We start from the raw sequence: 113,223 nt of genomic DNA on the forward strand, positions 1-113,223 counted from the left end.
AGGTCCTGGATCGAGTCGATCCACTTGAAGCAGAAATCGGCCTTCTTCTTGATCGAATCGATGTTCTCCACCGCGGCGAAGGCTTTGACGCGCTCTTCCGGATCCGGCAGGTAGTTGTCGAGCAGGGTCAGGTAGAACTGCACGTGCAGCGCTTCTTCATACAGCTGGCGCGACAGGTACATGCGCGCTTCGGGCGCGTTCAAGTGCTGGTACAGGTTCAGCACCAGGTTGTTGGACACGATCGAGTCGCCGGTGGCGAAGAACGCGACCAAGCGGTGGATCAGGTGACGCTCACCCGGCGACATCTTGCTGTGCAGGTCGGTGATGTCGATCTGGAAGTTGATCTCTTCCACCGTCCAGGTGTTCTTGATCGCGTTCCGGTACATGTCATAGAACTGCGGGTAGCGCATCGGGCGCAGGGTCAGTTCAAAACCGGGATCGAGCAGCATCTGCTTGGGCTTGTCGGCCATGGGTGTTTCCTTGAATTCCTGGGTGAGCCGCCGGGCATGGCCCGGCGCTACCGTGGGTGTTTTTCCGCAGCCGAGCATGGCTCGGCTCTACAGGTGCGAGGTGTTCGAGTGCCGACCAACGGTCGGCACCCACCGCGCGGTGTGTTACTGGCAGGCCTCGCAGGCTTCCGGGTTTTCCAGTGAGCAGGCGATGGCTTCGTCCGGGCTGAACACCTTGGCCGGCGCGGCAGTGCTCACCGTGGTCTTGGCGATCTTGGTGGCCGGGCGCGAACGCAGGTAGTAGGTGGTCTTGATGCCCTGCTTCCAGGCGTACATGTACATGGAGGACATCGCGCCGATGTTCGGGCTTTCCATGAACAGGTTGAGCGAGGCCGACTGGTCGATGAAGGCGCCGCGCTCGGCGGCCATGTCGATCAGCGAACGCATCGGCAGCTCCCACGCGGTGCGGTAGACCTCGCGCAGCGTTTCCGGAATCTGTGCCACGCCGGCGATGGAACCTTCGGCCAGCTTGATGGCGTCGCGCATGTCGGCGGTCCACAGGCCCAGCTTCTTCAGCTCGTTCACCAGGTAACGGTTGACCTGCAGGAAGTCACCGGACAGGGTCTCGCGCTTGAACAGGTTGGACACCTGCGGCTCGACGCACTCGTAGCAACCGGCGATCGAGGCGATGGTCGCGGTCGGTGCAATCGCGATCATCAGCGAGTTGCGCAGGCCGTGTTCCTTGATGCGGGCGCGCAGGGCATCCCAGCGTGCAGTGTCTTCCGGCACCACGTTCCAGGCGTCGAACTGCAGTTCGCCGCTGGCGGCACGGGTGTCGTTGAACGACGGGTGCTTGCCGCGTTCCTGGGCCAGCTCGCAGGAGGTTTCCAGCGCGTGGAAGTAGATCGCTTCGGCAATCTTCTTCGACAGGGCGCGGGCTTCGGCGCTGTCAAACGGCAGGCGCTTGCGGAAGAACACGTCCTGCAGGCCCATGCAGCCCAGGCCGACCGGACGCCAGCGCAGGTTGGCGCGGCGGGCAGTTTCGATCGGGTAGAAGTTCAGGTCGATGACGCGGTCGAGCTGGCGCACGGCCAGGCGCACGGTCTCGGCCAGCTTCTCGAAGTCGAACTCGTTGTGCTCGTCGAAGTGGTTGCCCAGGTTGATCGAACCCAGGTTGCACACGGCGGTTTCATCGTTGGAAGTGACTTCCAGGATTTCGGTGCACAGGTTGGACAGGTGGATCACGTTGCCCGGACGCAGGGTCTGGTTGCTGGCGCGGTTGCACTTGTCCTTGAAGGTCATCCAGCCGTTGCCGGTCTCGGCCAGCGTACGCATCATGCGGGCGTACAGCTTGCGGGCGGAGATGGTGCGGTTGGCCTTGCCCTGGGCTTCGGCCTGCAGGTAGGCGGCCTCGAAGGCTTCGCCGAACAGGTCGGTGAACTCCGGCACGACGCGCGGATCGAACAGCGACCATTCCTGGTCGGCCTCGACACGCTTCATGAACAGGTCCGGCACCCAGTTGGCCAGGTTCAGGTTGTGCGCACGGCGGGCTTCGTCACCAGTGTTGTCGCGCAGCTCGAGGAAGTCCTCGATGTCGGCGTGCCAGGTTTCCAGGTAGACGCAGGCTGCGCCCTTGCGCTTGCCGCCCTGGTTCACCGCGGCCACGGACGAATCCATGGTCTTCAGCCACGGCACGATGCCGTTGGAGTGGCCGTTGGTCGACTTGATGAGCGAACCACGCGAACGCACGCGGGTGTAGCTGACGCCGATGCCGCCGGAGAACTTCGACAGCTGGGCGATGTCGCCGTACTTGGAATAGATCGACTCCAGCGAGTCCTGCGGCGAGTCCAGCAGGAAGCACGAGGACAGCTGCTCGTGGGTGGTGCCGGAATTGAACAGGGTCGGGCTGGACGGCAGGTAGTCCAGGTTGCCCATGCGCTTGTACAGCGCCAGGGTCTCGGACACGTCCTCGCTCAGCGCGCTGGCGATGCGCAGGAAGAACTGCTGCGGGGTCTCGATCACCTTGCGGGTGTGCGGGTGGCGCAGCAGGTAACGGTCGTACAGGGTACGCAGGCCGAAGTAATCGAAGTTCAGGTCCAGCGAGATGTCGATGGCATCGTTGAGCTTGCGTGCGTTGGTCTGCACGAAGTTCAGCAGGCGGTCGTTGATCAGGCCCACTTCGTGGCCACGGCTGACCGACTGCGAGAAGGCGTAGATTTCCTGGCCCGAGACTTCCTTGGCGATGTAGTTGGCCAGCAGGCGCGCGGCGAGGCGGCCGTACTCGGGCTCTTCACCGATCAGCAGGGCGGCGGTGCGGATGGACAGTTCGTCCAGCTCGCGGGTGGTGGCGCCGTTGTACAGGCCGGAAATGGTGCGGGTGGCCACGCGCATCGGATCGACGGCGTGCAGGCCTTCGGAGGAACGCTGCACCGCGCGCACGATCTTGTTCAGGTCAACCAGTTCGGTGGTCCCGTTGCGCTTGGTCACACTCATCGCGTTGGCCGTCGGCGGCGACGTCAACAGGAATTCGCTTTCCTTCTCGATGGTGGCGCTGGATTCGGTGCTCACGGCGTATGTCCTCTTGGCGTGATTTGGGGGTGCTCGATGCATCGGGGTGACGCAGCCCGGGACATGACGGCCCAGGATGGCAGGACGGCGTCGCAGGGGATGAGACCCTGCGCCTGCCACTGCCGTTGACGACCGCGGATGGGAACCCCGGGCAACCCCTGGAATTGGGGTTGCTGCGACCGACGGCCACAAGATAGTGGGGGTAAAGGGGTCCGTCAACGCCAAATGTAGTGAAATTCGGCAATCCCTTGCGCCGCAAGGATCGTGCCATCGGCGCCCGGATCAGACGCTTCAGACCTGCCGGAACGGGCTGCGCAGTCAAGCCCGAAAAGCGTCATTGCGGTGGTACAACGCACCGCGAAAACGGAACAATGACAGCTTCACATGACAGTGATGAAACTGGCTAGGGACAACCCTGTGGATAGGTGGTGGGCAGCCGGTGGGAATCCGGTGGACGCAGGGACCGCCCGCCGGGCAGCGACGCGAGGCTCCATGTGTCGGCCAGACTGGAGGAGCGGCCGCAGGGAAACGCCGTTGCGCCCTATCCCCCGATCATTGCCGGCCAGCGGCCGGCACTACCGGAAACCCACGGTAGTCGTGCCGGCCGCTAGCCGGCATTGCATTCCCGCGGAACCCCTCACGCCCGGTGCGGGGTACCCAGTTACTCGGCGCTCTGCATCTCGATCAGGCGCGAGGCGGTACGTTCGAAGGCACCTGTTACTCATGTTCTGCTTCTGCGCGAACACGGAATTTCTGGCTGCCTGATGCCAGAAGAATCTGGGGCTTCTACACATGAGCAGACTACGCTTCGATCAACCCCAGCGCTTCGCCCAAGCCTTCAACAAATCCGGCCTGCTCACCTGAATACTCCATTGCGATGCTTTCAAACTGCACGCACAAAGACGATTTGGAATCCACGTCCATCATTTGCAATGTGGAAGCCAATCGTTCGAGCCCCTGCACTGCAGCATCTGGATCCAATACATCATCCGTCGAAAACTCGAGGAAGATGGCAAGCTCAACGATCGCTCGCGCAACGTGCCTGTTGATTTCCTGACTCATGATTCACTCTTACCGGAATACTTGAAGCAGCCGAGCGTGGGCTCGGCTCTACAACCAGCAGAACCCCTCACGCCCGGTGCGGGGTACCCAGGTACTCGGCGCTCTGCATTTCGATCAGACGCGACGCCGTGCGCTCGAACGCGCCCTGCAGGCGCTGGCCGGTGTACAGCTCGATCGGCGAGGTGCTGGCGGTGCAGACCAGGTTGACGTGGCGGTCGTACAGCTCGTCGATCAGGTTGACGAAGCGGCGCGCGGCATCTTCGTTCAGGCGGTCGAAGGCGGGGATGCCGCCCAGCAGCACCGTGTTGAACTCGTGCGCGATCTCGATGTAATCCGAGGGCCCGCGCGGGCCTTCGCACAGCGCGGCGAAATCGAACCAGGCAATGCTCTTGCCGCGGCCACGCACCGGGATCTTGCGGCCCTCGATCTCGATGTTGCCGGGCTTGGCCGGCTGGCCGCCGCTCAATTCGTTCCAACGCGTGGCCAGCCAGTCGTCGCTGTCGGCCGCCAAAGGCGCGCGGTACACCGGCGAGCGGGTCAGCGCGCGCATCCGGTAATCCTCGGTGCCCTCGGCGTACAGCTCCACGCAGAAGCGCTGCAGCAGGCCGATGGCCGGCAGGAAGCTCTCGCGCTGCAGGCCGTTGAGGTAGAGGTTCTCCACCGCGGTGTTGGAGGTGGTGACCAGGGTCACGCCCTCGGCAAACAGGCGCTCCAGCAGCCGCGCCAGCAGCATCGCATCGCCGATGTCGGTGACGAAGAATTCATCCAGCACCAGCACGCGCAGGTTGCTGCGCCATTCCTGGGCGATCTTCGCCAGCGGGTCGCTCTGGCCCTGGTGCTCGCGCAGGCGCTCGTGGATGCTGCGCATGAAACGATGGAAATGGGTGCGGTACTTCTGCTTGATCGGTAGCCCGTCGTAGAACAGGTCCACCAGGAAAGTCTTGCCGCGGCCGACGCCGCCCCAGAAGTACAGGCCCTTGACCGGCTCGGGCTTCTTCCAGAACGAGGACAGGCGGTCCAGCCAGCCGTCCTCGGCACTGTCCAGCAGGCCCAGGTGGATGCGGTCCAACTCGGCCAGCGCCGCATGCTGGGCCGGGTCGTTCTGCCAGTCGCCACGGGCAACCCCTTCCGCGTACCGCTGCGACGGGGTCAACTCGGTTGCACTCATGCCGCCGCGCCCAGCCAGTGCTTGACGCCGTGGGTCAGTGCGCCGCGCAGATCGATCAGCTTGCGGTGGAAGAAATGGCTGGTCTCGGGCATGCGCACCAGCTCATGCGGGAAATCCAGCGTGTCCAGCCACTGGTAGACGGCCTGCGGGTCGACGATCTCGTCCTGCTCGCCCTGGATCACCAGCCAGCGCGCCGGCGGCGCGATGCCATCGAAGTCCCAGCGGCCGGCCGGCGGCGCGATCGAGATCAGCGCTTCGGGCTGCAGCGCGGCAGCGGCCTTCAACGAAACGAACGCGCCGAAGCTGAAACCGGCCAGCCACAGGCGGTCATCCGGGCGCTGGCTGCGCACCCAGGCCGCGACAGCCTTCAGGTCATCCTGCTCGCCCACGCCATGGTCGAACTCACCGGCCGAACCACCCACGCTGCGGAAGTTGAAGCGCACCGTGGCGATACCCAGCTCGCGCAGGGTGGTGGCGGTCATGGTGACCACCTTGTTGTGCAGCGTGCCACCCTCGGTGGACAGCGGATGGCAGACGATGGCCACGATCGGCTGCACCGGCACATCGGCCTTGGGCAGGTCGACGACCACTTCCAGCGGGCCGGCCGGGCCGTCCAGTTCGAGGCAGGCGGTTTCGCCAGGGGCGACGGGGAACGAAGGCTTGTGCATGGCACCATGATACCGTCCCCTGCCCCTGCCCTGTGCCCGCCCCATGCTCTACCTGTCCTTGGCCGTGATCTGCAGCGTGCTGGTTTCGGTGGTGTTGAAGGTGGCCGGACGCCGCCAACTGGATGTTGCGCAGATGGTCACCTGGAACTATCTGGTGGCCGCAACGCTCACCGCCGTGGTACTGCAGCCGCCGCTGGACGCACTGCGCGCGCCGCATGCGCCGTGGCTGTCATTGCTGGCGCTGGCGGTGGTGCTGCCGTCGATCTTTCTGGTGCTGGGCCGCGCGGTGGCGGTGGCCGGCATCGTGCGCAGCGACGTGGCGCAGCGGCTGTCACTGTTGCTGTCATTGGCTGCTGCGTTCCTGTTCTTCGGCCAGACTGCCACGCCGTGGAAGTTGGCTGGGCTCGGCCTGGGCCTGCTGGCGATGGTGGCGATCAGCCTGCGCCCGCGCGGACCGGCGGTGGCGCCCTCACCGGGTGGCTGGGGCTGGTTGCTGGGCGTGTGGGCCGGGTTCGCGGTGGTGGACGTGCTGCTCAAGCAGGTGGCGCTTTCCGGTACGCCGTCGATGGCGGCAGTGCTGGCCAGCTTCAGCGTGGCCTTCGTGCTGATGCTGGCGCTGCAGCTGTGGCGGCACGCCAGTGGCCGCAGCCGGCTGGCCTGGCGCAACCTCCGCGCGGGCTCGCTGCTGGGCCTGCTCAATGGCGGCAACATCCTCTTCTATGTGCATGCGCATCAGTCGATGCCGGACAGCCCGGCCACCGTGTTCGCCGGGATGAACATCGGCGTGGTGGTGCTGGGCGCGCTGGTGGGCGTGTTCGCCTTCGGCGAGGCCACCACGAAGTGGAACCGCGCCGGGCTGGCGCTGGCGGTGCTGGCGATCGGGTTGATCGCCTGGGGGTGAGCGTTGGTTGCGGCGGGCCATTTCCGCGCCCGCGGTGGGATGTCACTTTTCTTTTCGCGCGAAAAGAAAAGTAACCAAAAGAAACGCGCCGCCAGCCGCGAGCCGGTGCTGTGCACCGGTTCCCTGCGCTTCTCGGTGAACCAGGGGACGGCGCCGAACTCGCTGCGCTCAGACATCGGCGCCTCTTCGCCCCTGATTCACCTGCGATGCTCGGCTCGCTTGAAGGCGGACTGGTAGATCAAAAGCAAAGGCGGCATCCGTGCCGATCAAGGTGCCTACCAGAGCAGATCCCCGGCGAACCTTATCTGTCGAAACCCAGCAGCAGCGGGTCGTGGTCGGAGCTGCGCCACGGGCCCTGCACGTTGCGACCCTGGTAGCCGCTGGCGTCCTGCTCGTCGGCGTTGCTGTGCCATTCGGCGGCACCGCGCAGGCGCTTGGCCATGCCCGGGCTCAGCAGTGCGTGGTCGAGGCGGCCGGTGTAGCCGTTGTAGACGTAGCTGTAGGGATGCTCGACCTTGGCCACCTTGAAAGCATCCTGCCAGCCCAGGTCATGCAGGGCGCGGATTGGGTCTTCCATCGCATAGGCGTTGAAGTCACCCAGCAGCACGGCGTCCTTGGCTCCGGTACCGGTCGGGTCGGTCTGCAGCCAGGCATGCAGCTGCTGCGCCGAGGTCACGCGGGTCGCGTTCCAGCAGCCCTGGTTGTCGTTGCGGTCGGCGTCGGCACCGGCGGCGTCGCGGCAACCCTTCGACTTGAAGTGGTTGGCAACCACCACGAACGGCGCGCCCTGCTTGCCCTGGAAGGCCTGCGCCAGCGGCACGCGGCTGTGTTCGACGAACGGACCACCGGTCAGCGTGGCCGGCTTGCCCAGCGGCTGCAGGCGGCTGCTGCGGTAGATGATGCCAACCCGGATCGGATTGTCGCCGGGGCCGTTGCCGGCATCGACGAAGCGCCAGTCGCCCTGCGCGCCACGGTCGCGGTTGAGTGCATCGACCAGTTCGGCAATGGCCGACTGCGGACCATAGCCATCGTTCTCCAGCTCCATCAGCGCGGCGACATCGGCGCCCAAGGCGTTGACCGTGGTGACCAGCTTGGCCACCTGCGCCTTGTGCTCGTCCAGGGTGCGCGCACCACGCAGGGTCGGGAAGCCACCGCCCTGACCGTCACCATTGAAGAAGTTCTCCAGGTTGAAGGCCGCCACGTGCAGGCTGCCCGGCACGGTCGGCACCGCCGGACGCTTCAGCTCCGGCAGCTTCAGCACGCCTTCGACCTGCAGGCGCGGACGGCCCTGTCCGTCCACGCGCACGGTGCCCTCCACATTGCGTAGCTGCATCCCGGTGCGCAGCACCGGGTGGGCCGGCAGGTAGGCCACGCTGGCCGGGTCGCGGGCATCGCTACCGTCGTCCAGCACCAGGCGGCGGCGCTGGTTGTCGGCCATCACCTGCTCGTAGCCGGCAGTACCCGGCGCGGCCACTTCGGTGGGCTGCCAGAGGCGGCCATCGAAGGCCACGGTGAGCTGGCCAAAGCGCTCAAGGCCGTCGGTACCGGCCAGGGTGAGCGGTGCGGCGATGCGCACGCGCTGGCCATCCAGCGCACGCCAGTCGGCCGGCGCGGCGGTCAGCACCACGGTGGCGCTGCTGCGCGCGGTGGAGGGCGACGCGACCGGTGCGGCCTGCGGCTGGGCCTGGGCAAAGGCCCCGGCCGGCAGCAGCAGGGACAGGGCAAGGGCGAGGGAACGGCGGCGCATCAACGGGCGACTCCATGGAAGAGGCGCACAGACTAACCCTGAAATGCGAAACCCCGCCTGCGCAGCGGGGGCATATGAGCGATCAGGCCTCGGTGGGCAAAGCCGGGGGATCGTAGAGCCGAGCCCATGCTCGGCTGCACCTGGCCACACCGCGCGGAGAGCAGCCGAGCGCGGGCTCGGCTCTACAGGAAGCGGCGCGTTGCGGCGGTTACTTCAGGTTGCCCAGCATCCAGTCCACGGTGGCGTGGATCTGTTCCTCGGTCAGCGCCGGGTTGCCGCCCTTGGGTGGCATGATGCCGCCGTCCGGGCCGGTGTAGCCCTCGATAGCGTGCTTGTAGAGGGTGTCCTTGCCCTGTGCGATGCGCTTGTCCCAGTGCGAATGGTCCAGCGTCGGCGCCATGCCCACACCGGTGGTGTGGCAGGCGGTGCACAGGTTGTCGAAGATGACCTTGCCGTCCTTGGTGCCACCGTAGGCCACCTGCGAGGCGGCCTTGGCCAGCGCGGCGGCCTTGGCCGCTGCCTGCGCGGCGGCGCCGGTGCTGCCGGCATAGACCGCCCCGGTGGGCGAAATGCGCTGTTCAGTGCGCTTGGCCGCGGTCGGCGACACCTCGGGCGGAATCCGGGTGTGGATGTAGGCGGCAAGGAGGATGAGGCCGAGGGTGATGGTCGCCAGCAGCGCGATCACCATGGAGAAGCGTTTCAGGAACTCCAGATCGTAATTCCGCACTCTTCGTTACCCCTGGCTGATAGTCGTTGGACCACGGCTGAGCGACTGCGTGATGGGCCGAGTATAGAACGCGCTTTGCGTGCGACAACAGGCGTCACCGCTGGTGCGGCGCAACATGCCCACCCGGTAGTGCCGGCCGCTGGCCGGCATCGCCATCCCGCCGGATAGATCGTGCAGAAGCCGGCCAGCGGCCGGCTCTACCAAATTACCGGGCGCCGATCGCGCGCAGGCAGAAGCTGCAGATCGCATCCACCAGCGCGTCTTCGTCGCGGTGTGCTTCGCGGCTGGGCGCGGTGGGGCCGACCATCGCTTCGGTGAAGGCGCCGACCAGGCAGGCGGCGGCCACATGCGCGTCCTGCGCCGGCAGCTCACCGGCCGCCACGCCCTCCTCCACCAGCCGCAGGAACACGTCGCCGAAGGCGCGACGACCACGCATGCGCTCGGCTTCCACATCCGGGTCGACCGGTTCGACGATGAAGGCATGCGCCAGCCCCGGCCCGGCCAGGGCGCGGCGGACGAAGGCGGTGATCGCCAACCGCAGGCGCTCGCTGGCCACCTCCGGGCCACTGGCGATGCGCTCCATGATCGCGACCTCGTGGGCCACGGCGGCGTTGAGCACCTCCACGAACAGCTCGGCCTTGGACGGGAAGTGGCGGTAGATCAGGCCGGTGGACACCCCGGCCTGGGTCGCTACGGCCGTCACCGGGGCATTGCGCCAGCCGCCGGTGGCGACCAGCTCGCGAGTGGCCAGCAGGATCCGTTCACGGGCGCCCGCCAGGCGTTCTTCCATCAGTGCAGAGCGTTTATAGGCCATGTTTTGATTCTATTTTCAATTTTTGAATTTGTATTCACTTCTTGCCCGAACCCCGCTACGCTGGGGTGCAATCGCCCGTGTGGGCAGCGGTCCTGCAGACCGCCGCCCGCTCCCCCGCCGGGTGCGTCCATTTCCTGCCATCCCGCCGTGGAGCCACCACAATGCACGTGCCATCCCTGAACTTCGACCTTGGCGAAGACATCGACCTGCTGCGCCAGAGCGTGGCCCATTTTGCCGCCGCCGAGGTCGCACCGCTGGCCGCCGAGGCCGATGCCACCAACCAGTTCCCGCTGGCTCTGTGGCCGAAGCTGGGCGAACAAGGCCTGCTCGGCCTCACCGTGGAGGAAGAATACGGTGGTACCGGCATGGGCTACCTGGCCCACGTGGTGGCGATGGAAGAAATCTCGCGCGCTTCCGGTGGCATCGGCCTGTCCTATGGCGCGCACTCCAACCTGTGCGTGAACCAGCTGCGCAAGAACGGCAACGAAGAACAGAAGCAGCGCTTCCTGCCCGGCCTCTGCAATGGCAGCCTGGTCGGCGCGCTGGCGATGAGCGAACCGGGTGCCGGTTCGGACGTGGTGTCGATGAAGCTGCGCGCCGACAAGCGCGGCGACCGCTACGTGCTCAACGGCAACAAGATGTGGATCACCAATGGCCCGGACGCCGACGTGCTGGTGGTCTATGCCAAGACCGACATGGAGGCCGGCGCCAAGGGCATCACCGCGTTCCTGGTCGAGAAGGGCATGAAGGGCTTTTCCACCGCGCAGAAGCTGGACAAGCTGGGCATGCGCTCCTCGCCCACCTGCGAACTGGTGTTCCAGGACTGCGAAGTGCCGGAGGAAAACGTGCTGGGCCAGGTCGGCGGTGGCGTGCGCGTGCTGATGTCCGGCCTGGACTATGAGCGCGTGGTGCTGTCCGGTGGCCCGCTGGGCCTGATGGCCGCGGCCATGGACGTAGTGATGCCGTACGTGCACGAGCGCCACCAGTTCGGTGAAGCGATCGGCAGCTTCCAGCTGATCCAGGCCAAGATCGCCGACATGTACGTGGGCCTGGGCGCCTGCCGTGCGTATGTCTATGCCGTGGCGCGCGCCTGCGACCAGGGCCGCACCACCCGCCAGGACGCCGCCGGTGCCATCCTGTACGCCGCCGAGAAGGCCACCTGGCTGACCGGCCAGGCGATCCAGATCCTGGGTGGCAACGGCTACATCAACGAATATCCGACCGGCCGTTTGTGGCGCGACGCCAAGCTGTATGAAATCGGCGCCGGCACCTCGGAGATCCGCCGCATGCTGATCGGCCGCGAACTGTTCCAGCGCACCCTGTAAGGCTACCGCGATGACCGTCCTGAACAGCCAGCTGCAACCGGGCAGCGAAACGTTTGAAAGCAACCGCGCGGCCATGCAGGCCGTGGTTGATGACCTGCACGCCACGCTTGCCCGCACTGCACTGGGCGGCAACGAGGCGGCACGCGCCAAGCACACCGCGCGCGGCAAGCTGCTGGTGCGCGACCGCATCGACGCCCTGCTCGACCCCGGCAGCGCCTTTCTGGAAATCGCGCCGTTGGCCGCGCATGGCATGTACGAAGACGCCGTGCCTGCCGCGGGCGTGGTGGCCGGCATCGGCCGCGTCAGCGGCGTGGAATGCGTGATCGTAGCCAACGACGCCACGGTCAAGGGCGGCACCTACTACCCGATGACGGTGAAGAAGCACCTGCGCGCGCAGGAGATTGCCGAGCAGAACCACCTGCCGTGCATCTACCTGGTCGATTCCGGCGGCGCGTTCCTGCCGCTGCAGGACGAAGTCTTCCCCGACCGCGACCATTTCGGCCGCATCTTCTACAACCAGGCCAACCTGTCGGCGCAGGGCATTCCGCAGATCGCCTGCGTGATGGGCAGCTGCACCGCTGGTGGCGCCTACGTGCCGGCGATGAGCGACGAGACGGTGATCGTGCGCGAGCAGGGCACGATCTTCCTCGGCGGCCCGCCGCTGGTGAAGGCGGCCACCGGTGAAGTGGTGACGGCCGAGGAGCTGGGCGGCGCCGATGTGCACACCCGCATCTCCGGCGTTGCCGACCATATGGCCGACAACGATCTGCAGGCACTGGCACGGGTGCGCGCGATCATCGCGCAGTTGAACTGGCGCAAGCCGGAGCCGGCGATGGCGGTGCAGCCTTCCGAAGAACCGCTGCTGCCGGCGCATGAGTTGTACGGGGTGATCCCCGCCGATACGCGCAAGCCCTACGACGTGCGCGAAGTGATCGCGCGGCTGGTCGATGGCTCGCGCTTCGATGAGTTCAAGCCGCGCTACGGCGCAACGCTGGTGACCGGCTTCGCGCATCTGAACGGCTACCCGATCGGCATCATCGCCAACAACGGCATCCTGTTCTCCGAGTCGGCACTGAAGGGCGCGCACTTCATCGAGCTGTGCACCCAGCGCAACATCCCGCTGGTATTCCTGCAGAACATCACCGGCTTCATGGTCGGCCGCAAGTACGAACAGGGCGGCATCGCAAAGGACGGCGCCAAGCTGGTGATGGCCGTGGCCTGTGGCAAGGTGCCCAAGTTCACCGTGGTGATCGGCGGCTCGTTCGGTGCCGGCAATTACGGCATGTGCGGCCGCGCCTATTCGCCCAACTTCCTGTGGATGTGGCCGAACGCGCGCATCGGCGTGATGGGTGGCGAGCAGGCCGCCAGCGTGCTCGCCACGGTCAAGCGCGATGGCATCGAGGCCAAGGGCGGCCAGTGGCCGGCAGCGGAAGAAGACGCCTTCAAGGCGCCCATCCGCGAGCAGTTCGAGCAGCAGGGCCACCCGTACTACGCCAGCGCACGCCTGTGGGACGACGGCGTGATCGATCCGGCCGACACCCGCCGGGTGCTGGCCCTGGCGCTGTCGGCCAGCCTCAACGCCGCCCCGCAGCAGACGCGCTTCGGCGTGTTCCGCATGTAACCGTGCCATGACCGAGCCTGTTGCCATGTTCACCAAAGTCCTGATCGCCAACCGCGGCGAAATCGCCTGCCGCGTCATCGCCACCTGCCGCCGCCTCGGCATCGCCACCGTGGCGGTGTATTCCGATGCCGACCGCAACGCACGCCACGTGCGCCTGGCCGACCAAGCCATCCACATCGGCCCGGCTGCCGCGCGTGAGAGCTACCTGCGCGGCGATGCCCTGCTCGATGCCGCACGCCTGACCGGCGCGCAGGCGATCCACCCCGGTTACGGCTTCCTGTCCGAGAATGCCGACTTCGCCGATGCCTGCGCTGCAGCCGGCATCACCTTCATCGGGCCGCCGGCCAGCGCCATCCGCGCGATGGGCGACAAGAGCGCGGCCAAGGCGCTGATGGCCAAGGCCGGTGTGCCGCTGACCCCGGGCTACCACGGCGACCAGCAGGCACCGGACTTCCTGCGCGCGCAGGCCGATGGCATCGGCTACCCGGTGCTGATCAAGGCCAGTGCCGGCGGCGGTGGCAAGGGCATGCGCAAGGTCGAGCGCAGCGAGGATTTCGTCGACGCACTGGCCAGCTGCCAGCGCGAAGCGGCCTCGGCGTTCGGCAATGACCACGTGCTGGTCGAGAAGTACGTCGAGCGCCCGCGCCATATCGAGATCCAGGTATTTGGCGACAGCCACGGTGAGGCGGTCTACCTGTTCGAGCGCGACTGCTCGGTGCAGCGCCGCCACCAGAAGGTGCTGGAAGAAGCGCCGGCGCCGGGCATGAGTGCGGAACGTCGTGCTGCGATGGGCAAGGCCGCGGTCGATGCCGCGCGTGCGGTGGGCTACGTCGGTGCCGGCACGGTGGAATTCATCGCCGGCCCGGACGGCGATTTCTACTTCATGGAAATGAACACCCGCCTGCAGGTCGAACACCCCGTGACCGAGTACATCACCGGTACCGATCTGGTGGAGTGGCAGCTGCGCGTGGCCTCGGGCCAGCCGCTGCCGCTGCGCCAGGAAGAGCTGGCGATTCATGGTCATGCCATCGAGGCCCGCCTGTACGCCGAAGATGCCGACCGCGGCTTCCTGCCGTCCACCGGCACCCTGCGCCGCCTGCGCCTGCCCACGCCGTCGGCCCATGTGCGCGTGGATACCGGCGTGGAGGAAGGCGACAGCATCACGCCGTACTACGATCCGATGATTGCCAAGCTGATCGTCTGGGACGTGGACCGCGACGCCGCACTGCGCCGCATGAGCCAGGCCCTGGCTGACTGCCAGGTGGTGGGCGTGACCACCAATGCCGGCTTCCTGCGCCGGCTGGTGAACACCGATTCGTTCGCGCACGCCAAGCTGGATACCGCGCTGATCGAACGCGAACAGGCGGCATTGAGTGCAGTGGGCGACACGGATGATGCCTTGTGGCAGCTGGCCGCCGTGGCCGCGGTTGTAAGCACTGCCGGTGCCAGCACCGACGCGCGCGACCCGCATTCGCCGTGGCAGGCCCAGGACGGCTGGCGCCTTGGCGCATCGGCACCGCGCGTGCTGCCGCTGCAGCAGGGCGAACGCAAGCACACGCTGAGAGTGTGGGCACAGGCCGATGGCTGGCGCGTGCAGCGCGATGACGCCGCACCGGTGCAGGTGACCGGCACGGCCGATGCGCAGCGCTTGTCAGTGCAGTTGGATGGCCGTCGCTGGTCACTGCAGCAGCTGCGCGAAGGCGATCAGCTGTATCTGTTCGGCGCCGATGGCCAGCACCGCTTCACCCTGCATGATCCGGTGGGCGAATCGGACCACGCCGTGGCCGATGCCGGCAGCCTGCTGGCGCCGATGCCGGGCAAGATCGTCGCGACACTGGTCGCGGCCGGCACCGAGGTCAAGCGCGGCACGCCGCTGGTGGTGTTGGAAGCGATGAAGATGGAGCACACGCTGCAGGCACCGGCGGACGGCACGGTGAAGGGTTACCGCGCCAAGGCCGGCGACCAGGTGGGTGATGGTGCGGTGCTGGTGGACTTCGAAGCGGCGTGAACGCCGGGGCGGCGACCGCTCAGCGGTCGTCGCCCGCCACCACCCGGCCAGCGGGATCGAATTCGGCCGTGTCCAGCGTGGCACTGCGCCAGCCCAGGCCGCAGATGGCCATCGCACTCTGTCCGATGCCGTCGAAACCGAAGGCGCGATCGACATCAGCATCGTTGATGGCTGCGGTGACAAATGCCGCCAGGCCACGCTCGGTCGCGCACAGGTACAGCAGCTGCGAGATGTGGCCGACATCCAGCGTCACCGCACGATATGCCTTGGCGTGGTTGCGGTACTTCCAGAAGCAGCGGTCGTACCGCGGTGCGAGCACCAGCAGCGCCGGTGCATCGGCGAACCACTCCTGACCGGACAGCATCCGCCGTGCCAGCGCGGGCAATGCATCAGCCGGCGGCGAAGGCAACGGCAGTACCGCGTGCTGCACGGGGTGGTAGTGGTACAGCCCCGGTACCAGCCCTTCCACGTTCTGTACCAGCAGGAAACCTTCGGTGGGATGCAGGCCGCCACCGGAGGGCACGTTCTTCTTCAGGAACTCGGTATCACGCTCGACCTTCTGCACCGCGTGGGCCATCAGCGTGCGCTGCAGCACCTGGGCCAGCAGCGGCAATGGCAGCGCACGCTGCGGGTCGAAATTGCGGCAGGTCGTGCGCTGCGCCAGCAGCGCGTCGAACGCGGCCTCTTCGCTGCGCGGCAACGGCTGGTAGTCGCCCTGCATCGGCTGCACCACCGGCGGCGGCGGTCCCAGCCGCTGGCGCAGGCCGGCAGCGGTATCCAGACCCTGCCGGCGCATGTCCTCCACGCTGTCCACGGCCTGCCAGCGCGCATGGCGATGAGCCAGTGCAGCCAACGGCCACCATTGACTGCGCCGCAATGCCTCATCACGCATCTGGTGCCCGACCTCATCCGGCGGGTCGGTCAGCAGCAGCCCCTGCTCGACCAGGCGCGCCAGCATCGCCGGAGAGGTGCCGGCCGGCGGTTCGCTCCAGCGATGCGCGCTGAGCTCGCCCAGCAACTGGCGCTCCTCGGCGTCCACCGGCAGGGGTTGGTCCAGGTGGGCGGCCAAGGCCACCCAGCTGATCTGGCTGTCCATCTCGGCGTGGCCGGCCAGCATCGCGCGCAGGTCCAGGGTGACCGACTCGCGGGGCTCGAACATCAGGCTGGCGCAGCGGCGCAGGCGCATGGGTTTCCTTCCTCCTGCCGCACAACCGGCATAGCAGCAACGACCGCGGCGCGGCCAACTTTAGCGACAGGCACGCCACCGCCCTCAATGGCAGGCCGTGGCGGCCGATACGAGAAACTCAACCTACGGACGATCCCCATGAGCACCCATCCCCGCCTTTCCGCCGAAGACGCCAGCACCCTGCTGGACCACCTCATCGGCAACGACGACTTCCGCAACCACTTCACCGCATCGCCGGGCAAGGCCCTGGCCTCGATCGGGCTGGACGGTGCCGTTGGCGAGAACGACTGCATGAAGATCGGCACCCTGGCTTCGGTCGAGGAGCTGCGCCGCACCCGCGATTCGCTGCATGCGTACCTGAGTACCTCGACTGCCTCGATGACGGTGGTGTTCTGCTTCGAAGCCGACCGGATCGACGAGCGCGTCAACGCCTGAGTCCGCATCAGCGCGACACCCGCACCGACACCGCCTCCGTGGCGATGTCGTGCACATTGAGGGGCTGCCAGATCTGCATGGACGCCACCTCGGCAATGGCCTGACCGTGGTGCCGGGCCAGCCAGGCCTGCTCGCGGCGCACACCGGCAGCGTCCTGCTCGGCACGCAGTGCCTGCAGCAGCACAACATGGGCCTGCACCGGTTCGCTGCCATCAAACGTGGGCTCGAGCAGATGGCGTGCCGCTTGCGGACGCTGTTGCGCCAGTTCGGCCATCGCCAGCACGACCCGGCGCCATTTGGCCACCACAGGGCTGCGCTGCCGCTCCAGCAGTTCGCCATGGTCGCGCAGCCACTCTGCGGCCAGCGCATGCTGGCCCTGGCGCTGGGCCAGATAGGTCAGGGCCAGCAGCTGCAGACTGCGGCTGCCCACGGCGGAGTCGTCGTCCTTCCGCAGCAGCGGCCGCAGCACGGCGGCGATGGATTCAAGCTCCTTCGCATCGCCGGCCGTGCACAGCGTGGTCACGGTGGCGTGTTGCAGGCGTTGATGGATCTGGTAGTCGATCAGGTCCGGCGGCGGACCATCCGCAGCAATCGCGGCATGCAGGCCGCTGCAATCACGCTGCTCCGCAGCCACCAGCAGGTGGGCCCGCAGACGCATGCGCTGCTGCAGGTCGTCCCCCCGCGGCAACCGCATCAACAGCTGCTGCGCCTGTGCGTCGAGGCCCTGCGCAACCAGCACGTCCACATCCAGATCGTCGGCCTCGTCATTGCCGCGCAGCATCTGTGCCTGATGCAAGGTGCGCATTGCCTGCTGCGGCTGGCCGAGGCCCAACTGTGCCCGCGCCAGATGGATCATCGGATACAGCCGCAGCGGGTCCTGGGGCACCATCGCGGCGCGCGCATAGGGCTCGGACTCGGTGAAGCGATTGTCCTGCAGCAGCCCCCAGGAAGTGTTGGACAGCCCCGCAAACGAATCCGGATAGATCTTGGCCAGTGCTCGCCACTGTTCCAGCGGCCAGCCACCGGGTTCCAGTTCGACCTGCCAACCCTTCAGGTACAGGCGCTCACGCGCGGGCAGGCGCTGCTGCTGGGCCAGCGCGTGCTCCAGCGCGTCACGCGCCTCCGCAACCTGCGCGGTGCGGGCCAGCAGTTTGGCCACGCCCATGTAGGCCAGGGCGAAACCAGGATCGATATCGATCGCCGCCTGGTAGAGGTTGCGTGCTTCCTCGAAGCGACGCTGGCCCAGTGCGCTTTCGGCCAGGGCAAACGCACGCAGTGCGCGCAGGTCCTGGGTCGATGCCCGTGGCAGCGGCAACGACTGTTCCAGGCTCGCCACCGACTCACCCAGGCCACGTCGCAGGCGTCCGACCACATCGTCCACCGCGAACACCATCTGATCGGATCGATCCGCGGTGGCGGTGAACGTCTGGATCACCTGGCCGCTGCCCGGCGCTGCGACGTCGATGGCCAGCTCGTAGCCACCGATCTTCTGCCGCACGGTCGGCAACAGCACGGCGCGGGCGCCTTCACGCACCGCCACGTCGACGGCGGTATCCCGGTTCAGCCGGGTATCGCCCGAGAGCCGCGCCATTTCCAGGCTCTCGCGGATCTTGCCCTCGGACAGCACGTTCACGTAGCGCGACTGCTCCAGCGCGATCCGGATCGCGTGCCGCATCGAGTCGTCGAAGATCGGATCACCGGTGAGATTGTCGACGTCCCCCAGCACCACCCAGTCGCGCTCGGCAAACGCAATCGCCGGTTCCGGGCGCAGCAGCAGCCAGCCGCCCAGCACCGCCACCGTCAGCACCAGGCCTTCAGCGGCCAGCACCCACGGCTGCCGCCACAGTGGCAGGTCGCGGCGCGCCTTGGCATTGGCCCGCGGCATGCGCAGCGGTGCGGAGCCGATCTCGCCTACTTCGATCACTTCCTGCACCACCGGCACGCCCTTGAAGCGCCAGCGTCCGTGCGACTTCCACAGCAGGCGCGTGCCGCGCTCACCCAACGCATCGGCGGCGCGGTGGGTCAGTGATTCGGCAACGGCGGACAACAGGATCTGGCCGGGGCGGGCCAGCGTCATCAGGCGCGCCGCCATCGGCTTGGCCAGACCTTCCACTTCCATCGACTTGGCGCCAACGCGAACCGCCTCGGCACTGTTTTCCCAGGTCAGCACGTCACCCACATGCAGGCCGGCACGCGCACGCAGTTCAATCGCACGTTGCTGGCCAAGCGCATGCAGTTCGCGCTGGTAGTCCAAGGCGAAGCCCAATGCATCGATGGCGCGCTCGAACAGCATGAACAGGCCGTCGGAGCGATCGATCAGCTGGCCATTCCAGCGGTGCTGCAGCACCAGCACCAGGCGGTCGTGTTCCTGGAACAGGCTCGCCGCCGCCATGTCGCCGATGCGCTCGACCAGCTGCAACGAATCACACAGATCAGTGAACAGCAGGGCGCGTAGCTGTGGGCTATGCGGGGCTGACGTTCCGTTGTCGCCATTCATCGCCTGCATCTCCCTATTGGTCGTCCGGATCATCCACCCAGCGCAGGCAGTTGCCGCCATCGCGCTTGGCCTGGTACAGCGCGCGATCTGCGCTGGCGTACCACTCGCTCCAGCCGGCCTCGGGTGCCAACAGGCTGGCACCGATGCTGACCAGGCTGACATGCGGCGTGCCATGACTGCGTTCGAGCAGGCCATGTACCGCGCTGAGGATGAACTCGGCCGCGTGCTGCACGATCTCATGGTTGCCACGGCGCAGGATCAGGCAGAACTCATCGCCGCCGAGGCGGCACGCCAGGTCCTGCTCACCGGCCATCGAGCGCAGGATGTTGCCCATGCTCTGCAGCACGCGATCACCAGCCTGGTGGCCGTGGCGATCATTGATCTGCTTGAAGCGATCGCAGTCGATCAGCAGCAGTGCCTGCGGCAACCCGCCGCCATCGGCGCGGCATTCCTGCAGGTACAGGGTCAGGCCACGGCGGTTGTGCAGCCCGGTCAGTTCATCGGTACGCACCAGCTCACGGGTGTGGGTCAGTTGATGGGTGGTGATGTACAGATTGTCCAGCGCGGTTTCCAGATCATGGTTGCGCCGGCGCAGCTGGCTGATCAGGGCCTGCTCGTTGGTCAGCACGCGCATGATCGTGCGGCGCAGGAAGTAGGCGACCAGGCCGGGATCGGATTCCACCAGGCGATGGAAATCGGCCGGGCCCAGCTCCAGTACTTCGCAGTCGACCAGCGCGCGCGCGCTGGCGCTGCGCAGGTGATCGCCGACCAGCAGGCCAAGCTCGCCGAAGAACTCATGCTGGCCGAGCGTCTTGATCACCAGGTCCTCGCCGAAATCCAGTTCGATCTGGCCTTCGAGGATCACATACATCCGTTCGCCGCGATGGCCACGCTGGAACAACCACTGTCCGGCATGAAGCTTGCATGGGCGGGCGAATCTGGCAAACAATGCAACCTCGGCAGCGGAAAGCAGCGCGTGCACGATCTCGGCCATCGCCACCCGGGCGATACCTGACGTCACATCACTGTTCTCGGCCGCACCCCTGCCGGTCATTCCCTGCACCCGCCGCCAGCGTCCCCTGGTGAGCCGCGGAGCATAGCACCGGTTTAAAGTGTGCGTCCTATCTCATTTTTAATGCCCAAACGATCTTGCCTGATGTGAAGATGCGTGGTGGCCGTTCTGGTCACGGGTGTCCGGGCAAAAATGCTGCTGGATCAATCCGATGGCGGTTTTCACAGGATTCTGGCCAAGTTGCCGCGGACAGGGGTGCGCCTGATTGACGCTGCCTGCTGGCCGCGCCTTTGCATCGATACAACAACGCCGGCAGGTCCCCCGACCGGCCGGCGTTGTCTGGCCCTTCCCTGGCCACCCTGATCGGATTGCGGCGCTTCGGTAGAGCCGGCCGCTGGCCGGTTTCCCTGCAGTGCCCGCAGGATCACGTGAGTGCCGGCCAGAGGCCGGCACTACCGCATCACGCAGCGCGTTCGCTGCGCCCGCCATGGAACTGTTCTTCCTCGGTGGAGCCGGTCAGCGCGGTGGTCGACGACTGGCCCTGCTGGATCGCCTGGGTCACCGCGTCGAAGTAGCCGGTACCGACCTCACGCTGGTGCTTGACCGCGGTGAAGCCACGCTCGGCCGCTTCGAACTCGGCTTCCTGCAGTTCCACGAACGCGCTCATCTGGCGGCGTGCGTAGCCGTGGGCCAGATTGAACATGCCGTAGTTCAGCGCATGGAAGCCGGCCAGGGTGATGAACTGGAACTTGTAGCCGTAGCTGCCCAGCTCACGCTGGAACTTCGCAATGGTGGCGTCATCCAGGTTCTTCTTCCAGTTGAAGCTGGGCGAGCAGTTGTAGGCCAGCAGCTTGCCCGGGAACTTCGCATGGATTGCCTCGGCGAACCTGCGTGCGAATTCCAGATCCGGCTTGCCGGTCTCGCACCACACCAGGTCGGCATACGGTGCATAGGCCAGGCCACGGCTGATCGCCTGGTCCAGGCCATTGCGGGTCTTGTAGAAGCCCTCGACGGTGCGCTCGCCGGTGGCGAACGGCTTGTCGTTGCCGTCGATGTCGCTGGTCAGCAGATCCGCGGCTTCGGCATCGGTGCGCGCCACCAGCAGGGTCGGCACGCCCAGCACGTCGGCAGCCAGACGCGCGGCGTTGAGCTTCTCGATCGCCTCGCGGGTCGGCACCAGCACCTTGCCGCCCATGTGCCCGCACTTCTTCACCGAGGCCAGCTGGTCTTCGAAGTGCACGCCGGCAGCGCCGGCTTCGATCATCGCCTTCATCAGTTCGAACGCGTTGAGCACGCCGCCGAAGCCGGCCTCGGCATCGGCCACGATCGGCTGCAGGAAGTCGATGTCATCCTTGCCTTCGGCGTGGTGCAGCTGGTCGGCGCGCAGCAGCGTGTTGTTGATGCGCTTGACCACTGCCGGCACCGAATCGGCCGGGTACAGCGACTGGTCCGGATACATCTGCCCGGCCAGGTTGGCGTCGGCCGCCACCTGCCAACCGGACAGGTAGATCGCCTTCAGGCCGGCCTTGACCTGCTGCATGGCCTGGTTGCCGGTCAGTGCACCCAGCGCGTTGACGAACTCGCGCTCATGCAGTGACGCCCACAGCTTCTCCGCACCCAGGCGGGCCAGTGAATGCTCGATGTGGACGGTGCCGCGCAGGCGCACCACGTCGGCGGCGCTGTAGTTGCGCTGGATGCCTTCCCAACGCGGGTTGGTATCCCAGTCGTGCTGGATCTGTTCGGCAGTGGGCAGCTTGCTCATGTCTTTCTCCAGTTCGGTTCGTGCGTGCAGCGGGGAGGGAAACGGCGGGTTTGCGGGCAGTCGGTCAGTCGATGCGCGCGTAGGCCGGCAGGGTCAGGAAATCGGTCAGTTCTTCGCTGCGGCTCAGTTCGCCGAGCAGGGTGATGGCCTCGCCGATGCGTGCACCACCGGGCAGTGCGCTGGCGTCGCCCAGGCGCGCTGGCAGCTGTGCCAGGGTGGAATCCAGCAGCGCCAGATCGATCGCAGTGCCATCGTCCAGCTGCTGGCCCGGCGTATGCAACCACTGCCACAGCTGGCTGCGGCTGATCTCGGCGGTGGCCGCGTCCTCCATCAGGTGATGGATCGGCACGCAGCCGTTGCCATCCAGCCACGCCGCCAGATAGCGCACGCAGACTTCCACGTTGCCCTCGAAGCCGGCGCGGGTGATGGTGCCCGTCGGCCGCGCGATCAGTTCGTCGCGGCCGACGCGCACATCCTGGCGCAGCACGCTGTGCTGGTTCGCACCAGGCATGTGTTCATCGAAGATCGCCATCGCCACCGGAATCAGCGCCGGGTGCGCAACCCAGGTGCCGTCATGGCCGGCGGTGACTTCGCGCAGCTTGTCGGCGCGCACCCGGGCCATCGCCTGTTCGTTGGCGGCGGCATCGTTGTTGATCGGAATCTGCGCGGCCATGCCGCCCATCGCATGCGCCCCGCGGCGGTGGCAGGTCTGGATCAGCAGTTCCGAATAGGCCTTCAGGAACGGCTGGGTCATGGTCACCTGGCCGCGTTCGGGCAGCACGCGATCGGCATGGCGGCGGAAGGTCTTCAGGTACGAGAAGATGTAATCCCAGCGCCCGCAGTTCAGGCCGACGATGCGGTCACGCAGCGCGTGCAGGATCTCGTCCATCTCGAACACCGCCGGCAGCGTTTCGATCAGCACGGTCACCTTGATCTGGCCGTGCGGCAGGCCGAGCATGCCTTCGATGTGCGACAGCGCGTTCTCCCACAGCGCAGCCTCTTCCATGCTCTGCAGCTTGGGCAGGTAGAAGTACGGGCCACGGTCCTTGGCCTGCAGGGTGCGGGCGTTGTGGAAGGCGAACACCGCCGCATCGAACAGGCCGCCGGCGATGAACTGACCATCGATGCGCACGTGCTTCTCGTCCAGGTGCCAGCCACGCGGGCGCACGATCAGCACCGCCTGTTCGTCGTACGGGCGCAGGGTGTAGTGCTTGCCATTTGCAGCGGTGAATTCCAGATCACCGCGCACCGCCGCCGCCAGCGACTGCTGGCCGGCCAGCAGGTTGCGCCAGGTCGGCGAGGTCGAATCCTCGAAGTCGGCCATGAACACCTTGGCGCCGGAGTTCAGCGCGTTGATGACCATCTTCGGGTCGGTCGGGCCGGTGATCTCGACGCGGCGGTCCTGCAGCGCGGCCGGCAGCGGCGCAACGCGCCAGTCGCCGCTGCGGATGGCGGCGGTGTCTTCGCGGAAGTCCGGCAGGCCGCCCTGGTCGAAGAACGCCTGACGCTCGCGACGGGCCTGCAGCCGCGCCTGCCGGCCCGGTTCCACCGCGCGGTGCAGCGACACCAGCAGAGCCAGCAGCGGCGCCGGCAGCAGGGTGTCCTGGCCAGCCACGCGGGTCGCCAGGGCGATACCGGGGGTAGCCTTGGCGGCGGGGGTGGGAACAGCGGAAGCGACGGCGGACATGGGGCGACTCCAGCGGTGGGGGAACGACTCCACGGTGCCGCTGGGCCTGAGTATTTGGCAAAACAGTTTTTGCAATGTTCTACATAAGTTGTGCTAATACTCATGACACGATGAGCACACGCCCGCTTCCAAGTCCGCGTTTTTCCTACAAATCCGACCGGCTGAAGCCGCTGCGCGCGTTCTGCCAGACGGTGCGCCTGGGGTCGGTCTCACGGGCTGCTGAGGCGCTTTTCGTCAGCCAGCCGGCCATCAGCCTGCAGCTGCAGGCGCTTGAACGGGAGCTGGGGGTGCCGTTGTTCGAGCGCAGCGGTCGCCGCCTGGTGCCCAGCCGCGAGGGCCAGCTGCTGTACGAGATGGCACAGCCACTGGTGGAGAACCTGGATGGGCTGGAGGCGCGCTTCCGCGACAAGGTGCGCGGCCTGGACGCGGGCGAGTTGAACATCGCCGCCAACAGTTCGACCATCCTGTACCTGCTGCCGAAGATCGTCGAACGCTTCCGCCTGCATCACCCGGACGTGCGCCTGACCCTGCACAACGCGATCAGCGCCGATGGCACCGACCTGCTGCGCGAGGACGCCGCCGACCTGGCGATCGGTTCGATGACCGATGTGCCGGCCGACCTGACCTACGCCCCGGCCTACCGCTTCGAGCAGGTGCTGATCGCACCGCACGACCATCCGCTGGCCAGTGGCGGCGAGCTGGAGCTGGCCGACATCGCGCGCTATCCGCTGGTGCTGCCGCCGAAGCGGCAGATCACCTACCGGCTGGTCGACCAGGTGTTCCAGCGCCACCGCATCGCCTACACCGTGGCGCTGGAAGTGGGTGGCTGGGAGGTCATCAAGCAATACGTAGCGATGGGCATGGGCATTTCCATCGTGCCGGCGCTGTGCCTGAACGAGGCCGACCACGAGCGGCTGGCGGCGCGGTCGATGAAGCGGTGGTTCCCGGAGCGGAGTTACGGGGTGATCGTGCGCCGCGGCAAGGCGTTGTCGGCGCAGGCGCGGGCGTTCATCGAGCTGATCCAGCCGGAGTTGTTCAGTCCGCGCGATTACGACCAGAGCGGGCATTCGGAGCGGTAGGGGTGTTCTGGTTTGCAGGGCTGCCGCCCTGCACCTGCAGAGGCCGAAGCAACGGCAACGTCAACGGCAACAGCGGGCATTCCGTGGGATGGCGGGGTGGGTCCGGTTGCGGGGGACGCTGCAAGTACGTCCCTGTAAGCTCGGTCGCCGCATCCATGCGGCTCACGCCCCCGCAACCGGATCCACCCCGCCTTCGACAGATCGCTAGCGCTGTTGGTGAGTGTCGACCCTGGTCGACACGTAAACAATGATCGAAACCGGATTTTGTAGAGTCGAGCCATGCTCGACTGGCGGGAAAACGATCGAAGAAGGCGACAAGCCCGGTTCCGGTCTGGCTAGACTGCACCCATGTCCATCGAACTGCGCCATCTGCGTTACTTCCTTGCCGTTGCCGATACGCTGCACTTCGGCCAGGCGGCGGAGCGGTTGGGCATGTCGCAGCCGCCGCTCAGCCAGCAGATCCGCCAGCTGGAAGATCTGATCGGGGCGCGCCTGTTCGTGCGCAGCCATCGTCGTGTGCAGCTGACGCCTGCGGGCGAGCTGCTGCAGGAACGTGCACGCGCCATCGTGCAGCAGGTGGAGGTGGCGGTGGACGAAGTGCAGCGCGCGCAGCGCGGTGAGCAGGGTGAGCTGCACATCGGCCTGACCCGCGCCACGCCGCTGTCGCCGCAGATTCCGCGTTCGATCCTGCGCTACCGCCAGCAGTACCCGCAGGTGCGGCTGCAGCTGAGCGAAATGAACACCCTGCAGCAGATTGATGCGCTGCTCGACGGTTCACTGGACGTGGGCATCATCCGCAAGCGTGCATTGCCACCGGAACTGGTGGCGCACAGCCTGTTCGTCGATCCGCTGGCGTTGATCGTGCATGCCGACCACCCTGCCCTGCGCAGGCTTTCGAAGCAGGGCACGCTGTCGCTGCGCGACTTCGCGCAGGAGCCGTTCGTGGCGTTCCGCCGCAGTGCCGGTGCGGGCATCCATGACCACATGATCGCGTTGTGCGCGGCTGCCGGATTCACACCGCGCATCGTGCAGGAGGCGGGTGAAGCCTCGACGCTGATCAGTCTGGCCGCTGCGGGCCTGGGCGCCGCGATCCTGCCGTCTTCGTGCGATCACATCCGGGTGGAAGGATCGCGCTTCGTGGCACTGGCCGATGCCGGCGCGCATTCGGAAGTGCAGCTGGCATGGCACCGCGAACGGGTGACGCCGTTGATCCGCAATTTCGCCGGGCTGCTGCGCGGGGCGTTCGCCGAAGGGTGAGGTGCAACCCCCCCGGTAGTGGCCAACCTTGGTTGGCCCACGGCCATAGTGCCAACCAAGGTTGGCATCTACCAGAGCAGGATCACGCCGTGACCGGCTGCGGCGCGCGCTGCTGCAGCGCCCAGACGATGCCACCCCCGATCAGGGTCAATACCGCAGCGAACGCACACACGCCTAACCAGTCCCAGGCCGCATAGGCCAGACCGCCGACCCCGCCCAGCACGCTGGACCCAAGGTAGTAGGCAAACAAATACAGCGCCGAGGCTTCAGCACGCATCGTGCCGGCACGGCTGCCGACCCAGCTGCTGGCCACCGAGTGACCGCCGAAGAAGCCGAAGGTCACCAGCGCAATGCCCAGTGCCATGGTGGTCAGCCAGGGCATCGCCAGCAGCACGATGCCAGCGCCGATCAGGCCGAAGGAAATGGTCAGGATGCGGCCGCGGCCGTAGCGCGTGGCCTGCTGGCCCATCCACGCCGAACTGAAGGTACCCACCAGATAAACGCTGAAGATCAGGCCGACCACGGTCTGGCTGAGGCGGTACGGCGGCGCCAGCAGGTGGTAGCCCAGGTAGTTGTAGAGGGTGACGAACACGCCCATCAGCACGAACGAGGTCGCGAACAGCCACGGCAGGCCCGGGTCGGCGAACAGCATGCGCCAGCGTGACGGCAACTGGCGCAGGCCATCGCGGCGCGCGCTGAAATGGCGCGACGGCGGCAGCTGGAGCCACAGCAGCACGGTGCTGGCGATGGCGATGATCGAGACCACGCCGATGCCCCAGCGCCAGCCCCAGTGGTCGGCGATGATGCCGGCCAGCAGGCGCCCGCTCATCCCACCAATGGCATTGCCGCCGATGTACAGGCCCATCGCCAGGCCCAGCGCGCGGCTGTCCATTTCCTCGACCAGGTAGGTCATCGCCACCGCCGGCACACCGCTCAGCGCCAGGCCCAGCAGGGTGCGCAGCACCAGCAGCGTGGTCCAGTCGTCCACCAGCGCCGTGCTCAGCGACAGCATGGCCGAGGCCAGCAGCGCAACGATCATCAACGGGCGCCGGCCGACCGCATCGGACAACAGGCCGGCCAGCAGCATCGCCACCGCCAACGTGCCAGTGGTCAACGACAGCGACATCGCGCTGCCGGCGGCGGACACACCGAAGTGACGGCTGAATTCGGGCAGCAGCGGCTGCACCGTGTACAGCAGGCCGAAGGTGGAGAAGCCGGCCAGGAACAGCGCCAACGCGGTGCGGCGGAAGGCTGGTGTGCCCTGCTGGATGCGGGTCTCGGTGTCGAAGTCGACGGTGTGGGGACGGCGCTCGACGGCCGCCGTGGTTTCGCCAGTCATGGAATCAATGGGCCGGTGGGGACGGCCGGGCGTGGGAGGGAGCAGGCCTCAGACTAGGCCCGTCCATCCAGTCGATCCATAACCTGATAGGTCAGGATTGATACACAGGAAGTATCAATTCAGCTTACAGGCGCTGCCACTCGAAGCCGGCGCCCCGGCGGTAATACACCGCCACGGCGCGGCCGTAGACCTTGTCGGCGTCGACGAAGCCGAAGAAGCGGCCATCGAAGCTGTTGCCGCGGTGGTCACCCAGCACCAGCACCTTGCCGGCCGGCACCACCAGATCGGCGATGTCCGGGCCGCCGCCCATGTCCAGATCGAGGCTGGCACGGCGTTCGCCGAAGGCTTCCACGTCCTGCAGGTCCGCGGTCTGCAGCGGCTGGCCGTTGATGCTCAGATGGCCCTCGCGCATCTGCACATGGTCACCGGCCACCGCCGCCACGCGCTTGATCAAACGGGTGCCGTCGGCCGGCGAATCGAATACCGCCACTTCGCCGCGCTGCGGTGTGCCGGTGGACACCAGTTCCTTGCTGGTGAACGGCAGGCGCAGGCCATAGGCACGCATGTCCACCACCACCCGGTCGCCGGGCTGCAGGGTCGGCTGCATCGAGCCACTCGGCACCACATAGTGGTTGGCCAGGGTATCGCGGGCGGCGGCGAGCAGGCCGAGCATCACCAGCAACGGCAGCGCCTCCTTTTTCAGCCAGGCCAGCGCGCGTTCGGAAAAGGGAGGGCGGGCAACAGCGTCCACGGCAGGCTCCGGGTGGGTGGTAGCTGCATCAGACCACATCCGGGCCGAAGAGGTTCCCGCGCCTGGAACCTGTAGAGCCGAGCCCATGCTCGGCTTGCTCTTGTAGCGTCGAGCTTGCTCGACTGAGGCGCAGAGCAGTCGAGCAAGCTCGACTCTACGGAACGGCAGCCGAGCATGGGCTCGGCTCTACAAAACGGGTTACGCAGGTTTTACGCCCCGGCCCGGCCGCGGGCATCGCACCTTTACGGCCACCGCGCGCATCGTGTGCCCACCGCGCCACAGGGCGCATTCCGCAAGGTGTTGTATGACCCTCCTGGTGATCCGCCACGCGTCTCCGTCGGCGCCGCGCCCGCAGCTGCCGGCGCAGCTCAGCGGCCATCGCGTGCTGTGCAGCGACTGCGCCAGCCTGTCCGAGGTACGCCAGTGCCTGTGCCAGCCGCAGGCGCGCTCGGCCGACTGGGTACTGCTGGATGTTGGTGCCGCCGACGAGGCGCAATGGCAGGCCGAAGGTGGCGCGCTGCAGGCGGCGCTGGAACGGCTGCCGGCGCAGTACATCGAGCTGCAGGCGCCCAGCGAACCCGGCCTCGAGGCACGCCTGCGCCTGCAGCATGGCCCCGCAGCAGTGGTGGTGGACCAGCGCAGCCAGCAGGCCGGTTACCCGTTGTCGCTGGCCATCGTTGGCCGCCGCCTGGCGCAGGAGGGCTGAGCCATGTCGATCTTCATCATCCGTGGCCCGGAAGCCGCCGGTGCATTGATCCGCACGGCGATGCCACTGCCGGCGCCGGTACTGAAGTCGTTGGTGCACCGGGCGATCGACGCCGGCACCAGCGTGGCAATCCGCGCCTGCGGCTCGGAACAGGAACTGCTGGATGCCCTGCGCGTGGCCGACCACAGCCGTGGCGAGGTGACGCTGCTTGACCCGGGTGCGTGTGCCAACAGCCTGCGCCTGCAGCGGCTGCTGCCCTACCTGCACAACGCCTACGTGGAAGTGCATGACGACGGCGCGGTGGCCGAGCCGTGCCTGCCGGCCGGTGTCGGCCAGCGCCTGGGCATCGCCGCCGGGTATGGCGCGCAGAGCTATGTGCTGGCGCTGGATATCGCGCTGGATCACCTGGGGCTGGCCGAGCAGGCGAACCGGGTGCATGTGGGCACGTAAAGCGCTTGTGTAGCGTCGAGCCATGCTCGACTGGCTTTTCCGCCTTTGTAGAGCCGAGCCCATGCTCGGCTGCCTTTCCAGGAAACATCAGCCGAGCATGGGCTCGGCTCTACACAAAGAAAAACGGCGGGGTTTCCCCCGCCGTTTTCTGTTTCTTATTTCAGCCCGCGGAACTTCAGTAGCGGTTCCACCGACGGGTCCTTGCCGCGGAAATCGCGGTACAGGGTCGACAGCTCCACGCTGTTGCCGCGCGAGAGGATCTTGTCGCGGAATTCCTGGCCGTTGGCGGCGGTCAGGCCACCGTGTTCGGTGAACCACTGGTAGGCGTCATGGTCCAGCACTTCTGCCCAGAAGTAGGCGTAGTAGCCGGCCGAGTAACCGCCACCCCAGATGTGGTCGAAGTAGGTGGTGCGGTAACGCGGCGGCACCTGCGGCAGGTCGACCTTGAACTTCTTCAGCGCGCTGGCTTCAAAGGCGCCGACATCCTGCAGCGGCGCGTCGGCCTTCTGCGTGTGCCAGGCCAGGTCGAGCAGTGCGGCCGACAGGTATTCGGTGGTCGCATAACCCTGGTTGAAGCTGCGTGCCTTGAGGATCTTGTCGACCAGTTCCTGCGGCATCGCTTCGCCGGTCTTGTAGTGCTTGGCGTAGTTGGCGAACACCTTCGGGTCCAGCGCCCAGTGTTCGTTGAACTGCGACGGGAACTCGACGAAATCACGCGAGGTGGCCGTACCGGCGATCGACGGGTACTTCACGTTCGAGAACATGCCATGCAGTGCGTGGCCGAACTCATGGAACATGGTGGTGACGTCGTCGAAACTGATCAGCGCAGGCTGGCCGGCGGCCGGCTTGGTGAAGTTGCAGACGTTGTAGACCACCGGCTTGGCACCGGTCAGGCCATCCTGTTCGACGAACACGTCCATCCAGGCGCCACCGGACTTGCTATCACGCTTGAAGTAGTCGGTGTAGAACAGGGCCAGCGAGGTGCCGTCCTTGTCGAACACTTCGTACACCTTCATGTCCGGGTTGTAGGTCGGAATGTCGGTGCGCGGCTTGAAGGTGATGCCGTACAGCTGGGTGGCGGCGTAGAAGACGCCGTTCTGCAGCACGTTGTCCAGTTCGAAGTACGGCTTGATCTGCGACTCGTCCAGATCGTACTTGGCCTTGCGCACCTGCTCGGCATAGAAGTCCCAATCCGAGGCGGCGACCTGGAAGCCGCCCTTCTGCGCGTCGATCACCTTCTGGATCTCGCCGGCTTCGGCACGGGCCTTGGCGGTGGCCGCCGGCACGGTGTCGGTCAGCAGCTTGAGCGCGGCGGCCGGGGTCTTGGCCATCTGGTCGCCCAGCTGGTAGTCGGCGAAGGTGTCGAAGCCGAGCAGCTTGGCCTTCTGCGCGCGCAGCTGGGCCAGGCGCTGTACGGTCTGCCGGGTATCGTTGGCATCGCCGCGCTCGGCGCGGGTTTCCGAAGCCTTCAGCACGGCGGCGCGCTGGTCGCGGTCGCTCAGCGAGCCGAGCACCGGCTGCTGGGTGGTGTTCTGCAACGGCAGCAGGAACTTGCCATCCAGCTTGCGATCCTTGGCGGCGTTGGCAGCGTTGTTGATCGCATTCTCGTCCAGGCCGGCCAGCTTGGCCTTGTCGTCGACCACGACGGCCGCTGCGGCGGTGGCAGCCACCAGACGGGTATGGAACTGGGTGGAAAGGGTGGTTTCTTCCACGTTGAGCTTGCGCAGGCTCGCCTTGTCGGCGTCGGACAGCTGCGCGCCAGCGCGCACCAGGCCGTCGTAGTAATGCTCGACCAGGCGCTTCTGCACCGGATCCAGTTCCAGCGTGTCACGCTGGTCGTACAGCGACTTCACGCGCGCGAACAGCTTCGGATCGAGATTGATCTCGTCCTGGTGCGCGGCCAGCTTCGGCGCCACTTCTTCCTGGATCTTCTGGCGTGCATCGTTGGTATCGGCCTGGACCAGGCCGAAGAAGATGCGCGACACGCGGTTCAGGGTCTCGCCGCTGCGCTCCATCGCCACGATGGTGTTGTCGAAGGTGGCCGGTTCGCTGCTGTCGGCGATCTTGCGCACGTCGGCCAGGTGCTGGCGCATGCCTTCCTCGAACGCCGGCAGGTAGTCGCTGTCCTTGATCTTGTCGAACTGCGGCGCCTGGAACGGCAGCGTGCTGGCGCTCAGCAGCGGATTGGTGGAGGCTTCGGCCGGCTGCTGGGCCGGGGCTTTCTGGGCATCGGACACGGGGGTGGACTCCTTGCCGGAACAGGCCGCCAGCGCCAGGCTGATGGCGGCGGCCAGGACTACGGTACGCGACATGTAAAACACTCCTTGGGCAGACGGTACGGGATACCAGCCCTCCACCCTACTCCTGTCGCGCTCGCCCGGCATGTGCCGGACGTGGCGTCTATGCGGCGGCCCGTGGCAGGCTCAGACCGTACCGCGGGTCTTGCCGATCCAGGGCCGGTAGAACTCGCGGATGGCGGCCATGTCGGCGGCGTCATCGCCGCTGGGCGTGAACAGCGGGCCGATGCCGATGGTCTTTTCCGGGTAGTGGAAATACGCGGCCAGGATCGGTACGTCGGCCATCCGGGCGATCTTCAGGAAGCCGGCCTTCCAGTCCTTCACCGCCTTGCGGGTGCCCTCGGGCGTGATCGCGAACCACATCTTCTCGTTGTTGCGCAGCAGGTCCACCGCCTGCCCCACCGTGCCCTGCGGCGAACTGCGATCGAGCGGGATCACCCCCAGCTTGTGCAGCAGCGGGCCCAGCGGCCACCAGAACAGCGATGCCTTGCCCAGCACCTTGACCTTCATGCCCAGCGCGATCTTGGCCGCCATGCCCCACAGGCCATCCCAGTTGGACGAATGCGGGGCGATGATGAAGACCAGCCTGGGGATGTCAGGCAGGGTACCGGTCACCTTCCAGCCGCCCATGCGCAGGGTGCAGCGCGCCAGCCAGCGCAGGAAGGCGTTGGGTTTGACCTGCGGCATCTGCGGCGGCACGGCCGGCAGCAACAAAGTCGGGTTGTTCAAGCAATCACTCCCAGTCACGTGATGAGCGCCCGCGCTTGATCTGCGCGCGCCCGCGTTTGGCGTCCAGACGACGCAGTTTCGACCCGAGGGTCGGCTTGGTGGCCTTGCGCGGTTTGGGCACGCTCAGCCCGGCCTGGATGAAGGCCGCCAGCCGATCGCGCGCATCCTCGCGATTGCGATCCTGGGTCCGGAACCGTTGCGCGTCGATGACCAGCACGCCTTCGCCGGTCATGCGCCGGTCACGCCGCGCCAGCAGGCGCGCGCGCAACGGTTCGGGCAACGAGGGCGAGTTGGCCACGTCGAAACGTAGTTCCACCGCGGTGGAGACCTTGTTGACGTTCTGGCCACCGGCACCACTGGCACGCACGAACCGCTCGACGATCTCGCCGTCGGGGATTTCAAGTTGCGCGCTGATGGTGACCGGTCCACTGCCCATCCGCGCATTGTAGCGGCAGCCACGTGCCGGAGTGCGGCATCGCGCACCGTATGCCGCCGATCAGGTACCGAACACGCCGCCTTCGCCTTGGCTGCGGGTATGCTGGCCGTCCCATGTACCGCAGGAAGCCCGCATGACCCGCTTCGTACCCGCCCTGCCGCCCCTGCTGCGCCGCGCCGCCCTGCTGCTGGCGCTGGCCGTGGCCAGCGTTCCGGCCCTGGCCGCGCCACCGACCGATGGCGACATCAACCGCCTGCTGTCCGCGTCGCGGGCGCAGAGCATGATCGACACCATGCTGCCGCAGATCGAGGCGATGCAGCAGCAGCAGTTCCAGCAGGTGGCCGCACAGCGCCAGCTCAATGCCCAGCAGCAGGAACAGCTGAAGCGGATCCAGGCGCGGACCAGCCAGACCCTTCGCCAGGCCCTGTCGTGGCAGCAGCTGCGGCCGATGTACGTGGACCTGTACAAGAAGACCTTCAGCAAGGAAGACGTGCTGGCGATGGCCGAGTTCTACGAGAGCGCGGCCGGCCAGAGCCTGCTGGACAAGACCCCGGCCCTGATGCAGAACGTGATGGTGGCCATCCAGGCGCGCATGCAGCCGCTGTTCGCGGACCTGCAGAAGGACCTGGAAGCAATCGTCAACGAGCCGGAAAAGAAATAACGGGGTGCGCCGGGCCACGCCCGGCCGCTGGCTGTAGAGCCGAGCCCACGCTCGGCTTACCGCAGCAGCATCAGGCGTCGTCCACCTGCCAGCCAAACAGGTCCAGCGCCTTCTGGAACCCGCCGTCCAGCGGCGCACGCACATCCACCGTGCCACCGTCCGGATGCGGGAAGCGCAGGCGCTCGGCATGCAGCAGCATGCGGTGCACGCCCTGCATGCGGAAGATGCGGTTGTGGCGGCCATCACCGTGGCTGGTGTCGCCGATCATGTGATGCGAAAGATGCTTCAGGTGCCGGCGGATCTGCCGGAAGCGCCCGGTCTGCGGCTGGCAGCGCAGCAGCGCGTAGCGCGAGCTGGTGAATTCACCGACCGGCACCGACAGCTCGCCGGTGGCCAGGCGCTGGAAGTCGGTGACCGCCGGCTTCTTCACCGGCTTGCCCGGGCCGCCATCCAGATCATGGTCGACCTGCCAGGCGAGTTCGGCCGGCCAGCCACGGCAGACGGTCAGGTAGTCCTTCAGCACTTCGCCGCCCATCAGCGCCTTGCCCAGCGCGCTGGCGGTCTCGCGGTCGAAGGCCAGCAGCAGGCAGCCGCTGGTCGCCCGGTCCAGGCGATGCACGAGGAAGATCGGTCGGCCCAGCTGCTCGCGCAGGCGGTCGGCCAGGAAGTCGTCTTCGCCACGGGCCAGCTTGCTGTCGTGGACCATCAGCCCGGCAGGCTTGTTGACCACGGCCAGGCGCTCATCCAGGTGCAGCAGCTGCAGGGGCGCGGTGTCGGTCTCGACCGCAGCGAGGGTATCGGGTTCGGTGCTCACCGCGGGATTATAAGGGCTTGCTTACTGTAGAGCCGAGCCCATGCTCGGCTGCTCTGCGCGACCGGCAACAGCGTGCCAACCAAGGTTGGCACCTACCGATGTAGAGCGGTCAGGCGCTGCGTACGGCCAACAGCTCGCCATTGCCCACCGGCACCAGGCTGGTGCTGAAGTCCGGATCAGCGTCCAGCAGCACACGCAGCGGTTCCATCTCTTCCGCATGCGAGGTGGCGTTGTCCACCACCAGCAGGCCCCCCGGGCGCAGCACGCGGCGCAGCTGCGGCCACCAGCCGGTGTATTGCCCGCGGTCCGAATCGAGGAACAGCAGGTCAATGCTGGCATCGGCGGCCTGTGCCAGCCACGGCCCGGCATCGTCGTGGACCAGCGTGATGCGATCGGCCAGGCCGCTGCGCGCGAAGGTGCCACGCGCCATCGCCGCCTTGTCCTCGGCGTATTCCAGCGTGGTCACGTGGCCGTCGACGGCGGCGGCAGCCTCGGCCAGCCACAGCGTCGAATAGCCATTGGAGGTGCCGATCTCGAGCACCTGGCGCGCAGCGCCGAAGCGGACCAGCACGGACAGGAATTCACCCGTCTCCGGCGTGATGTTGAGCATGCGGCGGCCACGCGCGCTTTCGCGGGCGTCGTTGTCGGCGCCGAAGCGGGCCAGTTCGTCCTTGAGTGCCTGCAGCATGGGGCCTACTTCCACCACGCGCGCAGCAGCGCCACTGCGCCGACCGCACCGGACAGCCAGCTCCACGCCGGCACGTCGCCCCAGTACCAGCCCGGCGGCTGCAGCACATACATCAGTGCGGCGATGGCCAGCAGGCCGACACCAGTGATCGCGCCCACCGCGCGCGTCTGCAGGCGCTGCACGCTGGCATCCAGTGCGGCCAGGTCGCGCGAACGCATCGACAGTTCGTGGCGGCCTTCCACCTGCTGGGTCAGCCAGGCGTGCACCAGGCGCGGCATGTCCGGCGCGTGGGTCATGATTTCCGGCAGGCGCTTGCCGATCTCGCGCACGACCCGGCGCGGGCTGTAACGCTCGCGCAGGATCTTCGCCAGCACCGGCTTGGCCACCGCCCAGATGTCGATCTGCGGATCGAGCTGGCGGCCGACGCCTTCGATGTTCAGCAGGGTCTTCTGCAGCAGGATCAGCTGCGGCTGCAGGGTCAGCTGGTAACGCTGGGCCACCCGGAACAGCTTCATCAGCACTTCGGCCAGCGAGATCTGCGACAGCGGACGGGTGAAGTACGGCTCGCACACCGAACGCACGGCCGCTTCCAGATCGTCGATGCGCACGTTGTCCGGCATCCAGCGCGCCTGCACATGCAGTTCGGCGATGCGGCGGTAGTCGCGGTTGAAGATGGCCATGAAGTTCTCGGCCAGGTAGTACTGATCTTCCTGCGACAGCTGACCCATGATGCCGAAGTCCAGCGCGATGAAGCGCGGGTTGGCGCGACGCGACGGATCGGTGTCGACCCAGATGTTGCCGGCGTGCGCATCGGCATGGAAGAAGTTGTCGCGGAACACCTGGGTGTAGAACACCCGCACGCCCTTGGCGGCCAGCGCCTTGCGGTCGATGCCGGCCTTGTCCAGTGCAGCGATGTCATCGGACGGAATGCCCCACACCCGCTCCAGGGTCAGCGCGCGCTCGGCGGTGTGGCTCCAGATCACTTCCGGCACGTACAGGTCGTCGGAGTTTTCCCAGAAGCGGCGCAGCACGCTGGCATTGGCGCCTTCGCGCTGCAGGTCCAGCTCGGCGGCCAGGGTGTTTTCGACCTCGGCCACCACTTCGCGCGGACGGATCTTGTCGGCACGCGGATGGGTGCGTTCGACCAGGGCGGCCAGCGAATTGAGCAGAGCGATATCCGCGTCGATCTGCTTCTCGATGCCCGGGCGCAACACCTTGACCACGACCTGGCGGCCATCGGCCAGCGTGGCCGCATGCACCTGCGCAATCGAGGCTGAGGCCAGCGGTTCGGTGTCGAAGCTGGCGAAGGCCTCGCTGACCGGCAGGCCGAGCGCTTCCTCGACGATGCGACGCGCGGTCTCGCCGTCGAACGGCTTGACCCGGTCCTGCAGCAGGGTCAGCTCATTGGCCACATCCGGCGGCACCAGGTCGCGGCGGGTGGACAGGATCTGGCCGAACTTGACGAAGATCGGGCCGAGATCCTGCAGCGCCAGGCGCAGGCGCGCACCGCGCGACTGTGCGGCGATGTCGGCCGAGGCGCGCGGCACGAACGGCTTGGCCAGGCGCAGCCAGCGTTCGGCCGGTGTGCCCTGCAGCAGGTCGTCGAGACGGTAACGCAGGATCACCCGGCCGATGCGGCTTGCCCGCAGCACGGCCTTCATGCGGCACCCCGCAGGCGCTGCACGCGTGCACCGAGCCGCTCGACGTCATCGCGCAGCACGTCCACGTCGTCGTGGAAGGCATCCAGTTCAGCGCGCGGCACTACATCACGCGATTCCTCGGTGAGGAACTCGGCGGCGCTGTGGGCCAGGTCGACCGCGCCCTGGCGCGCGTGCTGCAGGGCACTGCGCAGGGTGTTGGCGACCTGCACGCCCAGTACCTCGCCGAACACGCTGACGAACGGCTGCTGCCAGTCGGGATCGAAGCCCTTGGCCAGCTGCTGCAGGCGGCGCGCCAGTTCGGCATCGCCGGCCACGCGCACGCGGCCCTTGCCGTTGTTGTCGCCACGCCGTGCGTTGGCCAGCAGCGGCAGCTGTGCCAGCACGCCGGCCAGGCTGCTGCGCACGGCCAGGTCGGCTTCCTGCGCGTCCACCGGGCCGACCCGCAGCTGGTCGCCGTCGACGCTGATGCGCATGGCCAGCGACGGCGCTTCCAGGGTCAGGTCGATATGCCGGCCGTCGAGGCTGGCCAGTGCATGGCGGGTATCCGGATCCAGCGCCAGCGCGCGGTTCAGGGCGATCTGCAGGGCGCGGCCAGCGACCGGCTTGAGGGACTTGAGCAGGGAGAGAGCCATGTGCGCATTCTACCTGCGTGGGTGGGGGGCTTGGGCCGGGCTGCCGCCCGGCACCCGCAGATGCAACGGCAACGGCAATAGCCGAAGCAACAGCAACAGCGGGCATTCCGTGGGTTGGCGGGATGGGGCCGGTTGCGGGGGACGCCGTAAACCCGTCCGTGGGGGCTTGGCCGCGGCATCCATGCCGCGGACACCCCCGCAACCGGCCCCACCCCGCCTTCGACAGGTTCCTGCTGCTCTTGGTGGGTGTCGACCTTGGTCGACACGGCAGATCCACGCCATGCGTGGATGGATTTCTGGTTCATCTGTGCCTCACGCGGTGGGCCGATGAAGGTTCATGCTATGGGGCCACGCAACGCACAGGACATCGCATTCCCCATGGCACGGACCCGGGTCGGCATCATCTTCGGGGGCAAGTCTTCCGAGCACGAAGTTTCGCTGCAGTCGGCGAAGAACATCCTCGATGCGCTTGATCGCGAGCGCTTCGAGCCGGTGCTGGTCGGCATCGACAAGCAGGGCCAGTGGCATCTGAGCCAGCCGGATACCTTCCTGATCAATGCCGATGATCCCTCGCGCATCGCGCTGCATGGGTCCGGCACGTCGCTGGCGGTGCGCCCGGGCGCCGAGCGGGCGCAGCTGCAGCCGTCCGATGCGGCCAGCGCGCTAGGCCAGATCGATGTGGTGTTGCCGATCGTGCATGGGCCGCTGGGCGAGGACGGTGCGCTGCAGGGGCTGCTGCGCATGATCAACCTGCCCTTCGTCGGTTCGCCGGTGCTGGGCTCGGCGGTGGCGATGGACAAGGACGTGACCAAGCGCCTGCTGCGCGACGCTGGCCTGCAGGTGGCGCCGTGGCTGTGCATCCGTCGCCATCAGGCCGCGGAGGTCGATGCCGATGCGGTGATCGCGCAGCTCGGGCTGCCGTTGTTCGTGAAGCCGGCCAACCAGGGGTCGTCGGTGGGCGTGAGCAAGGTCAAGGATGCGGCGGGCTTCGCCGAGGCACTGGCATTGGCGTTGCGCTACGACCACAAGGTGCTGGTGGAGTCGGCGGTGGTTGGCCGCGAGATCGAGTGTGCGGTGCTGGGCAACGCGCATCCGCAGGCCAGTCTGTGTGGCGAGGTGGTGGTGCACGACGAGTTCTACGCCTACGACACCAAATACATCAACGAGGATGGCGCAGAAGTAGTGGTGCCGGCGGACATTGATGCTGCAACCCAGGCTCGCATCCAGCAGATCGCGCTGCAGGCCTACCAGGCGCTGGAGTGTGCGGGCATGGCGCGCGTGGATGTGTTCCTCACCGCAGAGGGCGAGATCGTCATCAACGAGGTCAACACGCTGCCGGGCTTTACCCGCATCAGCATGTACCCGAAGTTGTGGGGTGCCAGCGGTGTCGACTACACGACGTTGATCACGCGCCTGATCGAACTGGCGCTGGAGCGTCACCAAGCCGATCGCGGATTGCAAAGCGCCGTGTAGGGGCTCTCTGTGTAGAGTCGAGCCATGCTCGAAGATCCTCTGTAGAGTCGAGCCATGCTCGACTCATGAGAAGCAGTCGAGCATGGCTCGACTCTACTAAAGAGGCGTGCCGACCAACGGTCGGCACCCACCGGAAAGAACAGTGCCGGCCATCGGCCGGCACCACCCTGCGGTCTTCTATCCGCGCTTGCGGAACATCGAAATCACCGCAAGGATCAGGAACACCACGAACAGGATCCAGGCGATGTTCGTTGCGGCGCCGGCGATACCGGAGAAGCCCAGAACGGCGGCGATGATGGCGATGACAAAGAAAATGATGGCGTAATGCAGCATGGCGCTCCTCGCGGGTGGTCGAGCCTTGGATGGCGTGGGTCCATCCTCCCGATCCTGCGGTGTGCAACCAGTGATGGCGATCTATGCAGCAGATGAAGCCTTCAGCCTTCTCAGCCCTTCTTCAATGCTGACCTGCGGCACGTAGCCGAAGTCACGGCGCGCCGGCGCCATGCTGTACCAGTGCGGCGTGCACAGCTGCTCGGCCAGGAAGCGGGTCAGCGGCGGTTCGCCACGCAGGCGAAGCAGCGGCCACAACCGCTCGCAGACAGCGCCGATGCGGTAGGCGGTCTTGAAGCTGATCGCCTTGTCCACGGTGGGTGCGCCCACAGCGGCCAGCAGCTTGTTGACCAGCTCGCGCATCGGCAGCGGTTCGCCGTTGGAAATGAAGTAGGCCTTGCCCGCACACGCGGCGCCCGGCGCCAATGCCTCGAAGGCGAGGAAGTGCGCGAGCGCGGCGTTGTCGATGTACGTGGTATCCACCTTGTTGTTGCCATCGCCCACCAGGCGCAGGCGGCCCTGCCGCGCACGTTCGGCCAAGCGTGGCACCAGCTGCTGGTCGCCCGGGCCCCAGATCAGGCGCGGGCGCAGCGCCACCGTCGCCAACGAGGCGTCATTGGCTGCCAGCACGCGTTGTTCGGCAATCGCCTTGGTCGCCGCATACGGTGCCTGGAAATCCTCGCCGTAAGGCACTTCGTCGGCGCCGAGGCCTTCCACCGGGTGGGTGGCGCGATGCGTCACGCTGGGCGTGGAGGTGTAGACCAGCCGGCCGATACCGTGCGCACGGCAGGCGGCGATCACGTTGTCGGTGCCGACCACGTTGGCCTGGTGGTAGCTGTCATAGCTGCCCCACGCCCCGGCCTTGGCGCCGTTATGGAATACCGCGTCAACGCCGGCCACCGCATGCAGCACCGCCTGCGCATCGGCCAGGTCGCCACGGATCTGGCCCACGCCCATCGCCTGCAGCTCCGGGTAATGGCTGCGGTTGAACGCCAGTACCTGGTGGCCACGTTCGACCAGCCCGCGGCACAGCGCCTGGCCAAGAAAACCACCACCACCGGTGACCAGGAACTTCATGCGCGCTTCTCCAGTTCGGCGCTGGCCCAGACGGCGAGCTTCTCGCGGCCGATCTTGGCGTTGTGACGGATATCGACGGGGAACGATGGATGCACCAGGAAGTGCTGCAGACCGGCCTCTGCCACACGGGCTGCGGCATGCGCACGCAGCGCTTCCTGCAGTGCCGGGCTGTCGGACTGGCCACGCTGCAGTTCCACGCACAGCACCGGTACCTGCGCACCCGGGGCACCAACGCCGACCAGTGCGGTACGTGCCACGCCTGCGACGGTGTTGAACACCGGCTCGACCTGTTCGGTGTACAGGGGGCCGTGCGCGGTTTCCACGCGCTGCGTCTTGCGCCCGCAGAACCACAGGCGGCCCTGCGCATCGAAGTAACCGACGTCGCCCATGCGATGCACCACGCGCGTGCTGCCATCGGCCAGCGTCTCGCGGATCTTCGCCGCGGCCGTGGCCTGCGGGCGGTTGAAGTAGCTGTCGGTGGCGGTTGGTCCGGCCACGGTGATCTCGCCCACTTCGCCGGTGGCCAGCACGCGCACCTGCGACCAGTCCGGCAGCGGTGCGTCATCGATGGCGATGATGCGCACCTCGTTCGGCTCGACCACGCTGCCCACGCAGGTCCCGGCGCCGGCTTCGGTAGCAGCACGGGTGCGCTCCAGCTCGCGGCCCTCCACCACTGCTACCGGCAGGCACTCGGTGGCGCCATAGGGCGTCCAGAACTGCGCGTCGGCGGGCAGCAGGCTGCGGATGGTGGCGACCACGTCCGGCGGCACCGGCGCACCGGCCGACGTCACCCGGGTCACCGTCGGCAGCGGCCGGCCATGCTTCGCCAGCACCCGCATCAGCGCGGGCGAACCGAACAGCTGGGTCACGCCGAAGCGCTGGATGGCATCGTGCAGGCGTGCCGGGTCGGCCTGCGCCGGCCGCGTCGGGTCCATGTCCGGGATCACCGAGGTCAGGCCCAGCGCCGGGTCGAACAAGGCAAACGGCGGGAAGGTCGGCAGGTCCACCCCGCCCGCTTCCATGCCGAAGGCACTGCCCAGCAGCTGGATCTGGCCGACGAAATGGCGATGGCGGTAGACCACGCCCTTGGGCACGCCGGTGGAGCCGCTGGTGAACAGGATCGCGGCCATGTCCTCGCCGTCGGTGGCGGCCAGCATCGGCCCCCCGTTGGCGCCGGCGCGCTCCAGCGCGGCCAGGGTGGTTCCGCCCCAGCCGAGGCGGCGGCCGACGGTCACCAGGCGAGTCGCCGAGGGCGCCCAGCGCAGCACCAGCCGTGCCGCATGGGCCAGCGGAATGCCGATGAAGGCTTCCGGCTGCGCCTCGTCCAGGCACTGCTTCAGCGCGCGCTTGTCGATGCCCGGGTCGACCAGCACCGGCACCGCGCCCAGCTTGAACAGCGCGAACATCAACAGGAAGAACTCCGGCGAGGGCCGCACCATCACCACCGTGCGCACCCCGCGGCCGATCCCGTAGCCGGCCAAGCCGGCGGCCATGGCGTCGCTGCGGGCATCCAGCTGGCGGTAATCCAGGGTGACGTCGTAGGCGGCCATGCCGTTGCCGGCGCCCCGGCGGCCGGGGCAGCGGATGGCGATCTGGTCGGGGCGTTCACGCGCCAGTTCAGGCAAACGGGCCGCAATATTGCAGGGTCGGTTCATCCGTTCATTGTCGCCGCTTACGGAATTTCTTGCGCGGCGGCCCACTTCGTGGAAAATCCGCACCCTCGTTCCTGATTCCGACTGCCGCCCGAGGCGGCTTGCCCATGCAACATCCCTGCATGACCTGCGGCGCCTGCTGCACCCAATACCGCGTGGCCTTCCACTGGATGGAATCAGACGAGGTCACCCCCGGCGGCGTGCCGCACCAGCTGACCGAGGTGCTGGACCCGCACCGCCTGTGCATGCGCGGCACCCATTCCAAACCGGTGCGCTGCGTGGCACTGGATGCGCAGATCGGCGTGTATTCACGCTGCACCATCCATCCCAACCGGCCCAGCGTGTGCCGCGAGGTGGATGCATCGTGGGAGTACGGAAAGGCCAGCCCGCAGTGCGACAAGGCGCGCATCGCCTATGGCCTGGATCCATTGACGCTGGCCGACTGGCGCTGGCGCGATGACGCCGACAATGATGACGACCATCCCGACGACAACGGCAACAGCCCGTCTTCGCCGCCGCAGGCACCGGTCGCCGCGTAGTGGTCGTGCCGGCCGCTGGCCGGCAACCTCATGAACCCGGCCGGTGTGCCGACCAACGGTCGGCACCTGCCCATTACCTCTTCCGGTGGGTGCCGACCGTTGGTCGGCACACCGCTCAGATCGGGTTCTTGTCCAGGAACGCGCGGATCTCCGGCACCAGCACCTCGTGCTTGTCTTCCAGCACGTAGTGTCCGGCATCCTCGAAGGCATGCACCTGCGCCTTCGGCAACGCGGCCTGGAAACCCTTCAGGAAGTGGTGGTCGAACACGAAGTCGCGCAGGCCCCAGCCGAGGAAGGCCGGGCGGTCGGCGAACGACGGCAGCGCCTTGCCGGCGCGTTCCAGCAGCGACCAGGCCTTGTCGGCCGGCGACAGCGGGATGTCCTGCATGAAGCGGATGGTGCTGATGCGGTTGGCGTAGCTGTTGTACGGCGACACGTAGGCGCGGCGCACGTCGGCCGGCATCTTCCGCTCCACGCCTAGCCACGACGCACCGGACGAGAACGCATTGAAGGTGCGGATGATCCACTCGCCGATCTTCCAGTGACGGCCCAGCGCGATCTGCCACGGCATCTTTTTCGCCGCCGGCATCGGGAACGCGGCGGTGTTGAGCACCACCAGGCGCTTCACCTGGTCGTGGTGCGACAGCGCCCAGCCGAAGCCGATCATGCCACCCCAGTCGTGCACGGCGAGGGTCACCGGGCCGGTGATGCCCAGGTGCTTGAGCAACGCGTCCAGATCATCCACGCGCGACTGCAGCGTGTACTCGTAGCGGCTGTCATCGGGCTTGTCCGACAGGCCCATGCCGATATGGTCCGGCACGATGCAGCGGTATGTGTCCGACAGGCCGGCCACCAGCGTGCGCCAGTAATAGCTCCACGACGGGTTGCCGTGCACCATCACCACCACCTCGCCGTCGCGCGGGCCTTCGTCGAGATAGTTCATCGACAGGCCCGGGCGAACCTCGAAGCGCTGCGGGTGGGCGGGGTAACCGGGAAGCTGGGACATCGGATCGCACCTGTAGAAAGGGCCGGTAAACCGGCCCTTGGACACTTGGAAAAATCATCGCTGCCCGTCGCGAGCGATTGGCTGGTGGGTGCGGACGGCGCGCAGGAACCGGAGTGTACGTGGGTACATGAGGATTCCGAGCACCGGCCGCGCCCGCCAGGCAATGGCGCAGCAGGTCAGCGGTGAATTTTTTACCAGACCACTTCGGCCATCGAACAGTTCAGGCCGGAACCAATGCCCAGAAGCGCGATGCGATCGCCCTTCTTCAGCTTGCCCAGCTGCTTGAGCTTGCTCAGCACGATCGGCACCGAGGCCGGGCCGATGTTGCCGTGCTCACCGAAGATGGTCATGACCTTCTTCGGGTCGATGCCGAAGTTCTTGATGAACGCAGCCGTGTGCGGCTGGCTGACCTGGTGGATCACGAACTGGTCCAGCTCTTCCACGGCCCAGCCCAGGGCGATCTTGGCGGCGGTGAAGGTCTTCTGCGCCAGCTTGATGCCTTCGATCAGCAGCAGGCGGGTGTCGGTGACCATGCGGTCCAGGTTGCCCAGGCACAGCTGGTTCCACTCGGTGGCCGAACGGGTGACACCGCCCTTGTAGCGCGGCGCGTCCGGCACCAGCTCCGAGCGCGCCATCACCATCGCCGCGGCACCCGAACCGGTGGTCAGGGCAGCCAGCTCGTTGCGGAAATCGTCAGCGGTGACGTCCGGGGCGGTCATGCGCTCCAGGGTCTTCTCGTACACCAGATTGGCAGTCTCGCCATCCACCACCAGCGCGTAGTCGATGTCGCCGCGCTCGATCATGCGCGCCGCGATATCCATGCCGTTGATGAAGGCCAGGCAGGCATTGGCGACGTCGAAGGTCATGCATTCGTCGCTGACGCCGAGGTTGCCCGACACGATGGAGGCCGTGGACGGCTCCAGGTAGTCGCGGCTGACCGAGGTGTTGACCAGCAGGCCGACCTGCGTCGCAGCGATGCCCGCATCTTCCAGCGCCTTGCGGCCGGCCATGGTGGCGGCATCGGACGCCAGCACGCCGTTGTCCCACAGGCGGCGGGCATGGATGCCGGCGATATCGCCGAGCACGTCGGTGCGGATACCGAGGCGATCCAACGTCGGCTGCAGCCGCTCGTTGATTTCCTTGGTCGTCAGCGTATGCGGCGCATCAACGTGTGCCAGGCCGGCGATCGAGACATTCTTGAAGAGCATCGAGGTTAGCGCCAAGGCTCAGGCAAAAGGGGGCGCTATTCTATAACCCCCGGGGCCTTCACCGCATCTTTACGAATTCAGGCTTGGCCGTATGGTGAAGCGTTCAGCGCGGCGGGCACTGGAAAGCGGCAAAGCGCTGGCTGCCATCGGCGGGGGCTGCAGCGGCCTGCACGGCATTGGCGCCGGCGCTCGGGGCTTCGTTGCGGGCCAGGGTTTCCAGCTCTTCCTGCACGCGCAGCGGGTTGCGGTTGTAGAAGCCGACCTTGCTCTTCACGGTGACCACTACCTCGCCCTTGGCGATGCAGCCGGCTGGAACCGGACCTGCCGGCAGTACGCGGGTCGCCTTGCCGGCCGGTTCGATCGGCACCCAGGTACAGGCGGTGACGGTGAGCAGCAGGGAGGAAAGCAGCAGAACGCGCATGGGCAGATCCTGGAAGGGTATGGAGGGATTCTGCCTGAACAGCCTGAATCGAGGGTAGCCGGGTAGGGATCACGGAGTTGCCGGCCAGCGGCCGGCACTACCGGGGAGGCCTGCCCGCCGGGGCGGGCAGGCACATCCCTTATTTCTTGACCGGGTTGCCTTCGGCGTCGATCACCGTCACCTCGCCCAGGTTCAGCGCACGCACGGCCGCTTCGGTCTGCTTGAGGTCACCCACCACCACCCAGGTCAGCGCCTGCGGCTTGATCTCGGCGGCGGCCTGCTGCACCTGTGCCGGGGTCATCGCCTCGATCTCGGCCTTGCGACGCAGCACGTAATCGTCCGGGCGCTTGAACTGCACGATCGAGCCGATGGTCGATGCCACCGCGCTGGCGGTCTCGTAGGCACCGGGCAGGCTCAGGGTCTGGATGTTGCGGATGCGGTTGACCTCGGCGGCGGTGGCCGGCTTGCTGCCGTCGCCGAACGCGGCGATTTCCTTGCGCATTTCCGCCAGCGCCGGGCCGGTCTTGTCGATCTGCACCGGCGCGCTGGCCATCCACGGGCGCTGACCCACCGAATTGACCGCGCTGCTGCGCGCACCGTACGACCAGTGCTTGTCCTCACGCAGGTTCATGTTCAGGCGCGAGGTGAAGTCGCCGCCGATCACGCCGTTGGCGATATCGAAGCGGGTCGAGCTGGTAGCGCTGGACGGCGCCACCACCTGGCCGGCGAACAGGTTGGCCTGCACCGCGCCCGGCTGGTCGATCAGGAACACGCGCGGGCCCTTCGGCAATGCGACGTCGGTGGCCGCCTTCACCTGCGGGGCATCGCCGGCAGCCTTCCAGTCGCCCAGCTGCTTGTCCAGCAACGGTACGATCTCGGCCAGGGTGGTGTCACCGACCACGATCAGGGTGCCGTTCTGCGGGCGCAACCAGTCGTGGTGGAAGTCGACCAGGTCCTCGCGGGTCAGGCCGTTGATCGCTGCTTCGTCACCGCTGCCGGTGAACGGGATGGCATACGGGTGGCCCTTGCCGTACAGCAGCGGCGGCAGCACGCGCATCGCCACCGCACCCGGGTTGACCTTTTCCTGCTGGATGCCGGCGATCCAGGTCGCCTTGACCCGGTCGATCTCGCCCTGTTCGAAGCGCGGCTCGCGCAGCAGGTCGCGGTACAGCGCCAGCGACGGTGCCAGGTTTTCCTTCAGTGCCGACAGGTCCACGCTCATTGAATCCAGGCCGGCCGAAGCATCCAGGCTGGCACCCAGTGCGTCGGCGGCATCGGCGAAGGCCAGCGAGCCGAGCTTGCCGGCGCCTTCGGTCATCAGGCTCATGGTGAAGTTGGCGGTGCCCGGCTTGCGGCCCTGGTCGGCGCTGAAGCCGCCCGGGAACTGGTAGCTGAACTGCACCACCGGAATCTCATGGCGTTCGGCCAGGATCACCTGGGTGCCGTTCTTCAGCGTGGCGCGCTGCAACGCCGGGAACTTCAGCTGCGGGAACTCGCGGGTCTGCGGCACGCCCGCCTTGCGGTCGACCTGCTCCGGCAGGGTGCTGTACTTGGGGTCCACTGCCGGCACGGTGAAGGGCTTCGGCGACTGGCTCGGGTCTTCCTTCAGCGCCACGCGCTCACCCGGTGCGATCACCAGGGTGTGGCTGCCCTTGTCCAGCCACTGTGCGCCCAGGCGGCTCAGGTCGGCGGCACTGGCCTTCTCGATATTGGCCAGCGAGGTGCGGAAGCAGCCCGGGTCGCCAGTGAACACCGCGCACTCGGCCAGCGCATCGGCCTTGCCGCCGAAGCCACCGATGCGCTCGATGCCACGGATGAAGCCGGCACGGGCGCCGGTCTTGGCGCGCTCCAGCTCGGCCGCGGTCGGGCCCTGCTTGATCAGGCGGTCCAGTTCCTCATCGATGATCTTCTCGACCTTGGCCGGGTCCTGGCCCTGCTTCACGGTCGCCACGATCACGAAGTTGGAGCCCAGCTGCGAGGTCGACAGGCCCGAGCCGATGCTGTCCACCAGCTTGTCCTGGTGCTGCAGGCGCTGGCTCAGGCGCGAGGATTTGGCGCCGCCCAGCACTTCGGCGAACAGCTGCAGCTGGTCGATGTCAGTGGTGCCGACCTGCGGCACGTTCCAGGCGCGGTAGATGCGTGCCTGCGGCACCTTGTCGGTCATCGTCTCGCGGGTATCGGCACTGCGCTTGGCCACGTTCACCGCCGGCTGCGCCATGGTCGGGCCAGCGGGGATGCTGCCGAAGTAGCGGGCGACCTTTTCCTTGGCGGTGGCCAGATCGATGTCACCGGCCAGCACCAGCACCGCGTTGTTCGGGCCGTACCAGGTGCGGAACCAGGTCTTCACGTCGTCCAGCGAGGCCGCGTTGAGATCGTTCATCGAGCCGATCACGCCGTGGTGGTACGGGTGGCCAACCGGATACAGCGCCTTGTTGATCTGGTCCCAGGCCTGGCCGTAGGGCTGGTTCTCGCCCTGGCGCTTCTCGTTCTGCACCACGCCGCGCTGCTCGTCCAGCGCGGCCTGGTCGATCGCACCCACCAGATGGCCCATGCGGTCCGACTCCATCCACAGCGCCATGTCCAGCGCGGTGGTCGGCACGTTCTCGAAGTAGTTGGTGCGGTCGGTGTTGGTGGTGCCGTTCTGGCCGGTGGCACCGACCTGCTTGAACGGTTCGAAGTACTCACCGTCGTGGTTTTCGCTGCTCTGGAACATCAAGTGCTCGAACAGGTGCGCGAAGCCGGTGCGGCCGGCCGGCTCATCCTTGCTGCCCACGTGGTACCAGACATTGACCGCAACGATCGGCGCCTTGCGATCGGTATGCACGATCACGCGCAGGCCATTGGGCAGGGTGAACTGCTCGAACGGGATATCGACCTTGGCCGGTGCCGCCTGCCTGGCGGCCAGTGCAGAGGTGGGCGCGAGCGTGCCCAGGGCGGTGCTGAGGGCGACAGCCAGCAGTGCAGCGCGCGGGCGAAGGGCGAGAGACATTTCCGGATCCTTGGTCACATAGGTGAACCCCGATCCTAGCCTGCGCGCGCAACGGCAGGAATCGGCCAGCAGTCACTGGGGGTGTTTTGCCCCGAGGCCCATCCGGCCGGGCTCCAACGGGGCTCCTGAACCGTCACATGCGTCGGCTGAAGGCGTCCGGACAGTGTCCGCAGCGCGGGGAATGGACAGGTGTCCGCCCACCGGACACTTTCGAATCGGAATAAAAGCCTTGTAAATCAACAACTAAAAGTTGGCACAAGGATTGCTTGGTACTCCCTGCGCCAAGAAGGGCTTCAGACGAAAGCTGACTGAAGACTGAACAAATGCAGGAAATCGAAAATTTTCCTTGCAAGCCCAGAATTGGTGTACTACCTTACTACCACACCACCGCTCACCAACACTAAACAGGCCCCGTCATGAACGCCAAGACCATTGCCATCGCCATCGCCCTGATCGCCGGCACCGCGGTTGTTTCGTCGGTGCAGGCCTCCGAATCCATCAAGACCCTGTCCACCGTGCAGGTTCGCCCGGCCGCCGACCAGCTGGCCCAGCAGGCCTGGGAACAGGCCAGCGGCATCCCGACCCTGGCCACCGTGGAAGTGCGCCCGAGCGCCGACCAGCTGGCCGAGCGCAGCGGCTACGTCGCCGCCCCGGTCGCCGCCGCACTGCCGATCACCACCCTGGCCTCGGTGGAAGTGCGCCCGAGCCTGGAACAGCGCGTCGCCCTGGCCGCCGAGCTGGAAGCCCAGCGCTACGCCGCCACCCTGGCCGCAGCCGCCACCAGCGTCGCAAACCAGGTCATCACCAACCTGCCGGCCCTGCAGGTGCGTCCGAGCGCTGCAGACCTGCAGGCCCTGGCCACCGAAACCGCCCAGGTCCTGCTGCGCCCGTAAGCGGTGCCGCCCTGCCCAGCGCAGGGCGTGCGCCGTAAAGGCGGCGGCCGTCGCAGGTACACTGCGCCGATGAATGCCGCGCCCCAGTTCCACGTGATCCTGTTCCAACCGGAAATCCCGCCCAACACGGGCAATGTGATCCGGCTCTGCGCCAACACCGGCGCGCAGCTGCACCTGGTCGAGCCGCTCGGCTTCGCACTGGAAGACAAGCAGCTCAAGCGCGCCGGCCTGGACTACCACGAGTACTCGCGCCTGCAGGTGCACCCCGACCTGGATACTGCGCTGGCGCGGATCGCACCGAAGCGATTGTTCGCCCTGAGCACCCGTGCCAGCGTCCGCTATGACAGCGTGTCGTTCGAAGACGGTGATGCCTTCCTGTTCGGTCCGGAAAGTCGTGGCCTGCCGCAGGACGTGCTCGATGCGCTGCCCGATGGCCGCCGCCTGCGCCTGCCGATGCGGCCGGACAACCGCAGCCTCAATCTTTCCAACACCGTTGCGGTGGTGATGTACGAGGCGTGGCGGCAGCAGGGGTTTGCCGGCGGGGCGTGAGGCCATGCTTCTCCCTTGCGCCCGATTGCTGAAGCGCACGCATGCGTTCATGGGCGTTACTTTTCTTTCCGCGCGGAAAGAAAAGTAACCAAAAGAAACGCGCCGCCATCCGCGAGCCGGTGCTGCGCACCGGTACCCGGCGCTCCTCGGCCCGCCGGGGGACGGCGCGGAACTCGCTGCGCTCAGACACCCGCGCCTCTTCGCCCCCGCCGGACCTGCGGTGCTCGGCTCGCTTCAAGGCGGACCCAACAGCCGGAAGACATCCTCGCCATGCGTGGATGTCTTCCGGCTGGATCAATCAGGTGCGGGCGCCATGGCGTTACCTGGAACGCGTGCGATTGCCCACAGAAGAAAACTCCAGACCATCAATATCAGCATGCGTGCCGCACAATCCCAAACCCGTTGCCGTCGGGTCGATTCCGCCGGATAAGACTCTCAGCACACCTGCATGTTTCTCGATAGCCACTGTGCCTAGTTCGGACTGATGAATCAGCTTTCCGCCCTCTGGCTTCATGTGCAGCACAAAGGAGCAGACGTGCTGCATCGCCTGGGTACTGTGCAGCTCAACCCTGTAGCCCAGTGATTCTCCGACAATCGACAGGCTGTCCCTGAATCCATCGCGGCAACTACGCCCGCTGCCCGGTTCGGTACACAGATCGCTCGCCTGCGAATAGCTGCCTGCCCATGCCCCATCATCCCTGTTGCCTGCCCACGCCATCTGCAGCACGGAGGCTTGGAAGAGCCGCGGGAGGCACAGCAGCCTTACAGAGGGACTGTTCTTCATTCAGCTTGCATCTCCGGATAGGCGTCCTTTGCCGCCCACCCTACTCGGCAATGCCGGCCAGCGGCTGGCACAACCGGTGCACTCAGAACGCGTTGATGCCGGTCAGTTCGCGGCCGATCACCAGCTGGTGCACGGTCTCGGTGCCTTCATAGGTGATCACCGATTCCAGGTTCAGTGCATGCCGGATCGCCACGTGTTCGGTGGTGATGCCGGCCCCGCCCAGCAGGTCGCGACACTCGCGGGCGATGTCGATGGCCATGCGGCAGTTGTTCCACTTGGCCAGGCTGACCTGCTGCGGCTGCAGCTGCCCGGCTTCCTTCAAGCGCCCCAGCTGCAGCGCCAGCAGCTGCGCGGTGGTGATGCGGCGGGCCATTTCGGCCAGCTTGATCTGCGCGCTCTGCGTGGCCGCCAGCGGGCGGCCGAACAGCACGCGCTCCTTGGCATAGCCCAGCGCTTCATCCAGGCAGGCGATGGCCGCACCGATCGGCCCCCAGCTGATGCCATAGCGGGCCTGGGTCAGGCAGCCCAGCGGGCCCTTCAGGCCCTTTACGTTCGGCAGGCGATGACTGTCCGGCACGCGCACGTCATCGAAGAACAGCGCACCGGTCAGCGACGCGCGCAGGCTCATCTTGTGCTTGATTTCCTGGGTGGTGAAACCGGCCATGCCCTTTTCCAGCACGAAGCCCTGGATGCCGTCCTCGGTCTGTGCCCAGACGATGGCCAGGTCGGCCACCGGGCCGCTGGTGATCCACATCTTGCTGCCGGTGATGCGCCAGTCGCTGCCGTCGCGCACCGCGCGGGTCTTCATGCTGGCCGGATCGGAACCACCATGCGCCTCGGTCAGGCCGAAGCAGCCGATCAGCTCGCCGCGCGCCATTGCCGGCAGCCACTGCTGGCGCTGTTCCTCGCTGCCATAGGCGTGGATCGGGTACATGCACAGCGAGCTCTGCACCGAGACGAAACTGCGCAGGCCCGAATCGCCGCGCTCCAGCTCCTGGCAGATCAGGCCGTAGCTGACTGCGCCGAGGCCACCGCCGCCGTACTCGGTCGGCAGGGTCGCACCGAGCAGGCCCAGTGACGCGATCTCCGGCACCAGTTCATCGGGGAAGCGGGCCTGGTCGAAGGCATCGCCGATGATCGGCAGCACGCGCTCGTTGGTGAAGCGGGCGACGCTCTCCTGCACCGCGCGCTCTTCCTCGTTGAGCAGGGAACGGACATCGAACAGATCGTACGGATGCAAAGCCATGGCACTCACGCGCAGTCAGGACCCGAGCATTGTCGGTCATCCGGACAGAGCGTGCCGACCAAGGTCGGCACCCACCAGAGCCGCGGCCCTACGCTGCATCGCAGCAATCCGGGTGTGAACATCGGCGATCTAGCTCGATCACGCGCGGCCCGGTACCCTGACACATTCAAACAACCGTTTCGCCCGTGGCCGCACGCGCGATTCCCAGGCACCGCCGGTGGCCCCGATGCCGGCACTACCCACGAGTCATGCAATCGATGAGTGCTGAAGCCAACGCCCTGCCCCCGCGTGAAGTCATGGAATTCGACGTGGTCATCGTCGGTGCCGGCCCCGCCGGCCTGGCCACCGCGATCCGCCTGCGCCAGCGCGCGATCGAAGCCGGCCGTGAACTGTCGGTCTGCGTACTGGAAAAGGGCTCCGAGCCGGGTGCGCACGTCCTGTCCGGCGCGGTGATGGACCCGCGCGCACTGACCGAACTGTTCCCGGACTGGGCCGAGCGCGGCGCACCGCTGAAGCAGAAGGTCACCCGCGACGAATTCCTGTTCCTCAGCGAAACCGGCGCGCGCAGCACGCCCAACGCGCTGCTGCCGGAGTGCTTCCACAACGAAGGCAACTACATCATCAGCCTGGGTGAAGTGACCCGCTGGCTGGCGCAGCAGGCCGAGGCGCTCGAGGTGGCGATCTTCCCCGGCTTCGCCGCCGCCGAAGTGCTGTTCGGCGACAACGGTGAAGTGATCGGCGTGGCCACCGGCGACATGGGCATCGAGAAGGACGGCAGCATCGGCCCGGCCTTCGAGCGCGGCATGGCACTGCAGGCCAGGTACACGATCTTCGCCGAAGGCGCGCGCGGGCACCTCGGCCGCCAGCTGATCGCCCGCTACGCGCTGGACGAAGGCAAGGACCCGCAGGCCTACGGCATCGGCATCAAGGAACTGTGGCAGATCGACCCGGCCAAGCATGAGCCGGGCCTGGTGGTGCACGCCGCCGGCTGGCCGCTGGACAGCGACACCTATGGCGGCGCGTTCCTCTACCACGCCGACGGCGGCAAGGTCGCCATCGGCTACGTGGTCGGCCTGGACTACAGGAATCCCTGGCTGAGCCCGTTCGAGGAATTCCAGCGCTTCAAGACCCATCCCTCCATCCGCAAGCATCTGGAGGGTGGCACCCGCATCGGTTACGGCGCGCGTGCGATCACCGCCGGTGGCCTGCTGTCGTTGCCGAAGACGGTGTTCCCCGGTGGCGCCCTGGTCGGCTGCGAGGCCGGCTACCTCAACGCCAGCCGCATCAAGGGCAGCCACGCTGCGATCAAGACCGGCATGCTGTGCGCCGACGCCGCGTTCGACGCGCTGGCTGCTGATCGCCAGCACGATGAACTGAGCGCCTACCCGAAGGCCTTCGAAGCCAGCTGGCTGTTCACCGAACTGCAGCAGGCCAAGAACTTCAAGCAGTGGTTCAAGAAGGGCCAGACCGTGGCAACCCTGATGACCGGCGTGGAGCAGTGGCTGCTGCCCAAGCTGGGCGTGCGCAATCCGCCGTGGACGCTGCACCGCACCCAGCCGGATCATGTCTGCCTGGAACCCGCGTCCAAGCACACCCGCATCGCCTACCCCAAGCCCGATGGCGTGCTGACCTTCGATCGTCTCAGCTCGGTGTTCCTGAGCAGCACCAACCACGACGAGAACCAGCCCAGCCACCTGACGCTGAAGGATCCGAGCATTCCGGTGAAGGTGAACCTGGCCGAGTACGCCGGTCCGGAAGCGCGCTACTGCCCGGCCGGCGTGTACGAGTTCGTCGGCGAAGCCGACAGCGCGCGGCTGCAGATCAACGCGCAGAACTGCGTGCACTGCAAGACCTGCGACATCAAGGACCCCACCCAGAACATCGTCTGGGTGACCCCGCAGGGCGGCGGCGGCCCGAACTATTCGGGCATGTGATTGCTCCGGGCTGCGACGGCGTGTCGCAGCCCGGCTGCTCGACCGCACCGCTATCCTGCCGCCCATGCGCGCCGACCGCCTGCTCATCGCCATTGCCGTGTCCCTGCTCGCCACGGCCTGCCAGCGCCCGCCTGCTGCGCCCGCCACGCCGGAACAGGCCCGGCAGCAAGCCATGCAGCGCGCGTTCGAACTGTGCGCCGGCTGCCACACCGTGCAACCCGGGGGCATCCACCGCTTCGGGCCGAACCTGCACGGCGTGATCGGTCGTCGCGCCGGCAGCCTGCCCGACTACGGCTACTCCGATGGCATGCGCCGCGCCGACATCACCTGGACCGCGCAGACGCTGGATGCGTTCCTGCAGTCGCCCACCCACATGGTGCCCGGCACGCGCATGTACAACGCCTTCCCCAGCGCCGAACGCCGCGCGCTGGTGATCGCCTACCTGCAGCAGCAGCCGGCTCAGTGAGCCAGGCGCTGCAGCTGTTGCTGCAGCCGCGCCACGAAGGCCGCCACTGCCGCGAACAGCGACGCCACATCGGTTTCCATCGCATCCTGCAGGCGCTCGACCAGTGCATTGGCCTGCCCGGCCAGCACCGTCGCCCCCACCGCGCCCAGTCCGCCGGCCTGCCGATGCAGGTGCAGCGCGGCAGTCTCGCGGTCACCGGCCTGCACGGCGCGCTGTACGGCCGCCAGATCGCCTTCGCTGGCCTGCAGCAGGCTGTCACGCAGCTGCTCGGCCACCGCGCGCGAGCCGAAGCGCTGCTGCAGGGCCGCCAGATCAGGCAGCGTATCGCCATCGTCGGCCGCCACCTCGACCACCGGCACCTCGAACGACTGGCCCTGCGCCTGTGGCAACCAGCGCAGCAGCGCGGCGCGCAACGTTGCCAGTGACAGCGGCTTGGCCAGCACCTCATCCATGCCCGCCTCACGGCAGCGACGTGCATCGTCATCCAGCACGCTGGCGGTCAGTGCCAGCACGGTCAGCCGCGGCTGGCCATTGCGGCCTTCGCGTTCGCGCAGCAGCCGGGTGAAGCCAAAACCATCCAGCACCGGCATCCGGCAGTCAGTGATCACCAGATCGAAGCTCTCCGACGACAGCCGATCCAGTCCCTGCTGGCCGTCACCGACCATCACGTGCGGCACGCCCAGCTGCTGCAGGCGCCAGGCCATCATCGCCTGGTTGGTCGGGTGGTCCTCGATCACCAGCACCCGTGCCTCGCGCAGCGGCGCAGGCAGCAGCGCCATCTGATCCTGCTCGGCCACCAGGGCTTCGACATCGCCACTGCCGGCCTCCACCAGCGACAGCCGCACCTCGGCGCGGGTGCCCTCGCCCAGCGTACTGTGCAACACCAGCTCGCCGTCCATCATCTGCACCAGACGCTGGCAGATGCTCAAGCCCAGCCCGGTGCCGCCGTGGTCTCGCTGGATGTAGGCACCGGCCTGGGTGAACGGCGCGAACAGGTGCTGCAGCTGTTCCGGTGCAATGCCGATGCCGGTATCGGTGACACTCAGGCACAGCGGCTGAGCCCCCTCCTCGCTGGTCGGCCCCAGCACCTCCAGCTGCAGGCGAACCTCGCCCTGCGCGGTGAACTTGATGGCGTTGCTGAGCAGGTTGAACACGATCTGGCGCAGGCGTACGCCATCCACTTCGTGGGCCGGCGCCAGCTGCGGGTCGATCTGCACGTGCAGCGCCAACCCACGTGCACTGGCCTGTGCGGAGAGCAGGCGGCACACGCTCTCCAGCAACGGCCGCAGTGGCTGCGGCACCGGCTCCAGGCGCAGTGCGCCAGCCTCCAGCCGTGAGTAGTCGAGGATGTCGTCCAGGATCTGCCGCAGCATCTGCGCCGAGTCCTCGATCACCCCAAGGATGCGCTGCTGTTCGGTGTCCAGCGGCGAATGCGCCAGCACTTCCAGCATGCCCAGCACGCCACTCATCGGCGTGCGGATTTCATGGCTCATGGTCGCCAGGAAGCGCGACTTCGCTTCCGCCGCCTGCTCGGCCTCGGCCTTGGCCGTGACCAGGGCGTCGGCCTGTGCACGCGCCTCGCTTACATCCACCCAGTAGCCACTCCAGGTCACCGCACCGGCTTCGGCGGCATACGGATGGGCCTGGCTGCGCACCCAGCGCGCGCCTTCGCCCCCGGCGCGCAGGCGGAACTCGAGGATCAGCGGCGCGAACTGGCGCGCGGCCTGTTCGACGGCCTGCAGGATGTGCGCGCGATCGTCTTCTTCAATGCGTTCCAGCAGCATGCTGGCATCCTGCTCGGCCTGCTGCCGGCTGATCCCGAACAACGCCTGCAGATCACCGGCGATGAACGGAAAACTGAGCACGCCATCAGCGCTGCGGCGTGCCTGGTAGACCACCGCAGGCAGGTTGTCGGTGACCTCGGCCAGTCGCTGTTCCAGATGACGCCGGCCGGTCACTTCGCGGCGCAGGCGCCAGTAACCGATGCCATGCACCAACAACGCGGTCAGCAGTACCAGCGCCAGTGGCAGGCCCCAGTGCAATGCGCTTTTCCAGTCAACGCCAGTGCGATACTCCACCGCCAGCCAGTCGCCACGCAGCGCCTCATGCTTGCGCGGCGTCATCTGCAGCAGCAGGCGGTCGAAGGTGGTCGCCAGTGCGGCATGCCGCCGCTCCACCGCCAGCACCAGCTGATCATTGAAGCCTGCCGGTGCAGCGACCTGCAGGCGGCCGGGGAAACGACTGCGCAGCAGGTAGTCGACCAGCGCCAGATTGCCCACGTAGGCATCGGCCTCGCCATCAAGCAGTCGCTGCATCGCCTGTTCCGCACTGCGTGCCGCCATGATCCGGGCCTGCGGTGCCTGCTGCAGCACGTAGCCCCGCACACGCTCGGGATCGGACAGCAGCACGCGCTTGCCCTGCAGGTCCGACATGCCCAGCAGGGCTGGGCTGTCGACGCGGCTGACGATCACGTTCGGCACACTGATGAAGGGCTGGCTGAACACCCAGTCCGGCCCCAGGTAGCGCGAATCGGCCGGGATTCCCATCACCGCCTGCAGCTCGCCACGGCGGGCCTTCTCACGCAGCTCATACCAGTCGTGGCTGCTCTCCGGCTGCAGGTTGGCGCCGGCCTGCATCAGACGGCGCAGGTACTCACTGGCCAGGCCGCTGGGCTTGCCCTGCTCGTCGGTAAACGACAGCGGCGCCGCGTTCGGTGCGAAACCGATCTTCAACGGCTGTTCCAGCACCCGCTTCTCTGCCCGGCTCAGCGCCAGCTGCGCTGATGCCGACCATTGCGGCGGCGGCAGCCAGCGTTGTGCCAGCGCGTCCCGTTGCGACTGGCTGGTTGCCGTCAGCGCGAGGTCCAGCGCTTCGGCCAATGGCTGCTTGCTGTTGGGTACACCGAAGTGCAGGCGTTCGGGAGGCAGATCGCTCGGCCGCAGCAACACCACGCCCTGCAGGCGCTGGGTGGCGATCAGTTCGGTGGCGACATAGGCATTGCCGATATAGACATCAGCTTTGTCGTCTCTGACCATCTCGAGTGCCGCCAACGAGCTGTTTGCGACAAGCTGACGGGCCTGCGGAAAACGCGCGCGCACCTGCGGGCCGGTCAGGAAGTCCTGCTCGATCACCACCCGCAGTCCATCCAGATCGGGATTGTCCGAGGCACGCAGGTCGTCGGGGCGGCCCACCAGAGCCAGCGGTGCCTCGCCATAGGCGGCGGTATAGACCATGCAGCGGGTGCGGTCGGCACTCAGACCGACATTCATCACCACATCGATCTCGCCACGACATGCCGCATCCAGCACGGAGGTCCAATCCGGAAAACGACGGGCCTCGACCTTCACACCCAACTGACGGGCAAGAAGCGACAGATAATCCGGGCCCAGACCTACCTGCTGGCCATCACGGAGTGACTCGAATGGTGGCCAGCCGCTGTCATACTGCCCCACGACGATGCTCGGATGGGTGGCCAGGTACTCGCGCTGCAGGGGACTGAGCGGCAGGAGGCCAGGAACGGCCTGCGCCAACGCTGCCGGCAGCGCCAGCAGGGCCAGCAGCAGGACCAGTCCGCGAACAGCCTGGCTACGCATCGGCGACGATCTCCTAGAATCCTGCCAGGGACCGCGATGGTCGCGGCCCAGCCAGCCCGGTGGCCATACTAGAGCATGAGCTTGCGCATCATCATCGCAGACGACCACCCGGTGGTCCGTATCGGTACCCGCGCCGTCATCGAATCGAGCGGGGTAGGCCGCGTGGTCGGCGAAGCCGACAGTGCACAGGCGCTGATGGCCCTGCTTGGCAGCCAGCCCTGCGACCTGCTGGTCACCGACTACTCCATGCCCGGCAGCCCCCAGGCCGACGGTTTCGCCATGATCGGCATGATCCGCCGCCGCCATCCCGACCTGCCGGTATTGATGCTCAGCGTCTCCAACAACCTGGCCATCCTGCGCATGGTGCTCGACAGCGGCGTGCTCGGCCTGGTCGACAAGAGCTCGTCGATGGACGAACTGCCGCAGGCCATCCAGGCGGTCTATCGTGGCCAGCCCTATATCAGCCGCAGCCTGCGCGAGCGGGTCGAGACCGCCGGCAGCTGGCGCATGCGCGAGGGCGACGGCAAGCCGCTGTCGCCGCGCGAGGTGGAGGTGCTGCGGCTGCTTGGCACCGGCATGACGGTGAAGGAAATCTCGCTGCAGCTGCACAAGAGCGTCAGCACCATCAGCCGGCAGAAGGGTGACGCCATGCTCAAGCTGGGCCTGAAAGGCGACGCCGAACTGTTCGACTACCTGCGTGACGGCAGGATCTGAGAGCCGGCTCACACGCCGGGGCCAGCCACCGCCCTCTTTGATGTGCTGCGGATCTGTGCCAAGATGGCCCGGCATGAGTTCTCAATGCGAGGTCGAAGGAATCGACCGGCTCATGTCCTCGCTCCCGTCCCTGGTGGATGGGGTGCGGTTTCCTGCCGGCCGTCTGGCCCGGCAACGCTGACCATGGAGAGGCGCATGCATCACCCCCCTGAGCTACGTTGGACCCTGCCGTTGCGGCCCCTGCGCGCATTCGCGGCGTGCCTGCTCGTCTCTCTTTCCGCTGCCGCCTGCAGCGCCGCCGATCCGGCCCCCTCGTCCTCCCAGCCTGGCGCCCCTGCGCAGGCTGCCAATGCGCCCCGACAGGATGTTGCCCCGATGCAGACCCCCACCCCCGATGCCGCCGTCATCCCGCCCGACGCGCCGACCGTGATGTATTTCACCTACCAGGTGGACGGCGATGGCGCGACCTCCTACGAGGTCCAGAACGGCAGCGTGGCGACCTTCTGGTTCGGCCACACCTTCACTCTTGATGGCACCACGTACTACACAGGTTTCTCCTGGGATACCCGCGAGCACTACGGCAAGCCGGGCGAGCAGACGCCGGCCGGTCCGGATGACCGCGCCAACCTCGCCGAGGCCACCTTCGTGCTGGCCGGCACCGACGCCAGGAAGCCATGGAAGTTCCGTGGCCAGGAATGGACCATCGGCGCACTGGGCGCGTACGACAAGGCCGACGATGTCGATACCCGGCGCAAGCCGCTTGAACATCGCACCACCGACGGCCGCCTGCTGCTGGCGGTGCCGACCAGCAGCTTCGACCGTGGCATCAGCAGCACCGGCTATGCGCTGCTGCTGTTCAACCCCAAGCGCAGCGAAGACGACGTGGACAGCAAGGTGTGGCGCTATGTCGGCTCGGTGCGCACCGGTGAGGACAACAGCGCGGCCTGCGACGAAGGCAACGTGATGCCCTGCACCGACAGCGATGGCGAACTGGCCTTCGTTGCCGACGGCAACGGCCTGCCGCGACTGACCGTGACCTTCAAGGGCACCACCATCGAAGCCCCCGGCAAGACCCGCGCTCTGGGTGCCGGCGACGCCGTGCACTACACCTTCGACAGCGCGACCCAGCAGTACGTCGCGCCCTGATAGCACCCGCCACGCGCGGGTTACCTGTTGACCGACATGTTCTTGACTCACGGATGAGTCCGGTTGGCGATTCGCGGCATGCGCCGCTCCATCAACCCCGAGGAAAACGTCATGGCACAGCATGACTACAGCAGAAAGGAAGTCCTGGACATCGTCGAGCAGGTTGCCCGGCACAAGGGCATCCCGGTCGATGACTTCATGCGCTTCGCGCACATCGAGACCGGCGGCAGCTTCAACGAGCGCGCCCACAACACCTCGTCCGGTGCCAAGGGCCTGTTCCAGTTCGTGCCCGGTTCCGCGCGCCAGTACCACCTGACCGGCCACGAGTTCGACCCCACCCGCAACACCGAAGCGGCCGCGCAGATGTACCAGGACAACCTGGACTCGATGGCGCGCCGCAACGAACGCACGGGCCAGCCGTACCTGTCCGGCGGAGCGACGCCAACCGGCCTGGATCTGTACCTGGCCCACCAGCAGGGCAGCGCCGGCTATGGCTCGGTGCAGACGGCCATCGCCACCGGCACCTTCGGCGTGGTGCGCAACGGCCATGGCGAAGAGATCAACATGCGCCGCAACGTGCTCAACCAGATCGGTTCCGATGCCAAGGCGCTGACCGGCCACACGCTGGCCGAGATGCGCGGCATGAACGATGGCGACCTGGCGCGGACGTTCTCCAGCTACTACATCCACAAGTACGCGGCGATCAGCATCCCGGAAAAGAACATTGCCCCGCAGACGGTGGCGCAGGGCCAGGGCCAGTCCCCGGCAGCGCCTGCACAGGCCAGCGCAGCTGTGGCGGCGGGCGCAGCCACGCTGGCGGCAACCGCAACGGCGGCCGCCGCGCCGAAGCCGGGCATTGAACTGCAGGCCGCCTACGACGCAGGCCTGAAGTACGACCACGTGAAGTACGCCATCAACATCCCGGGTCACGCGCTGTACGTGCCGGGCAAGACCGGCAAGAACGTGGAGCAGGGTTACATCGATTGCTCCGGCTGGGTCGGCACGCTGCAGAACCGGACCATGGACGAGATCAACCAGAAGGCCGGGCACGCGGTGTTCAGCAAGGCCGACCGCATCGACCTGGGCAACCTGGGTTCCGGCGGCATCGTGCGCAAGGCGTTCGACCAGTCCGGCGTGCTGCTGGACCGCGACGCGGTCCTGAAGCCCGATGCGCTGAAGGAAGGCATGATCATCGGCCTGGATACGGCCAGGACCCGCCACGAGCACTGGAACGGCATCGACCACATCGTGATGGTGGTGCGCGACCCCAACACCGACAAACTGCTGATCAGCCAGTCCACCGGCAGCAAGGGCGTGCACACCATGCCGGTGGAGGACTACCTCAAGCAGGTGAAGGACCACCCGAACTGGAAGCTGTACGCCTCCGATCCGCTGTCCAAGGCGCGCGACCTGCTGGAAAACCGCACCCAGTCGCACGAGCAGACCCAGGGCAAGCCAGCGGCCGAGCACAAGGCCGCTGCCACCCCGCACGCCGAACTGTACAAGCAGGGTGCGCACAGCGAAGGCGTGCGCAAGGTGCAGGAGCAGCTGGGCCACCTCGGCTACGTCGGTGCCGACGGCAAGCCGCTGGTCGAGGATGGCCGCTTCGGCCGCAACACCGACGCGGCGGTGCGCCAGCTGCAGAAGGACAACGGCCTGGTGGCCGACGGCATTGTCGGGGCGAAGACCCTGGAAGCAATCAAGGACGCACGCGAACGGCCGTTGCTCAACGACGAACGGCATCCGCGCAATCCGTTGTTCATCCAGGCCAGCAAGGGTCTGGAGCTGATGCCGGCAGGCACCTTCAAGGATCGCCACGCGCTGGAAAGCGCCGCCGCAGCCCTGACCAAGGAGGCGCATGCTGCCGGCCTGCAGCGTATCGACTCGGTGGTTCCCAGCCCGAACGGCGAGCGTCTGTTCGCCGTGCAGGGCACGATCGGTGACCCGGCGGCCAGCCGCGTCGCGGTGGAGACGCGGGCGGCCAGCGAACAGAGCCTGGCGCTCAGCAGCGGCGCGGTGCAGGGTGCGCCGAACGTGCTGCACCCGCAGCAGGACGCCCAGCAGGAGCAGGCCCGGCAGGCACAGAAGGCGATGGGCGTTTAAGCCCGCAGCGCCTTGGCAGAGAAGGGAGGGCCACGCCGGCGTGGCCTTTTCCCTTTCTGCCAGCTGAGCGGCCGGGGCCGCTTTCAGCCTTGCTTCATGCCGCCTGCCGCTAGATGAATGCGCAAGCCGCACGGTGGACCAGGCAATGTTCCGGCAATGTTGGAACGCCAGCGTGGACACCACGGCAGCCGGGGCGCCCCGCGCCCTCCCTGCCCAGCGTGGCATGCACCTCACAGGAGAACGAACATGCTCAGTACTTCCGCACTCAGCTTCCGTGGTCTGGCGATGGCTCTGGCACTGGTGGCCGGTGTGGCCGTGGTCAGCGATGCCAGCGCGATGTCGAGGAAGGACAAGCGCACCCTGGTCGGCGCCGTGGTCGGTGGCGTGGCCGGCAACCTGCTCTCCAACGGTGATCCCGCCGCCACCGTCGGCGGTGCCGTGGCCGGCGGTGCGATCGGCAACCTGACCACCTCCGATCGTCGCGACCGTCGCTATTACGACAACCGCTACTACAACGACCGTTACGACCGCCGGTACGATCGTGGCTATTACCGCAGCGGCTACTATGACCGTGGCGACGACCGCCGCTGGCAGCGCGAGCGTTACTACGACAACCGCTACTACCACGACCGCGGTCGCCATCGCGGCTGGTAAGCAGGGCGGCATCCTCCATGCCGATGCACGGGCGGGCGGGTCGATGACCCGCCCGTTTGCGTTGGCCGCGTGCATGGCGTTGAATGCGCAGCCTTGGATGTGACTCTCCCAACCGGGGCTGCGGCATGACGTCTTCCTCCCATCGCGTGCAGGGCCTCAACAACGACGAGGTCGCTGCCGACTGGCCACCGATCAGCGCGGCGGACATCGCGTGGCTGAGTACGCGTTACCCGCAGCTGGGCGGGCACAGCCAACCGCGCTGGCACAGCCCACGGCCGCTGTCGGCCGCCGCCATCGTCGACGGCGTGGACGGTGCGGTGTTCATCAAGCGCCACCACCACAGCGTGCGCAGCGCGGCCTGCCTGGAAGAAGAACACCGCTTCATCGCCCATCTCGCCGCCGCCGGCGCGCCGGTGGTGCAGGTGCTGCCGGCGGTTGATGGCCACACCGCGGTCGAACACGGCGAATGGACGTTTGAACTGCACGATGTCGGCGTGGGCGACGACCTGTACCGCGACGCGGTGTCGTGGTCGCTGCTGACCGATGTTGCGCAGGCCCGCGAAGCCGGGCGCGCACTCGCACAACTGCACCGTGCCTCGGCCAGCTATCACGCGCCCCAGCGCAGCACCCATGTGCTGGTCGCGCGCGACGATCTGATCCGCGCCGACGATCCGATCGCGGCCATCAAGGCAGGGCTGCATGAGCGCCCCGGGCTGGCCCGCTATCTGGCGCGCATTCCGTGGGAAGTGCAGCTGCAGCGTGACGTGCTGCCATGGCATGCCGGCCTGGCCCAGCGCCTGCGCGACGAGCCACGGCTGTGGGCGCACAACGACTGGCACGTTTCCAACCTGCTGTGGCGCGATGGGCAGGTCGGTACCGTGCTGGATTTCGGCCTGGCCTCGCCCACCAGCGCACTGTTCGACCTCGCCACCGCGATCGAGCGCAATGCGGTGGCGTGGCTGGAACTGGAGCGCGGCACGCAGGCGGTGCGCATCGATATCGCGCTGGCGTTGCTCGACGGCTACCGCCAGGTGCTGCCGCTGCCGGCGGCACGCGTGCACCTGCTGGCCGACCTGCTGCCGATGGTCCATTTCGACTTCGCACTGTCCGAAGTGGAGTACTTCGAAGGCATCACCGGTTCGACCGCGAACGCGGATGTGGCCTGGCAGCCCTTCATGCTGGGGCATCCGGCATGGTTCCACAGCGCGCCGGGGCAGGCACTGCTGCAGGCGCTGCACGCGGCAGCCTGAAGGGCACCGACTCGCAAATCCGTACCATTTGTAGTGAAATGGTCACCTGAAGCGGGGGTGCCTGGATCTGCCAGGCTGAGAGAGTCCCTTGGAACCTGATCCGGTTTGCACCGGCGTAGGGAGCTTTGAGCCGCAGCCACACCCCCGTCATGGGCCGGTGCACCTGCGCGCCGTCGCTTCGTCTCCCTTGTTGTCCGAAGACGAACCGAATGAACCGCTGCCTGCGCCCCACCCTGCTCTCCCTCGCCCTCTGCGCCGCCTTGCCGCTGCATGCCCGCGAGGCCGAGGCGTCCCCTGATGTGGCTGCCACCGGCGCCGAGCGCTCGCCCACCGAGCTGGCGGCGGTGCGCGTGCAGGCCGGCAAACCGAAGGCCGATACCTCGCGCGTAAACGCCTTCGGTGGCGGCAGCTGGAAGGACACGCCGGCCTCGGTGAACGTGCTCGAGCGCGATTACCTCGACCGTCGTCAGGTGCGTTCATTGTCCGAGCTGGCCAGCAACGATGCCTCGCTGGGTGATGCGTATGCACCGGTGGGCTACTACCAGAACATCGCCATCCGTGGCTTCGCCCTTGACGCCGCCACCGGCTATCGCTTCAACGGCCTGTCCATCGCCGGCGAACAGCGCCTGGCGCTGGAGAACGTGCAGTCGGTTGAGATCCTCAAGGGTGAAGCCGGCCTGGCCGCAGGCGTGATGGCGCCGGGCGGCATCATCAACTACATCGGCAAGCGCCCGGCCGAAGTGCGCACCGCCACGCTCGGTACCGACTCGGAAGGCTCGCGCTACGTCGCCGTCGATGTCGGCCACTGGATCACCCCGCGTTTCGGCCTGCGCCTGAATGCCGCATGGGACTCCAGCAATTCCTATGTCGAGCACGCCGATGGCCGCCGCAATTTCTATTCGCTCGCCGCCGACTGGCTGATCGGCGAGCGCGGCAAGCTGGAGGTGGATGCCAACTACCAGACCAGCTCGCAGCGTTCGGTGTCCGGTTACCAGCTGCTGGGCGCACGCGACCTGCCGCGCGGCGTCGACCGCGAGCACCTGCTCGGCTACCAGCCGTGGCAGCGGCCGGTGGATATCGCCAGCACCAACATCACCGCCCTGCACACCTACGACTTCAACGAGGCCTGGCAGTCGCGCGTCTCGGTCGGCCACAGCCGCTCGGTGATCGATGACAACGTCGCCTTCGCCTACGGCTGCTACTACGCCGTGCAGTGCGCCGATGGCAGCGTGCCGGGCAACTACTTCGCGCCCAACGGCGACTACGACGTCTACGACTACCGCAGCCCGGACGATACCCGCCGCAACCAGCAGGCCCGTGCCGAACTGCGTGGCCGCTTCGAGACCGGCAGCGTCGGCCATGAGCTGACCCTCGGCGCCGACTACTTCCGCCGCACCGTGGACAGGCGCCCGAGCGTCAACGAGTACGTTGGCACCACCAACATCCACGACGCACCGGTGCCGGTGTTCGCGCCGTCGCCGAAGATGCCGGGCCCGTCCGCACGTCGCCTGGACAGCCGCCAGACCGCGTTCTTCGCGCTGGACCGGATGAGCTTCGGCGATGACTGGCAGTGGCTGGCGGGTGGCCGCTTCGTGCGCCTCGACGAGCGCGCCTACGACAAGCGTGGCACCCCGCAGCGGCACAGCCGCCTGTCGCGCTTCCTGCCGCAGACCGCGGTGGTGTGGAAGGCCACCGACCAGCTCAATGCCTATGCCAGCTACGTGCGCGGCATTTCGCTGGGCCAGGAAGCGCCGTTCTGGACCAGCAATGCCGACACCTTCCTGCCATCGGTGCAGTCGCGGCAGCTGGAAGTAGGCGTGAAATACGTGCCGGTCGAGGCGCTGACGCTGGGCGCGGCGGTGTTCCGCATTTCGCAGCCGTACCAGTACGCCAAGCCGGACAACAGCGACGTCGGCTACACCTTCATCGAAGAAGGCACGCAGACCCACACCGGCCTGGAGCTGACCGCCAACGGCCAGCTGACCGATGCGCTGCAGATCGTGGCCAGCGCCAGCGTACTGCAGGCGCGCGCGCGCGACACCGGCACGCCGGCCTATGAAAGCCATCAGCTGGTGAACGTGCCGAAGGTGCGTGCCGGCGTGCACGTGGCCTACGCGCTGCCGTTCGTGCAGGGCCTGGATGTGACCGGTGGCTGGCGCTATGCCGGTGCCAATGTCGCCCGCGCCGACGGTGGGGTGCGCGCACCGGACTACTCGGTGTTCGATGCCGGCCTGCGTTTCCAGCATCGCCTGCATGAGCGCGCAGTGACCTGGAACCTGTCGGTAGACAACGTGTTCAACCGCTTCTACTGGCGCGATACCGGCAGCAGCGGTGGTGACTACTACCTGTTCCCCGGTGCACCGCGACAGGCCCGCCTGTCGGTGACGTTCGCGCTGTGAGCGGCGTGATGCTGGAGTGGACCGCCGCGCTGTGCAGCATCCTCGGCGTCTGGCTGATGGCCCGGCGCCGGCTGGCAGCGTGGCCGGTGGGCCTGCTGTCGGTGACGCTGTACGGTCTGGTGTTCGCCGAGGCCAAGCTGTACTCGGACACCCTGCTGCAGGTCGCCTTCGGCGGCTTCCTGGTCTATGGCTGGCTCAACTGGCGGCAGCACGCCGCCGATGAAGGCAGCATCCGCATCGTGCCGCTGGCGCGCGGCAAGCTGCTGCGCGACCTGGCCATCGGCCTGTGTGGCGGCGTCGCGCTGGGTGCGGCCATGCACACCTTCACTGATGCCGCACTGCCCTGGTTGGACGCGATGCTGACCGCGCTGAGCCTGGTCGGCCAGTGGTGGCAGGCGCGCCGCCACGTGGCCTGCTGGTGGGTGTGGATCGCGGTGGACGTGGTCTATGTGGGTGCGTACCTGTTCAAGTCGCTGCACGTGACCGCCGCGCTGTACGTGTTCTTCCTCGGCCTGGCCGTATTCGGCCTGCGCGCATGGAGCGCCGCCGCGCGTGAACCGCAGGTGGCAACCCGGTAGAGCCACGCCATGCGTGGCTGTTAGGGGCAATCGGCGCGCCATCCACGCATGGCGTGGAGCTACGGGGTCAGGGCCAAACCCAGCCGCAGCGGCTGGCGCATGTCGGCCGGTAGGGCCGCCTGCAACGGCGCGGCCTGCAGCGTCGCGCGCAGGTCGGCGTCGACCTGGGCATCACCCAGGCTGTCGAATTCCAGCTTCGAGATGCGGCCATCCGCCGCGATCCACACGCTCACCGGCAACGGCGTCGGCGCATCCGGATGTGCCTGCAGCCATTCCAGCACGCGCTGCGCCTGCGGGTCCTGCTCCTGCTGCAGGCGCTGCTGCAGCTGACCACCCACGGCGGCGGCGTAGGCCATCCAGTGCGCAGGGGCTTCCTGCGCGGACACCGCGGCGCTCCCCAGTGCCAGCGCACCGAACAACGCGGCCAGCCGCTTCCACCCGCGGCGTGCGCCGCTCCTGTTTCCGGTCATGGTCATCGCCCGCCTCCTGCACTCCCATCCAGCACGACATGGTCGGCGCGGTAGATGACAGGCAGATGGCGGCACAGTAGAGCCACGCCATGCGTGGCTGCTACGGGCAACGTGTGCGCCATCCGAGCATGGCGTGGATCTACTGGAACAGAGCGGCCAGTAGCATGCGCAAGGACGAGAGGCGCGATCAATCGCCCAGATCGGCCAGCACTTTGCGTGAGGGCGCGAAGAAGGTCACGCCGGTGGTGGCGGTGGAGAAATCGAGGATGCGGTCGTGCAGTGGCGCGGGATTGCCGATGAACATACGCTCGAGCATCTTCTCGATCACCCACAGGCGGCGCGTGTAGCCGATGAAGTAGGTGCCGTACTCGCCGCGGCCCGGGTTGGCGAACGGCATGTTGTCGCGCAGGATCTCGTGCTCGCCGTCGGCATCCTCGATGGTGCACAGCGTCTTGTGCGACTTCTGCGCATCGGCCGGCGCATCATCCAGCTCGATGTTGTCGTGCTTGGTGCGGCCGATGATCGCTTCCTGCGCCTCGGTCTTCTGCGCGCGCCACGCGTCGAGGTTGTGCAGGTACTTCTGCACCACCACGTAGCTGCCGCCGGCATGCTCCGGGTCTTCCTCACCCACGATCGTGGCTTCCGGCAGCGACAGCCCTTCCGGGTTGGCGGTGCCATCGACGAAATCGAGCAGGTCGCGGCCATCGAAATAACGGAAGCCGGCCACGTCATCGACCGTCTCCACCGCATCGCCGAAGGCCATCAGCAGGTTGCGCTCGAATGCCACGATCAGGTCCATGGTGCGTGCGCGGATGTGATACAGCAGGTCGCCGGGTGTGGACACGGCGGTGTGGGTCGCGCCCTTGATCTCGCGGAACGGCTGCAGCTCACGCGGCGGCGTGGTGCCCACCAGCGGCTTCCAAACGCGGTAGCCAATGGCCACGTTGCAGGTGAAGGTGCGCTCGATCTCGCGGATGGCGGTGTTCTTGATCAGATCATCGGTGCTGGCCAGCACCTCGCGCGCCTTGGCGATCGACGCCTCGTCGTCCTTCACCTTCAGCACCAGGAACGCCGCCGAATGGGTCAGTGGCGCGGTGATCTGCTGCGGCTCGTTGTCGAGCGTGTGGTTGAGGGCGGTGATCGGTGCGGGCTGGGAGTTCACGGCGGTTCCTGCTGGCTTGAGGCGGGCGCATCGCGCGTGGCGATGTGCGGGCGATCATAGCCGAAGCTCCTGATCGGCGACGGAGCGGTTCTCAGGTCGCGGCGGATGCCGCGTGCGTTTGAGACAGCGCCATGACACTGCTAGCCTGCGCCATGAGGCCGGCAGCACGTGGCCATCCCTGCACTTCACGGAGGAAGACGCTGATGTCCCATACATCGATGCAGTGGCTGCGCGCATCCGCCACAACCGTGGCCCTCGCTCTGGCGTTGGGAACACCGCTTGGCGCGCACGCCGCTGCCGAGGATCCCTTCTTCACCGCCCTCGATCGCTACGGCGCCGATGACTTCAGCGGATGCGCGCGACTGCTCGGCGAGCTGTTGCAGCGTGGTGGCCGCTTCCCCGACGGCGGCGAGCTGCTGCTGGTGGAATGCACGGCCGCTGCCGGCGACCGCAGCCAGGCAATGGACTACGTGAACCAACTGCTGCCCCGCGGGCGCCTGTCATTCGATGATCTGCTGCACAAGGATCGGCCGGGCCTGAACGCCCTGCGCGCCGATCCGGCGTGGCCGGACATGCAGCGGCGCGTGGAAGCCGCCGAGCAGCAACGCCTCGCGCAGCTGGACGCCCCGTTGCGCAAAGAGCTGCTGGAGCGCGCCGCACGTGACCAGGCCGCCCAGCATGTGGCTATCGACGCGGGGGGTGGCAATGCGTTCAAAGGCGTAGCACCGGTGGCCCAGGCCAATGCCGATTGGTTGAAGACCATGATTGCCGACAAGGGCTGGCCGACCTATTCGCGGGTCGGCCATGACGGGGCCAAGGCGGCCTGGCTGATCGTCCAGCACGCCGATCACAATCCCGCGTTCCAGGCACAGGTACTGCCGCTGATCGAACATGCGGCGAAGGCCGGCGAGGCCGATCTTCCCGATCTGGCGTTGCTGACCGATCGCGTACTGCTCGCGCAGGGCAAGCCGCAGCGTTACGGCAGCCAGTTCACCACCGCCGGCGACGGCACGATGGAGCTGCGGCCCACCGAAGACATGGACGGACTGGACGCACGGCGCCAGGCCATGGGGCTGCAACCGCTGGCGCAGTACAAAGCCACGCTGTCGGAGGCGTATCGCAAGCCGGTCCGCTAGGGCCGTATCAGCCTGGACGCATCACGGGTCGCTGCAGACGTAGTACTGCGGACCGGTCCAGGCGATGCGCAGATACGGACCTTCGAGCAGACCGCGGTCGCGAAGCCAGGCAAACACCTCGGCCGGGCTCCATTCGCGACCGGCCAAGAACGCTACGCCCCGGTCACGCAGGGCAGCGAACAAGCGGGCTTTGCCGATGTCGTCGCCCACTTCGGCGCACAATGTCGCCGCCTGCCCCGCCATGCCGAGTGCCTGCAACGCCGCACGCGCGTCTGCGTCCAGCACCACCACCTGCACGGTATTGCCGTCGGCCTGCTGCACATACGCGGAAATGGGGATCAGCATGCGCTGGACTCTGCCTGGCTCGGCCCAGTATGCATGTTCCGCGGCGGGTATCAGCAGGTTCAGGTCGCATCACTCCAGACCGCCAGTTCGTAGCCGTCCAGATCACGGAAGTGGAAGCGGCGGCCACCGGGGAACGCGAACACCGCCTGTACGACTTCGCCACCGGCAGCGATTACACGCTGCTGTGCATCGGCCAGGTCCGCGCAGTAGAGGATCACCAGCGGCCCCCCGTGGGCACGCACCGGCGCGTCGGCCACGAAGCCACCTTTCAGACGGCCGTCGTCGAACTCGGTGTAGGCCGTGCCGTAGTCGGTGAAATGCCAGCCGAACACCTCGCCGTAGAAGCGTTTGCTGCGGGCAATGTCGGCGACGTTGAATTCGATGTTGTCGATGCGGCGTTCGGCATCGTGGGGCGCGGTATGGCTCATGGCGTGGCTCCTGGGTGGGAGCCCAGCTTCAATCAGCGCGGCACCGCGGTCTTGAACGAAACGGCCATCATTGGCCCCATTCCAGGCGCAGTTCGCGTGCGGTCATGCTGGCAAGCTCGCGCGCCTCGCGGCTGAGATGGGCCTGGTCGGCATAGCCGGCCTCTGCGGCCAGCATCGCCAGCGAGTGCTGCGGCAGCGCACGGCCGTGGCGCAGGAAGCGTTGCAGGCGCAGGATCCGCTCCAGCGTCTTGGCGCCGTAGCCGAACTGCAACTGGCTGAAACGTCGCAGGCTGCGCGGGCTCAGGCTCAAGTGCGCCGCCAGCGTATCCAGCGTGGCGTCACCCGCGGCGAGCGCCCGGAACAGGACATGTGCACGCTGCGCCGACGTATCGAGCGCGGACGCACCCATATGCTGCCGCAGGCAGTGCGCCATCCGCTGCAGGCGCAGTGCAGGCGCGGTGTCGCCGATGGAGGCCGCCGCCTTGTTCACCCACGTGCCCTTCAGATCAGCCAGTGGCACGGCCTGGCCGATGATCCCGGCCAAGGGCAGGCCCAGCGCGGCCAATGCCTGGCCGGGACGGAAGCGTGCGCCCAGCACCTGTGCACCGGGTGCCAGCGCCGGGTGCGCGGCCACGCGGTCCGGGCCGACCACGAACAACGCACCGTCGCGCCAGAGGATATCCACGCAGCCATCGGGCAATACGGTGATGTGCCCATCGGCATCGGCAGGAAGCTGGCTCTGCCAGAGCTGGCCAAAGTGGCCGCGCAGCGGCGCAGGCGCTAGATGCTCCTGGTAGGCCGTGCCGGTACCTGCGAGGGAGGAAGAGTCGCCCATACCGCATTGTGGCGCCACTGGGCCCATAAAAGTGAAGCCCGGCGCGAGGCCGGGCTTCGGTTGGCGTGTGGGAGAGAGAGAGTCACACGCCAGCACAACACGCACTAACGACAGGCGTTTGTTACCAGGTGAAGCGCGGACCCACGAACCACTCGCGGTCGCCGGCCTTGGCCAGCTTCACTTCGCCGCTCAGGCCCCAGTTCTGGTTGAACTTGGCGGTGGCGCCGACACGGCCGTAGAACTCGCCGTCCGGGTTGTAACCGTGCTTCTTGCTGAAATCTTCGTAGCCGGCCATCACGTAGCCTTCCACGTACGGGTTGAACGCGGTGCGCACGCCCACTTCGGTGGAGTAGCCGTTGAAGTCCAGGCCGCGCTTCTCGTCGTACTTCTGGTACGCAACACGGGCCACCAGGTCGGTGTTCGGTGCGATGCCATAGTTGTAGCCGACACCCAGGCGCCACTGGTCGACGTCATTCTTGAACTTGTCGGTCTCCTGCGCGCTGTAGTCGCCGAAGATGTGGAAGTTCGGGTGCACCGCCACGGAACCCTTCACCTTCCAGCCATCGGCGTCGCCGCCCTTGGCATCGGTGTTCACGTAGCCGCCTTCAACGTAGTTGTACGACAGGCCATCGGTTGCCGATGCAGCGAACGGCAGGGCAGCCAGAAGACCCAGGGCGAGCAGCGAATTCTTGTTCATCGGGACACACCTTTAATTATTTTGGTTTCGTCGGCCGCCTCCCGGGAGGGGGAGAGAGAGGAGGCGGTCGACAGGTGTGAATTATCCGTTAGGGGGTCTAATCGACCCTGAATATTGAACTGACTGGTGTATAAATATGGTTCCCGTTCAGGGAACTCTGCGTGGCCGCATTTCAAGGTCCGATCTCCCCCGCACTTGCTGCGCAGGCGTGCGTGGAGCACGCCTACGCCGGATTGCCTTCGCATCAGGGCGAATTGCAACTTTTCCAATAGCGGCTCACTGGCACCGTCCCTATCATCCGCGGCCACCATCCGTCCGAGGATCGCCCGTGAAGCCCTTCCTGTTCCACAGCCTCATCTGCGTCGCCTGTCTTGCGCCTGTCACTGCCGCGTCGCGGGATCTCATCGTCGAGCCCGCCGCCGCACCAGACGTAGCCTCGCCCACGACCTACACGAAGGACGGATTGAAGATGCAGGTGCCCGGGAACTGGACGGTCATAAAAGACCATCCCAGTAACGAGGAAGACCAGCGGCATGTGATCATCGAAGCTGACAAGACCCGCTTCGAAGTGTTGAACCTGGAAGTCGTGATCAATCTCGTCCATACGAGCGTGGTCGTCTCGCTGCCGGATTGGGCTGCCTACTCGTACTCAGAGGAGGTGGGGGACAGTGAGAATTACGGACCGCCGAAGTACTCAGCCTACCAACTCGCGCCAGGCGTGGAAGCCCATGCCACGCAATTCCAGCACAACATTTTCGAAAGCAACCAACCGTACGCCCGGCGACTGCACGTACTGGCCGTCAAGCGCTGCAGCGTGGAGTGGTACTGCTACGCCTCTACCCGGACGTTGAGCGCAAATCGCAAAGCCGCGGAAGCGGGCATTCGAAAGATCATGGAGAGCGTGACGTTCGCGGACTGAACGATTCCGTGCTGCGCGCGCCCCGCAATCGAGCGTGAGGCGAGCCGATGCCTGCTGGCGGGTGCTGCCGACAACGGCACAGAAGTGAAATCGATGTGACATCGGCTTCATACAGATGAATTGGCTGTTCTGAACAGGCACAAGGCGATCGGCCGGCGTACATCAGCTCGCCTGATCCCGCTTGTTAATGCTGAGTCAGAAAGCGACTTCACAGTGCATCCACGTATTCAAATTCCAGCTGAAAGCGCTTGGTAGCACCGGGAACAAACGCCGCTATATTCCAGCTTCCCCAGACGAAGGAGGGAGTGCAATGAACCTGAACCCGCAACACATGAAGACGGCCCGCGCACTTGCTGTAGCGCTCATCGCCACCGTCAGCCTTGGCGCCTGCGCCTCTTACAAGAACGAGTTTGCAACCATCAACTCGCGTCTCGATCAGCTCGACGTAAAGGTGCAGGGTGCCGCGCAGAGCGCGGAGTCCGCCAACCAGTCCGCACAGCAGGCCAACCAGCGCCTGGACCAGATCGAAGGCCGCGTGCAGCAGCTTGAAAGGGCACCTGCCGGCCGCAAGCCGCGCGGGTAATCGCTCCCTCACCGTTTGAATTGATCCACCTCTGTATCGGGTGTATCGGGACCCAGTGGCCTTCGCCGGCCACTGGCATCCTTCCACCAAGATTGCATTGCATTGCAAGGAGTCGTCCCATTCGCACTTCCTCCCCCCCTGCACGCCGCGCCCTCCATGCCGCACTGGCCATGGCACTGGTCGTTGCGTGCAGCGGCGTAGCCAATGCCAGGGACAAGGACAAGGACGCACCCGCACAAGCGGTAGCCGCCGTTGATGAGCTTCCGACCGACCAGAACGTGTCTGAGACGGTGATTGAACTGGCTGGCTGGGTCGTCGCCAGCAAGGACAACCAAGGCTATCCGTTCGCGATCATGGACAAGGCGGCGGCACAGGTACTGGTCTTCGGTGGCGACGGCAAGCTGCGCGGTGCAGCACCGGCACTGTTCGGTTCGGCCATCGGCGATCACTCGGCCCCGGGCGTTGCCAAGCTTGCACTGAGTGCGATTCCAGGCCATGACCGCACCACCCCGGCGGGCCGCTTCATTGGTGGCTACGGCCCCTCCGACGATGCCGGGCGCGTGCTGTGGGTGGACTACGATTCCGCCGTCTCGATGCACCCGCTGCCGCCAGGCACCCCGAAAGAGAAGCGCGCCCAACGGCTGGCAACGCCGACGCCGGACGACAACCGCGTCACCCACGGCTGCATCAACGTCTCGCCCGCGTTCTACGACCAGATCGTGCAGTCCACGTTCGAGAAGGGCGGTGTGTTCTACATCCTGCCGGACAAGGATTCGATCGCGAAGACGTTCCCGGAGTTCGCGCAGAGCCGCGGGGATGCAAAGGACGAAGACGAGAAAGGCGCGCGGCGCGCAAGCAAGTAGAAGTGGGTAGTGGAGCGCGTTTGCGTACTGGAAGTCAGGAAGCTGCAGCGCCCGCGGCCCATGCCAATGCAGCGGCATGCGCATCGCCCTTCCGCTCGCTGTAACGGTCCACCAGGTAATCCGTCCTGCCACGCGTCAACAGCGTGAACTTCACCAGCTCCTCCATCACGTCCACCACCCGGTCGTAGTACGGCGAGGGCTTCATTCGCCCTTCGTCATCGAATTCCTGCCAGGCTTTGGCCACCGACGACTGGTTGGGGATGGTCAGCATGCGCATCCACCGGCCCAGCACGCGCAACGTGTTGACCGTGTTGAACGACTGCGAACCGCCGCTCACCTGCATCACGGCCAACGTGCGGCCTTGCGTGGGCCGCACGCTGCCATTCTCCAATGGCAACCAGTCGATCTGGTTCTTGAACACGCCGGTGACCGTGCCGTGCCGCTCCGGACTGACCCAGACCTGGCCTTCCGACCACTGCGACCACGCACGCAACCGCTGCACTTCGGGGTGGCTTGTGTCCACGCTGTCCAGCATGGGCAGCGCATGCGGATCGAACACGCGGGTCTCGCACCCCAGGTGACGCAGCAATCGCCCGGCGTCCAGCGCCAGCTTGCGGCTGAACGACTGCGGCCGAAGCGAACCGTAGAGCAGGAGGATGCGTGGCGGTCCCGGATCTGCCGCGGCGAGCTGGTGGTGATCGGGCTGGGGCAGCGAGGCGTGCACCAGATTCGGCAGGTGGGAGCTTGTGTTGGGCTTGTTTATTCGACTATTCTAGAAATATGGAAACGTTGAATGCAATTGCCGCCCTGACTGCGCTGGGTCATGCCACCCGCCTGGCTGCCTTCCGCCTGCTGGTAGAGGCTGGCCCGGCAGGTCGCATGGCAGGCGATATCGCCACGGCCCTGCAGGTGCCCCCAGCCACGCTCAGCTTCCACCTGAAGGAGCTGGTGCAGGCCGGCCTGGTGGAGAGCGAAAGCCGGGGCCGCCATGTCTGCTACCGCGCCAATTTCGATGCGATGAACGGCTTGATCGAGTACCTGACGCACAACTGCTGCGCGGGCTCGCCAACCGAGCAATGCGTGCCCACGGCGCCTGCCTGCAAGTGCTGACCCCACACAGATCCTCTCCTCTCAAGGCAATTGCTCCATGACCCGCAATGTCCTGTTCCTCTGTACCGGCAACAGCGCGCGCAGCGTGCTTGCTGAAGCCACCCTGCGCGCCTGGGGCGGCGATCGCTTCACGGCATTCAGTGCGGGCAGCCAGCCCACCGGTCAGGTCAATCCATTCGCGCTGGCCCAGTTGCAGGCCGAAGGAATGCCCATTGAAGGGCTGCGCAGCAAGTCGTGGGATGAGTTCGTGGATGCAGCACCCATGAATCTGGTCATCACCGTATGCGACTCAGCCGCAGCGGAGGCCTGCCCGGTGGTGTTCGGTGACTTCATCCGCAGTCACTGGGGCCTGCCCGATCCAGCGGCCGTGGCGGGCAGCGATGCCGACAAAGCCGCGGCGTTCGCGCTGGCCCATGCCATCGTGAAAGCGCGCCTGCGTGCATTGCTCGCCTTGCCCGAATCATTGTGGTCCGACCGCGAGGCGCTGCAGCACACGCTGGATCGGATCGGACAGCTGCCGCCGACTGATCGCATGCCGTGACTGCCCCCATGAATCTGTTCGAGCGCTACCTGACGCTCTGGGTCGGGCTTTGTATTGCGGTCGGCACGCTGCTGGGCCACGTCCTACCCGCTGCTTTCGCGGAGTTGGCCTCGGCCGAAATCGCCAAGGTCAATCTGCCGGTTGCCGTGCTGATCTGGTTGATGATCATCCCGATGCTGCTGAAGGTCGACTTCAGCGCAATGCGCCAGTTGCAGCAGCACTGGAAGGGCATCGGGGTGACGCTGTTCATCAACTGGGCGGTCAAGCCGTTTTCGATGGCGCTGCTGGGCTGGCTGTTCCTGCGCCATGCCTTCGCGGACTGGCTGCCCGCAGCACAGATCGACAGCTACATCGCCGGGCTGATCCTGCTGGCAGCGGCGCCCTGTACTGCCATGGTGTTCGTGTGGAGCAACCTGTGCCGCGGTGATGCCAACTTCACTCTGAGCCAGGTGGCGTTGAACGACGCGATCATGGTGGTCGCATACGCACCGGTGGTTGCGCTGTTGCTGGGCCTGTCGGCGATCACCGTGCCGTGGGACACGCTGCTGTTGTCGGTGGGTCTCTACATTGTGGCGCCAGTACTGGTAGCTGCACTGCTGCGGCACTGGATCCTTTCGCGCAGCGGCGAGGCGGGGCTGCAACTCGCGCTTCGACGGTTGGGGCCGCTGTCCCTGTCCGCGCTGCTGCTGACGCTGGTGGTGCTGTTCGGATTCCAGGGCCAGCAGATCGTGAAGCAACCGCTGGTGATTGCATTGATTGCAGTGCCGATTCTGATCCAGGTCTACTTCACTTCAGGCCTGGCCTACCTGCTCAATCGTCGTTTGGGCGTGGCGCACTGCGTGGCCGGCCCTTCAGCGCTGATTGGCGCCAGTAACTTCTTTGAGCTGGCGGTGGCAACAGCGGTGGGGCTGTTCGGTGTGCAGTCGGGAGCGGCGCTGGCCACCGTGGTGGGCGTGCTGATCGAGGTGCCGGTCATGCTGTCTGTGGTGCGGATCGTGAATCGTACTCAAGACTGGTACGAGAGACGCGAAGAGCGCTGACAGATCAGAGTGCATCGATGTCGATTTACGTTCTTCGCTCCGCACTGTCGTCATCGGCTTGGTCGGGTACCCATACGCCACGTCATCAACTTCGATCCGTGTCGCATATTGCCCAAGCCGCTGCGGCCATTGCGGCGCCTCGGTCTGCGGCTACTTAACAGCATGCAAGAATGCCGAAAGCGTCTTCGATCGAACGCTGTTTGCAACTTGTCTGATTGGCGTTGCGCAGCGACGGCGGTACAGATGACGTGCCGCCGGAAAAGGGTGGCCGGGCATCGAAAACCCGTGGCAATGCGTACGTTGTTTGCGCCTGCCCGTCGGCGTCACCCAGTGTGGCGCCGACGGGCAATTCGTCTGCCGGTCATGGTGGGCGGAGCGTGGAGGCCTTGTGCCTGCCGGCCTTGTACGCACTGTCCCGGTTTTCGAGCCACGTCTCCGCCCGCCACCTTTGTGTGGCGGCTGCCGTCTGTCCTGCACGGAGCCTTTGCCATGAGCACACCCGAATCCTCCCGACTACGCACGCAGTACGTACCCGCCAACGCGGACGTGCCTTCGGAAGCGGCGCACGCGCACGATCCTCTCGGTTTCATCGCCACGCTCGACCGCATCGGCAAGGGCGCCGCCGCCGACGGCCAGCCCTGGCCCGAACGTCATCAGATGCCGGGCCGCCGCATGGCGCTGGCCGACGCGGATTGCGCATTGACCGGCCTGCGCGTGGCGCTGGAAATGCTGCTGGCTGCCGAGCGCGTGCGCCAGAACGGTCCCGACGAGGAGTACGTGGGCGACCGCGTGATGGAGGGCCTGATGATGGCCAGTCTGTCGCTGACCGCACAGGTCAGCGCACGCCTGCGCCCGGAAGGGTGACACGGCGAACAACGCTCACTGCAACGCCGGGCACGGCCCGGCGCTGCGGCGCGCGCCACATCACTCGCAGGGCGCGCTGTCTTCCTTCAACGCGGCATCCTGCAGTGGCTGGCGCTGTTCGATCTGCGCACGTTGTTCCGCCGTCGGCTCACCCAGCCACCACACACGGCAGCGCGCGGTAAGACGGCCGACCATCTTCGACTGATCGGGCGAGTACAGCATTGCCAACGCGGTGCCGGGACAGTCGTGGGCCTGGCAGGCGGTGTAGAACCACCACGGCTCGCCCTGCAGCACTACCAGTTCGCCAGGCCCGCTGGGTCCGCTCAACAGGCGTTCGCGCAGCGACGGAATCTCCTTGTCGGCGGATTCGGCCGCCGCCGTGTTCTTCATCAGGGTGTTGAACGCGGCCAGCACCTTCGCGTCCTTGCGGCCGCAGTCGTCCACGGTGTTGCCACCCACCAGGGTGAAGAAATGCGTCGCCAGCGGGTTGTCCGCACAGGTGAGTTCGCCGCCAGCGCTCGGGTCTTCCGGTTCGCCTTCGTTGTCCCACACCGAGGGGTCCACACCGTCTTCGATGGACGGTTCCTTTTCGACCACTGTTGCTGCGGCGGCCGGTGCTTCGGTGGTCGGTGCCGGTGCGGCCGGTGCTGCATCCGGCGCCGGTGCCTGCCCGCAGGCTGCCAGCAGCGCAGCCATCATCGCCATCCCTGTGATTCGCATCTTCATCGCGTGTCCTTGTCTGATCTGCGCTGCATCGGCCGAGTCGACGGCCGCGTGATTCTAACCAGCACCGCGCTAGGATGCGTTGCTAGCTTCCCGCCATCGCCTGGAGCCGGACGCATGCGCCGCACACGACTCGCCATGATCTTCTGCAGTGCCCTGCTGCTGGCATCGCCAGCAATTGCCCACGATGCAGAAGGCGCGAAGCCTCTCCCGGATGCAGCCCTGCCCGCACCGCTGGACCGTGTACTGCGCGACTATGAGCAGGCGTGGCGCAACGGTGATGCCAAGGCACTGGCTGCGCTGTTCGCCGAGGATGGCTTTGTGCTGCAGAGCAACCAGCCGCCGGTGCGCGGCCGCAGTGCGATCGAGGCTGCGTATGCCGGCCAGGGCAGCAGCCCGTTGCGGTTGCGTGCCCTGGCGTATTCGATGGAGGGCAACACGGGCTACATCATTGGTGCCTACCGCTACGGCAACAACGTGGTCGATACCGGCAAGTTCACCCTCACGTTGAAGCGCGTGGGCGATGGGCCGTGGTTGATCTTCTCGGACATGGACAACACCAGCGCGCCGCTGCGGGCGCGGTGATCGGGCGTTGCAGTAGATCCACGCCATGCGTGGATATGCAGCGCGCATGGTGCCAAGCAAGCTTGGCACCCACCCAAGCCTGTCTCCCGTCCGGCACCCGCGTGTACTCCCTGATGAAAAAACCCCGGCACGTAGCCGGGGTTTTCCGATTCACTTGAACAGCGTGTCCGGGTATTCCGGTTTCTGTTCCCGCGCCAGCAATGCGCGCAGGCCTTCTTCCGGCGTCTGCTCGCCGTGCAGCACGGCACGCACGCGGTCGGAGATCGGCAGGTCGATGCCATGACGGCGCGCCTGTCGCATCACTTCGTCGGCGGTCTGCACCGACTCGACCACCTGGCCGATTTCGCGCACGGCATCCTGCAGCGTCTGGCCACGGCCCAGGGCCAGGCCCAGGCGGCGGTTGCGCGACAGGTCGCCGGTGCAGGTCAGCACCAGATCGCCCAGGCCGGCCAGGCCCATCAGCGTTTCCGGCTTGGCGCCGATCGCAGCGGCCAGGCGCAGCATCTCGTTCAGACCACGGGTGATCAGGCCGGCACGGGCGTTCAGGCCCAGCTGCATGCCATCGGCCACGCCGGTGGCCACGGCCAGCACGTTCTTCATCGCACCGCCCAGCTCGGCACCGACCATGTCGTCGCCGGTGTAGGCACGGAACGCCGGGCCGTGCATCGCCTCGGCCACCGTCTGCGCGAACTCGGGCACGTCGCCGTGCACGGTGATCGCCGTCGGCAGGCCCTGGGTCACTTCCTTGGCGAACGACGGCCCGGTGACAACGGCCAGCGGCACCTCCTCACCCAGCACTTCGCGCGCCACTTCATGCAGGAAGCGGCCCGAACCGGGTTCGAAGCCCTTGGTGGCCCAGGCCACGCCGGCACCGGCCGGACGCAGCGGCGCCAGCGCACGCACGGTTTCACCGAAGGCATGCGACGGGGTCACCACCAGGATCCAGGCCGCGCCCTCCACCGCCGACGCCAGGTCGGTGGTGGCACGCAGGCTGTCCGGCAGCGGGATGCCCGGCAGGTAACGCGGGTTCTCGTGGCGCTGGTCGATGGCGTCGACCACGGCAGCATCGCGCCCCCACAGCACGGTCGGGTGACCGTGCCGCGCGAGCAGGCTGGCCAGCGCGGTTCCCCAGGAACCGGCGCCCAGCACGGCGATCTTGTCAGCGGTAGTGCTCATCCGTGACGTCGCGGCAGGAATCAGGCGTTGCCAGCCGGCTCGGAGTCAGCCAGCGACGGTGCGTCGCCCTGCTCCTGGCGCTGGCGCAGGGTTTCTGCGTACAGGCCTTCGAAGTTGATCGGCTGCAGGAAGAACGGCGGGAAGCCGCCGGCCTGGATCAGGTCGCTGATCAGCTGGCGCACGTACGGGAACAGGATGTTCGGGCACTGGGTGCCGAGCAGCACGTCGATCGACTGCGGGTCCAGGCCGACCAGGCCGAACACGCCGGCCTGCTTCACTTCGGCCACATAGGCGGTGCGCTCACCGGCCTGGCAGGTCAGGGTCACGGCCAGCACGACTTCGAAGGCGTTCTCACCCAGGCGCTGCACCTGCTGGTTCAGGTTCAGCTGCAGCTCCGGCTGCACCTGGTCGTTGAAGATGGTCGGAGCGTTCGGCGACTCGAAGGAGACGTCCTTGACGTAGATCTTCTCGACGGTGAAAGCAGGGCCGGTGGCGGCATCGACCGGCGCAGCGGCGCCGTTGGTGATCTCTTCGGACATTTCCAGTAACTCCAGGTGAATGCAATGAAAACGATGGTCGAATTACTGCGATGGGGGCGGCATCAGGCCCATACAAGGCCGGATCCGCCACCTGCGGCAATCAGTTGCGGCCCTTGACCAGCGGCAGCTCGGCCTGCTGCCAGGCGGGAATGCCGCCGTCGAGCACGTAGACCTTTTCGAAGCCGGCCTTCTTCAGCGCCTTGGCGGCGGTTTCCGAGGCGTTGCCGCTGCGGCACACCAGCACCACCGGCGACTGCTTGGCGTTGGCCACCAGCTTGTTGTCCGGGCCGAAGGCACTGGCCTGGGCATTGCGGCTGCCGGCAATGTGGCCCTTCTCGAAGTCACCGCTGGCCGACAGGTCGACCACCACCGTGCCGCCCGCGTTGATCAGCTGGGTCAGTTCGGCGGGCTTGATGCCCTTGAAGCCCCGGAACAGGCGGCGGATCTCGGTGACGATGATGGCCACGGTCAGGCCGACCAGGGCCGCGGACAGCATCGGGTTTCGGCCTGCAAAGGCCAGCAACTCTTCGTAATTCACTCAGGTCACGGGTCGATTAAGCGGGCGCCGATTGTCGCACAAGCCGGACGCGGCCCGTCACTGCCCCTTCCACAGGTCCGGCAGGCCGGCGGTCTGCCACCACCGCTTGGCTTCCGGGTCCCAGCGCCAGCGCTCGACCACGACCACGGTGCGCTCGGCCTGGGTGTTCTGGTTGATCACCCCGATTTCGACGCGGCGCTCGACCAGGCCCCCGTCCAGCGAGGCGCTGCTGCGCTCGCGGTAGGACGACACGCGCAGCTGCGCGTAGCGGTTGAGCTCGAACTCGGTGGGCGGCTTTTCCTTGCGCAGCTTGGGGTCGAGATAGCCGATGGCATCGTCCATGCTGCCCCAGCGGATGGTGGCGCCGTAGGCGATCTGGGTCTCTTCCAGCAGCTTGCGCTGCTTGCGGCTGAGGTCGTCGGCCGAGGCCACGGCGCTGGCCAGCAGCAGGGAACAGATCAGGAACTGGATGAGGCGGCGCATCGGTGGTTTCCCCAGAACGTCAGCCTGCCATCCTACCCTTTGGCGAAGGCAACGAAGCGACCGCTGAACTCGGCGGCGGGCTTGCCATCGGCCCCGGGCTGGGTGGCGATGATGCTGATGCGCGCCTTGCGGCGCTGGCGGAAGGTATTCAGGAACGCATCCCAGCCGCTGGCCTCGGCCGCTTCGGCATGGGCGTGCAGGTCTTCGTAGACCGGGGCCAGGTAGCGCAGGTTGCTGTCGGCCACGTAGACCTCGGCATCGTGGCCGGCCAGGCGCAGGCGCAGGCTGACCAGCGCCCAGCCGGACAGGGTCAGCACCGAGGCCAAGCTGCCACCGAAGGCGTTGCCCTTGTCGTTGACGTTGGCGGCCAGCGGCGCGGTGATGCGCAGCACGCCGTCGGCATAGCCGTCGAGCTGGATCTGCATGGCGCGCACCGCCGGCATGCAGTCCAGCACGTCCTGCAGGGCGGCCAGCGAGGAAGTCAGAGCATCAACGGACATCGGAGCAGAGACCAGACAACGAAGGGCCCGCATAATGCAGGCAATGGCCGACCATACGATACCCACTGGCGCCGCCGGTTCCGACGCGGGCTGGACCCTGGTTTCACTGCGCCCGCAGGGCCAGCATGTGGCGCTGCGCCGCGCCGTTGCTGGGCTGGGCGGGCATGTGCTGGCCCTTTCGCCGTGGCGCCTGCAGCGCCTGAAGGGCACGCCAGTGGTGCGCCAGCTGCAACGCGCGCTGAACTGCGATCGGGTGGTGTTCACCAGCCCGGCCGCCGTTGCCGCAGCCGCGTCCCTGCTGCCGCTGGCCGAGGCGCAACGCAGCCCGTGGCTGACCGTGGGCGAAGGCACCGCGCGTGCGCTGCAGGCGCTGGGCGTCGGCGAGGTGCATGCACCGCAGCGGATGGACAGCGAGGGGCTGCTCGCGATGCCGGTGCTGGCCGACGTACAGGGCCTGTGCATCGGCCTGGTGACCGCGCCCGGCGGGCGTGGCCTGATCGCTGCGCAACTGCAGGCGGCGGGTGCCACGATCGAACGCGCCGACGTCTACCAGCGCCGATTGCTGCGCCTGCCGCCCCGCACGTTGGCTCGATTGCCGCATTCAGCGCAGCCGTGGGTGCTGGCGGTGAGCAGTGGCGAAGCGCTGCAGCATTTCTGGCAGCAGCTTCCCGCCGCATTGCAGCAGCGCCTGCAGGCACACGCAACCGCAGTCGTAGCCAGTGATCGCCTCGGCGAACAGGCGCGGGCACTGGGCCTGCAACACATCGTGCGCGCCGCCGGCCCCACCACCGCGCAGCTGGTGGCGGCTGCACACGCCACGCTCACCGTCCCGGCAGCGACCTGAACAGGGACGTGGGTCACGCTTGCCGCTGTGGTCGGCAACAGTGATGCTGTGCACAACGCGGCCTGCCGGAACCGACTGGCGACACAGCCGACAAGGAAGCCCGATGAACGACACTCCGCCCACTGCTTCACCCCATCGACCCGTGCGCTGGCTGCTGCCGCTGGCCGGGGTGGTCGTGCTTGGCGTGGGCGGCTATGCCGGCTGGTACGTCTGGCAGCAGCAACGGGAAGAACAGCACGCGCAGGCACAGACCATGGCCGTGCAGCTGCAGGGCCTGGAGGCGACGCTGGACGCATTGCGCCGAGACCAGCGCGCGACCAGCCAGCGCCTGCAGGATGCGGCGACCACCAACCGCGTTCTGCGCGACGAGATGCTGGGCCTCTCGCAGCGCAGTGCACTGCTGGAAGAGAACCTGGCCAAGCTGGCCGACAGCGCCAACCAGGGCCGCCAGGCGGTACAGCGCGATGAGGCCGAACTGCTGTTGACCCAGGCGGCGCAGCGCCTGAATTACGCGGATGACGTGGAGGGCGCGCGCCGCCTGTATGCACAGGCCGCCACCGCACTGGCCGATCTGCCCGACAGCGAAGGCCTGAATCTGCGCCAGGCACTGGTACAGGAACGCGATGCGCTGGATGCGCTGGGTACCGGCCCGCGTGTGCAGTCACTGCAGCGGCTGGATGCCGTGGCCCGCGCGCTGCAGGGCCTGCCCTCGCAGATCACCGGCACGACCGGCAGCAGCACCGCCAAGCCGTGGTGGCAGGCCACGCTGGCGCCGTTCGTGGACATCACCCCGAGCCGCCAGAACGGCCCGCTGACTGCCGCCGAGCAGCGCAATGCCGACGATGCGCTGCAGCTGGAACTGACATTGGCACGTGCCGCAATCGAGCGCGGCGACCGCACGGGCCGCAATACCGCATTGGACCGCGTGGAGCATTGGGCACAGCGGCGTTGGCCGGATTCACCAGCCCTGCGCGCGCAACGTGCTGAACTGAAGGCCTTGCGCGAGCTTCCGCTGCAGGCCAGCAACGCTGTTCTTGGCAGCACCCTGCAGCAGCTGCGTACCCAGACCGACCGGAGGTAATCCCCCATGAAACCCTTGCAATCCCTGGTCGTGCTGTTGCTGGCCGTGGCCATCGGCGTGGTTGCCGCGCAATGGCTCGGCGCCGATGACCTCAACCGCTTCGGCGAAGTGACCCTGCGCTACGGCGGCTACGACTACCACAGCAACCTGCCGAAGGTGGCGCTGCTGTCGGTGATCGCGGTGCTGGTGCTGTGGCTGCTGTGGAGCCTGATCGCTGCACCGTTCCGCGCCTGGGGCCGCTACCGCCGCAAGCAGGGCCGGGTGCGCCTGATCGACGGCCTGCAGGCCTATGAGCACGGCCAGTGGCAGCGTGCCGAGAAGCTGCTGGACGGCGCCGCCAAGGATCCGGAAGTGAGCGCGGTGGCGCTGGCCAACGCCGTGCGCAGTGCACAGGCGCGTGCCGATGGCCCCGCCAGCGAGGCGCTGCTGCAGCGTCTGGGCGAGAGCGATGCCACCCTGCAGGCGCTGCTGCGCGCCGAACAGCTGCTGGCGCGCGATCTGCCGGTGGATGCGATCAACGCGTTGGATGTGGCGGCGATCCAGCCGCTGCCGCCGCGTGGTCTGTGGCTGCGTACCGAAGCGCTGGCACAGGCCGGTCGCGCCCACGAGGCGTATGGCCAGCTGGGTGCACTGCGCCAGAGCAAGGTGCTGCCGGCCGACGCGAACAGCGAGCTGGAAGCACGCCTGGCGGCACAGGCGCTGCTGGAAGCGGCCGACGTCAATGCGCTGGCTGCGCAGTGGGAAGCCACGCCCAAGGCGCTGCGCCCCACCCCGGACGTGGTTGGCGCCTATGCCAGCCGCGCGGTGGCACTGAACTGGGACGAGCCCGCGCTGCTGGCGCTGGAGCAAGCGCTGGACCATCGCTGGGACGACGAACTGGTGGCGCTGTATGGTCGCCTTCCCGCCGAGCGCCTTGCCACCCGCCAGAGCAACCTGGCGCGCTGGCGCAACGTGCATGACGACTCGGCCGCGCTGCGCCTGGCACAGGGCCGCGTGGCCCTGGCCCAGCAGCAGTGGGACGCTGCCGATGCATTCCTGCACGAGGCCATCGCCGCGGGCGCCGGTGCCCCGGCGTGGGAGGCACTGGGTGAGCTGTTCGCGCAGCGTGGCGAGCACGCGCTGGCCGCGCAGTGCCTGGCCAATGCACTGCGACTGCAGCGCGGCGAGGACAGCGTGGAACTGGTGCGTGGCACCGAGACTCCGCTGCGTGCCACGGTGGAAGAGCAGCCGATCGCGGTGCAGCCGCCGGTGTATGACGCCAACGAAGAGCGCGACGAGTTCGGCAACCCGCGGCTGCCGTGAAGCGTGCCGACCAACGGTCGGCACCCTCCGGAGCAAGAAAAAACGCCGCCCATCGGGCGGCGTTTTCGTACCAGCGCGGCCGGCCAGCGGCCGGCACTACCGTGATGCTCAGCGTTCGACGATCGCCACCACGCCCATGCCACCGGCGGTGCAGATCGACACCAGCGCGCGGCCACCGCCGCGTTCGGCCAGCTGCTTGGCTGCGGTCGCGATCACGCGGGCGCCGGTGGCGGCGAACGGGTGGCCGGTGGCCAGCGATGAACCCAGCAGGTTGATCTTGTCCGGGTCGATGCGGCCCATCGGTGCATCCAGACCCAGGCGGTTGCGGCAGTAGTCCTCGCTCTCCCACGCACGCAGGGTGCACAGCACCTGTGCAGCGAAGGCCTCGTGGATCTCGTAGATGTCGAAGTCCTGGAGGGTCAGGCCGTTGCGCTTGAGCATTTCCGGCACAGCCACGGTCGGCGCCATCAGCAGGCCTTCGCCATGCACGAAGTCCACCGCAGAGACATGCGCATCGCGCAGGTAGGCCTGCGGCTCATGGCCGTGGGCGCGCGCCCACTCTTCGCTGGCCAGCAGCACGGCGGCGGCGCCGTCGGTCAGCGGGGTGGAGTTGGCAGCGGTCAGGGTGCCACGGCCGGAGACCTTGTCGAACGCCGGCTTCAGCGTCGCCAGTTTCTCCAGCGAGGTATCCGGACGCAGGATGTTGTCGCGCTCGACGCCACGGAACGGTGCGATCAGGTCGTTGAAGAAACCGCGCTCATAGGCCGCGGCCAGCTTCTTGTGCGACGACACCGCCCACTCGTCCTGCGAGTCGCGCGAGATGTTCCACTCCTTGGCCATGTCTTCGCAGTGGTCGCCCATGCTCTTGCCGGTGCGCGGCTCGGCCACGCCCGGGAACTCGGGCTTGAGCTCGGAGAACTTGAAGCCGGAGGTGAGTGCACGGATCTTGTCGCCGGCGCTCTTGGCACGGTTGGCGGCCAGCAGGCGCGCGCGCAGCTTCTTGCCGTAGACGATCGGCACGTCGGAGGTGGTATCCGAACCACCGCCGATGCCCGATTCGATCTGGCCCAGCGCGATCTTGTTGGCAACGGTGATGATGCTGTCCAGCGAAGTGCCGCAGGCGCGCTGCAGGGTGATGCCGGGGGTCAGCGGCGACAGGCCGGAAGACAGCGTGGCTTCGCGGCCCAGGTTCCAGTCGCTGGAGTGCTTGATCACCGCACCCATCGCCACTTCACCCAGCTGCTGGCCGTGCAGGCCGAAACGTTCGACCAGCGCCCCCAGCGTACGGACCGACATGCCGAGGTTGCCGACATCCGAATACGCGGTGTTCTGGCGGCAGAACGGAATGCGGACGCCACCGAGGATGGCGACGGGACGAGCGTTGGGCATGGAGATACCTGGCATGGATGAGGGTGTCTGCAACATGGCCTGCACGGCGGAGCAGGCATAATGGAGCCAAGTGTAGCTGCCGCCCTGTGATGGGCCAACCGTGGAACCATGAGCAAACCCGACCCCGCGATGAATGCCCTTGGCGTGCTGGCCCTGGAACTGGCCGGCGGTGAAATCCCCCGCCAGGCGGTGCTCAGCGCTGAACAGGCCGGTGAACTGGCCGAACGCGTCGGCCGTGACCTGTCCAAGCTGGTGCCGCAGGTGGCCGAGCTGGACCTGGTGTTCGCCGCCGCGCATTTCGACCCGGCCGAAGTACTGCGCCCGGGCTGGCCGATCCACCGCCGCCTGGAAGAACTGCAGATGCGTGCGCCGGGCCGCAACCAGGGGCCGCGCCTGCTGGCGTTCGGTACCGATGCCAACGGTGATGTACCGCTGCCGTTCCAGGCCGATGCCGGCCTGGTGGGCGGTGGCCTGCGCGTGGTGCCGTTCCTGCTGACCGGCAGCGACGTGGCCACCACCCATGCGGTGGCCGAGGCGCTGGAAGACACGCTGCTGGCCAACGGCATGGCCCATGCCGACACCGCGTTGATGGCGCAGAACACCTTTGGTGCGCGCATCGAGCACGCGCGCTATTTCACCGTGAACGACCTGGCCGCGATGATGTCGATGCAGTACGACAACCAGGGCCTGGCTGCGCTGTGGCCGCTGATCGAGACCGCGATCATGGCGCCGGGCGAAGACGAATGGCTCAACGCCGCGCCCGAGCCGCTGCTGCGCTACACGCATGGCGAGGCGCGCATGGCGTTGTTCGACCCGGCCGGCTGGTGCGCGCACTACGACCACAGCAAGAACGACTGCGACCGCCTGAAGGGCATCTACGAGCAGTTCCTGATGCGCCAGCGGCAGATGGCCGCCGTGCTGGAAGCACATGGCGTGCCGGTGTTGTTCGTGCACTGCGAAGCCGGGCAGGACGCGCGCGAGCTGCTGGCGCGCTGATCTGCGGATGCGCACCGCCGGGCATGGCCCGGCGCTACCGTGCAATTGCGTTTCGCCGGGGCGCGACCGCCGTGCGTATTGCTGTAGCGCCGAGCCCATGCTCGGCTCAGGTCCACCGAAGAGCAGCCGAGCATGGGCTCGGCTCTACAGGAAGCGATGCAAAGAAAAACGCCGGCTTGCGCCGGCGTTTTCCGTTTCCAGCAAAAGCGTTCTTACGGGGCCTTCTGGATCACCGCACACGCCAGGCGCGCGCCGGCGTTGCCGGTCGGCTGGGTCTTGTAGTCATCCGCATCGGCGTGGACGATCAGGCCACGGCCGATGATGTCGAAGTCATCACCCTTGCCGATGTTGACGTTGCTCGACACCGGGCCGTCGATGGTGGCCACGCCCTTGTCGTCGGCCTTGATGTTGGGCATGTCGCCGCCGTGGTGCGGATCGGTGGCGACGTTGCCGTGATCCTGCTTGCCGGGGTTGAAGTGGCCGCCGGCACTCATGCCATCCGGCGCGCTGCAGTCGCCCTTCTCGTGGATGTGGAAGCCGTGTTCGCTGCCCGGCTTCAGGCCACTGATCTGGCCGGTCACGTGGACCTTGCCGTCAACCACCTTGAAGGTGACGCTGCCCTTGGTCTCGTTGCCCTGGGTCGGTGCCAGTTCTGCGGTGGCCGAGGTGTCGCCGGCCGGCGCAGCCGCCGGGGCCGGCGTTGCAGCCGGTTCGGTGGTGGCGCCCTCGGCCGGAGCGGCCGGCGGGGTTTCAGCCTGCGGCGCGGCCGGCTGCTGGCCGCAGGCCGCCAGGCCCAGCGCGGCGATGGCCGCAAACAGCGAAGTGTGGATCAGACGCATTGGAATCTCTCCCTGGATGAAGCCTGCGGTGATCAGCGGACGACCCGGATCACGCCGCAGGCGATGCGGACGCCGGCATTGCCGGCGGGCTGGCTGCGATAGTCGTCGGCGTTGGCATGCACGACCAGTGCACGTCCGGCGATATCGGTGGCGGCGCCTCCGCCAAGGGTAACGCCCTTGAGGTGGATATCGACGTTGGCGCGGCCCTGGGCATCGGCACGCAGATTGTCCATGTCGCCCAGGTGATGCTTGCCGGTGCCGGCGCGGCCATGCGCAGCGCCACCGGGGTTGAAGTGGTTGCCGGCACTGCTGGCATCCACTGCGCTGCAGTCGCCGCGCTCGTGGATGTGGAAACCGGCCTGCTGCATCGGCTGCAGGCCACCGATCAGGCCGGTGATGTGGATGCCACCGGGCTCCACCATCAGTGCGATGCGGCCACTGACAATGCTGGCCGAGGCCGGCGCAAGATTGGCCTCGCCCTGCTTCGCTGCGCTGACCACGGTCGGCGGCGGCGGAGTAGGTTCGGTCTTTTTCGGCACGCTGCCGCAGGCGGACAGCAGCACGGCGGCGGACAACGGCAGGATGGCAAAGGACAGACGCATCAAAGACTCCTTGCAGATGACACTAAGCGTTGCATCGTCCATGAACGATCAACAGTTCGGCAAGCGGGCGCGAGGATCGCGTGCAGGGACCGTTCAATGGGCCCCGCGGCGGCGCCCGGCGCCCAGCTTGCGGGTAAGGGTATTGCGGCCCAGGCCGAGGCGGGCCGCGGCTTCGGCACGGCGGCCATGGGTGATCTGCAGCGCGGCCTCCAGCAGCGCATGGTCGACCCGCTCGCGCACCTGCGCGTGCAGCCCGTCCACGCCTTCGGCCAGCTGACGGCGTGCCCATTCGGCCAGCAGCGCTTCCCACTGCCCCGGATCGGCGCTGGTGGTGCTGCTGCGACGACCGCGTGTACGGTTGAGCGCGGTATCGACGTCGGCCACGCCGATGGTGTCGGCGGCGGCCAACGCGGCCATCCGCCAGCACACGTTTTCCAGCTCGCGCACGTTGCCCGGCCAGTCGTGCTCGCGCAGTGCCTGCAGTGCGGCAGCGGTCAGGCGCTTCGGCGGCGTATCCAGCTTGCGCGCGGCGGCGGCCAGGAACGTGCTGGCCAGTTGCGCGATGTCCTCGCGGCGCTCGCGCAGCGGCGGCAGCTGCAACCGCACCACGTCCAGGCGGTGCAGCAGGTCGGCACGGAACTTCCCCTGCGCCACCAGGCCTTCCAGATCCTGGTGGGTGGCGGCGACCACGCGCACGTCGACGCGGATCAGTTCGCGGCCACCGACGCGGAAGAACTCGCCCTGCGCCAGCACGCGCAGCAGGCGGGTCTGCAGCGGCAACGGCATGTCGCCGATCTCATCGAGGAACAACGTGCCGCCATTGGCCTGCTCGAAGCGGCCGATATGGCGGCGCTGCGCGCCGGTGAAGGCGCCGGCCTCATGACCGAATAACTCGCTTTCCAGCAGTTCGGCGGGAATCGCGGCGGTATTGAGCGCGACGAACGGCCCCTGCGCGCGCGGCGATTCGCGATGCAGCGCATTGGCCACCAGCTCCTTGCCGGTGCCGGTCTCGCCGGTGATCAGCACCGCCAGCGGTGCCTGCGCCAGGCGGCCGATGGCACGGAACAGCGCGCGCATCGGCGGGGTATCGCCCACCAGTTGCGGCGGCTGGTCACCATGCGCTTCCGCCGCCGGTGTGGGCGCCGCCAGTGCCGGTGCAACGGCCGGCAGCACTCGCTGCGCCAGCGCCACGGCATCGTCCAGATCGAACGGCTTGGACAGGAATTCATGCGCGCCACCGCGGAACGCGCCGGCCGTGCTGGCCACATCGGTGTAGGCCGACATCACCACCACCGGCAGCTGCGGCAGCGCGGCCTTGAGCTTGTCCAGCAGCACCAGGCCATCGTCGCCGGGCATGCGCACATCGGTGAACAGCAGCGCCGGCGGCGGGCCTTCGCTCAACGCCTGCAGGGCGGGGGCGGCGCTGTCGAAATCGACGACCTGATAGCCCGCCTCGCGCAGTGCGGTGCACAGCACGAAGCGCACGGCACGATCGTCGTCGACCACCCAGATGCGCTGCGGGGACGAAGAAGACTCAGACATCGCGCGGGGCCTCCTCGGCTGGGGCGGCGCCGCTGACGATCGGCAGCAGCAGGGTGAACACGGTATGGCCCGGTCGCGAGCGGTAGGTCAGCGTGCCGCGATGTTCGCGCGCCACCTGCTGGGCCAGCGCCAGGCCCAGACCCGTGCCTTCGGCACGGCCACTCACCAAGGGCAGGAACAGATGCTCGGCCAGTTCCTCCGGCACGCCACGGCCGTCATCGGCGATTTCCAGGCGCAACGCCAGCGTGTGCAGCTGCTCGGCGATGCGCACGCCATGCTCCACGCGGGTACGCAGGGTGATGTTGCCGGCGCCGGCCTGGATCGCGTTGCGCACCAGGTTCCAGACCGCCTGGGTGAGGCGGTCGGCGTCGCCATGGAACTCGGGAATGCTGGGGTCGTAGTCGCGCTGCAGGCGCACCGCCCAGCCAGCTTCGCTCTCGGCCAGGCGCAGCACGCGCTCCAGTGCGGCATGGATGTTCAGTTCGGCATGCGGCGCGGCCGGGGCCGGCGACAGCAGCTGGTCGAGCAGGCCGTTGAGGCGCTCGATCTCCGAGCCGATCAGCTCGATCAGCTCACGTTCGCTGGCATCGCGCTGGGCCGCGCGGCGGGCCAGCAGCTGCGCCGCGCCCTTCAGCCCGGCCAGCGGGTTGCGCAGCTCGTGGGCCAAGCCCTTCAGCGCCGCGCTGAGCGCGCTGGGCAGGGCCTGGGTCGGGTCCAGCCCGGGGAATTCGTCGACCGGATGCGCCTCCAGCAACCAGCCACCATCGTCGCGGCGGCTCATCCAGCCCTCGGCGAAGCGCGGCGCCTCGCCGGGCACCGCCAGTGCCAGCCGGTTCAGGCGCAGGCTGTCGCGCTCATCGCGGGCCAGAAAATGGGCCAGTGCCTCGCCCTGCACTTCCAGTGCGGCAAGCGGCCGCCCCAGCAGGCGCCGGACGCTGACGCCCAGCCAGCGGGCGAAGGCCGGATTGCAGCCGGCGATGCAGCCATCGGCCCCGGCCCAGGCCAGCGGCGTGCCCAGGGCATCGAGGGACGGCGGGGGAGCGGGGTCGGACATTGCACCAATGTAGTGCAAAACGCGGATCCGGGGTCGGATCCCTTTCCGTCAGGAAAGTGGACGGTTTGGCAAAATCTGTGCCGAACGCACCAACTATGATGAATTGGCTAAGTGCGAACTATGCTGAACGGTATGGCTATCGCACCCCGCTGGGGCTGGGGCTGTGATCCCCGAAAAACGGGAGGCGGACCCACACTCTGTAGAGCTGAGTACAGGCCGACTTACCCGGCATTCAAAAAGAAAGCGGGTGCGTACTTTGCCAAGGTAAGGGTGAAATACGCATTCATGAGCAAGCACATCCGCAAGTTATCCCTTTTTTCAAACAAGTGCTTGACCGTTCATTTTCTCCACCCCGCAGGCAAGGTGCCTGCCGCATTGACCAGTGCCGTGGTGGCACCGTTTCTGAACAACGTAACCGAGAGTTGCCAGTCCGCGCAGGATCCGCCAAGGATCACCAGCAGTGGCGAAGGACAGCGGTAGGATTCATCTCTTGTGATCGCCTGCATGGCGCGCAGATCCGAAAGACTTGGCGTAGGCGACGCATGAGGGTGGTAGTGCCACTCTCCGAGGTAATGCAGGCCAGCCTCCCAACGCTGACGCAAAAGCTCTGCCAGCCCGTGGTTGGAGCGTTGAAACCATGCCCAGCCTGCCAGCGACCCCTTGGGCTTGGGCGTGGCCTCCAGAACATCTGCGACCCATCCCATAGGTCCATAGCGGCCAACGAGTATCCCGCCGGTCTCCTTCCTGCCGGCCGCTGAGGCTGCCGTAATCATGACCTCAATGGCCGCAGGCCCGATCCACACCGAGGTACCTTCCTCTCCGGTGGCGATGAATTCATGCGGCTCAAGCGTCGGTGCGTTCAACGCTTCCGTCCTCATGCTGTTTGTACAACGCCGCCACCGTCTTTCGATCCACGATTGAACGCGTCACGAACTTGGTGCCGACTGCAGCCCACAGGTTGACATCGTCTGCAGTTGCAGGAAAGACCGGATGCCAGCACCCGATGCCCTCCATTTCACCAACGTCTTCCAGATCACCAGGGGGGGCTGCCGCCAAAAAGCGCGCTAGTACTTCAGCTGCCGGGAAGCTGGCACCAGTAGCGGCGTAAGCAAACAGCCCTCGCGCCTGCCAGGTCATTGCTAGACTTACGAAGGTCCGGTCCACGCCCCAGTCAAAAACCTCCATCGCCTTTAGTACGGCATCGGATGCGGTGCAATCCACGACGACATCCCAGCTGGACAGTGCTCTGGCGTCTTCAGCGTTGAGCGGGGGGAATGAAAAATTCATCGCCGTCACTTGCGCATCGGGCATCGCCGCATTGAGGCGCTTGGCCATGCGCTGGGCTTTGGATTGCCCAACATCGGAGAGGGTCAGTAGGTGGCGGCTGAGGTTGCCGACCGCCAAAGTATCCTCATCCAGCAGCGCCATCCGGGTCATCCCCATTCGGAGCAAGTTTTCGGCAACAGCCGCACCAAGGGTGCCCACCCCCAAAACGAGGATGGATTTTGAGCGAACTGCCTGCTCTGCCTGGCCACGCTTACGCAGCTGGTCCGGTGCCCAGTTTGCGGTGCGTCGCCACTTCAGGGGCCTGTCAGCACCTGCCGCTTCTCGATCCCATTGCGCTCGGGCAGCCAACGTCGCCCGGAAACCATTTCGGACCTCGTACCTGCCGCACAACTGCATGTTTCGCACTGCCAACCAGTGTAGACGCTGCAGTGGCCCACCGACGAGTTCGGATAACGGGAAGCCGAGCAATAGAGTGACGGGCATCGGGCGCTTGGGGCGTTGCGTACGCCGCAGTACCGCGCCGGCCTCGGCGAGGATGGAAGGAAGATCAAGCCCGGCGTGCGCGCACAGCTGGGCGAGCTGGCCCCACGTCGTGGGAGCTTGCCAAGGCTCTACCAAGATCAAGGAAGGCAATCCGATCCAGACTGCGTCTGGCACCAGATCGCGATGGACGATCGCCTCGGACCACGAAGTCTCCCGTAGGGACCGCAAGCGCTGGTCCATGAAGCCGCTGACAACGGCGGTATCGAACGCTCCCGGGACCGGCGTGAGCGTGGCAAAGCCCCAAGGGTGCGACAGGCTGTCAAGCCACTTCAATTCGTGGGCGGATTCGGAAAACCCCAGCATCGTCCTCGGCGGCGTCGCGAACTGCGTAGGCAGCTCCAGCGCATCGCCTGCGATCAGCAAGGTATCCTGCCCGGCTGCTTGGATCCACTCCAACAACCGACCGACATGCCAACGCAGCCGCAGCGACAGCTCCTCGGGCTCCCCTGCCCATCCAGCTCGCTGAAACGCCGAGGCGGGCCTAACCAGACAAGGCTTGCCCAGCCGCCACGGCCGGCCCTCGGCGACCTCCACATTGAGGTCTTGGTGAGGGAAAGTGACCCGAATGCCGCCGTTTACGTCGGGATAGATCCCAATGGCTGGGTCGATCGCCGATCCAGACACCACCAAATGCCACCTGGTCCACTCCGGTAGATGTTTGATTGGAGCGCAGCAAAGCTGCGCCTCCAGCGGAAGCGACCACTGATCCTCGGACCATTGCTGCCATGGTCCTAGTACTTGAAGACGAGTGTCATAGGGAAAGCCGGCAACGGCTGTCTCCAGTTTGGAGCGGGTGAGCATGAGTCAGGCAAACCGCCCAGACTGCCGCGGCACGGCAGGGGCGGCCGGTGCGGCGAACCCGCGCCCACGATCACCGCCACCGGGGCCAGGCGGGGGGAAGCTATTGCCCAGCAGCTCTCGCCACAGTGCGCCGCTAACATCCTTGTCGGTCTCGTTCAGTGCGCGACGGGCAAGATCGGCCGCTTCACCTGCCTTGGCCATGAAGGCGCGGAAATCTTCCGCCCCCAGACGTTGCAAGACGTTATGGGAGGGCACGCCGTGATCGGCAAGAAATGGAACGACGCCCGCCGCAGCATAGGCGGCCCAAGTGTCACGAATCCCCTCCAGCGCCAAGGTGACTCCTTCCGCCACACTCTGGATGTGATCGGGCAAGACCGCACCGATCATGTGCTCGAGCGGATAGCCTTTGGGGTACTTGGGCAGCGTGTCGGCATGCTCATGTCGCCACCACTTGATGGACCGCACCACGTTGATGAAATGACCATTGCAGTTGCGGTTCTTAGCTGCCGCCCACTGGATCTGCGCCAGCGGATGGGTAGGTCCCCATTTCTGCACCGGACGGTCAGGCAGCATCAGCGGCTCATCGCGCCAGGTAGACGCTTCTTCAGTGAGGCTGACCAAGCCTCCGTTCGCACGCTGCGGATCCCATCCCTTGTTTAGCACCCAGTCGCTGCGCTCTTCCAGGGACTCATCCAACTGTACTGCCTGGCTGCGATACAACGATTCCAGTGCGGCGCGAGTGGCCGGCTCTGCCGGCAGCGCAGTCACCACTAGGTCCAGGTCGACGTAGGACATTTCGATCCCGAACGAACGATCCTGCTGGGCCCACTTCCCTTGGTAGTGCCGCTCCAAGAAGGGTTCAAATCGCTTCATCGCCACCCGTGGAGTTTCCCGGTTGTAGTCAATGGTCGTGACGATCACCACATCCACATCCGAGCGCTTGCCGCCGGTCGGTCGTACGGCCGTAGACCGGCGTACGCTACCCTGCAGGAAGGTGGCCGCAATCATCGGCGACAACTCGGCGTCAGCCATCAGGCGGGTGCGAAGCGTATTCGAGCCACGCTTCCATTCCTCGCGGTTTCTCTCGCTGGGGCGGATGTCCTGCAGAAATTCAGCAAACTGGGGACGAAGTTCCATGTCGATGCCCTTAAGTGGTAAAGGTGGGGTGGTAGCTTCCGTCGATCTGGCCAGCCATGTCGTACTCATAAGGAATGCAGCGGCCGATCGCGTCGGTGTGTTGGCCCAGCAGGAAAGCAAAAGCGTTGGGGGTGGCGAGGAAAAGGTGCGTCGTGTTGCCCGGCTTGCGGGTATCTTTAACCAACTCGGCAATGTGCTGAGCAATTGCCGCAGCATGCTGCCCGCCGGCAATGGTCATGGGGCCAGCACCGTCAACCAGCGATACGCCGATCAGCATGCCGACCTGAGGTAGGTGATCCGCGACGAAGTGCCCCACCTTCTGGCCCACGTTCTGGCTCAGACCTACAGCGACCGCGATGTCGCCCCCATCCCCCAGTGTCTGCACCTCAATCAGCGGCTCCGGCCCTGCGGTACCGTCTTGGGCATCCCACACGATCCCGGGGTTTTTGTCACCGCGCTGAACAACCTCAACATCGGCGCCCTCCTTGAAACGTAGCGCCGCTCCGGCGAGATAGGCAATGGATGAATGCGTCTCCAAGAACAGGCGCATGGAAGGGGCCTGCGCCAGTTTGGCATTGAGGAAGAGGCGTACCTGCCCCTGTACCTCGTCCCAGCTGTGTCCATCTTTTAGCCACCGACCGGTAAATCGGTCAGCCAAGTTCAGGGTGTTGTCCGGCTCGGCGTCTGCCATGTGCAGCGGGGTCGGCCGTGGGCTATAGGTTGCGATGGCCACACTTCGGCGCGGTTTAGGCTTGCGAACCAGATACCACTTTTCGTCCGTGCACCACTGATGAAAGCCAGCTCGGTCGAAGCAATTGATCTTCTTACTTACCAGCTGTTTGGCGGCATCATCGTAGAGAAATACCGTTTCGTTCTCATGACCGGCCAAGCCCACCAGACGAAACTGGGTACTGACCTCACGACGCATTTTTTCCAAGTCAGGCTGACTATCTTGGATGTGGAACCGGTCCAAGATCGCATAGAGCTCCTCATCGCTGCTCAAGCCTAGATGCTCGCGCCAGCATTTGCGTACCCTTCCCATTTCGCTGTTGTCGGTCTTTCCTTCCTTGAGCACCTGCAGTCGTAACGAACTGTCGTGGCCGCCCACTAACTTGCCCAAGGGATCTCCATCCACGATGCGATCGGTGGTCACCAAGTGAAACGCTGCACCTTCGCCGGCCACCTTTTGGGCATCGCGCAGCCGCTCCAGAATCGAGTGTTTGGCGGCATTGATGAACTTGGGGTTGGTCAGGTCGGCAAACCCGAACCGGCCGGCTTTGTTGGCATGCCATTTAATCTGATGATAGTCGGCGGTGACGTAGCCCGGCCCGGAGCGCCGTGAGCGACCAGGGTTGTACCGGACGACGACATCGTCAAAGGCCTTGGGGCCATCCGCCTCGAAGGCAACCTCAACTACGTGGGGTTGCTGGGGATCCAGCAGCAACGCGGCGTGGGTCCAGAAAAAACGGGACTGGTAGCTATCGCCATGCCAACGCGGCTCTACAGCACTGACCATGTGTCTCTCCCAGAAAAATGCAATCCGTGCATCGGGTCACAATATTAGCTCAGCCGCGCCGTGACCGCACCATGTCCGGCTGCGCAGTCGGTCGGCCAACCTATTGATTACAATGGCTACAAGGCATATGCCGTGCTTGGCCGAAACCGTCGAGCCTCTTTAGGCGAGGTTGTCCGATTTCGACCTGGTGTGGCAATGCTCGAATGTCCGCTTCCGGCCAAAAGGAGACATCGAATGCCGTGTTGATCCGCCGCTGCGCCAGCGAGCGTCGGATGTCGTCAGCCGCTCGGCGGTGCCATGGATGCATTCGATGATGTCATCATCAGCGAACCACAACGGGAGCGATTGAGTGGCCATCCCCTTTTCTGAAGAACAAGTACACGAGCAGTTGTTGGCGATGGGCATGGAAACGGTCGTGATGGACTCGACCGAGCTGACTCAAGCCTTGGAAGGCCGCGCCTTACTGCCCGAAGTAGAAGATGAGGAGGGCAGCTTCGAGCTGTGGCGCATCATCAAGCAGCGCGCTTTGCAGCGCATTGATCGCATCCACAATAGCGTTCGCTACGGAACGTTCGTCGGTAGCAAAGTCGACCTGCCCACGGACAGTACCAAGCCGATGCAGCTCGACTTGTTGGGTTACCACGAAGACGGCATTTTCGTACTTGAGCTCAAGGTCGGCAGTTCATCCGAACGGAACGCGTTCTCTGAGTTACTAGCCTATAGCAACTACATCGCCCAAATGTTTGCGCTTTCGGGGCCGGCAGACATCACCAACGTTTTGGTGGCGCCCATGGGGGCGAAAATTACTCGCCATGCGTACCTGTATGACCTGCTCATCTCCAATCGGGACGTCATCGCTTACCGCCCAATCTTTTCGGAGCAGACGCTTGAAAGCTTGAAGCTGGAGCTCTATGTCCCGACAGATGAGGATTTCCGCTACTTCGCAAATAGGCTGCTATCGCACCAGGCGATGGGCTGCGTTGTCGCCTCGTTCCACGACCTAAAAGGCTGGTACGACAGTGAGGAGGATGAGGGAAACCTCAACGATTACTCCCGCGAGGCGTTGGGCGCCCTGAGTACGTATGCCGCGCAGTTAATGGAGGCCGAGCAGCTGCACGGATTCGTGTTCGTCCGCAAGCCCTGGAAAGAGCTCCCTCGGTACTACCGCAATAGCCTGATTGTGTGTGCCGTCAACCCGTTCCTGGTCGCCGATCCCGAGCGCTCAGTCCCGATGCTCGAGCAGATGGACGAACAGCATCGCGACATTTTCATGGAGAGCCCGCGGTACGCATTCGATGGTCGGCTGCTGCGCCTCGCCAAGCGCGCTATTGACGATTGCCTGGCGCACGGAACCGAATGCGAGCGCGAGGTGCCTCTATGGGAGGCTATGGTTCACGAGCTTCAAGAAGTGGTCTTCACGCACAACTTTGGCTTTCGCCCGACCGGCATCTTCCGCGAGGCGTACGTGTCCTCCCTACAAGCGTTGTACATCCGCAAGGCGGGCGGAAGCGACGAAGACGCTAGCACCCTGAAAGTCGACGAGGTGAACAACTGGATGCGCGCCTGGATGTTCATGGAGATGTGCGGGTTCGTTGCCGGGGAGGCAGATGGTGTTGTTGACGACGAGGAGGCTGACGAAGAGGGGCCGGCATCGTAGGCCGACCTGCCACCCGACGTGCACCCGGTTTTGAGTAGCAATGAAGTTCGGGGCAATGTTGGACGTAACCGTGAACGGCGGCTATGGGTTGCATGACGCCCTGGGGCCAGGAGCAGACACGCCGAGGCACAGCAAGCGCAAAAACTAAGCGCTGGTTCCCCGAAGCACCATCACCATCTCATGCCAGGCCATACCGCCATGGTCGAAGTCGGACGGCTTGATGTAGGCATAGCCCATGTGGCGGTACAGCTCCACGTGGCGGTCCTTGCAAGTGGATGGTCTCTCTGCCGAGCGCACGCATGCGCTCCACGAAGGTCGTCATCAACTGCATCCGCTCTTCTCGCACGCGGATGAAGGATGACGATATCTGCATCAGAGAAGTGCTGCAGAAATGGACGCAGGTTCTGCAACTGCTCCACTCCGACAAGCCACCGCTTCCCGTGATAGGCACGGTCGTATGCGCATCTGTCTCCAGAGGGAGACGATCGCGCCGTTTCTAGACTAGAGTTCTAGCGGCAGCTCCAAAGAAATCGGGCTTACAGTGCTAGAGAGGAATGATTTTCAATGTCACTAGGAAAAGAGCTAGACCCCATAGTCTCGGAATCAGAACCATGGGACAGAGATCCTCTATCGCGGGAAGCCGAGGGCAAGATTCTTGCCAACCTGATCTCTGGCCTCGGCGATTCCCCATTTGTCATTTCTCTAAAAGGCGGGTGGGGAACGGGAAAGTCTGTTTTCCTTAAAAGACTAGGCTACCACCTGGAACGGTTCCACAAGATTCCCGTTGTGCGAATTGACGCGTGGCAAAGTGACTACCTCGACGATCCTCTACTTGCCATGACCAGCGCGCTTACGGATCGACTGGCGTCTACCGAGAACCGAGTCTCTACCGTCGTTGACTCAGTCATTACAGGGCTCGCTGGATCCGCAGGCAAAATTGCGCTCCCGGTGCTGTCTGCGATAGCGGGCCTGGCGATGCCTGGCGGCTCACAAGTAGTCCAGCTAGCCTCAAATCTTCCAGACCTCGCGAATAATTTTTTGGAGTGGGATAAATCAAGAAAAACAGCCGAGGAAAAATTTAGGTCAAGCCTCTCCGAAGCTCGTGAAAAATTAAAGGCCTCGTTAGAATCAGACGACGAATCACCAATAGTGATAATTGTCGATGAGCTAGACAGATGCCGCCCTGATTTTGCCATTAAATTTCTGGAGAGAGTAAAGCATTTCTTCAACGTATCTGGAATCTGCTTCCTTATCGCCACAGACCATCAAAACTTGCCGCAGGCGGTCAAGACAGTCTATGGCGACCAGGTCGATGGAGAGCTTTACCTGAGGAAGTTCTTTGACTTCGAATTCAATCTTCCTAGACCTAGCCTTAAGGACCACGCCTATCAGATTTTCCAAAGTTTTCCCGGCACCGACCCAGCCAGGGATGCCTCGGCTATTCGCAAAAGGCTGTTGGAGCTTCGCGATCCGGAGGGTTACGAACAGTTTTACGACAACACCCCCGAGGAGCTGGAGCGCGCCGAGTACAGCATCTACTTTGGACATATCGCATCTCACTTTGAAATGCAGCTTCGTGACTCCCTGCAGGCCCACACGCTGCTAATGGCTTTCGTCAGAAGCTTCCCGAAAAGCTCTGTTCGATTTCCGTTTGTCGACTGCTACATATCGTGTTTGCGGTTTGCTGCGCCTGGCGAATACATGAAGCTAATTTCTAACACCGGCCCTGGATTACCCGACATCCTCAGGGCCAGTAACAAGGCGTCCCTTAGTACGATCGGTGCCTTAAACGCATTTCTCGGCATCAAACCAGATACCGACGCCGAAGAATTCAAGGCCGCAACCCGGAGATGGATGAACAACAATTCGGCAACCCGAGGTATCGGCTTCCTTGCCTACGCATCCTTGTTCGTTCGTGGACTAGAACACGAAGCAAGGGGCACATATCCGCGCCTCACATTCAACGCAGACGACTACCTTGGCAGCGTTCTGCGACTGACCGCTGCCTTCACAGACACCGAGGAACCCTAGGGAGAGTGACAGGGCTGGCGAAGTGCGTATGGATGCGCCCCTCAGCGCGTACAGCAGCCCGAAACTCGGGCTTTGCCATCTGTGCCAATAAGGCCCAGTTCAAGGACGTGTTAAAGCAGATAACGCTGAGAGAGATAAATCTAAGTCATTGATCTATGGTGCCCCCGGCCCGATTCGAACGGGCGACCTTCCCCTAAGGGGAGGCGGCGCCACTAACACTTGCAGGGCTTTGGCGGCTGACTGTGCCCAACCTCCGCCCTTTCGTATCCGGTTTGCCCTCGCACGAGCAAGGAAGCCTTTGCGTCGTCAATCTTGAGAAGGGAGTCTTCGATGCCGCTATGGGGCGCCGACTGGGTATGTGGACCCCGACCGCCAGTGCCGCCGACCGCCTCTAAAGGGCGGAATCAGAGTATTCGCACAGGCGGCAATGCTGCGTCCCGCTTGTCTAAGGGCAGCAGCGAGCGAAGGAATTGATCAGGATCGGCCCCTATGGAATCGCAACTCTCTTCGACCTGCTCAACCAGCCAAGGCGAAAACTGAATGAAGGACTCACCCTCCGCAGCTCGATCATCTATCGCCATCCCGAGTAGCAGACCAAGAGCAAGGAATTGGTCATCTGTCCCTGCCGTAGCTTCGCCCATCACCACTATCGTCCAGTTCTCGCCGTTTGCGCTTCCCTCAACGTGAGCGAGAGCCCCCCGGACTCATCCAGAAGCTCTGCAATGACGTTCGGCTCTGAATCGTAGGCCTTGAAGAACGCTGCGACATTTGAATTCACGCCGGACGACCGAGCAGCAGCCGCCTCCACCCTTCTTTGCCGCTCTTTGAGCTTCGCCTTGCGCCTGGCATCAGACTGCTTACGCGAATCCTATTGGAGTTCATGGCCAGGTTGCAGGATCTGGGGACAGTTCCGATGCTGTATATCCGCAGCTACGCCAAGCACATCCGTTGAGTCTGTCGTGAGGCTAGTTTGAACACGAGCACTGCTGTAAAGCGTGCTGGACCAGCTTCTCAAGCCGCTCGTGGGGCTACTTACGCGGCACTCACTTGGCATCCCTTTCTAAGCCCAGCCTCCATAGGTCAACTGTCGCACTGTCAAGGCTGCGCCTGCTGTGCGCCAGATCAGACGTGCGACGAGCTAGCCAGGCGCTATAATTCACTATCAGGCTCGGAGTAATCCATGTCCAACACAGCTCAGTGCCGACACGCACTCATTGAGGCCACCGCCTCACTCCGTCTGGAAGGCCTCCCCATTTCACAGCGTGATGACGACCTCTACGCAGCGGCCATTGATGGACAGCGCGTTGGGAAGTTGCGCGATCTGGTATTGATGCGTATACGCGCCGAATTGGTATCCAAGACAGGGCCTGCTCCCTGATAGGTGCGGCATGTCAATCTGTCTAACCGGATGAGCTGGCGCGGTTCATGCGCGCCCAGACTCAGGCGTCGAAGTCCGGATGAGACTTGGCGTGAGCCGTTGTTCCCGAAATTTTGGGACCGCCATCGTTCTGAGTCCGCCGTGACGAATCCGGGGGACATCTTCTTGGTGTGCCACCTTCATAAGCCTGTCAGAACGCACAAACTCTACCCCGGGGTATGCCCGGTCAGTGTAGTTCCTTGCGCTCGCCTTGCCCGGATCGATGCGCAGGGTTGTTCCCGCTACCGTTGCATGGCTTGCACATCTCCCACTCGCCGAGGCGAGGCCAGCCGCCGGTTCCACCGCACATCGCACATTCCTCTTCTTCGCCCGCTGGACCGCACTCCTCTTCCACGGACTTGAATTGGTTACTCATTTCCGATGCTCTCCATGCTGAAGGTTGATAATTTCTCGCGCCCACCGTGCATCCCTTGCCGACGAGTTCCCGCTGGCGGAGCCACGGGAAGTACTGAGCTAGTTTGCGGCAAATGCCGAGGAGCCGTCTACGCGCTAAGTAGCCACGAATGGGTGGACGTGGTCCCGTTGCAAACCATTGGGCTCAAAGCTTAGGTCTTTTGGCGGCTGGCTCGACTACTCGAGTAATCTCTGGTCGAGCACAGCATCGCGCCTTTTGCTCGTTCCAGGGCCCGCGAACTGTGAATAGCCGACCTAGTTGCTGCCTCTGCGTCTGCCAACGACACCCGCGCGGCTTTCGCGGCATGTCTGGCAACTTTTCGGGCGTCGCAGGGTGCGAAAGGGCTCTGATTGTTCTGCCCAATCATACGCAAGGCGAGTACAAAGGCGCGATCTCGATGCAGTCGTGATTGATACCCCCCCTGACGTTGGTACGCGGCCTCGTAGTCTTCGTAGACGTCTACGCACATCTCGCGGGCAAAATCTCTGTTGATCTTCATGCTCCTTAAGACGAATCTCATCGGAGGCACGTACCGCTCTCCGCATTTGCTCAGTATCTCGCGTATGCACTGCCTAAACGCCACGACCTTGGTGCCATGCCTCCCGCCAGGGAACTCCAGAGCCTGATACCCTGACCACAGGTCAATCAGGGGACGCGAAGCAGCTGCGACAGGATCAAGTAGCATCTGCGGAATCGTGATCCCCTGCAGCGCGGATAGATTCACTAGCGTTCTAAGAGTGACCCGTCCACGTATAGCATTGGAGCGCAAGCGTGCCATCGCCGCGCGAAGCGTAGCCGGCTGGTTCGGTTGGTCAAGACTTATCTCAATGAGACCGCGTACGAAGCGCTCGTACTGCTCGTACGGTATTTGCGGCTGTCCTGGAGTCGCGCAAAGCGCGATCAATCCGGCAAGCGCATGTTCGGCCCATATGTGGTGACTAGGTAGGGCAGCCAACTTTCCTAGCCCCGCTAAGCCTTGACCACAGCGGTAGCAATGGCGGCGCCGTCGATAGTCTCGCCCAGTCGGCTGGAAGGAACTGCAGGCCCGACAAGCTGCTTCCAAAGCGCAACGATGGACCGGGCAGCTCTGTTGCACATCAACCATCCAAATTAGGGGCTCGTAGGAGTGTTCTTCATCCCACTCCAAGAAGCATTGTGGGCACCAACGTTGCCGCTTGGTGTCGCGCCCCACGCCGGTCACCGCCAACAGGTCATCGACAACCCAGAACGTGCCGTGCCGTATGTGTTCGACGCCAGCTAACCGCTCAAGGTGCTCGACTCGACGCTTGAATTGCCTTCCAGGGCCGCAGAACCCGCTGGCTCCCATGGCCTGGGCGCGCTGCAGGATTCCTCCTGCGGAGCGAATAGGGGGACACAGGGCCCGAACAGTCACCCCCACTGTCCATGCAAGCCTCGCAACATAATGCTCGGCTGACTCCACCAGCCCTGTCCCCAGGCCCATGAGAGCGAGTGGAGGCAGGATGCTCCAACGGAACTTACTCGAGTCAGTGCTCACTATTTGCCTTACCTCAGGTTGGGGATCCCCAGCGCGCCTTCACGTGTTCTGATCGTTCAGTGACATTGCCGGCAACCATGCTCATCTCGAAGGCGTCGATGTCCCGCCATAGGTTTCGAAGATCCTCACTTCCGTAGTAGGAGATCTCAATGTGTCGCTTGAGAATTCTGTTGCATCCCTCTTGCTTCGCGGCAATCTCGGCCCGCCCCAGCAATTCAACCACCTCAGCGAATACACCGCCGGTAGCGGCGAGGATATCGTTGGCCATCCGGATTAGGAGATCATCCTGCGAAAGCTCGTAGCGGGCGGACAATGACTTGAGCAGGCGAAGGAATGGCAGTTTGTCGTCCCGACGCTTATCACTGTATGGAGGTACCCAAACGGTTGTAACGCGGCGTCGCAACTCGGAGTTGATCGACCACAATTGCGTGGCTTTGTGAACGCCAGTCATGACGAACATCACGCCTGTGGCTTCAGCTATCGCCATCAGATGGAGGGTGTGATCAGCCGGCGACTTGTCCCTGTGGTTGACCAGTAGCGCTGTGACCTGATCGATTGATACATACTTGCAACCACGCGCTCTTAAGCTTCGCTGCACCATTCCCCAATACTCGCCTTCCGTCTGTCTTGTTCGCGCTAAGGACTCCCACTCCGATGCTGCAGTGGCAAGCTCGCGTCGAATTTCCAATTTGGCGTCCTCCCCGAGATAGCTTCCATCCAGTAGCCATGCCAACGTTGGCGCGTGCAGCTCCTGAAGAATAGAGACAGCGAGCTGACGGGAACTGAAGTACGCGCCGTGAGGAAGTGTGGCGAATGTTTCGACCAAGGGTATCCGCCCAAGTCCCCAGCATGCAGGCCTTCCAAACATCTCCTGCATCACCGAGCGCCTCATCGTTGTCTTGCCCACACCGGATGGTCCAATAATGAACACCATATGCCCAGGACGATGCTGGTCAAGCGCCATTCGCAAGCGCTTGCGCGGGCCCTCGTAGGCTGGGTGCTGAACCATCTTCATCAGTAATCCTCCCGTTCGTCGAACGGGACGATGTCCTGTGCGATCGTCGGTGGCACTGTTTCAATATCAAGACTCTCATTGGTGCTGGTCATCGTTTCGGGGGCAAGGTGCTCTGTTGCGGGCCTTGCCGCCTGGGCTTGCACTCGGCGCGAATAGCGAGCACGGGCGACTTCCTCTTTCCTTCTTGCCGATTGTGAACGCAGCGCGGGTGACCAGAGTAAGTGGAACAGTCGTTCCTGATCCGACAACAACGCATCGCTCTGTACCCTGTTGTGGAATGCCTTGAACCAGGCTCCACGAACCTTCACGTAGATCACATTCGGATCACAGCAATCGCTGCGAATCTCGCTGGCATTCTCTGTTCGCAGTGCCCCTAGGAGCTCATCGCTGGTGAACCAACCATCAGCGGTGCGTACGCCGCGCTGTCGATCAATTCGCTTTCTAGTTTGCACCTTGATCGAAGTTCTGATTAGGAACTCATCGCCCCATTCGCATTGCGTTCCGACAGCGCCGTAGGCTGCAAGCGCCTCAAGCCTATTCTCGGATGGCGTTGTATCATCTGGCCCCGGCGTCATAGGAAGGTCGTGATAGACGAAGTTCAGGAACTCTTCGTGTACGCGGACAAAGTCCGTTCTGGCATTGTTTCGGCTCTTGAACTTGCCGTCCACCTTGCGCCCCATCTGGTCGGGGCGCGTGCTTCCTGGGAATCGCTGTGCTACTTGTTCGTTGACCTGCTTGATGGCGTTCTCGGCAATGCCATTCCAGGCACTACCAGCCGTTGGGGAAAACCTTAGACTGATCTCGCCATGGCAGAAGTCCTGTAGCCAGCGGGAGGTGTTCTCCGGCCCTCGATCCAGATGGATCAGCTTGGGTAGGAAGCCCTGTCTTTTGACGTACTCACGCATGAGCAATGCCAAGGCGTCAGTTCTGGCTGAGCCAAATACCAATGCATGGGCCATCGGATAGCCCGTCGCTCCGTCAATCCCTATATAGAACTTTGCTTTGCTTGCTGGGAAGTAGTGAATCAGATTCGGCGCGCAGCGAACGTCTAGATCCGAGGAGTCCACGTGAAGTGTGTGGCCATATCCGATCGGAGGCAGGGAGCGATTGCGAGGGTCGGTACGTGTACGCGAAGCGTGGTAGGCCCGAAAGCCACCCGTGGATAGCGCATGACGTGTTGGGCTCTCGCTTCTTCGTCTGGCATCCAGTCGAGCTCTACCGCAAGGCTCAACCCCCAACCGAAGGCACTCCTCTTCAAACACATAAAGCAAGTCCTTCGGTCTATGTACTCTCCCTGTGTTCCAGTGCAGCGCGATGACAGTCTCTATGGCTTGCTCGTGCTCCGGAAGCAGGCGCGATGCTCGGTTCCCGCTAAAGGCATATTTGGTAAGACACGCAGAAAGCGCGGATCTTCCTTCGGCAACGGCCTTTCGAACCTGTCGCTGCAGGGCTCCCATCCGTCGTGTTTGAGGCAGACTTCCGGCCTCAATCAGCGCAAGCCTACCTAGACGTTGGTGTGCTCGCTGGAGGTCGGTAGCGGTTGCGACCAGCAATGGATCGTCCACAACTGGTTGCGACTGAGCTTTGACAATGGCCCCAAGAAGTAGCTCGTCCGCCTCCTCGGCCTGCTCCCGCGTGCCATACAAATGGAAGCGGTCAGTTCTGGCCGCAGGAGTACTCCGCCATGGCCCAAAGGCCGCTGCTTTTCCCAGCATCCAAAGCGCGAGGCGCGGTGTGAAACCGGGCACCTCAGCGAGAAGGCTGGCTAGGAGAAAAGGGCGCTTGGCGATGAGCCCAGTCACCTTGGATACTGCCGTACATTCATGCCGCAGAAGTGCATCACCGGCTACCGCGTAGCATGCTTCAAGGTTTTGGAGGTACACACCGGTAGGAGTGGGCGACACCCAGACTCTGAACACCAGGCCATGCTGCTTCGCCCATTCGGCGTATGGGGAATAGGTCCATACCACGCCCTGCTTGACCCAGAGGGAGTCCGGAAGCGCCAGTTGGCTCTCCAGCCATGATATCGGCTTGCACTCCACTAGCTCTACGCGGTCCCTGCGAAACACAAGGAAATCCACATGTGCAGTGCTGATGTGATTGCGCCCGGATGCCGTGGTCCGCTGCACGCGGCGGCATGGTACCTGTACATAGTAGCCCAGCACCTCCGGATCAAGCTCAAGCTCATAGGCAAAGACCAGCTCGCACGTGTGGCTTTCAACTGTTCGCGCACTACCGTTCTTGATTGAGTTGTGTCTAACACGAACATTTCTTAGCGCCGCCTTGCCTACGGTCTTTGTTCCGCTGCCGGCAACCATGCTCTCGATCTGTCGGATACTGAGCTCACTTGCCTTTATGCGGGTGTAAAGCTGGTGACGGTCTTCAAACGATAGGCCACCAAATTGTGGATCTGTGGACATGCCGATTCCTCATGCGCACCCCACGGGAGCACTGTCCCAAAGGCCTGGGCGAGCCTTACCAGGCGAGTCGGACATAGGTGCCCGTGACAGGCCTGCGCAGGCTTGACAGGGGAGTCAGGGAAGGGGAAAGTATCGGCAAGACCTGCAAAGTCGCCGACCTGAGAACCCGTGAGTCCTACCTCACGGGTTTTTTCTTTCCAACTTCCAGCAAGGGAAGTTCAGATTGGGCTAGGTCATGGGCTGCCTGCCTCCCTCAGAGATTGAGGTGCCTGAGATCGAAGGTATGCGCTGACATCGGCGGCGTGAGCGAACCACCCGCGACGACCTTGTGGACGAAACAGCGTCACTGGCAAACGACCTGTGGCGCTTGCCCGCCTAAGTGCTGCCGGGCTATTGAAGCCGAGCAGTCGCGACAGGTCTTTGGCCGGCACCAGCCCGCCATAGGTTTGCGCCACCCAAGCCACAGACAATGCATCCGGCTCTTTACTTGGTAGGCTCACGTACGCTCCAGTGATGCTAGGTTCCAAGTAACCCTAGCGCTCTACCGTAGGCTTTTCATCCAGCAGAACTACCCTTCCAACGTCTACTTTTTTTGGAGGTTTCCGATGGGGGAGTTGCACGAAGCTTGCCAAGTACTCCAAGCGTTACAGTGCTCCAATTTGGGTCGTCCTGCCTCTGATGCATCGGACAGGCTGCACTCCAGGATTCTCTGGAATGCATGGTCTCTGGTGGAAGGCGGGGAGGAAGAGTTGAGGGCACGCTATGTTCTTCGGCGCCAGAGCCTAGATGGTGCGTTGATGATGCGCAGCGATGAGTTCAGTGCATATCGGCAGGGACTGCGATCACTATCACTGAGGCGGCGCAAGCACCTTGCCTTGCAGTACCCCCAACTTGAGGCGGTGCTTAAGTGGCCCTTTGCAGCCCTCAGCCATCGAGAGTGGGATATGAGGACGGTTGTTGGCTGGAATCGCCTATTTACATCCAGCGCCGGGCTGCTCGGGGTGCGCTATTCATTCCCAGGCGACACGGCCAGCACTGATGAGAACCGCGTGCCGGTGATGGCATATGACCTGGATGGTCTTTATCAACGAGGTGACATCTATGGCTTTCTCATGCTCGCCTGCGCGTATCGCCTGTTCTACTTGCAGCGGTTGGCTGATCGCCAGTGGTATGCGGCAAGCCACATGATTCGAGCACTGTCTGGAGCATGCAGAGATCCCAGAGTGCGTCCATACGCCCATGAGTTGATCGCACAGACGAAGCAACTTCTTCGCCTGCTGCCGGACACCAGCTTTCCAATTCACGTGAATGACGACGTGATCTGGGATCAGATCCGGAACGACGTCCACGAGCCCTCCTACTTGATGAGGCGTGCTGCTGAAAGGCGTGGCGTTCACATCCCAGAGCCTGTAAGCCCAATCATCTCCTACCGATACCAAAAGTGCGCGCCTCATCAACGGCCTTTGCTGTTCGCGCGCAACGGGTAGTCTTCTGCGCTGACGAGGCCAAAGATCTGCTGCGGCCGAGGGCGGGGCCGGAAGGTCGGCTAGTATCCGCGATCGCCTTCTATTCGAAAAATACCCTCTGGCAATGGGCTATAGACTGATCCAAATACGGCTTTCGAAATGCGCCCATCGCTGCGGGAATTACCATCGAAGGAGCCTTGTTCTCGTGAATCCAGCGCATTGCCTGCATCAATTGGCCGTGGCTAAACACGACCACCTGCTCATGCTCGGAATAGGATTCGAGAATGCGTAGTGCTCGCTCAGCGCGGGCAATTGGCTGGGCAAATTTGCGGTGGGTGTTGCTCTGTCGGTAAGTCTCAGTTCCGATCACAAGGGCCTGATCGCGAAGCTGCTGGGTGCCGTTGACTTCGATATGGCTGATCACTTCCAGCCGACTGCCGACAACTACTTGGGCCGGATCTCCAAGCCGTTCGTTGTCGCGGCGTTGACCGAGGCCAAGCAGGTCAATGGCAACGCGAACAAGGAAGGTTTGCTCGCGATGAAGAAGGGTGTGCTCGCTGCCGAAGCCGAAAAGCGGCTGGCCGGCACCGGCTGGTTGCCTAAGCCGATCTGGGGTCCGAAGGCCGAGACTAAGCCTGCCGCGAAGGGCAAGGCTCCAACCGTCAAGAAGGTCCGCGCAAAGTCTGCCAAGACCAAGCCACCCGCTGCCTTTGCCTCCTAAGCGCACAGGTCGCAGGGCCTAGCCCGGCCACCTAACTCCCACGACAGGATCCCACCATGATTCAGCGCCACCCACGGGTGGCGTTTTCTTTCCCGCAGAGCTGTACGCGGTGAAGTCGCGGTTTGCCTACGGCACACGGCAATTTGGGGCGTCCAGCTGCTTAGCCAATCGGCTCGTACCTGGCCGCCGTCGTGGCCGGCCATGCAGGCGATATCAGCTAGCTCGAAAGGTCACTTGCCGTTCTTGCGGTTTTTGTCAGAGTTAAGTAGCTGCGTGATGCGAGCGGGGGTGAGATCCAGAGTCTGGGCCACTCGTGCGCGCGCACCTCTAGGATTAGTCTGGGACTCGATTTCGACGAGCATGCCGACGTATCGAGCCTTCCCGCAGCCCGTGAAGGCATGATAGGCCGCTTTGCTTTGTTGCTTCTGGATGTCCGATAGCTTGGCCTGTTCAGCTTTGATCTCGTGCATTGAGTCGGCAACGCGCTGAAAGCCATCGACCACCACGCTCATCATCAACTCGAGTGGTTCGTTAGAACTTGGGGTTTTAGGAGGCATGTCTGTGCTCACTCACATCTGCGGGGGTGCTAGAGCCTATCGTTCCTCAAGCCTAAAGTAAATATATTTATTTAGAAAAGGTAAACATTTTTGTTTAGGCTGGCGGGCGCGGCCGCCTCCCATTGACGCAATGGTTCTGGACCATTGTCTGCTGCTGCGGGCTAGGCTCGCGTGCCTGGCGCCACACAATCTTCGCCGCTCAAAGATGGGCAAAGCACGTTCCAAGCCCTGACAGTCTGCACAGACTATGGGGTTCCGGTGGGCACCTACTTTGGTGATGGGATCAAAAGGGCTCTGACCCCGGCCGGGCAGCGTTACACCGGGTAGCCGGTGGCTTCCCGGGCCTTCTTCCAGGCGCTTTCGAATTCGCGCGCGGAGATTTCGTCGTCCTCGTCGAAATCCAGGAACGACACCGGCTGGTCGGCCAGCAGGAAGCGGTCATCGCTGTGGGCATGCTCGTCGGCCCAGACCATCTTGGTGCCGTAGATTTCCACCTGGCGCACGATCTTCTCGCCGCGGGCTTCCATCAGCACGTTGCCCTTGCCGAGGCCCGATTCGGCCCAGTGCTTGTAGTACTTCTTTGCGGCGGATTTCGTGCCGGGTTTTGCGTTGTGCTTTGCGTAGGTCATTGCAGGGGTCCTGGCCGCAGGCGCGGCCGGAAAGTTCGGAATGACGCCATTATCGCCCGACCTGGCTGCACGCAGGAGAGCGCTTCATTGGGCCGGCACCGGCAACGCCACGCCCTTCGGCCACAGCATCCAGATATTGCCCTTCTGCTTCATGTCGCCGGCCAGCTTGCCGGCGGCATCGCCGCTGCCCCAGTACAGGTCGGCGCGCACTTCACCGGCAATCGCACCGCCGGTGTCCTGTGCGGCCACCGGGCGCACCACCGGGCTGCCGTCCGGGCGCGTGGTGGACAGCCACAGCAGGCTGCCCAGCGGGACCACGGTGCGGTCCACCGCCACGCTGTAACCGGCGGTGAGTGGCACGTTCAGTGAACCGCGCGGCCCCTCCGGGCTGTCCGGATTGCGCACGAAGAACACGTAGCTGGGATTGCTGCGCAGCAGTTCCGGCACGCGCGCGGGATTGGCCCGGGCCCACGCGCGGATCGCGTCCATGGTGACGTCTTCCTTCTTCAGCTGGCCCTGGTCCACCAGCCAGCGTCCGATCGCGCGGTAGGGGTGGCCGTTCTGTTCGGCATAGGCCAGGCGCACCTGCTTGCCATCGCCCAGGCGCACACGACCCGACCCTTGGATCTGCAGCAGCTGCAGGTCCATCGGATCGGTCAGCCAGGCCAGCACCGGCGCCTTGGCGCCCTTGGCCGCGATGGTACCGGCGTCGTCATAGGGCTTGAGCACTTTGCCTTCGACGCGCCCGCGCAGGCGCTTGCCCTTCAGTTCCGGATAGAGGCTCTCCAGCTGCACAACCACCAGATCATCCGGCGTGCCATAGACCGGCACCGTCGCCTTCTCGGTGCGGGTCAGGCTGCCGGCGTAGATCGGCTCGTAGTAGCCGGTGATCAGCCCGTCGGCCTGGTGGCCGCCGGCACGCAGTGCGTAGACATCGAGGTCGCGCTGCAGGAACTGGCGGATCGCGGCCGGGTCCTTGTCCACCACCGTCGCGGCGGTGGCGCAGGGTCTGGCCCAGACCGCATCGTTCTTCAGGCGCGTGCAGCTGCTGCGCCAGGCAACGAAGCCGGCCTGCAGATCGCTGTCGGAAACGGGCGGCAATGCGCTCCATGCAGCCTTGGCGTAGGTGGCCGCTGGCGGTGTGGCCGGCGTCGGCACTTCGGATCCGGTGCGGGGAGCGGTGGTTGAGCAGCCGGCGAGCACGGCCGCTGCCAACAGGGTCCAGTGCCTGCGCTTGAAGAAGGTGGTGGAATCGATCATGCCGCCATGGTGGCGGCCCGGCCGCTGGGCGGCAACCCAGCGTGGGGTCAAGCGTTCATGCGCCGGGTCACGGCATCTGCAGCAGCAGTGAGTGCAGGATGCGGGCGTCTTCGGCATCCAGCGTCTTCGGCAGGTCATCGCGGCCACGGAAACGGCGGTGGAAGGCGGCGACGGTGGCTTCGCGGTTGTCCAGCGGATAGCCGAAACGGGCCAGTGCATTCCAGGCATCGAAACCTCCCGGCGCAGCACCATCGGCCGCACGCGGCCAGATGCCGAAACCGGCCTCGGCCAGCTGCTGCCAGGGGAAGAACCGGCTCGGATCCTGCTTGCGCGTCGGCGCCAGGTCGGCATGGCCGATCACCTGGCGCGGCGGAATGTTGAGGCGGGTGGTGAGATCGCGCAGCAGCACGATCAGCGATTCGATCTGCGCCGCACTGAACGGGCTGCGGCCATCGTTGTCGAGCTCGATGCCGATCGAGGCTGAATTGAGATCGGTGATGGTGCCCCAGCGCCCGGCACCTGCATGCCAGGCACGCCGCTCGTCGGCGACCAGCTGGTAGCGATGGCCATCGGCACCGATCAGGTAGTGTGCACTGACTGGCCCACCGCTGTTGGCGGTACGCAGCGTATGCAGGCTCTGCTGTACCGATTTCTGCTCGGTGTGGTGGATGACGATGATGACCGGCGTGCGTGCGTTCTGGTTGGGTGAAGGCACCCAGGTGGCAAGCGGGTTGCGGGTTTCCTGCGGCGTGGAGGCGCAAGCGGCCAGCAGCAGGCAGGCCGAGAGCATCAGGGCGGTGCGGATCGGGTGCATGGCCTGATTGTGCGCGATCGCGCCTGATGATGCATGCCACGGTGCCGAGCAAGCCTGGCACCCACCAGAGAGGATGCGGCAGATCCACGCCATGCGTGGATGGGCTACCCGCTGTGCCGACCGACGGTCGGCACCCACCCGAGCAGGAGCAGGAGCAGGAGCAGTGCCAGGCGATCCTGGCACCCACCAGTAGAAGTGCCGACCAACGGTCGGCACCCACAACATCAATGCAGCAGCTCCGCCGCTACTTCAGGCCTCGTAGGCCGATTCGCCGTGCGAAGTCACATCCAGGCCGGTACGTTCGGCCTCTTCGGTCACGCGCAGGCCGACCACGCTGCGCACCACCAGCAGGATCAGCGTGGTCACCACCGCCGACCAGACCACGGTCAGCCCGACGCTGACCACCTGCACCCAGACCTGGTGCGCGATATCCAGATCGGCCTTGGTGCCGCCCAGCGACTGCGCACTGAACACGCCAGTGAGGATCGCGCCGACGATGCCGCCGACACCATGCACACCGAACACGTCGGCGGTGTCGTCCACCTTCAACAGGCGCTTGAGACCGGTCACGCCCCAGACGCAGACCACGCCGGCGACCAAGCCGATGACGATCGCGCCCAGCGGGCCGACGGTGCCGCAGGCCGGGGTGATGCCGACCAGGCCGGCCACCGCACCCGAGGCCGCGCCCAGCGCC

Annotated in this window: 103 protein-coding genes, 1 other RNA gene and 1 riboswitch (2 of these 105 only partly in view); of the genes, 40 read left to right on the top strand and 64 right to left on the bottom strand. The window is 65.6% G+C overall.

The annotated features are described in order from the left end of the window. The 5 genes from HLA98_RS14840 to HLA98_RS14860 form a co-directional block, all read right to left on the bottom strand. Positions 1–470: the 5' end (the start) of a ribonucleotide-diphosphate reductase subunit beta gene (locus HLA98_RS14840; RefSeq protein WP_008264781.1), read on the bottom strand. It extends 550 nt beyond the left edge of the window; the window shows 470 of its 1,020 coding nt (coding positions 1–470); it begins with the start codon at positions 468–470; its stop codon lies off the left edge, out of view. A gap of 144 nt (positions 471–614) precedes the next feature. Continuing rightward, positions 615–3,017, bottom strand: a complete 2,403-nt coding sequence (locus HLA98_RS14845; protein WP_057500049.1) for a ribonucleoside-diphosphate reductase subunit alpha — start codon at positions 3,015–3,017, stop codon at positions 615–617. 801 nt (positions 3,018–3,818) lie between these two features. Next, positions 3,819–4,079: a hypothetical protein gene (locus tag HLA98_RS14850; protein WP_057500050.1), complete on the bottom strand. Its 261-nt coding sequence runs from the start codon at positions 4,077–4,079 to the stop codon at positions 3,819–3,821. A 67-nt stretch (positions 4,080–4,146) separates the two neighbouring features. Then, positions 4,147–5,247 (bottom strand): cell division protein ZapE, encoded by a 1,101-nt coding sequence (gene zapE / locus HLA98_RS14855; protein ID WP_057500051.1) that lies wholly within the window; start codon positions 5,245–5,247, stop codon positions 4,147–4,149. Next, positions 5,244–5,915, bottom strand: a complete 672-nt coding sequence (locus HLA98_RS14860; RefSeq protein WP_057500052.1) for an alpha/beta hydrolase — start codon at positions 5,913–5,915, stop codon at positions 5,244–5,246. Before HLA98_RS14860 ends, zapE begins: the two co-directional genes overlap by 4 nt. 43 nt (positions 5,916–5,958) lie before the next feature. Between HLA98_RS14860 and HLA98_RS14865 the strand changes: the two genes are divergently transcribed. After that, positions 5,959–6,816: an EamA family transporter gene (locus tag HLA98_RS14865; RefSeq protein WP_057500053.1), complete on the top strand. Its 858-nt coding sequence runs from the start codon at positions 5,959–5,961 to the stop codon at positions 6,814–6,816. 301 nt (positions 6,817–7,117) lie between these two features. On the opposite strand, the gene HLA98_RS14870 is transcribed toward HLA98_RS14865, so the two are convergent. From HLA98_RS14870 to HLA98_RS14880, 3 genes are all read right to left on the bottom strand, one after another. Continuing rightward, positions 7,118–8,563 (bottom strand): ExeM/NucH family extracellular endonuclease, encoded by a 1,446-nt coding sequence (locus HLA98_RS14870; RefSeq protein ID WP_057500054.1) that lies wholly within the window; start codon positions 8,561–8,563, stop codon positions 7,118–7,120. Between the two features lie 208 nt (positions 8,564–8,771). Then, a complete protein-coding gene (locus HLA98_RS14875; protein ID WP_005407662.1) occupies positions 8,772–9,290 on the bottom strand; it encodes a c-type cytochrome in 519 nt (172 codons plus the stop codon). Positions 9,291–9,495: 205 nt separating this feature from the next. After that, on the bottom strand, positions 9,496–10,104 hold the full coding sequence (locus tag HLA98_RS14880; protein ID WP_005407661.1) for a TetR/AcrR family transcriptional regulator: 609 nt from the start codon (positions 10,102–10,104) through the stop codon (positions 9,496–9,498). Between the two features lie 161 nt (positions 10,105–10,265). Here HLA98_RS14880 and HLA98_RS14885 point away from each other — a divergent pair, with 161 nt between their 5' ends. The 3 genes from HLA98_RS14885 to HLA98_RS14895 are packed head-to-tail and all read left to right on the top strand — an operon-like array spanning position 10,266 to position 15,058. Then, positions 10,266–11,429 carry an isovaleryl-CoA dehydrogenase gene (locus HLA98_RS14885; RefSeq protein ID WP_057500055.1) on the top strand — a complete coding sequence of 388 codons (1,164 nt, stop codon included), beginning with the start codon at positions 10,266–10,268 and terminating at the stop codon, positions 11,427–11,429. Between the two features lie 10 nt (positions 11,430–11,439). Beyond that, positions 11,440–13,050: a carboxyl transferase domain-containing protein gene (locus HLA98_RS14890; RefSeq protein WP_057500056.1), complete on the top strand. Its 1,611-nt coding sequence runs from the start codon at positions 11,440–11,442 to the stop codon at positions 13,048–13,050. A gap of 7 nt (positions 13,051–13,057) precedes the next feature. Beyond that, positions 13,058–15,058, top strand: coding sequence for an acetyl-CoA carboxylase biotin carboxylase subunit (locus HLA98_RS14895; RefSeq protein ID WP_375516125.1), 2,001 nt, complete (start codon positions 13,058–13,060; stop codon positions 15,056–15,058). A gap of 19 nt (positions 15,059–15,077) precedes the next feature. On the opposite strand, the gene HLA98_RS14900 is transcribed toward HLA98_RS14895, so the two are convergent. Continuing rightward, the gene (locus HLA98_RS14900) at positions 15,078–16,244 is read right to left on the bottom strand and encodes a putative peptide maturation dehydrogenase (RefSeq protein WP_049448796.1); all 1,167 of its coding nucleotides are present in this window, start codon (positions 16,242–16,244) and stop codon (positions 15,078–15,080) included. A 138-nt stretch (positions 16,245–16,382) separates the two neighbouring features. Here HLA98_RS14900 and HLA98_RS14905 point away from each other — a divergent pair, with 138 nt between their 5' ends. Continuing rightward, the gene (locus tag HLA98_RS14905) at positions 16,383–16,679 is read left to right on the top strand and encodes an NHLP-related RiPP peptide (protein ID WP_049448795.1); all 297 of its coding nucleotides are present in this window, start codon (positions 16,383–16,385) and stop codon (positions 16,677–16,679) included. Positions 16,680–16,686: 7 nt separating this feature from the next. On the opposite strand, the gene HLA98_RS14910 is transcribed toward HLA98_RS14905, so the two are convergent. The 4 genes from HLA98_RS14910 to aceB form a co-directional block, all read right to left on the bottom strand. Beyond that, positions 16,687–19,185: a putative peptide modification system cyclase gene (locus HLA98_RS14910; protein ID WP_057500057.1), complete on the bottom strand. Its 2,499-nt coding sequence runs from the start codon at positions 19,183–19,185 to the stop codon at positions 16,687–16,689. A 4-nt stretch (positions 19,186–19,189) separates the two neighbouring features. Beyond that, positions 19,190–20,230, bottom strand: a complete 1,041-nt coding sequence (locus tag HLA98_RS14915; RefSeq protein WP_049448791.1) for a GGDEF domain-containing protein — start codon at positions 20,228–20,230, stop codon at positions 19,190–19,192. Between the two features lie 418 nt (positions 20,231–20,648). Beyond that, a complete protein-coding gene (gene aceA, locus HLA98_RS14920) occupies positions 20,649–21,950 on the bottom strand; it encodes an isocitrate lyase (RefSeq protein ID WP_014035583.1) in 1,302 nt (433 codons plus the stop codon). 64 nt (positions 21,951–22,014) lie between these two features. Next, the gene (gene aceB / locus HLA98_RS14925; protein WP_057500058.1) at positions 22,015–23,637 is read right to left on the bottom strand and encodes a malate synthase A; all 1,623 of its coding nucleotides are present in this window, start codon (positions 23,635–23,637) and stop codon (positions 22,015–22,017) included. A 110-nt stretch (positions 23,638–23,747) separates the two neighbouring features. On the opposite strand from aceB, the gene HLA98_RS14930 reads away from it, so the two are divergent. Together HLA98_RS14930 and HLA98_RS14935 are read left to right on the top strand one after the other, a co-directional pair. Continuing rightward, on the top strand, positions 23,748–24,716 hold the full coding sequence (locus HLA98_RS14930; protein ID WP_057500059.1) for a LysR family transcriptional regulator: 969 nt from the start codon (positions 23,748–23,750) through the stop codon (positions 24,714–24,716). Positions 24,717–25,064: 348 nt separating this feature from the next. Continuing rightward, a complete protein-coding gene (locus tag HLA98_RS14935; RefSeq protein WP_057499620.1) occupies positions 25,065–25,973 on the top strand; it encodes a LysR family transcriptional regulator in 909 nt (302 codons plus the stop codon). 82 nt (positions 25,974–26,055) lie between these two features. Here HLA98_RS14935 and HLA98_RS14940 read toward each other — a convergent pair whose 3' ends face one another. Further along, complete coding sequence (locus tag HLA98_RS14940) at positions 26,056–27,312, bottom strand: MFS transporter (RefSeq protein ID WP_057499621.1); 1,257 nt, start codon at positions 27,310–27,312, stop codon at positions 26,056–26,058. Positions 27,313–27,436: 124 nt separating this feature from the next. Continuing rightward, positions 27,437–28,063: a signal peptidase I gene (gene lepB, locus HLA98_RS14945; protein ID WP_057499622.1), complete on the bottom strand. Its 627-nt coding sequence runs from the start codon at positions 28,061–28,063 to the stop codon at positions 27,437–27,439. A gap of 304 nt (positions 28,064–28,367) precedes the next feature. Between lepB and HLA98_RS14950 the strand changes: the two genes are divergently transcribed. Both HLA98_RS14950 and HLA98_RS14955 read left to right on the top strand, forming a co-directional pair. Continuing rightward, positions 28,368–28,769, top strand: a complete 402-nt coding sequence (locus HLA98_RS14950) for a hypothetical protein (protein WP_049410017.1) — start codon at positions 28,368–28,370, stop codon at positions 28,767–28,769. Between the two features lie 3 nt (positions 28,770–28,772). Further along, positions 28,773–29,219, top strand: coding sequence for a 3-dehydroquinate dehydratase (locus HLA98_RS14955; protein WP_004153636.1), 447 nt, complete (start codon positions 28,773–28,775; stop codon positions 29,217–29,219). A gap of 155 nt (positions 29,220–29,374) precedes the next feature. Here HLA98_RS14955 and dcp read toward each other — a convergent pair whose 3' ends face one another. The 3 genes from dcp to arfB all read right to left on the bottom strand — a co-directional run bounded on the left by dcp (position 29,375) and on the right by arfB (position 32,681). Beyond that, positions 29,375–31,531: a peptidyl-dipeptidase Dcp gene (gene dcp / locus HLA98_RS14960; RefSeq protein WP_053442365.1), complete on the bottom strand. Its 2,157-nt coding sequence runs from the start codon at positions 31,529–31,531 to the stop codon at positions 29,375–29,377. A 111-nt stretch (positions 31,532–31,642) separates the two neighbouring features. Beyond that, positions 31,643–32,245, bottom strand: a complete 603-nt coding sequence (locus tag HLA98_RS14965) for a lysophospholipid acyltransferase family protein (RefSeq protein ID WP_057499623.1) — start codon at positions 32,243–32,245, stop codon at positions 31,643–31,645. 4 nt (positions 32,246–32,249) lie between these two features. Continuing rightward, complete coding sequence (gene arfB, locus HLA98_RS14970; protein ID WP_032130467.1) at positions 32,250–32,681, bottom strand: alternative ribosome rescue aminoacyl-tRNA hydrolase ArfB; 432 nt, start codon at positions 32,679–32,681, stop codon at positions 32,250–32,252. A 133-nt stretch (positions 32,682–32,814) separates the two neighbouring features. Here arfB and HLA98_RS14975 point away from each other — a divergent pair, with 133 nt between their 5' ends. Next, positions 32,815–33,342 (top strand): DUF2059 domain-containing protein, encoded by a 528-nt coding sequence (locus tag HLA98_RS14975; protein ID WP_057499624.1) that lies wholly within the window; start codon positions 32,815–32,817, stop codon positions 33,340–33,342. A gap of 70 nt (positions 33,343–33,412) precedes the next feature. Here HLA98_RS14975 and HLA98_RS14980 read toward each other — a convergent pair whose 3' ends face one another. The 4 genes from HLA98_RS14980 to HLA98_RS14995 all read right to left on the bottom strand — a co-directional run bounded on the left by HLA98_RS14980 (position 33,413) and on the right by HLA98_RS14995 (position 37,137). Beyond that, positions 33,413–34,156 (bottom strand): pseudouridine synthase, encoded by a 744-nt coding sequence (locus HLA98_RS14980; protein WP_057499625.1) that lies wholly within the window; start codon positions 34,154–34,156, stop codon positions 33,413–33,415. A 109-nt stretch (positions 34,157–34,265) separates the two neighbouring features. After that, on the bottom strand, positions 34,266–34,844 hold the full coding sequence (locus HLA98_RS14985) for an O-methyltransferase (RefSeq protein WP_057499626.1): 579 nt from the start codon (positions 34,842–34,844) through the stop codon (positions 34,266–34,268). A 5-nt stretch (positions 34,845–34,849) separates the two neighbouring features. Next, positions 34,850–36,505, bottom strand: a complete 1,656-nt coding sequence (gene ubiB / locus HLA98_RS14990; RefSeq protein ID WP_057499627.1) for a ubiquinone biosynthesis regulatory protein kinase UbiB — start codon at positions 36,503–36,505, stop codon at positions 34,850–34,852. After that, positions 36,502–37,137 carry a ubiquinone biosynthesis accessory factor UbiJ gene (locus tag HLA98_RS14995; RefSeq protein WP_049447239.1) on the bottom strand — a complete coding sequence of 212 codons (636 nt, stop codon included), beginning with the start codon at positions 37,135–37,137 and terminating at the stop codon, positions 36,502–36,504. Before HLA98_RS14995 ends, ubiB begins: the two co-directional genes overlap by 4 nt. A gap of 378 nt (positions 37,138–37,515) precedes the next feature. Between HLA98_RS14995 and ddlA the strand changes: the two genes are divergently transcribed. Then, a complete protein-coding gene (gene ddlA / locus HLA98_RS15000) occupies positions 37,516–38,610 on the top strand; it encodes a D-alanine--D-alanine ligase (RefSeq protein ID WP_057499629.1) in 1,095 nt (364 codons plus the stop codon). Positions 38,611–38,787: 177 nt separating this feature from the next. Here the strand turns inward: ddlA and HLA98_RS15005 are convergent, their stop codons facing one another. The 3 genes from HLA98_RS15005 to oleC form a co-directional block, all read right to left on the bottom strand. Next, complete coding sequence (locus tag HLA98_RS15005; protein ID WP_005407633.1) at positions 38,788–38,943, bottom strand: DUF1328 domain-containing protein; 156 nt, start codon at positions 38,941–38,943, stop codon at positions 38,788–38,790. 81 nt (positions 38,944–39,024) lie between these two features. Beyond that, complete coding sequence (gene oleD / locus HLA98_RS15010) at positions 39,025–40,017, bottom strand: 2-alkyl-3-oxoalkanoate reductase (protein ID WP_057499628.1); 993 nt, start codon at positions 40,015–40,017, stop codon at positions 39,025–39,027. Further along, positions 40,014–41,672, bottom strand: a complete 1,659-nt coding sequence (gene oleC / locus HLA98_RS15015; protein WP_129550593.1) for an olefin beta-lactone synthetase — start codon at positions 41,670–41,672, stop codon at positions 40,014–40,016. Before oleC ends, oleD begins: the two co-directional genes overlap by 4 nt. 104 nt (positions 41,673–41,776) lie before the next feature. Here oleC and HLA98_RS15020 point away from each other — a divergent pair, with 104 nt between their 5' ends. Then, entirely contained in the window at positions 41,777–42,208 is a 432-nt protein-coding gene (locus tag HLA98_RS15020) for a YkgJ family cysteine cluster protein (RefSeq protein ID WP_029380125.1), read from the top strand. Positions 42,209–42,323: 115 nt separating this feature from the next. On the opposite strand, the gene HLA98_RS15025 is transcribed toward HLA98_RS15020, so the two are convergent. The 5 genes from HLA98_RS15025 to HLA98_RS15045 form a co-directional block, all read right to left on the bottom strand. Continuing rightward, positions 42,324–43,214 (bottom strand): alpha/beta fold hydrolase, encoded by an 891-nt coding sequence (locus HLA98_RS15025; RefSeq protein WP_057499446.1) that lies wholly within the window; start codon positions 43,212–43,214, stop codon positions 42,324–42,326. A 58-nt stretch (positions 43,215–43,272) separates the two neighbouring features. Next, positions 43,273–43,343: non-coding RNA, sX9 sRNA (locus HLA98_RS15030), on the bottom strand. 62 nt (positions 43,344–43,405) lie between these two features. Further along, on the bottom strand, positions 43,406–44,422 hold the full coding sequence (locus tag HLA98_RS15035; RefSeq protein WP_057499445.1) for a 3-oxoacyl-ACP synthase III: 1,017 nt from the start codon (positions 44,420–44,422) through the stop codon (positions 43,406–43,408). A gap of 103 nt (positions 44,423–44,525) precedes the next feature. Beyond that, complete coding sequence (locus HLA98_RS15040) at positions 44,526–44,843, bottom strand: DUF4156 domain-containing protein (protein ID WP_005407628.1); 318 nt, start codon at positions 44,841–44,843, stop codon at positions 44,526–44,528. Between the two features lie 139 nt (positions 44,844–44,982). Next, positions 44,983–47,832, bottom strand: a complete 2,850-nt coding sequence (locus HLA98_RS15045; protein WP_057499444.1) for a M16 family metallopeptidase — start codon at positions 47,830–47,832, stop codon at positions 44,983–44,985. A 416-nt stretch (positions 47,833–48,248) separates the two neighbouring features. Here HLA98_RS15045 and HLA98_RS15050 point away from each other — a divergent pair, with 416 nt between their 5' ends. Further along, entirely contained in the window at positions 48,249–48,725 is a 477-nt protein-coding gene (locus HLA98_RS15050; protein WP_049446162.1) for an XAC0231 family protein, read from the top strand. A 69-nt stretch (positions 48,726–48,794) separates the two neighbouring features. Beyond that, positions 48,795–49,274, top strand: a complete 480-nt coding sequence (locus tag HLA98_RS15055; protein ID WP_057499443.1) for a tRNA (cytidine(34)-2'-O)-methyltransferase — start codon at positions 48,795–48,797, stop codon at positions 49,272–49,274. Positions 49,275–49,593: 319 nt separating this feature from the next. Here the strand turns inward: HLA98_RS15055 and HLA98_RS15060 are convergent, their stop codons facing one another. Both HLA98_RS15060 and HLA98_RS15065 read right to left on the bottom strand, forming a co-directional pair. Next, positions 49,594–50,058, bottom strand: coding sequence for a hypothetical protein (locus HLA98_RS15060; RefSeq protein WP_057501018.1), 465 nt, complete (start codon positions 50,056–50,058; stop codon positions 49,594–49,596). 82 nt (positions 50,059–50,140) lie between these two features. Continuing rightward, positions 50,141–51,304, bottom strand: a complete 1,164-nt coding sequence (locus HLA98_RS15065) for an acyl-CoA dehydrogenase family protein (protein ID WP_057501019.1) — start codon at positions 51,302–51,304, stop codon at positions 50,141–50,143. A gap of 257 nt (positions 51,305–51,561) precedes the next feature. On the opposite strand from HLA98_RS15065, the gene HLA98_RS15070 reads away from it, so the two are divergent. Both HLA98_RS15070 and HLA98_RS15075 read left to right on the top strand, forming a co-directional pair. Beyond that, positions 51,562–53,238, top strand: a complete 1,677-nt coding sequence (locus tag HLA98_RS15070) for an electron transfer flavoprotein-ubiquinone oxidoreductase (RefSeq protein WP_057501020.1) — start codon at positions 51,562–51,564, stop codon at positions 53,236–53,238. Between the two features lie 64 nt (positions 53,239–53,302). Further along, positions 53,303–53,704, top strand: a complete 402-nt coding sequence (locus HLA98_RS15075; RefSeq protein WP_057501021.1) for a c-type cytochrome — start codon at positions 53,303–53,305, stop codon at positions 53,702–53,704. Here the strand turns inward: HLA98_RS15075 and HLA98_RS15080 are convergent. After that, entirely contained in the window at positions 53,698–57,297 is a 3,600-nt protein-coding gene (locus HLA98_RS15080; protein ID WP_057501022.1) for an ATP-binding protein, read from the bottom strand. The two genes, HLA98_RS15075 and HLA98_RS15080, sit on opposite strands and share 7 nt — an antisense overlap. Before the next feature lie 75 nt (positions 57,298–57,372). Between HLA98_RS15080 and HLA98_RS15085 the strand changes: the two genes are divergently transcribed. The 7 genes from HLA98_RS15085 to pnuC all read left to right on the top strand — a co-directional run bounded on the left by HLA98_RS15085 (position 57,373) and on the right by pnuC (position 66,141). Continuing rightward, positions 57,373–58,011 (top strand): response regulator, encoded by a 639-nt coding sequence (locus HLA98_RS15085; RefSeq protein WP_049446154.1) that lies wholly within the window; start codon positions 57,373–57,375, stop codon positions 58,009–58,011. A 375-nt stretch (positions 58,012–58,386) separates the two neighbouring features. Further along, positions 58,387–59,157 carry a hypothetical protein gene (locus HLA98_RS15090; RefSeq protein ID WP_129550594.1) on the top strand — a complete coding sequence of 257 codons (771 nt, stop codon included), beginning with the start codon at positions 58,387–58,389 and terminating at the stop codon, positions 59,155–59,157. Positions 59,158–59,268: 111 nt separating this feature from the next. Beyond that, positions 59,269–61,260 carry a peptidoglycan-binding protein gene (locus tag HLA98_RS15095; RefSeq protein WP_057501344.1) on the top strand — a complete coding sequence of 664 codons (1,992 nt, stop codon included), beginning with the start codon at positions 59,269–59,271 and terminating at the stop codon, positions 61,258–61,260. Between the two features lie 246 nt (positions 61,261–61,506). Next, positions 61,507–61,914 (top strand): glycine zipper 2TM domain-containing protein, encoded by a 408-nt coding sequence (locus HLA98_RS15100; RefSeq protein ID WP_049446151.1) that lies wholly within the window; start codon positions 61,507–61,509, stop codon positions 61,912–61,914. A gap of 125 nt (positions 61,915–62,039) precedes the next feature. After that, the gene (locus HLA98_RS15105) at positions 62,040–63,164 is read left to right on the top strand and encodes a phosphotransferase enzyme family protein (protein WP_057501304.1); all 1,125 of its coding nucleotides are present in this window, start codon (positions 62,040–62,042) and stop codon (positions 63,162–63,164) included. A gap of 43 nt (positions 63,165–63,207) precedes the next feature. Beyond that, positions 63,208–63,303, top strand: a riboswitch (TPP riboswitch). Positions 63,304–63,373: 70 nt separating this feature from the next. Beyond that, positions 63,374–65,563: a TonB-dependent receptor gene (locus tag HLA98_RS15110; protein ID WP_057501305.1), complete on the top strand. Its 2,190-nt coding sequence runs from the start codon at positions 63,374–63,376 to the stop codon at positions 65,561–65,563. 8 nt (positions 65,564–65,571) lie between these two features. After that, on the top strand, positions 65,572–66,141 hold the full coding sequence (gene pnuC / locus HLA98_RS15115; RefSeq protein WP_057501345.1) for a nicotinamide riboside transporter PnuC: 570 nt from the start codon (positions 65,572–65,574) through the stop codon (positions 66,139–66,141). A 59-nt stretch (positions 66,142–66,200) separates the two neighbouring features. Here the strand turns inward: pnuC and HLA98_RS15120 are convergent, their stop codons facing one another. Together HLA98_RS15120 and HLA98_RS15125 are read right to left on the bottom strand one after the other, a co-directional pair. Continuing rightward, positions 66,201–66,617, bottom strand: coding sequence for a hypothetical protein (locus HLA98_RS15120; RefSeq protein ID WP_057501306.1), 417 nt, complete (start codon positions 66,615–66,617; stop codon positions 66,201–66,203). A 181-nt stretch (positions 66,618–66,798) separates the two neighbouring features. After that, positions 66,799–67,773: a Dyp-type peroxidase gene (locus HLA98_RS15125; RefSeq protein WP_057501307.1), complete on the bottom strand. Its 975-nt coding sequence runs from the start codon at positions 67,771–67,773 to the stop codon at positions 66,799–66,801. A 203-nt stretch (positions 67,774–67,976) separates the two neighbouring features. On the opposite strand from HLA98_RS15125, the gene HLA98_RS15130 reads away from it, so the two are divergent. Continuing rightward, the gene (locus HLA98_RS15130; RefSeq protein ID WP_057501308.1) at positions 67,977–68,909 is read left to right on the top strand and encodes a DUF6624 domain-containing protein; all 933 of its coding nucleotides are present in this window, start codon (positions 67,977–67,979) and stop codon (positions 68,907–68,909) included. A gap of 21 nt (positions 68,910–68,930) precedes the next feature. On the opposite strand, the gene HLA98_RS15135 is transcribed toward HLA98_RS15130, so the two are convergent. The 4 genes from HLA98_RS15135 to HLA98_RS15150 all read right to left on the bottom strand — a co-directional run bounded on the left by HLA98_RS15135 (position 68,931) and on the right by HLA98_RS15150 (position 71,214). Then, on the bottom strand, positions 68,931–69,254 hold the full coding sequence (locus tag HLA98_RS15135; RefSeq protein WP_057501309.1) for a hypothetical protein: 324 nt from the start codon (positions 69,252–69,254) through the stop codon (positions 68,931–68,933). 59 nt (positions 69,255–69,313) lie between these two features. After that, the gene (locus tag HLA98_RS15140) at positions 69,314–69,682 is read right to left on the bottom strand and encodes a VOC family protein (protein WP_057501310.1); all 369 of its coding nucleotides are present in this window, start codon (positions 69,680–69,682) and stop codon (positions 69,314–69,316) included. Positions 69,683–69,749: 67 nt separating this feature from the next. Next, positions 69,750–70,517, bottom strand: coding sequence for a helix-turn-helix transcriptional regulator (locus HLA98_RS15145; RefSeq protein ID WP_057501311.1), 768 nt, complete (start codon positions 70,515–70,517; stop codon positions 69,750–69,752). Positions 70,518–70,638: 121 nt separating this feature from the next. After that, positions 70,639–71,214, bottom strand: a complete 576-nt coding sequence (locus tag HLA98_RS15150; protein ID WP_004153562.1) for an OmpO family porin — start codon at positions 71,212–71,214, stop codon at positions 70,639–70,641. 328 nt (positions 71,215–71,542) lie between these two features. Between HLA98_RS15150 and HLA98_RS15155 the strand changes: the two genes are divergently transcribed. From HLA98_RS15155 to HLA98_RS15165, 3 genes are all read left to right on the top strand, one after another. Then, positions 71,543–72,133, top strand: coding sequence for a hypothetical protein (locus HLA98_RS15155; RefSeq protein ID WP_057501312.1), 591 nt, complete (start codon positions 71,543–71,545; stop codon positions 72,131–72,133). 310 nt (positions 72,134–72,443) lie between these two features. Further along, positions 72,444–72,716 carry a hypothetical protein gene (locus tag HLA98_RS15160; RefSeq protein WP_010487149.1) on the top strand — a complete coding sequence of 91 codons (273 nt, stop codon included), beginning with the start codon at positions 72,444–72,446 and terminating at the stop codon, positions 72,714–72,716. 170 nt (positions 72,717–72,886) lie between these two features. Continuing rightward, a complete protein-coding gene (locus tag HLA98_RS15165) occupies positions 72,887–73,579 on the top strand; it encodes a L,D-transpeptidase family protein (RefSeq protein ID WP_057501313.1) in 693 nt (230 codons plus the stop codon). Between the two features lie 34 nt (positions 73,580–73,613). On the opposite strand, the gene arsH is transcribed toward HLA98_RS15165, so the two are convergent. Further along, positions 73,614–74,342, bottom strand: coding sequence for an arsenical resistance protein ArsH (arsH, locus tag HLA98_RS15170; RefSeq protein ID WP_057501314.1), 729 nt, complete (start codon positions 74,340–74,342; stop codon positions 73,614–73,616). Positions 74,343–74,359: 17 nt separating this feature from the next. On the opposite strand from arsH, the gene HLA98_RS15175 reads away from it, so the two are divergent. The 4 genes from HLA98_RS15175 to HLA98_RS15190 all read left to right on the top strand — a co-directional run bounded on the left by HLA98_RS15175 (position 74,360) and on the right by HLA98_RS15190 (position 77,134). After that, complete coding sequence (locus tag HLA98_RS15175; RefSeq protein WP_057501315.1) at positions 74,360–74,689, top strand: ArsR/SmtB family transcription factor; 330 nt, start codon at positions 74,360–74,362, stop codon at positions 74,687–74,689. A 37-nt stretch (positions 74,690–74,726) separates the two neighbouring features. Beyond that, a complete protein-coding gene (locus HLA98_RS15180) occupies positions 74,727–75,230 on the top strand; it encodes an arsenate reductase ArsC (RefSeq protein WP_057501316.1) in 504 nt (167 codons plus the stop codon). 8 nt (positions 75,231–75,238) lie between these two features. Continuing rightward, positions 75,239–76,270, top strand: a complete 1,032-nt coding sequence (gene arsB / locus HLA98_RS15185; RefSeq protein WP_057501317.1) for an ACR3 family arsenite efflux transporter — start codon at positions 75,239–75,241, stop codon at positions 76,268–76,270. Between the two features lie 489 nt (positions 76,271–76,759). Then, positions 76,760–77,134, top strand: coding sequence for a hypothetical protein (locus HLA98_RS15190; RefSeq protein WP_057501318.1), 375 nt, complete (start codon positions 76,760–76,762; stop codon positions 77,132–77,134). Positions 77,135–77,194: 60 nt separating this feature from the next. Here HLA98_RS15190 and HLA98_RS15195 read toward each other — a convergent pair whose 3' ends face one another. Further along, positions 77,195–77,860 carry an Ivy family c-type lysozyme inhibitor gene (locus HLA98_RS15195; protein ID WP_057501319.1) on the bottom strand — a complete coding sequence of 222 codons (666 nt, stop codon included), beginning with the start codon at positions 77,858–77,860 and terminating at the stop codon, positions 77,195–77,197. 135 nt (positions 77,861–77,995) lie between these two features. Between HLA98_RS15195 and HLA98_RS15200 the strand changes: the two genes are divergently transcribed. Further along, on the top strand, positions 77,996–78,442 hold the full coding sequence (locus HLA98_RS15200) for a YybH family protein (protein WP_057501320.1): 447 nt from the start codon (positions 77,996–77,998) through the stop codon (positions 78,440–78,442). A gap of 150 nt (positions 78,443–78,592) precedes the next feature. Here HLA98_RS15200 and HLA98_RS15205 read toward each other — a convergent pair whose 3' ends face one another. The 5 genes from HLA98_RS15205 to HLA98_RS15225 form a co-directional block, all read right to left on the bottom strand. After that, entirely contained in the window at positions 78,593–79,618 is a 1,026-nt protein-coding gene (locus tag HLA98_RS15205; RefSeq protein WP_057501321.1) for an NAD(P)H-dependent glycerol-3-phosphate dehydrogenase, read from the bottom strand. A 20-nt stretch (positions 79,619–79,638) separates the two neighbouring features. Then, complete coding sequence (gene secB, locus HLA98_RS15210; protein ID WP_005407596.1) at positions 79,639–80,157, bottom strand: protein-export chaperone SecB; 519 nt, start codon at positions 80,155–80,157, stop codon at positions 79,639–79,641. A 100-nt stretch (positions 80,158–80,257) separates the two neighbouring features. Then, positions 80,258–80,695 carry a rhodanese-like domain-containing protein gene (locus tag HLA98_RS15215; protein ID WP_004134671.1) on the bottom strand — a complete coding sequence of 146 codons (438 nt, stop codon included), beginning with the start codon at positions 80,693–80,695 and terminating at the stop codon, positions 80,258–80,260. Between the two features lie 57 nt (positions 80,696–80,752). Beyond that, complete coding sequence (locus HLA98_RS15220) at positions 80,753–81,178, bottom strand: hypothetical protein (protein WP_014035526.1); 426 nt, start codon at positions 81,176–81,178, stop codon at positions 80,753–80,755. A gap of 32 nt (positions 81,179–81,210) precedes the next feature. After that, positions 81,211–81,678, bottom strand: a complete 468-nt coding sequence (locus HLA98_RS15225; protein ID WP_008266702.1) for a YiiD C-terminal domain-containing protein — start codon at positions 81,676–81,678, stop codon at positions 81,211–81,213. Between the two features lie 34 nt (positions 81,679–81,712). On the opposite strand from HLA98_RS15225, the gene HLA98_RS15230 reads away from it, so the two are divergent. The 3 genes from HLA98_RS15230 to HLA98_RS15240 all read left to right on the top strand — a co-directional run bounded on the left by HLA98_RS15230 (position 81,713) and on the right by HLA98_RS15240 (position 84,905). Continuing rightward, on the top strand, positions 81,713–82,522 hold the full coding sequence (locus HLA98_RS15230; RefSeq protein ID WP_049446118.1) for a uroporphyrinogen-III synthase: 810 nt from the start codon (positions 81,713–81,715) through the stop codon (positions 82,520–82,522). A gap of 103 nt (positions 82,523–82,625) precedes the next feature. After that, the gene (locus HLA98_RS15235; protein ID WP_057501322.1) at positions 82,626–83,603 is read left to right on the top strand and encodes a uroporphyrinogen-III C-methyltransferase; all 978 of its coding nucleotides are present in this window, start codon (positions 82,626–82,628) and stop codon (positions 83,601–83,603) included. Between the two features lie 6 nt (positions 83,604–83,609). Further along, positions 83,610–84,905, top strand: a complete 1,296-nt coding sequence (locus HLA98_RS15240; protein ID WP_049446115.1) for a heme biosynthesis HemY N-terminal domain-containing protein — start codon at positions 83,610–83,612, stop codon at positions 84,903–84,905. Between the two features lie 108 nt (positions 84,906–85,013). Here HLA98_RS15240 and HLA98_RS15245 read toward each other — a convergent pair whose 3' ends face one another. Beyond that, positions 85,014–86,309, bottom strand: coding sequence for an acetyl-CoA C-acetyltransferase (locus HLA98_RS15245; RefSeq protein ID WP_129550595.1), 1,296 nt, complete (start codon positions 86,307–86,309; stop codon positions 85,014–85,016). 93 nt (positions 86,310–86,402) lie between these two features. Here HLA98_RS15245 and HLA98_RS15250 point away from each other — a divergent pair, with 93 nt between their 5' ends. After that, on the top strand, positions 86,403–87,290 hold the full coding sequence (locus HLA98_RS15250) for a hypothetical protein (RefSeq protein ID WP_049446113.1): 888 nt from the start codon (positions 86,403–86,405) through the stop codon (positions 87,288–87,290). A gap of 212 nt (positions 87,291–87,502) precedes the next feature. On the opposite strand, the gene HLA98_RS15255 is transcribed toward HLA98_RS15250, so the two are convergent. From HLA98_RS15255 to HLA98_RS15290, 8 genes are all read right to left on the bottom strand, one after another. Further along, on the bottom strand, positions 87,503–88,129 hold the full coding sequence (locus HLA98_RS15255) for a superoxide dismutase family protein (RefSeq protein ID WP_057501324.1): 627 nt from the start codon (positions 88,127–88,129) through the stop codon (positions 87,503–87,505). A 32-nt stretch (positions 88,130–88,161) separates the two neighbouring features. Continuing rightward, a complete protein-coding gene (locus HLA98_RS15260; RefSeq protein WP_057501325.1) occupies positions 88,162–88,731 on the bottom strand; it encodes a superoxide dismutase family protein in 570 nt (189 codons plus the stop codon). A 93-nt stretch (positions 88,732–88,824) separates the two neighbouring features. After that, positions 88,825–90,273 carry a nitrogen regulation protein NR(I) gene (gene ntrC, locus HLA98_RS15265; protein ID WP_049446109.1) on the bottom strand — a complete coding sequence of 483 codons (1,449 nt, stop codon included), beginning with the start codon at positions 90,271–90,273 and terminating at the stop codon, positions 88,825–88,827. Next, positions 90,266–91,327 carry a two-component system sensor histidine kinase NtrB gene (locus HLA98_RS15270; RefSeq protein ID WP_005411862.1) on the bottom strand — a complete coding sequence of 354 codons (1,062 nt, stop codon included), beginning with the start codon at positions 91,325–91,327 and terminating at the stop codon, positions 90,266–90,268. Before HLA98_RS15270 ends, ntrC begins: the two co-directional genes overlap by 8 nt. A gap of 338 nt (positions 91,328–91,665) precedes the next feature. Continuing rightward, a complete protein-coding gene (locus tag HLA98_RS15275; protein WP_160320757.1) occupies positions 91,666–92,190 on the bottom strand; it encodes a Mov34/MPN/PAD-1 family protein in 525 nt (174 codons plus the stop codon). Further along, positions 92,171–93,958 carry a ThiF family adenylyltransferase gene (locus HLA98_RS15280; RefSeq protein ID WP_080392914.1) on the bottom strand — a complete coding sequence of 596 codons (1,788 nt, stop codon included), beginning with the start codon at positions 93,956–93,958 and terminating at the stop codon, positions 92,171–92,173. The genes HLA98_RS15275 and HLA98_RS15280 overlap by 20 nt, the downstream gene beginning before the upstream one ends. A gap of 3 nt (positions 93,959–93,961) precedes the next feature. Beyond that, complete coding sequence (locus HLA98_RS15285; protein ID WP_057501327.1) at positions 93,962–95,095, bottom strand: SMODS domain-containing nucleotidyltransferase; 1,134 nt, start codon at positions 95,093–95,095, stop codon at positions 93,962–93,964. A 10-nt stretch (positions 95,096–95,105) separates the two neighbouring features. Continuing rightward, positions 95,106–96,611 carry an SAVED domain-containing protein gene (locus HLA98_RS15290; protein WP_057501328.1) on the bottom strand — a complete coding sequence of 502 codons (1,506 nt, stop codon included), beginning with the start codon at positions 96,609–96,611 and terminating at the stop codon, positions 95,106–95,108. 349 nt (positions 96,612–96,960) lie between these two features. On the opposite strand from HLA98_RS15290, the gene HLA98_RS15295 reads away from it, so the two are divergent. Beyond that, positions 96,961–98,268, top strand: coding sequence for a hypothetical protein (locus HLA98_RS15295; RefSeq protein ID WP_197718330.1), 1,308 nt, complete (start codon positions 96,961–96,963; stop codon positions 98,266–98,268). Positions 98,269–98,832: 564 nt separating this feature from the next. Beyond that, on the top strand, positions 98,833–100,299 hold the full coding sequence (locus HLA98_RS15300) for a KAP family P-loop NTPase fold protein (protein WP_080392915.1): 1,467 nt from the start codon (positions 98,833–98,835) through the stop codon (positions 100,297–100,299). A 1,983-nt stretch (positions 100,300–102,282) separates the two neighbouring features. Here HLA98_RS15300 and HLA98_RS21475 read toward each other — a convergent pair. The 3 genes from HLA98_RS21475 to HLA98_RS15315 all read right to left on the bottom strand — a co-directional run bounded on the left by HLA98_RS21475 (position 102,283) and on the right by HLA98_RS15315 (position 107,082). Next, positions 102,283–103,593 carry a TniQ family protein gene (locus tag HLA98_RS21475; protein WP_080392917.1) on the bottom strand — a complete coding sequence of 437 codons (1,311 nt, stop codon included), beginning with the start codon at positions 103,591–103,593 and terminating at the stop codon, positions 102,283–102,285. Positions 103,594–103,660: 67 nt separating this feature from the next. Next, positions 103,661–104,662 carry an AAA family ATPase gene (locus HLA98_RS15310; RefSeq protein ID WP_057501331.1) on the bottom strand — a complete coding sequence of 334 codons (1,002 nt, stop codon included), beginning with the start codon at positions 104,660–104,662 and terminating at the stop codon, positions 103,661–103,663. Continuing rightward, complete coding sequence (locus tag HLA98_RS15315; RefSeq protein ID WP_080392918.1) at positions 104,662–107,082, bottom strand: integrase catalytic domain-containing protein; 2,421 nt, start codon at positions 107,080–107,082, stop codon at positions 104,662–104,664. The genes HLA98_RS15310 and HLA98_RS15315 overlap by 1 nt, the downstream gene beginning before the upstream one ends. A gap of 797 nt (positions 107,083–107,879) precedes the next feature. Between HLA98_RS15315 and HLA98_RS15320 the strand changes: the two genes are divergently transcribed. After that, positions 107,880–108,569: a hypothetical protein gene (locus HLA98_RS15320; RefSeq protein WP_129550597.1), complete on the top strand. Its 690-nt coding sequence runs from the start codon at positions 107,880–107,882 to the stop codon at positions 108,567–108,569. 79 nt (positions 108,570–108,648) lie between these two features. On the opposite strand, the gene HLA98_RS15325 is transcribed toward HLA98_RS15320, so the two are convergent. Continuing rightward, entirely contained in the window at positions 108,649–108,972 is a 324-nt protein-coding gene (locus HLA98_RS15325; RefSeq protein ID WP_129550598.1) for a hypothetical protein, read from the bottom strand. Here HLA98_RS15325 and HLA98_RS15330 point away from each other — a divergent pair. Beyond that, the gene (locus tag HLA98_RS15330; RefSeq protein ID WP_129550599.1) at positions 108,961–109,269 is read left to right on the top strand and encodes a hypothetical protein; all 309 of its coding nucleotides are present in this window, start codon (positions 108,961–108,963) and stop codon (positions 109,267–109,269) included. The two genes, HLA98_RS15325 and HLA98_RS15330, sit on opposite strands and share 12 nt — an antisense overlap. 230 nt (positions 109,270–109,499) lie before the next feature. Here the strand turns inward: HLA98_RS15330 and HLA98_RS15335 are convergent, their stop codons facing one another. The 5 genes from HLA98_RS15335 to HLA98_RS15355 form a co-directional block, all read right to left on the bottom strand. Next, on the bottom strand, positions 109,500–109,781 hold the full coding sequence (locus HLA98_RS15335; protein ID WP_129550600.1) for a hypothetical protein: 282 nt from the start codon (positions 109,779–109,781) through the stop codon (positions 109,500–109,502). A gap of 359 nt (positions 109,782–110,140) precedes the next feature. Continuing rightward, the gene (locus HLA98_RS15340) at positions 110,141–110,455 is read right to left on the bottom strand and encodes a hypothetical protein (protein WP_049446104.1); all 315 of its coding nucleotides are present in this window, start codon (positions 110,453–110,455) and stop codon (positions 110,141–110,143) included. Positions 110,456–110,539: 84 nt separating this feature from the next. Then, the gene (gene mltA, locus HLA98_RS15345) at positions 110,540–111,715 is read right to left on the bottom strand and encodes a murein transglycosylase A (protein ID WP_057501347.1); all 1,176 of its coding nucleotides are present in this window, start codon (positions 111,713–111,715) and stop codon (positions 110,540–110,542) included. Between the two features lie 67 nt (positions 111,716–111,782). Then, positions 111,783–112,529: an N-acetylmuramoyl-L-alanine amidase gene (locus HLA98_RS15350; protein WP_057501336.1), complete on the bottom strand. Its 747-nt coding sequence runs from the start codon at positions 112,527–112,529 to the stop codon at positions 111,783–111,785. Positions 112,530–112,778: 249 nt separating this feature from the next. Continuing rightward, positions 112,779–113,223: the 3' portion of an ammonium transporter gene (locus HLA98_RS15355; protein ID WP_049446098.1), read on the bottom strand. Its footprint extends 986 nt past the window's final position; only the last 445 of its 1,431 coding nucleotides appear in the window; its start codon lies beyond the right edge, outside the window; its stop codon occupies positions 112,779–112,781.

The organism is Stenotrophomonas africana (genome assembly GCF_013004645.1).
Classification (GTDB): domain Bacteria; phylum Pseudomonadota; class Gammaproteobacteria; order Xanthomonadales; family Xanthomonadaceae; genus Stenotrophomonas; species Stenotrophomonas africana.

Coding starts and splice junctions, on each gene's coding strand:
- HLA98_RS15220 (WP_014035526.1), bottom strand. CDS start 81,178: ATGCGCCGCCTCATCCAGTTCCTGATCTGTTCCCTGCTGCTGGCCAGC.
- HLA98_RS14930 (WP_057500059.1), top strand. CDS start 23,748: ATGAGCACACGCCCGCTTCCAAGTCCGCGTTTTTCCTACAAATCCGAC.
- HLA98_RS14900 (WP_049448796.1), bottom strand. CDS start 16,244: ATGCGCCTGCGCCGCTGCGCCAGCCTGATGTTCGAGCCCCGCGAGTCG.
- ubiB (WP_057499627.1), bottom strand. CDS start 36,505: ATGAAGGCCGTGCTGCGGGCAAGCCGCATCGGCCGGGTGATCCTGCGT.
- HLA98_RS15225 (WP_008266702.1), bottom strand. CDS start 81,678: ATGTCCGTTGATGCTCTGACTTCCTCGCTGGCCGCCCTGCAGGACGTG.
- HLA98_RS14995 (WP_049447239.1), bottom strand. CDS start 37,137: ATGGCTCTCTCCCTGCTCAAGTCCCTCAAGCCGGTCGCTGGCCGCGCC.
- HLA98_RS15255 (WP_057501324.1), bottom strand. CDS start 88,129: ATGCGTCTGATCCACACTTCGCTGTTTGCGGCCATCGCCGCGCTGGGC.
- HLA98_RS15060 (WP_057501018.1), bottom strand. CDS start 50,058: ATGAAGAACAGTCCCTCTGTAAGGCTGCTGTGCCTCCCGCGGCTCTTC.
- HLA98_RS15330 (WP_129550599.1), top strand. CDS start 108,961: ATGGCTGATCACTTCCAGCCGACTGCCGACAACTACTTGGGCCGGATC.
- HLA98_RS15285 (WP_057501327.1), bottom strand. CDS start 95,095: ATGGAACTTCGTCCCCAGTTTGCTGAATTTCTGCAGGACATCCGCCCC.
- HLA98_RS14870 (WP_057500054.1), bottom strand. CDS start 8,563: ATGCGCCGCCGTTCCCTCGCCCTTGCCCTGTCCCTGCTGCTGCCGGCC.
- HLA98_RS14910 (WP_057500057.1), bottom strand. CDS start 19,185: ATGCAGGCGATGAATGGCGACAACGGAACGTCAGCCCCGCATAGCCCA.
- HLA98_RS15135 (WP_057501309.1), bottom strand. CDS start 69,254: ATGCTGATCCCCATTTCCGCGTATGTGCAGCAGGCCGACGGCAATACC.
- HLA98_RS14860 (WP_057500052.1), bottom strand. CDS start 5,915: ATGCACAAGCCTTCGTTCCCCGTCGCCCCTGGCGAAACCGCCTGCCTC.
- HLA98_RS15065 (WP_057501019.1), bottom strand. CDS start 51,304: ATGGCTTTGCATCCGTACGATCTGTTCGATGTCCGTTCCCTGCTCAAC.
- HLA98_RS15055 (WP_057499443.1), top strand. CDS start 48,795: ATGAATGCCGCGCCCCAGTTCCACGTGATCCTGTTCCAACCGGAAATC.
- mltA (WP_057501347.1), bottom strand. CDS start 111,715: ATGATCGATTCCACCACCTTCTTCAAGCGCAGGCACTGGACCCTGTTG.
- HLA98_RS15110 (WP_057501305.1), top strand. CDS start 63,374: ATGAACCGCTGCCTGCGCCCCACCCTGCTCTCCCTCGCCCTCTGCGCC.
- HLA98_RS15145 (WP_057501311.1), bottom strand. CDS start 70,517: ATGGGCGACTCTTCCTCCCTCGCAGGTACCGGCACGGCCTACCAGGAG.
- HLA98_RS14885 (WP_057500055.1), top strand. CDS start 10,266: ATGCACGTGCCATCCCTGAACTTCGACCTTGGCGAAGACATCGACCTG.
- HLA98_RS15290 (WP_057501328.1), bottom strand. CDS start 96,611: ATGGTCAGTGCTGTAGAGCCGCGTTGGCATGGCGATAGCTACCAGTCC.
- arsB (WP_057501317.1), top strand. CDS start 75,239: ATGAATCTGTTCGAGCGCTACCTGACGCTCTGGGTCGGGCTTTGTATT.
- aceB (WP_057500058.1), bottom strand. CDS start 23,637: ATGTCCGCCGTCGCTTCCGCTGTTCCCACCCCCGCCGCCAAGGCTACC.
- HLA98_RS14880 (WP_005407661.1), bottom strand. CDS start 10,104: ATGGCCTATAAACGCTCTGCACTGATGGAAGAACGCCTGGCGGGCGCC.
- HLA98_RS15175 (WP_057501315.1), top strand. CDS start 74,360: ATGGAAACGTTGAATGCAATTGCCGCCCTGACTGCGCTGGGTCATGCC.
- HLA98_RS15245 (WP_129550595.1), bottom strand. CDS start 86,309: ATGCCAGGTATCTCCATGCCCAACGCTCGTCCCGTCGCCATCCTCGGT.
- HLA98_RS15315 (WP_080392918.1), bottom strand. CDS start 107,082: ATGTCCACAGATCCACAATTTGGTGGCCTATCGTTTGAAGACCGTCAC.
- HLA98_RS14940 (WP_057499621.1), bottom strand. CDS start 27,312: ATGACTGGCGAAACCACGGCGGCCGTCGAGCGCCGTCCCCACACCGTC.
- pnuC (WP_057501345.1), top strand. CDS start 65,572: ATGCTGGAGTGGACCGCCGCGCTGTGCAGCATCCTCGGCGTCTGGCTG.
- HLA98_RS15075 (WP_057501021.1), top strand. CDS start 53,303: ATGCGCGCCGACCGCCTGCTCATCGCCATTGCCGTGTCCCTGCTCGCC.
- ntrC (WP_049446109.1), bottom strand. CDS start 90,273: ATGTCTGAGTCTTCTTCGTCCCCGCAGCGCATCTGGGTGGTCGACGAC.
- secB (WP_005407596.1), bottom strand. CDS start 80,157: ATGTCCGAAGAGATCACCAACGGCGCCGCTGCGCCGGTCGATGCCGCC.
- HLA98_RS15260 (WP_057501325.1), bottom strand. CDS start 88,731: ATGCGTCTGTCCTTTGCCATCCTGCCGTTGTCCGCCGCCGTGCTGCTG.
- HLA98_RS15005 (WP_005407633.1), bottom strand. CDS start 38,943: ATGCTGCATTACGCCATCATTTTCTTTGTCATCGCCATCATCGCCGCC.
- arfB (WP_032130467.1), bottom strand. CDS start 32,681: ATGGGCAGTGGACCGGTCACCATCAGCGCGCAACTTGAAATCCCCGAC.
- HLA98_RS14955 (WP_004153636.1), top strand. CDS start 28,773: ATGTCGATCTTCATCATCCGTGGCCCGGAAGCCGCCGGTGCATTGATC.
- dcp (WP_053442365.1), bottom strand. CDS start 31,531: ATGTCGCGTACCGTAGTCCTGGCCGCCGCCATCAGCCTGGCGCTGGCG.
- ddlA (WP_057499629.1), top strand. CDS start 37,516: ATGGCACGGACCCGGGTCGGCATCATCTTCGGGGGCAAGTCTTCCGAG.
- HLA98_RS15130 (WP_057501308.1), top strand. CDS start 67,977: ATGTCCCATACATCGATGCAGTGGCTGCGCGCATCCGCCACAACCGTG.
- HLA98_RS15165 (WP_057501313.1), top strand. CDS start 72,887: ATGGCACTGGTCGTTGCGTGCAGCGGCGTAGCCAATGCCAGGGACAAG.
- HLA98_RS14975 (WP_057499624.1), top strand. CDS start 32,815: ATGACCCGCTTCGTACCCGCCCTGCCGCCCCTGCTGCGCCGCGCCGCC.
- HLA98_RS15035 (WP_057499445.1), bottom strand. CDS start 44,422: ATGCTCTTCAAGAATGTCTCGATCGCCGGCCTGGCACACGTTGATGCG.
- HLA98_RS15120 (WP_057501306.1), bottom strand. CDS start 66,617: ATGACCATGACCGGAAACAGGAGCGGCGCACGCCGCGGGTGGAAGCGG.
- HLA98_RS15190 (WP_057501318.1), top strand. CDS start 76,760: ATGAGCACACCCGAATCCTCCCGACTACGCACGCAGTACGTACCCGCC.
- HLA98_RS15180 (WP_057501316.1), top strand. CDS start 74,727: ATGACCCGCAATGTCCTGTTCCTCTGTACCGGCAACAGCGCGCGCAGC.
- HLA98_RS15045 (WP_057499444.1), bottom strand. CDS start 47,832: ATGTCTCTCGCCCTTCGCCCGCGCGCTGCACTGCTGGCTGTCGCCCTC.
- zapE (WP_057500051.1), bottom strand. CDS start 5,247: ATGAGTGCAACCGAGTTGACCCCGTCGCAGCGGTACGCGGAAGGGGTT.
- HLA98_RS15040 (WP_005407628.1), bottom strand. CDS start 44,843: ATGCGCGTTCTGCTGCTTTCCTCCCTGCTGCTCACCGTCACCGCCTGT.
- HLA98_RS15105 (WP_057501304.1), top strand. CDS start 62,040: ATGACGTCTTCCTCCCATCGCGTGCAGGGCCTCAACAACGACGAGGTC.
- HLA98_RS15160 (WP_010487149.1), top strand. CDS start 72,444: ATGAACCTGAACCCGCAACACATGAAGACGGCCCGCGCACTTGCTGTA.
- HLA98_RS15080 (WP_057501022.1), bottom strand. CDS start 57,297: ATGCGTAGCCAGGCTGTTCGCGGACTGGTCCTGCTGCTGGCCCTGCTG.
- HLA98_RS15310 (WP_057501331.1), bottom strand. CDS start 104,662: ATGAAGATGGTTCAGCACCCAGCCTACGAGGGCCCGCGCAAGCGCTTG.
- oleD (WP_057499628.1), bottom strand. CDS start 40,017: ATGAAGTTCCTGGTCACCGGTGGTGGTGGTTTTCTTGGCCAGGCGCTG.
- HLA98_RS15205 (WP_057501321.1), bottom strand. CDS start 79,618: ATGAGCACTACCGCTGACAAGATCGCCGTGCTGGGCGCCGGTTCCTGG.
- HLA98_RS14865 (WP_057500053.1), top strand. CDS start 5,959: ATGCTCTACCTGTCCTTGGCCGTGATCTGCAGCGTGCTGGTTTCGGTG.
- HLA98_RS15300 (WP_080392915.1), top strand. CDS start 98,833: ATGTCACTAGGAAAAGAGCTAGACCCCATAGTCTCGGAATCAGAACCA.
- HLA98_RS14950 (WP_049410017.1), top strand. CDS start 28,368: ATGACCCTCCTGGTGATCCGCCACGCGTCTCCGTCGGCGCCGCGCCCG.
- HLA98_RS14935 (WP_057499620.1), top strand. CDS start 25,065: ATGTCCATCGAACTGCGCCATCTGCGTTACTTCCTTGCCGTTGCCGAT.
- HLA98_RS15050 (WP_049446162.1), top strand. CDS start 48,249: ATGAACGCCAAGACCATTGCCATCGCCATCGCCCTGATCGCCGGCACC.
- HLA98_RS15140 (WP_057501310.1), bottom strand. CDS start 69,682: ATGAGCCATACCGCGCCCCACGATGCCGAACGCCGCATCGACAACATC.
- HLA98_RS14895 (WP_375516125.1), top strand. CDS start 13,058: ATGACCGAGCCTGTTGCCATGTTCACCAAAGTCCTGATCGCCAACCGC.
- HLA98_RS15020 (WP_029380125.1), top strand. CDS start 41,777: ATGCAACATCCCTGCATGACCTGCGGCGCCTGCTGCACCCAATACCGC.
- HLA98_RS15090 (WP_129550594.1), top strand. CDS start 58,387: ATGCAGACCCCCACCCCCGATGCCGCCGTCATCCCGCCCGACGCGCCG.
- HLA98_RS21475 (WP_080392917.1), bottom strand. CDS start 103,593: ATGGGCCTGGGGACAGGGCTGGTGGAGTCAGCCGAGCATTATGTTGCG.
- HLA98_RS15025 (WP_057499446.1), bottom strand. CDS start 43,214: ATGTCCCAGCTTCCCGGTTACCCCGCCCACCCGCAGCGCTTCGAGGTT.
- HLA98_RS15230 (WP_049446118.1), top strand. CDS start 81,713: ATGCAGGCAATGGCCGACCATACGATACCCACTGGCGCCGCCGGTTCC.
- HLA98_RS15150 (WP_004153562.1), bottom strand. CDS start 71,214: ATGAACAAGAATTCGCTGCTCGCCCTGGGTCTTCTGGCTGCCCTGCCG.
- HLA98_RS15250 (WP_049446113.1), top strand. CDS start 86,403: ATGAGCAAACCCGACCCCGCGATGAATGCCCTTGGCGTGCTGGCCCTG.
- HLA98_RS15240 (WP_049446115.1), top strand. CDS start 83,610: ATGAAACCCTTGCAATCCCTGGTCGTGCTGTTGCTGGCCGTGGCCATC.
- HLA98_RS15085 (WP_049446154.1), top strand. CDS start 57,373: ATGAGCTTGCGCATCATCATCGCAGACGACCACCCGGTGGTCCGTATC.
- HLA98_RS15270 (WP_005411862.1), bottom strand. CDS start 91,327: ATGTCCGACCCCGCTCCCCCGCCGTCCCTCGATGCCCTGGGCACGCCG.
- HLA98_RS15235 (WP_057501322.1), top strand. CDS start 82,626: ATGAACGACACTCCGCCCACTGCTTCACCCCATCGACCCGTGCGCTGG.
- HLA98_RS15200 (WP_057501320.1), top strand. CDS start 77,996: ATGATCTTCTGCAGTGCCCTGCTGCTGGCATCGCCAGCAATTGCCCAC.
- HLA98_RS14890 (WP_057500056.1), top strand. CDS start 11,440: ATGACCGTCCTGAACAGCCAGCTGCAACCGGGCAGCGAAACGTTTGAA.
- HLA98_RS15070 (WP_057501020.1), top strand. CDS start 51,562: ATGAGTGCTGAAGCCAACGCCCTGCCCCCGCGTGAAGTCATGGAATTC.
- HLA98_RS15095 (WP_057501344.1), top strand. CDS start 59,269: ATGGCACAGCATGACTACAGCAGAAAGGAAGTCCTGGACATCGTCGAG.
- HLA98_RS15195 (WP_057501319.1), bottom strand. CDS start 77,860: ATGAAGATGCGAATCACAGGGATGGCGATGATGGCTGCGCTGCTGGCA.
- HLA98_RS14915 (WP_049448791.1), bottom strand. CDS start 20,230: ATGACCGGCAGGGGTGCGGCCGAGAACAGTGATGTGACGTCAGGTATC.
- HLA98_RS14850 (WP_057500050.1), bottom strand. CDS start 4,079: ATGAGTCAGGAAATCAACAGGCACGTTGCGCGAGCGATCGTTGAGCTT.
- HLA98_RS14905 (WP_049448795.1), top strand. CDS start 16,383: ATGAGCACCCATCCCCGCCTTTCCGCCGAAGACGCCAGCACCCTGCTG.
- HLA98_RS15335 (WP_129550600.1), bottom strand. CDS start 109,781: ATGAGCGTGGTGGTCGATGGCTTTCAGCGCGTTGCCGACTCAATGCAC.
- HLA98_RS15280 (WP_080392914.1), bottom strand. CDS start 93,958: ATGCTCACCCGCTCCAAACTGGAGACAGCCGTTGCCGGCTTTCCCTAT.
- HLA98_RS14985 (WP_057499626.1), bottom strand. CDS start 34,844: ATGCTGCAGGCACTCAAGGACGAACTGGCCCGCTTCGGCGCCGACAAC.
- HLA98_RS15340 (WP_049446104.1), bottom strand. CDS start 110,455: ATGACCTACGCAAAGCACAACGCAAAACCCGGCACGAAATCCGCCGCA.
- HLA98_RS15350 (WP_057501336.1), bottom strand. CDS start 112,529: ATGCACCCGATCCGCACCGCCCTGATGCTCTCGGCCTGCCTGCTGCTG.
- HLA98_RS15100 (WP_049446151.1), top strand. CDS start 61,507: ATGCTCAGTACTTCCGCACTCAGCTTCCGTGGTCTGGCGATGGCTCTG.
- aceA (WP_014035583.1), bottom strand. CDS start 21,950: ATGAGCAAGCTGCCCACTGCCGAACAGATCCAGCACGACTGGGATACC.
- HLA98_RS15320 (WP_129550597.1), top strand. CDS start 107,880: ATGATGCGCAGCGATGAGTTCAGTGCATATCGGCAGGGACTGCGATCA.
- oleC (WP_129550593.1), bottom strand. CDS start 41,672: ATGAACCGACCCTGCAATATTGCGGCCCGTTTGCCTGAACTGGCGCGT.